Below are 115343 nucleotides of genomic sequence, written 5' to 3' on the forward strand. Positions count from 1 at the left end.
TGGTGTACCGGTTGATTATCACATGCGTTTCTGGAAATCAGAAGTGATTGACTTTGTGATTTTGCAGCAGGATGCATTCGATAAAATCGATATGAATACGCCGCTCGAACGTCAGGAGTTTATGCTGAATAAGGTAATGGATATTTGTCATACCGACTTCCGTTTCGACTCATTCACTGAAGTGGGAAGCTACTTCAAAAGGGTGATTAACCACCTGCGTCAGATGAACTATTCGGAGTTTCAGTCCAACGACTTCAAGAAGTTTGAAGAAGAATTGAATCAGATCATTAACGAAAGAAAAGTAGCATAATGGCAACAAAAGCTTTTCAGAAAATATATACAAAGGTCACCCAGATTACAAAAGCGACCTGTACCCTGAAAGCCGAAGGGATTGGCTACGATGAGCTGGCCGAAATCAACGGCCGCCTGGCACAGGTGGTGAAAATTATTGGTGACGAAGTAACTTTGCAGGTATTCGGTGGAACCGAAGGTATCCCGACCAATGCAGAGGTAACTTTCCTCGGGAAAGCGCCGACGCTGAAAGTGAGTGATCAACTTTCAGGACGCTTTTTCAATGCTTTTGGTGAGCCGATTGACGGCGGACCAGGTATTGAAGGTGAGGAACGCGAGATTGGTGGACCATCGGTGAACCCGGTGCGCCGTAAACAGCCGTCGGAACTGATTGCTACCGGTATTGCCGGTATCGACCTGAACAACACGCTGGTATCGGGACAGAAGATTCCGTTCTTCGCTGATCCCGATCAGCCGTTCAACCAGGTAATGGCAATGGTAGCTCTTCGTGCAAAAGCCGACAAGATTATTCTTGGTGGTATGGGATTGACGAACGACGACTACCTCTTCTTCCGTAACGTATTTGACAACGCCGGTGCGCTCGACCGCATCGTATCGTTTGTAAATACCACGGAAAACCCGCCGGTAGAGCGTCTGTTGGTACCTGATATGGCGCTGACGGCTGCTGAATATTTCGCGGTAGAGAAAAACGAAAGTGTACTGGTACTGCTGACGGACATGACGCTTTATGCGGATGCCCTGTCGATCGTATCGAACCGTATGGACCAGATTCCGTCGAAAGACTCGATGCCCGGTTCGCTTTATTCCGACCTCGCGAAGATTTACGAGAAAGCGGTTCAGTTCCCTGATGGTGGTTCCATTACCATTATTGCGGTAACAACCCTGTCAGGTGGTGATATCACTCACGCGATTCCGGATAACACTGGTTATATTACAGAGGGACAGTTGTTCCTGCGTCGTGACTCAGATGTTGGTAAGGTAATCGTCGACCCGTTCCGTTCGCTGTCTCGTTTGAAGCAGTTGGTAATCGGGGAGAAGACCCGCGAAGATCACCCGCAGGTGATGAACGCAGCTATCCGTCTGTTTGCCGATGCGGCCAGCGCCAAAACGAAACTGGAGAACGGTTTCGACCTGACCGAATACGACCAGCGTGCTTTGGATTTCGCGAAAGAATACTCCAACGAGCTGCTGGCAATCGACGTGAACATCGGTACGGACGAAATGCTCGACGACGGCTGGAAACTCCTCAGCAAGCACTTCAAACCTGAAGAGGTTGGTATCAAGCAAGAGCTGATGAGTAAGTACTGGCCGAGTGAGTCGTAAAAAATGAATTGAAAATTGAGAATTGATAATTGAGTATGAATGAAGTTACCAACAATGTAATTCTTGACCGAACATTTCGGTTTGCACTGAAAATTGTTGGTCTGTGCAGATGGCTGCAGCAGGAAAAGAAGGAATATGTTCTTTCGAAACAGTTACTGCGTTCCGGTACCAGTATCGGAGCTAATAGCCGGGAAGCACAGGAAGCTGAAAGTAAAGCAGATTTCATTCATAAATTTTCAATTGCTAATAAAGAATCGATAGAAACGAATTATTGGCTTGAATTATTGGAGGCCAGTGAGTTGATTCTGGATTATCCGGATTACCGGGAAGTGATGGATGAGGGTAAGGAAATTAAAAATATTCTTACTTCCATTATCCGTACTTCAAAAGGTATTGGGAAGTCTTAATTTTCAATTCTCCATTCTCCATTTTCAATTGTAAAGAATATGGCAATAAATTTTCAATACAATAAAACCGCTTTACAGGGACTCGAGAAGCAACTCAAGGTTCGGGTGAAGGCATTGCCTACCATCAAGAACAAGGAGTCGGCGCTGCGGGTCGAAGTAAAGAAGGCTAAAGACGAGGTGAAGAGGCTGAACAAACTTCTCGAAGAGACCATCGAAGAATACGATTCGATGATGGCCCTTTGGGGTGAGTTCGATGTTTCGCTCGTCAGGGTAAAGGATGTAAAAATGTCGGTGAAAAAGATCGCCGGTGTGCAGACTCCTATCCTCGACGGTGTGGAATTCGAAATAGCTCAGTTCAGCGTTTTCAGTAAACCCAAATGGTTCCTCGATGGCATCAAAGTAGTGAAGGAATTGGCCGAAATCGGGATCGAGCAGGAGTTTTTTAATCAGAAAATGATACTGCTGGATCATGCCCGTAAGAAGACCACCCAAAAGGTGAACCTCTTCGAAAAGGTGCAGATTCCGGGATACGAAGATGCCATTCGAAAAATCAAACGATTCCTGGAAGACAAGGAGAACCTCTCCAAGTCGGCCCAGAAGATTGTGAAATCCCGTCAGGAAACAAGGGAGGTGGAATCATGATTATACGAATGAAAAAATACACTTTTCTGGTTTATCACCGGGAGTATGAAACGTTTCTGGATGCTGTCCGGGAGCGGGGGCTACTTCACGTGAAGGAACGGAAAGGTGGAGAGGTCGAAGACGCTGCCCTGCGTGAGAAGATGCAGCTGCTGAAGCGCATCCGGGATGCGGTCCAATTTCTGCATCATCGCGAAGCGGAACCGGTAGAAACTGCCGGCGACATTGACGCGATGAAAGTGCTTCATGATTTCGAGGCTATGCGCCGCGAACGGGAAGTTGCTGAACAGGAGTTGCAGACGCTGCAAAAGGACGTTCATCAGCTGGAGCCCTGGGGCGATTTTTCCTGGGAGTCAGTTGAGCGCCTTGCAGAAGATGGCTGGGAGATTAACTTCTTCTCTACATCATCGCGCCGCTGGGAAAAAGACTGGCCCGAGAAATACAACGCTTTTATCATTTCCGAGACGGGTACAACAACCTTTTTCGTTACGGTTACCCCGAAAGGTGAAAAGGTTGATATTGATGCCGACCCGGTTCGCTTACCGGAACATTCGATGAGTTATGTTCGCGGTGAAATAAGTAAGCTCGGGGAGAAAATCGCGGAAATTGACGCAGCGTACGATGAGTATGCAGCCAAATACATTCCTGCGCTGGAACAGTTGCAACTAAAAGTTCAGCAGGAGTTCGACTTTGATAAGGTGGTACTCAACTCTCCGCGCTCGGCTGAAGACAAGGTCGTTGTGCTGGAGGGATATATTCCGGAAAATGAATCGAAGGATTTCGACCGGTTCCTGGAAACGCAAGGAGTCTACTACGAAGCTACTTATCCCGATTTGAAAGAGAAGGTGCCGGTATTATTGAAAAATAACTGGTTCACCCGGATGTTCGAAACCATTGGCGACCTATATGCACTTCCCAATTACAAAGAGTTGGATTTGACGCCTTACTATGCACCGTTTTATTGGATCTTCTTCGGATTTTGTCTTGGAGATGCCGGTTACGGTCTTGTTCTTGCTTTAATTGGATTCATCATGGCTGGTCGTGTAAAGCCGGATATGAAAGGCCCGATGAAACTGTTGGGCACGCTGGGACTGGCGACCATTATTTTTGGTCTCATCAGTGGAACGGTTTTCGGAATGAGTTTGTACGAAATGAAGTTCTCCTTCTACGGCACGCTGGCTGATCGCATGGCTGCCAAAGGAAAAACCATCAACGACGAACTCTTTACCATGGCCCTGGCGCTGGGAGCAATCCAAATTTTGTTTGGTATGTTCATCAAAGCGGCCAATGAAAAACACCAGTTTGGCTGGAAATATGCCTACGGTACAATTGGCTGGCTGGTTTTGATTGTCGGTGGCTTGATCGTGTACCTGATGGGCCAGCTGGGAGTCAATCCATCTGTAGTCAATATTGTGATGTACGTCGTAATCGGAGTCGGTTTTCTCGGTGCATTCCTGTTCAATAACCCCGAAAGGAACGTGTTTACCAATTTCGGAGTTGGTTTGTGGGATGCCTATAACATGGTGACCGGCGTGATGGGCGACTTGTTGTCTTATATTCGTTTGTTTGCTTTGGGTGTTTCCAGTGCGATTCTCGGATATGTATTCAACAGTCTGGCAATGCAGTTGTCACCCGATATTCCGGTGTTGAAGATTTTGGTGATGATCATTATTCTTCTCATCGGACACGGTATCACCATATTCATGTCGACGTTGGGAGCATTTGTTCACCCGATGCGTTTGACTTTCGTGGAATTTTACAAGAATTCCGGTTTTGCCGGCGGTGGTTTGCGCTACACGCCTTTCAAAAAAAGAATTTCATAAATAAGTAAATAATTAAAGTTATTAACCTGTATAAATAATCAAGAAATGGAACCTATTACATTAGCTTACATTGGAATTGGACTGATGATTGGCCTGTCCGGTATCGGTAGTGCGTTTGGCGTAACCATCGGTGGTAACGCTGCCATTGGTGCAATGAAAAAGAATCCTGATGCATTCGGTAGTTATATGATTCTTTCGGCTCTTCCCGGTACCCAGGGACTCTACGGTTTTGCTGGTTACTTCGTATTTGCCAACTTCGGAACTGCTCTTAGTCCGGACATCACCATGTTGCAGGCTGCTGCTATCTTCGGTGCTGGTTTGGCATTGGGTGTAGTTGGTTTGTTCTCTGCAATTCGTCAGGGACAGGTAGGTGCCAATGGTATTGCTGCCATCGGTGCTGGTTACGACGTATTCGGTAATACACTGATTCTTGCTGTATTCCCGGAGCTTTACGCTATTGTAGCGTTTGCGTCTGCCTTCCTTATCAACGGCGCTATTCAATAAGCAAAATATTTGTTGATATATGAAAAGCCCGGGCCATTGGTCCGGGCTTTTTTTATGTTCTTTCGTTTTTAGTGATGTTGAGGTAGGCGGTAAGTAGAAGAGGTTCGATATTATTATAATTAATAACCCTTCTAAGGTGAGTTGATGTTCTTGAACATCTGCTTCAACCAAAAAAATGTTTCGTTGTTGTTACGAATTGAAATATAATTAGTTACATTTATGCGGGGAACATTCTGTTAACACTGGCTTAACAAATTAATTTATGAAATCGTTGAGGCCTGTTTAAATAATTACTTATTTAGACCAAATATAAGCCTGACTTAAAATGAAGCAACAGACGAATCCGGATGACGTTTTGTGGAATCAGATTGTCCGGGATGACAAAAAAGCTTTGGAGTCGTTGTTTAGAAAGTATTTTACTCCTTTATGCGGTTTTACCGATTCTTTTGTCGAGAATCAGATGACGGCAGAAGAGTTGGTAGCTGATATTTTTTTAAGTATTTGGACCAAACGAAAGGAACTCTTCATTCATACCTCAGTACGGGCTTACCTTTTTGCTACTGCCCGCAATATTGCTCTCAATCATCTTCGTGGAAATACCAAAGGAAAGATTGTTTACCTGCACGAAGAACCTGTCGAACCCGGTTTTGTCGATGGGGTAGATGCCGGCCTTGAATATTATGAGCTATTGGAACAGGTGGAGGGCATTATCGATAAGATGCCGAAAAAGCGCCAGCAGATTTTCCGGATGCACAAATTGGAAGGTTTGAAGTATAATGAGATTGCCGAACGCCTTTCTATTTCGGTAAATACCGTACAAAATCAGATGAGTGAGGCAAAAAGATTCATGTCTCAGTTTAATGTATTTCTTTGATTACCTGGCAGAAGAGGTTTTTTACTTTCCACTTAACAAATAATTAACATTAAAGAATAGTAGGTCGACTTGTTGATTGGTGTCTCAGATATGAGAAACACAACCTAATGAGTACGACGGATTTCTATGAACTAGCTATTCGGTGCCTGACAAATGAAGGCACCGACCATGACTGGAAGGAACTGGAAAAATTCCTTCAGAAAAGTGAATACCGTCAACTTTATCAGCAACTTGCCTCCTCATTTTCTTCCGAAGAAAAAAATTCCCGACAATATAATCTGGAAAGAAGTTTGAATCGACTTCGTAGTGGCATTTCGCTCAAAGAGAAACAAATTCCCGCTAGGAAGAAGGGAAAGAGCAAAGTGCTGCTTCGCGGTTTGGTAGCAGCATCTGTTGCTGCAGTAATTGCGTTGGGAACCCTGAAATATCATTCCGGAAAAGAAGATATCCAATCTAAATCCGAGAAAGTGGCCTGGCTTAAAAAATCAGCGCCGGCCGGACAACAGGTGCGTGTGCTTCTTTCGGATGGAACCCAGGTGATTTTGAACGGAAACAGTCAACTGCGGTATGCTTCCAATTACGCTTCTCAATCGGTCCGGAAAGTGTACCTGAGTGGCGAAGCTTTCTTTACTGTCAAGCATAACGATAAAAAGGAATTTGAGGTAGTGACCGGTCATGTGGTGACACGCGATTTGGGAACCCGTTTTAATATCGAAGCTTATGCAGTAGATTCGGTTATTACCGTGGCACTGGTCGATGGAGCGATTGACGTAAGTTCGCCGGTAGCCCGACATCTGCAATTAAAACCTCACCAAAAACTTACTTACCACGCGAGTGATAACAGCCAGGAAGTTAATTCCTTCAACGTGGCGGAATTGACCGGTTGGAAAGACCAGCTTTTGGTTTTCCACAACAAGCCGCTTCCGGTGGTGCTGGAAAAACTCTCGCGGCATTACGGAAAGCCCATAGTATTCCACGACAGTGCATTGAATCAAATCGTTCTGACAACGCAATTCAAGCAAAAGTCGTTGAACCAGGTTCTGGAAGTACTCTCGTACGCGGTAGGTGTCAAATTTATCGATAAAGGGGACAGCATTTTAGCTGTGAAAAACAATAGTGATAAAAAGAGAAATGAAAACTAAAACGAAATATATGATTTAATCTACCTGTCCGGGATTATCCCGAAAATCACCAACATTTAGTACAAAAAAAAGAGTAAAAATGAAGTTTGGCGACCGTCACTTTTACTCTGGAGAGAATTAGTAATTAATTCAAAACTGTTACAAAATTATGAAAAAAAAATTGTTCCTGACAATTTTCAGGCTGGGATTGTTTGTCCTGCCCAGTCTGTTGTTCTTAAACACGCCGGCTTCGGCCAGTGATTTATCCAAGCGGATAAATATCGATGAAGGCTCATACACTCTGGGTCAGTTTATTAACATGATAACTGATCAGTCGGGGTATGACTTTACCTACCAGGCAGCAGAACTGCCTATGGAATCAAAAGCCAGCATTCCCATGCAGGATGAAACTGTTGACAAAGCAACGGAAAGACTGGCTAAAACCTTCCGACTAAAAGTAAACATCCTTAACAACAACATTATCCTGAAGCCCGGCGAAACCAAGGGGAAGCAGGATACCAAGACCATTAAAGGAAAAGTGCTCGACGACAACGGACAGCCTCTTCCCGGTGCAACGGTGGTAGTAAAAGGTACGACAACCGGTACGGTAACCGGACCTGATGGTACGTTTTCGCTGAATGCACCGGCCAATGCTGCTGCTTTGTCGGTTACATTTATTGGTATGCAGGCCCAGGATGTTACGCTTGACGGACGTGCCAGTTATACCGTTAATATGCGGCCCGAAACAGTCGGACTGGATGAAGTAGTAGCCATTGGTTACGGAACCGTGAAAAAGAAAGATTTAACAGGTGCTGTCGGTATCGTTAAATCGAGCGAGATAGAGAGCCAGCCTACCGAGAGTGTCGATAAGATGCTGCAGGGACGTATGGCCGGTGTAGATGTGGTTGCCGATAATTCACCGGGTGGTGGAGTGGCCGTTCGTGTTCGTGGTTACAGTACCATTCGGAACAATGAACCACTTTACATTATCGATGGAGTTCCGGTTTCAGAAGGAATCAATATGGTTAACCCGAACGACATCGCGTCGATTCAGGTGCTGAAGGATGCTTCTTCTGCTTCTATCTATGGTGCACGTGCTGCCAACGGCGTTGTGATTATCACCACCCGACAGGGGAAATCGAAAGATCCTTCACTGCGTGTAGATGCTTATGTGGGTTTGCAGCAAGCTGCCAATAAGCTGACGATGTTGAATGCACAACAATATGGTGACATGCTTTGGCAAGCCATTAAAAATGATGGGGCTACACCCGCTAACGAAATTTATGGTAACGGACCAACACCGGTGATTCCACAGTACCTCGACGCTGCTCAGATAGAACCGTCAGCCAATACCAACTGGGTGGATGAGATTTTTCGTACGGCTCCGGTACAATCGTATAATGTATCCTTCTCGAAAGGTGACGACAAATCGAGACAAGCCTGGTCACTCGGTTATTTCAACCAGGACGGTATTATTAAATACACTGGTTTCGAACGTATCTCCGGTCGTTTGAATTCGGAATACAATTTCTTCGACAAGAAACTGAAAGTGGGAGAAAACCTTGGTCTTTCCCATACATGGAGTAATGTTGCTGAAAATAACTCGGCATTGGGTGGAGTTGTTTACGAAGCCTATAAAATGCCGTCGATTGCACCGGTAAAAAACCTGAACGGCGAATATGCCAGTTCTCCGCTGAACGATATTCAGAACCCAATGGGTAAACTGTACCGGAATAAGGATAACAAGGGTAAAACGCTCAAACTGTTTGGTAACGGTTACATTGAATACAAAATTATTGAAGGCCTGACCGCCAAAACGAATTTTGGTATCGATTATACCAACTTCTATGAGCGAAATTACAGTCCCAAATACGTGGAAACATACACTCAACAAAACCTGAGTTCGTTGACAACCAGTAATAACTGGAAATTCGACTGGGTTTGGACGAATACGTTGAATTACGTTCATCAGTTTGGTAAACACTCGATTAATGTGTTGGCCGGTATGGAAACGCTGAAATCGCAAATGGAAGGATTTACCGGCTTCCGTGAAGGATTTGCTTACGACGATCCCAACTTCCGCTACCTGGACGCCGGGGATGGTGGTTCGCAGAAAAACACGGGTACCGGAACTGAGTGGAGTATGATTTCCTACATCAGTAAAGTAGACTATAGCTATGATAATCGTTACCTGTTGTCGGCTACGTTCCGTCGTGACGGTTCTTCGAAACTGGGTAACAACAAATGGGGAAACTTCCCGGCTATCTCTGCCGGATGGCGCCTGAGTGAAGAGAAATTCTTCAATGTGGATGCCATTACGAACCTGAAGCTGCGCTTCGGTTGGGGACAGAACGGTAACCAGGATGTACCGGCTTACAGTACCATTTCTTCTTACTACAGCAATCCGTACTATTCCAATTATGCCATGGATGGTGCGCAGGAATCGGTATATACCGGTTTCACTCCGAGTAGAAACGGTAACCCCGATTTGAAATGGGAAACAACCACTCAGACGAACTTTGGTGTCGATTTAGGACTGGTGAAAAACCGCATCGAATTTACCGGTGACTATTTCATCAAGACCACCAAAGACCTGTTGATGGAGCGGCCGCTGCCTCCGACCATTGGTGGTACTACACAAACGGTGTGGACCAATGCCAGTGAAATGCAGAACAAAGGTTTCGAGATTACTCTGAATTACCACAGTAAAAAGGTAAACGACCTGCAATGGAATCTTGGGCTAAACCTGTCGCATGTGAAGAATGAATTGACTTCCCTGCCAGAAGATATCGACTATATCGGTTTGCCAGGGTCGTATCTGCACAGTGTGAACTTCGACCAGGAGACATCGCGTTCAGCTGTTGGTGAACCCATTTCTTCTTTCTATGGCTATAAGGCGCTGGGCCTGTTTAAAACGCAGGCAGAAGTGGATGCATGGGGGAAACAACCCAATGCTCAGCCAGGTGATATCAAGTTTGCTGACCTGAATAACGACGGTGTGATTGATGCTAACGACCGTACTTTCATCGGAAGTCCGCATCCTGATATGTCGTTTGGCCTGAATTTCAGTCTGAACTACCGTAGCTGGGACTTTTCCTTGTTCGCACGAGGAAGCGTGGGTGCCCAGATTTACGACCTGACCCGTTACTACGGCGATTTCTTCGATTTGTCGGCATACAACAAGCAGTCGCGTACGCTGAATGCCTGGACAACCGACAACCCGAATGCTACTGTTCCGCGTTTGTCTCTTGACGACCCGAACAATAATATTCGTCCTTCGAGCTACTACGTTCAGGACGCCGATTATGTCCGCCTGCAGAATGTGAAGCTGGGATATACCCTTCCGGCAGGAAAACTGCACAGCAAGCGGTTCTACCTCTATGTACAGGCACAAAACCTGTTCACTATTACCAATTACAAAGGTTTGGATCCGGAAGTCGGATTGCAGAACTACAGTTCAGCTCACAAAAACCTGGATATCGGTGTCGACCGCGGTATTTATCCTGCAGCGCGTACCTATACACTGGGTGTGAATCTGGAATTTTAAAAGGTAAAACGGAGTGTATAAAATGAATAGAAAAATGAGACGTATATATTTATTTATCATCATAATCGGCTTTGCTTTTTCTTCCTGTAGCAAAAGCTTTCTCAACGATACTCCCATCGGGGAATTATCGGAATCTCAGGTTCAGACGCCTGATAACCTGGAAGGGCTCGTCGTTTCAGCCTATTCGGTTTTGAATGGTCAGTTCGACGAGGCGTCGAATGCCTTTAACTCGCCGGCTTCGAACTGGAGCTTTGGTGACGTCGTTTCGGATGACGCATACAAAGGCGGTGGTGGTACCGGTGACCAGAACCAAATTCACCTGATGGAGATTTTCCAAACCAACCCGTCGATTATCGATGTCGATAGAAAATGGCTGGCTCTCTACGAAGGGGTGAAACGCGCCAATCTTGCCATCCGCGAGCTGAACAAATCAGAAACGTTCGACCCGGAGCTGAAAAAGCAGCGTATCGCAGAAATGCGTTTCCTGCGTGGTCACTACTATTTCGAGCTGAAGAAGATTTATAACCACATTCCGTGGATTGACGAGACCGATGAAACCACCGACTCGTACTATAAATCGAATACTGAATTAACTTCTGAACAGCTTTGGCAGAAAATTCTGGACGATTTCGATGCGGCGTACAAGGTGTTGCCGGCCGATCAGTCAGCAGAGCCGGCCCGCCCGACCAAATGGGCTGCCCGTGCTTACATGGCGAAGTGTTACATCTTCATGCAGGATTGGAACGATGCCATTACCGCGGCCGACGATGTGATCAATTCAGGCAAATACCATCTGATGGACAACTTCCGCGATGTTTTCCTTCCGGATAACGACAATGGTCCCGAGGTTGTTTTTGCCGTGCAGAACTCCATCAACGATGGTTCGCCCAATAACTACAACGGTTCCATTGGCGACCGTTTGTTGACTCCCGGAGGTCCTTATCCGAACTACGGCTTTCTGCGTCCTTCGCAGAACCTGGTCAATTCATTTAAAACCGATGCATCGGGTATGCCCGTTGAGGACAACGTTAACGTAACGGATAACGATTATGTCGATCCGCGTCTCGATCATACGGTTGGTCGTCACGGAATTCCGTACCTCGATATGGGAATCTACGACTGGGAACCTCGTGACCCGGTAACTTATGGCGAATTCATCCAAAAGAAACGCCAGGTTTCGAAAAACTCTCCGGCATATCTGCAGGTTTGGCCTTATGTTACGTCGATGAACTATTACATCATTCGTTATGCCGATGTATTGTTGTGGAGAGCAGAAGCTGCCATCGAGACCGGCGACCTGGAAACCGGACGTACCTATATCAACATGGTTCGCGGACGGGCTAAGAACAGCGAAGTCGTGAAATTCGACGACGGAACACCGGCAGCCAACTACAGCATCGATACGTACAATACACCGTTCGCCGACAAGGCAGAGGCTACCACAGCTCTGCGCACCGAGCGCCGGTTGGAGTTTGCGCTCGAAGGACACCGTTTCTTCGACCTGGTTCGCTGGGGCATTGCCGACAGTGTGATGAATAACTACTTCGAGGTAGAGAAAACCCGTCGTACCCACTTGTCTAATGCCCACTTTACGGCTGGTAAGAATGAGTATGACCCTATTCCGCAGGCAATGGTCGATCTAGGCAAAGGCATGATTACGCAGAACCCGGGCTACTAAGTTCATACATTCTCTATTAGATAACACCAAAGTACCCGGCCCCCAGAATTGTATTGACGGGGGCCGGTTTTTTTCTATTCAACAGAAAATAATTTCAACTTATGAGCATTCGAAAAATAGTATTGTTGGCTGTCCTGGTATTGTTCACCTTAGCGGGAAAAGCACAAACTGCTTCCACGAAAGTGGATTACCAGCCGGGATACCGATGGACCTTATCAGGCAATTATGTGCAGGATAAAAACTTTTACCTGCTGACCCTGATGGAAAAAGTGCCGGCGGTACAAGAGGCGTTGGCAGCCGATCCAGTACTGAAATCGCTGTTGGCCGAGCGGGCAAAAAATATTAAAGAGGCTACGGGTTATGATTTATCAAATCAGTCGATGGAGTCGATGCGGGACAAAACTTCCCATTGGGCCGATCTATTCCTGCTAAGCAACGATGAAATTGGGAAAGTGGGTGATGAGCTGAAGAAAATGTACCAATCGGATGCAGTATTGCAGGCACTGGTAACTGAACAGATTCGTCCCAGCGGAGCCTACGAACATTTTGCAGGTTTGGATGATGCGGCATTACTGGCTCAGGCCTGGAAAAGTGCTGCCAAAGGAATTAACGGAATTATCCGGACCTATGCCTTGGGCGAAAAGCCGCTCTACCCGAAAATCGATTCGGTGAGCTACGATGTGAATTCGCAATATTACCGGATGCTGATTAATATGCTGGCGAGCAATGTGGGTGACGATACAAAGCACATGAGCTTGTTCTTTCAACCTTCTCTTTCCTTTTCGCTGTGGTTGTTGAAGATGAACCACCGCGACGAGGCGGCCCGGTTTGAACCGATGGTGACCGGCGAAAATGCCAAAGCCTGGGAACAGGTACAGAGGACTAACTTTGATGAGTATCCTTATACAGCCATTCTGTTGCCCGGATACGGCCCGGAAAAGAAAGGTGTCGATTTGAGCCCGGCCGGCATGCTGCGTTGCAAACTGGCTGCTGAGCGGTATTTTGAAAAGAAAGCACCGTTTATCATCGCTTCCGGTGGCTATGTGCATCCCGACCAAACGCCATTTTGCGAAGCTGTCGAGATGAAAAAAGAATTGATGGAGCAATACGGTGTCCCGGAAAGCGCTATCATCATTGAGCCACACGCGCGGCATACCACAACGAACTACCGCAATGCGGCACGGTTGATGATTCATTACGGAATACCCATCCATAAAAAGGCGCTTTGCACCACTACCAAAGGACAAAGTTACTACATCACCGATATGGGATTTGAGAAGCGTTGTGTGGAGGCGTTTGGCTACATGCCCTACGTTCCCGGCAAACGGTTAAGCCGGAACGATACCGAGTTCACACCACGTCTTGAATCGTTGACTATTGATCCAATGGATCCGCTGGATCCGTAATTCGCATAGGTTGGATTATTGTAGGCCCGGCTGCTATCAGCCGGGCTTTTTTTATTACCCCGTCAGTGGTTGCAAACCCTGACGGTGGTTATTTTTTGAATATTTTATGCTGATGTTTTGGTCAAGGAAGACTCCAGAGGAGTCTAATCTTGTTAGAACCGATTTAACCTACAAATATATTCGACCCCGGCCGGGGTCGTACCTCTCTTATTGGGAACTCCCTTGCTAACAACATGTCATCCCGCCGGGATGAAAGCTGAAAATAGAATTTGTTCAAATGTTCTTCAGGTGTCTCCTCATCGTTGGATGTCAAACCCCGATGGTGGTATAAATTGACCTAAAAAAATACTTCGTTTATCAGCCCAGTCCAATTTAAATTCATTCAAAGCCCGTTGAAATAAGGGCGAATCGTTTAGAACGATATCTTTAAACGAAAGTCGTATCTCTGAAAAGAGCTATTAATGCGCTTGTAAAATCATTAGTGGAGAAATATCATGAGTGTGATTACCAAAAGTAAAATTGCCGATGCCATAGCATTGAAAAATCATCCGGTTGCCGTGTTCCGTTCGACTGTAAAACCCGATAATGCCGCCCAGTTTAAAGAGGGACGGTGGGGATGTGTGGTTTCGTTGTTAAATGCCGCTGCGAAAGGGAGAACAGCGGTATTCGATGAGAAATCGACCCCTTGCATGGGCGGTCAGGTTGGTCTGGGCGTGGGCTGTTACAACATGGATTTTATTACACATCTTTTGTCGGATGGTTGGCCGGATGGACGGGAAGGTGAATTCTACCTGAAGAATACAGATTTAGCCGAAAAATTCGCTACTGGGCTACCCGAGATTGTAACCGAGAAGTATATGGTGTTCAAACCACTTTCGGAATTGAAAGAAGACGAAACTCCGGAAGTCGTTATTTTCCTGGCCAATGCCGATCAGCTTTCCGCGCTGATGACGCTCGCCAACTACGACAAAGAGACGCAGGACAATGTGAAAATTGACTTTGCCGCAGGATGTCAGCAAACGGTACTGTATCCGCTGTCGGAGGCCGAAAAAGGAGGGTCAATGTGCTTTGTCGGGCTAACAGATATTTCGGTACGAAAACTGGTCGACAAAGACATTCTTTCCTTCGCTTTGCCTTATCAGCGCTTTTTAGAGTTGGAAGAGCAGGTTGAAGAGAGTTTCCTGACCAAAGGAACGTGGCTCAATATTACGCCAAGAATCAATTGATTGGTCGGACAGATCTACCCCGGTTTTTTGTTGCAGTCGCCTTAGCACCTTGGCGATTCTTCGTACCTTGAAGGAGGTTATCAATTGAACGGGTTCTGTGTTTACGCTATGTGTTGTGCCCTTTTACAATAAGTCTGTGCGTATTTTTAATTTGGTCAATCTGTTGGGGTAGGACATTAGCCTGTTTCGCAAATACTTCCCATTTACTTACAGCGTCAATAACCTGTTGAATTATTGCTTTTCTCGAACTAATGTTATTCTCCTCTCCAACTTTAAGCAGGTCATTGATTTCGAAATTATCCCTTTTCCCATTTATTGACAACTGGTGACGGCTGGTCCATATCCCCGCAGGGTTATAGCTATAGGACACATCATAAGCCGGGGAAAGTGACCAATGACCGGTTTTGTGCATCAAAAAAGAGATATTTTTTGCGTGGTCGTCCTGGTTCCGGGCCACTACATTGAACACCATTCTCCGGAATTGCTCAACAAAATCTTTATGTGGTAACCGCATTTTCCTGAGAATCGTGAAAACCTGTTCATATGAATAAGTGTCTGGCCGTCTGTAATCAAAACCAGCCAGGCCACTTAAGGTTTGCATATGCACTTTTTCACCATCGGTGCGGTCAAAACGCCTGGTGATGAAATGGGCGCGGTTGCCTTCGGATAACAGCTTCGATTCAGACATGTTTATACCGGCATCTTTGGCCATTTTGTAGTAAGCATATTCGATTCGTCCGTATCCTTCCGGGTCTCCATGTATATCATTTGTTACCCCGTCAAGTTTGATAAGCCAATCGGAATGGTCCGCCCCGTGTAAAATGTCCCCCGGTTTATATACCTGGTTAATTTCATCGAAGGCCAGTATGGCTTTTGCCCTGGCTCCACCAGCAGAGGTCCCGGTCCTCCAAATTTTAGTCAATAAACTTTCCGCGCGGTCCGAATAACTTTGCTGACCGTCTGAAGTGAACAGTTTGCGGGTAATTTCAACAAGTTCAGAAGGATTAATGTTCGTTGGTTTAAAATCCTCCCCAGCCAGAACGGGTTCAAATTCGAGCGCCCCCATACCTCTTTTACCGACGTAGCCGAGTCTTTCGAGAGGTGTGAGGTTATCGATAGTCTTTCCTTGGTTTTCCAACCAGGCTCTCATGATGTAATTACCGAAGTCATCAGGCAGTGAGTCAGCAACCGTAGGAGGTAGCCCCTTAAATGTCTTATAATTGAAATCATAAGGGTTAAATTCATAAGAATAGTCTTCCCTTAAAGGCATTAAAAGAGGAGCAATCTCCAGACCGTCTTTAACAAAATCGGGGCTGTACCTAAAAACAGAAACTTTGCGACTTTCATCCCAGGTTAGCGCACCAACAAACTGATCCCATATACGAACATCAATATTCATCGTTTATTCTTTTTGGAAGCACGTTTACGTTTTTTTCTCTCGATTTCCCGTAGTTGAAGTGGGTTTATTTGGGGAGGTTGGAGGATGTGATCCAGGTATTCAAGCTTGTTTAAGGCCCTCAATATTCTTAATAAGGTAATCATCGTGAAGGCTTTCCCGTTTTCTATCCTGGAGATTTCATCAGGTCCTTTACCGATCATATCTCCAAGTTCCTGTTGTGTAATATTCTGGTTTAGGCGGAAACCTTTCAGCCTTTTTCCTATCTCAGCAATAATCTGCTTTTCGGACAATTCATACCAGGGGTGAAAATTGACACGCATAACTAAAGATTATGATTGTGTAAATATACAACTTAAAGTCGATATTGGTCATTATTTTGTATATATACACAATAAATGAGATATTGATAGGTCTCATGACGTTGTCATTTTTTTAAGGAACAAAAAGAAGCTCCGGACGGACTCAACCGGTGGAAAACCGGCCTTCACTTACACCGAAGCCCTTCTTATTTTATCACGTAAAACCAGACGGAGCAGAGAATACCAGCTGCCAGGAGGATGCCAAAATGCAGGCTCATGCGTCTTTTCACCGTTTTGCTACTCAGTGACAGTGCATACATCATTTTTAGTAGGTTGTTGCTGTTGGTGGCATTCAGGATGGCCAGCGCCACGACAAACACATCGAGGGTGCTCTTTTGCTGCAACAGGTTCATCAGGAACGGGTCGATATCGGTGACCCCCACCACAAAGGCCAGGGTCGTTACACCTGCACTTCCGTAAGCCTGCGAAACGTAATGGGTAATGAGTCCGAACAATACGAACAGGAGTCCGAAGACCAGGGCGGTCCTGAATTCGAGCGGGTTCCGGCTGGTACTCTCTACCTGTTTGCCGGTTATTTCCTGTTTTTCAGCTTTCATCAAAGCGGTGCGCGAGAGCACCATTGAAACCACGAACAACAGGAGGAACGGTATCACCAGCCGGAGGGCCACGGCGGTGTTGAACAGGAATGCCAGCAGGAGAATGCGCAGGTACATCATGCCGTTGGCCATCATAATAGCCGAGACGGCTTCGGCGCCCAGACTTTCACTCTTTTCTTTCCTGGCCAGGATCACGGTAGTAGCAGTTGAGCTGTACAGTCCACCCAGGATACCGGTAATCGTCAGACTCGATTTGGGGAATACCAGTTTCTTCAACAGGTAGCTGGCATAGGAGATGCCCGAAACCACTACGATGGCGAGCCAGATATGATATGGCGAAACGGGAATGGAATCGGAGATATTTTCATGCGGCAGCAAGGGAAGAATGATTCCCGCGAAAGCGATAAACTTAGCAAGTGTTATAAATTCGTCCTGCGATACCTTTTGCATGATGGTGACGAACTCGTCCTTCATTTCGGTAATGACCAGGATGGCTACCACAAACGACAGCGTCAGCCAGATGGGCTGCGTCATGATAAGCAACGGAATGGAGTAGGTGAGTAGTGCCAGGATGATGCTGGTGAGCCCGTATTTTTGCTGTTCTTTTATCTTCAGATAATAGTGAATGCCGAGGAGCAGACCCAGGATGATAAAGCCTGTGAGAAAGGGAACGAACGATTTCTCGTTGACGACAATGAGCAGGTAGCCGAGCAGCCCGATAAAGGTAAAAGTTCGGTCGGTACCGAAGAGTTCGGCGGCCTCTTTGGAGGAGTGATGACGGCGCTGTTCGAGGCCGATCAGTAGCGAGAAAACCAAAACCAGCAGGAAGTGGATAATTTCATCGGGAATGTTGGGTACAAAGTTCATCGGTTCTTTCCTTATCCGTTTACCATGAATAAAGATAGGATTTCGCGTTCATTTTGCATAATTATTTTTCAGGCATCCAAGTATCAGGCTTCCCGGGAACTCAGTGTTTCTTCAATGTCTTGTCCAGGAAGGTGACCATATACTTCACGGTTTGGTCGAACCAGGGATGTACCTGCCAAAAGGAATGTACACTGTTGGGAATAGTATGTACGTTGTTGTAAATATGGTACTTGTCGAGGACTGAAATGACACTGTCGCGTCCGGCATGGAAACGGGGCTGAGCACTGTTGATGAACAGCATGGGCGGTGTATCCTTCCCGGCGTAAATCATAGGAGACGCTTCCACCCATTTGGCCCGATTCTCTTTCAGCGTGGCACCCAACCAGTAAGCGCCTGCCGAGCGTTTGCCGGGAATTTGAGCCTTTGCACTTTCTGCCGGCGTGGTGAAATCGAGGATGCCATCCATGTCGATAATGGCCTGTACTTTCGACGAAACCTGGTTGTTTCCCTCATTGCCTTCAAACTTCTTCATATCGCCGGTCATACCGACCAACGCAGCCAGCTGACCGCCTGCGGAACTTCCGGAGATAGCGATTCTGTCCGGATCGATATCATACTTTTTCGCGTTCGCCCTTAGATAACGGATAGCTGCTTTGATGTCGTAAACCGCTGCCGGATATAGTGCCTCAGGAGATAACCTGTATTCGACTGCTGCAGTGACGTAGCCTTTAGCAGCGATTTGCTGAGCCATGGGTACCTGTGCTTCTTTGCTTCCGGAGCGCCAGCCACCGCCAAAAACCAGAATCACCGCAGGGTACTTTCCCTCTTTCTCCGGCCGGAATAAATCGAGGTGCAATTCACGCTTGCCGTAAGGAGTGTTGGGCAGAGTTGCGTAGACTACATTCTATTCTGTTTTAACGCCTTCGGGCAACTCCGGCTTCACGGGCGTAACGTTGGGATAGTGTTTTTTAATTTTCACCCAGGCCGAGTAAGGTGTGTAAGAAGTGTCGCGCGGAATGGGTTTCGCACCGTCGGTTTGTGCGGAAGCAGTTCCGGCCATAATGAAAAGCAGTAGCAGAAGTCGGATAGCTCGTATCATGGAATTGAGTTTGTCAGGAACAAATCTTACTAAACAAAGTCATTTTGACAAGTTCCGTTCCATTTTAATTGTTGTTTTATGGCTATAGTACTTGACCACCAGTGGTTAACTGTTCGTAATAAGTCCTTAACAATAAAAACTACAGAAACGATCGTAACAACAGTAACGGCGAAGCTCAACCTGAAACTTGTAACCTGAAATTTCTAAATCGAAGATCCGGAATCTTTCTTCTTAACCAACTTTCTCAAAAGAAAAGGGGCCATCGCTGCAGCTGCAGGATGGCCCCGGGTTAAAAGCCCAACTGTATGAATGATTTGTTTTTATCGTTCCTTTTCAGGAATTGGATTAATATCCATCGTTTTGAGAGCTCTGTGGGTTGACGGAAATCTCTTGCTCCGGAATGGGCAGCAGTACGTTTTTGTCTTTGAATCCGGCACCCGAAATGGACATGTAATCCTCCTGACCGTTGGTAAACGTTCCTTCCGGAATCATTTTACCCTGGTCAGCCAGCACGTTCTTCGCGTCGCCCCAGCGAACGAGGTCCTGGAAGCGTACGCCTTCGAACGACAATTCCAGGCGGCGTTCATTCTTGATATCAGCGAAAAGCTGGTCGCCCGATGAGGTGAGGGCAGGCAGATTTACGCGGGCCCGTACCTGGTTGATGAGCGGAAGGGCTTTGCCATCCTGACCACTGCGGTTGTATGCTTCGGCGGCCATCAGCAGGACGTCGGCATAGCGCATTAGGCGGATGTTGGTGGCGTAGTTCAGCTCTTTTACGCTGGTTGCGCTGGTATTCGACTCATCGGCCCATGAACCGTATTTGAGACGAACATAGCCTTCACATTCCCAGGGATAGGAATTGCCCTGATCGGCATTCCGCAGTTTTCCGCCGTGCGCGATTAACTGGTCTTCGCTCATCATGGCTGCGTTCCTACGTACGGTATCGTTGGCGGCAGTGTAAGCGTTCCATAGCGATTTCTGCGGATAAGCAAATCCCCATCCTGCTACCAGTCCGGTATTGCCACCGTCAAACCATCCGTCACCACGCGGACCGCAAAGCTGCCAGTGGATGTTACTTTCGGTATTACGGCCGTTGTTGCCCCACTGGAAGTTGCCCCAGTCGTAGTTTTTCTCGGCGGAGTAGGAAATTTCGAACAACGACTCTTTCCCGAATTCCTGTCCTTTACGGAGAACCTGAGAGTAGTCGGAAATCAGTCCGTATTCGCCTGAGTCGATAACTTTCTGGAACTCGGCAGCTGCATCGGCATACTTTTTCTCGTAGAGCAACGATTTACCCAACATAGCCTGCGCCATTCCCTTGGACACGCGCACTTTGTCGGCTGCCGATTGCTGGCTTTTCAGCGGAAGATCAGGGATAGCCTCGTTGAGGTCCTTCTCAATCTGCGCCCAGATGTCGGCTACTTTAGCGCGTGGCTGGTTATACTGGTCGGGTGACGATGCCGGTTCGGTTACCAGCGGTACTTGTCCCCACAGGGTAACCAGGTCGAAATACAGCATCGCACGCAACGATTTCGCTTCGGCAATAGCCTGCTTCTTCGCATCCGATTCGGGTTTGATGTTCGCAATCACCAGGTTGGCGCGGTAAATACCCCAATACGACATCTGGAACAACCAGGTGATTACCGGGTTGCTGGAACTGTAACGGAACTCATTGATTTCCTCGTAGGGAGGCTGGTCACCGCGGTGTCCTCCACCGGTATAGATTTCGTCGGACAACAGGGTTTTCAGCATCCACATGCTGTCCCAGTCGTAGGCGTACATCGATTGAAGTATATCGTAAACACCCAGCACGGCACCTTTAGCGTCGGCATCGGTTTTATAGAAGCTGTCCACAGGGATGGAGCCTTCGGGCGTGGTGTCCAGGAATGATTGAGAACAGCCCGACAGGAAGAAAATGGCGGATAGTAACGCCACCTTGAATTTATATTTTTTGATCTGCATGTTCATTGCGTTTTAGTTGATTAGAATGAAATGGAGGTTCCGAACATCACTTTACGGGCGGTAGGATACGTTCCCCGGTCGATACCAATGTTGTTGTTATTGTTGTTGTTGGTACCGGCTTCCGGGTCCATACCGATGTAATTGGTGAAAGTGAAGAAATCATCGAGTGATACATAGAACCGGGCAGATTTCATATGTAAGTTCTGCATCAGTGATTTGGGAAGATTGTATCCCAACTGAATCTGCTTGATGCGCATGAAAGCTCCGTTGAATACCAGGAGGTCACTGTTCCATGCTTTGGGATCAGTTCCTGCACGTGGCTCGGTCGCCGTGGTATTATCAGCCGTCCAGCGGTTTTTGAAGAAATATTCCGGACGATTGATGGTCGGACGGTCGTTACGAATCCAGCCCATCAATACATCGTTACCGGAAGTTCCCTGGAAGTTCACATTGAAATCGAAGTTCTTGTACGATGCGTCGAGACTTCCACCGTAATAGAGGCTCGGAATGGCACTTCCAATGTACTGTTTATCGGCTTCCGTTACATTATTGGTCGGCTGACCACTTTTGTCGAGGAAGATCGGATCGCCGGTTTTTGGGTCGATGCCTTTGGTCTTGTAACCATAGAAGAACCAGAGCGGCTCGCCTTTTTGAACCGCCGTGGCAGTCCATCCCGGTCCCACCTGGGCACCGTAGAGACGGTCGAGTGTCGGGTTGAGGTAGGTTACTTCGTTCTTCAGCGTCGACATATTCAGGTGAATACCGTAATTGAAATCATGGATCTTATTGCGGTATCCCAATTCGAACTCAAAACCCTTATTCGTTACGTCGCCGGCGTTGATGGGCGATGCTGCGTTTCCGGCTTCCAGTGCAGGCGTATTTTGCGTGATGAGATCGGTTGTTTTCTTGTTGTAGTAGTCCATGGTGAACGTCAACCGGTCGCGGAAGGCACGAAGATCAAGGCCCACATCTGTCTGAACACTGGTTTCCCAGCGGAGATTCGGGTTTTCGAGCTGTGATGGTTCGAAAACGGTGCCGAATGAACCATCGGCCATCGGGTAGGTCAGCGCATATCCATTACTGGTCGATGAGATGAGTGAAGCATAGCTGTAGTTCCCCAGGTTGGAGAGGCTACCGTTCTGACCCCAGCTGGCACGAAGTTTAGCACTGGTGACGAAGGATTTCGGGAAGAAATCTTCGTTGGAAATTACCCATCCACCCGATACGGCAGGGAAGATTCCCCAACGGCCGCTTTTGGGCAATTGTGACAGGCCGGCTCCATCGCGACGCAGACTACCTTCGAGGAGGTATTTGTCTTTGTAGTTGTATGACAAACGGCTGAAGTAACTTACTTTCCGATTGTCATAAATGCGACCGTTTACCTGGTCGTTTTTCTGTGATGAGATGAAGTCGAGCTGAGCATATGCCGGATTTTCCATAATCATCGGACCACCCTGTGCATTGGTAATGCGGTGTGTGGCTTTTTCGGATGACATACCCAACAGTAACGTCAGGTCATGATCGCCGAACTTGTGGTTATACGAAGCAAAGTTTTCGAACATCCAGTCTTTCCAAAGATCATTGTTATCAATCACCTTGGTTGCACTGTTATTCCGCTCTGCGGTATAGTAATACGTCGGATTCCAGGTATGATAATTCTGGTAAGTGAGGTTCAGGTTGAACCGTGAGGTGATGGTCAATCCCTTCAGCGGCGTCAGCACAGCGTACACATTTCCCTGCAGTTGATCCTGCTGGGTCTGGTCTTTGGTGATGGCCTGCGTAACGAATGGATTGACAATTTCTCCGAAAACGTATTTGGAAATACCATAGTAATTTCCGTCCGGCGCTTTCAAAATCGGATTTCCGTTGTTGATGAAAGTCTGAACGTGTGCGGGTACATCGCCGGTATATTCTACCGGGGTAGCCGGGTCAATCATCAGAGCGCTACCGATAACTCCACCAAACTCGCCACCCGATTCGTTAATGGCGGCACGTTGACTGTTGGAGTAAGCGAATGTATTTCCGACTTTCATCCAGGGCAGAATCTGGTGGTCGGAGTTCAGCCGAACAGTGTAGCGTTTGTATTTGTCCTTCGGACCTACCACGATACCATCCTGATTGAGGTACGACATCGACAGCATGTAGGTAGAACCATCTTTCCCTCCCGAGAAGGAGATATGATGCTTCTGCATGGGAGCGGTTTCGAAAATAGCGCCCAGCCAGTCGGTGTTGTAGGTCTGGTCGACATTCGAAATTAATCCGGCTTCGTTCATGAAGGTGCTGTACTGTGAAGTATTCATCAACTTCGGTGTATGCCCTACGCTTTGGATGCCGTATTGGAAATCATAAGTGATGGTGGGTTTCCCCGATTTTCCTTTTTTCGTGGTGATGATGACAACACCATTACCACCTTCGGCTCCGTAAATGGCAGTGGAGGCTGCGTCTTTCAATACCTCCATGGAACTGATATCATCCGGATCGAGGTTCGAAATATCGGTGGTTTTGATACCATCGACGATGTAGATCGGATTGGAGTTGTTGTTCGATGAGTATCCGCGAATCCTTACTTTGATGGGGGCTCCCGGAGCTCCGGATGCGTTAATAACCTGCACGCCAGAGGTTTTTCCCTGCAGTGCCTGCTGTGCTTGCGAAACCGAAGTGTTGCCGATGTCGCTTGAATTCACACTGGCGATGGCACCGGTGACTACGCTTTTCTTTTGTACACCGTATCCCACGGCTACTACCTCGCCAAGACCAATGCTTTCTTCTTCCATCTTTAAATTGATGGTGCTTTGTCCGGTGTAGGCAACTTCCTTGTTCTTCATTCCCACGAAGGAGTAAAGAAGGGTTACGTTTTCCGGAACATTGGTCAGGTGATAAATACCGTTAGCATCGGTAATGGTACCTTGGGTAGTACCTTTAATCACTACGGTTACACCGGGAAGAGGTGCTCCGCTTCCGTCTGTCACTTTACCCGAGACTTCGTGTCCCTGAGGTTGAGCATTCCCCGTGGCATCATCAGAGGTGCGCGACAGAACAATGTGATTTTCGTTGATGCTGTAGTTGACCGGTGTGCCTGCGAATAAGGCATCGAGTACATCCTGCAGGCTGGTTTCCTGCTCATCCAGGCTTACTCTCCGGTTGACATCGATTAACTCGCTGCTGTAAATGAAGGAGTAGCCCGTTTGCTTCTCGATCGTTCTCAGGACATTCCTGACAGTTGTGTTGTTTACGTTCAGCGATAAATTGGCGTTTTGCGCGGTTGTTTTGTTCGCAAATGAGCTGAATGTGGCCAGTAAGACCATGAGTAGTGTCACTCTCATTTTGACAAAGATTTTAGCTCCCCACATTTCCCTGAGGAAAGGAGGTGCCTGTTTAGAGACTTTTTTCATAGATTTGAAACACTTTTGATTAAACTATATTTACGGATATGGTTTTTTCGGCCGGTGAGGTTCTGCCCAATCTCACCGGCCTTTTTCATTTACCGTTGTATTGCATAGATTTTAATTTGTTTTCTGGTATACGTTTGATCGGCCCGCTGTTTCTCCGCCGTAACCTCGTAGCGAATAGGCAGGGCTTTTTTCAGCAGGTTCAATGTTTGCATCAATTGTTCTTTTTGGAAGGTGGCGGTAATCGGCATTTCTTTCAGCACATCGTTCGCCAGAATGATATTGACATTGTACCACCGGCTTAGCTTTTTCACGGCGATACCCAGTTTTTCATCCACAAAAATTAGCTTGCCATCGCGCCATGCGGCATACTGCATGGGGTTAACCTTATTGATGGTAAAGGTTTTATTTTCGAGGTTGAGACGCGCCTGTTGTCCCGGTTTGATGTCTACTTTCTTGTTGATGTGGTCCGACGTCAGCGAAATATGGCCCCGGGTTAGCGTTGCTTCAAAATATTTGTCCTGAGAATAGGCGTTCAGATTGAACTCAGTACCGGTAACGGTTGTGGTCATCAACGGATTCTCGACAATGAACGGCCGTTTAGCATTGTGTGTGACCTTGAAGTAAGCCTCACCGTCGACGAAAACTTTGCGCTCTTTCCTTGCAAATTTCACCGGATAACGAAGCCGGGTTCCGTCGTTCAGCCAGACCTGGGTTCCGTCGGCCAGTTCTACTTTGGTAATGCAGCCCGGTTTGGTGAATATTTCCCGGTAGGTGAGTTTCTCCGAGCGGGAAGACTGGTATTGACGAACGGACCACCATCCGGTGAAAACCAGTAGCGGGATGAACAGTATCGCCGCAATTTTCCGGAAGCCGTTGATAAATCGTTGAGAACGCGATCGCTTCCCGGAAATCTTTTCGGAACTTTCTTCATCGAGAAGGTCGATGCGGCGGTGAATGGAATGCAGCATTGAATCGAAATCGGGAGCAGGGCCTTTGATGGCTACGCGGTTCTCCTCCCAAATCTCGGTGAGGTAGCTGCGTACCAATAGCTCATTCTCCGGAAGAGCCATCCACGAAACAACTTCCCGGGCGGCTTGCTTGTCCAGTTTTCCACTTAAATATTGTAAGAGCAAGTCTTTATTCATCAACAGCAATTCGTTTTACACAGATAATACGTAGGGAACCATCTCAACCCCTATCGATGTGTTTTATAACACATTCTTGGGATGGGGGCTCCGTTTTCTTTTCTGAGTAAAGGCTTAGCTGTTCTGGTAGTCTGTTTGGTTTTCGGAGGTTTACCGAACAAAAAGGAAGAAAAATAACACGCCCAGGATGCCGTATTGTGACAGTTTCTCCCGGAAGGTACGCAAAGCTGCGGTCATCTGATTTTCGACAGTTTTTACCGAAATACTCAACTGCTCGGCAATCTCTTTATTCGATAATCCTTTTTCCCGGCTTAACAGGAATATTTCTTTTCTTTTTTCCGGCAGTTTTTCCAGAATGTCATGGTATATCTTGTCGATGTTGAAGAACTCGATTTCCAGCTCTGCATTGTCATCATTTATTGGAAGTTCCTGGTTGTTATCGGATTGAATGGTTGCCAACAGATTTTGTTTTCTCAACTGGGTAATGACGTCCCGGTAGGCAATGGTAAACAGGTAAGATTTGAACGAGAATTTTTCTTCGATGGTATTACGACGTTCCCAAACCTTGACGAATACATTTTGCACGATCTCTTCCGCGTCCGCTGGATTTTTCAGGATGCTTGTTACAAAGGCGTACAATCCTTCGGCATATCTTTCGTACAGCGCGTCGAATGCCTCGTGATCTCCTTTTTTCAGGCTGGATATTAGCTTCAGGTCTGTAGTTTCGTTCATCTCTTATGTTAAGATAACTGCACGTGTTAGGTTGCTGAACCTGCGATTTTAATTGGTAAAAGTGAGAAAAAAAAATTACATCTTCAATTAAAGGGGTGACACGAAAATAGCCCGCCATTTTGTTATTGTGACGAATCGAGAGGTAGTAATGTACTTATGTGTTGATTTGGGCAAAGGATTGGTCGCTTTTCCTGAACTTGCGATCCTCGCGGTATTTGCCGGGAGTAATGCCGGTTTCTTTTTGAAATGCGCGGATGAAGGAATTCAACGACCCGAATCCGGACAGATCGCCAATATGTTCCAGCGTATAGCCGTCGAACGATTCGGTTTCGAGCATTTGGCGCGCTTCGTTTACCCGGAAATGATTGACGTAAGAACAGAAATTCATGCCGTAATGCTTGTTGATAATGCCTGAAACATAAGTCCGGTTACTGTTGATCATTTTCGATACTTCCCAAATTTTCAAGTCTTTGTTGAGGTAAGCTTTTTCTGAGGTAAAATATTCCTCCAGCTTAACTACCACATCGTTGGGTTCGTTTTCCGGACGTTCTTCCTGGAGGTACATTTCGTCGAGTTTGACAATCTGACTAACGATCTGATCTTGACGGTTTCCCAGGTAGCCGATAATGAACAGGAGTATCGAGAAGATGAACGACGGAATGAGCAGTTTTATGCTGTTGTCGAGAAACGTATTGCGTCCCAGCGCATTGAAGATGAATCCTGCCAGCGAGGTCAGCAACAGGAAGATATACATCAGTTGTGCCCAATTGAGATTCAATTCTTCGGGGTTGGAATAGTATTGAGCAATATTTTCTTTGTGATGTCTGATGAGCCGTATGTTTAATACCAGGTAAGCAAATATCTGAATCCCAAAAACCAGTCGGCTCAGAAAGAAGAGCATTTGGTAGGCATCAATCCACGGATTACCGGAAAGGTAAAAAGAATGTGTCCCATGTTCTAAATGATGAATGTACGTGAGCCGGTTAATCGGGCCCATAAATATAATCAGCAAGAGACTGGTAACGGCTACAATTGCTCCGGGAAGGTAATGCAACAAGTCGGCTGGTTTCAGGCGGGTTTCGACCGTTAATAGCCTTATGTAGTGGTAATACATTGGAAAGACAGCCAGACTGGTGAGCGTATATATCCATTCGTACCAGGTGAAAATCCCAAAATTATGTGTGAAGTAAAATGCGTGTCCCAGGTAAAGAAAGAATGCCACTATCATAAATACCCCAAGCATAAACTTGGCCCGATTCATTCGAAACGTCCCGATGGTAAGTACAATGGCCCAAAACAGGGTCGCGTAGAGCGGATTGAGTACAGCTAAATATCGTATCATAAGCTGTTGGTGCAGTAATCAATTAATTCTTGAATGCGACAAAATGAGATCAACAACCTAAGGGGGAAGAAAAATGTACCAATTGAAAATTGGTTTTTACCTTCTGCAAGATACAAATAATCTTTTTGTCATACTTTCAAATGCATTAAGGTAAATGAATACAGTATTTTTTTGGGTGTTTTTTTGGAGTAGATACACCTGTTTCTCTCTCCTGTCGTTTGTGTCTGTCACAGCTGCAGGTGGCAACTTGGTTCACATTACACATTGAGTTTTGTGCTTAGGTTACATTTCAGGTGAAAGGCAAATGTTTGTGCCATCTGCACATGAAGGGTGTTCCGGTCGGGGCACCCTTCTTCATTGGGGCCATTCATCACTGCTGTTGATACGCGAATTAGGGATGAATGGAGATTTAATTTAAAACCGCAATCCGGTGTCCAATGTCTTCTCTACCGGGCTGGCCAGCATTCGTTTGGGAATCACCTTCAACGCTTCCTGCAAAAGAAACTCGATGAGGCGGTCACTCTTCGATATACGGGTGGTAACCAGACTGATTTCACGGACAGGTGGTGTTCCGGCTATTTCTTTTATCATTTGCTCTTTCTCAGGACTTACCGAAAGGGTGGCCATTTCGGGAATGAAAGTAATACCGCCGCTGTTTTCCACCACCCGGCAAAGTGATTCGATGGAGTTGGACAGATAAACGATATTCTGGTACTCACCGGGTTCTTTCGCATACACACATACCGAATCGACCTGGTTTTGAAAACAGTTTCCTTCCTGCAGATACCACATCTCTTTCAAATCAACGTTATTTAAATCAATGCTTCCAGCTGAGTACAACTCGTGCTGTTCGGACACATAGAGGTAGAATTTCTCATAGAAAAGCGGACGGAAGACCATTCCCGGCGCCGACACCGGAGTGGAGATGAAGCCTGCATCCAACTGGCCGTTTTTCAGTTGGGTGATAATCTCTTCAGTCTTTAATTCCTTTACCGTTAGCCGGATGTCGGGATATTTCTGAGTGAACTGATCGAGAAACATGGTAAACCAATAAGGGGCAAGTGTTGAGATGACTCCTACCCGGAGTTCTCCCTCCGGCTTTTTCTCCAGCTCGAATGGCAAATCCTTCAGCTTATCAGCCAATTGCAACAGTTCCCGTGTCTGTCCGGCAAAGATTTCTCCTTCTGTAGTAAGCGTTATCCGGTTGGGTGAGCGCTTGAACAACTGTATCCCCAGCTCTTCCTCCAGCTTGCTGATTTGCAGGCTGAGGGCAGGTTGCGAAATGTGCAGTCTTTTCGCTGCCAGCGAGAAAGAATCGTGTTGGCTTAACTCCAGGACGTATGATAATTGCAAAAGTGTCATTGTATAATCTTTTACTTATGGATATATAAATATTTATAAAAATAGAAAATATCACCTTTGAAATATCAAAAACGGAAACAAACAATTTAAATATCGAATCATGGAAACAAAAAGAACAAACAACAACGTAGTAGCGCAACTGAATAATGTACTGGCCGACCTGCAAATCGTTTATCAAAACATGCGGGCGATGCACTGGCTGATTAAAGGCCCCGATTTTTATCAACAACATAAGATGTTTGAAGGATTTTATACGGAGTTGGCTGATGTTGTCGATGAGGTGGCCGAAAGAATCCTAACATTGGGTGGCGTACCGTATCACCAGTTTAGCGAATACCTCGATCAGACCAGTATCGAACCGGTCGCCGAAGTACCTCGCGGCAAGGAAACATTGAAAATCACTGTGGAGAATTTTGAACACTTGCTTGGCGAATATCGCGAAGTATTGGAAGCCGCTTCGAACGCCGGTGACGAGGGAACGGTCGCGCTGTTTAGCGAATTAATTGCCTCTATCGAGAAGAAACTGTGGATGTTGAATGCCACTTTATCCTAAAACCAGAACGTATTACCCAAAAACAATGTATCAAATGGAAAATCTGAATGAAAATCAAGTGGCTTATCCAATGCCACGCATCGGAGATGCGGCGCCCGAATTTCAGGCCGTAACAACACAAGGGAATATCAACTTCCCAGCAGATTATAAAGGGAATTGGGTCATTCTTTTCAGTCACCCGGCCGATTTTACCCCGGTGTGCACCTCCGAATTCATGACCTTCGCTACGCTGGAAGAGAAATTTGCCGAAGCCAACTGTAAGCTGGTTGGGCTATCAGTCGACGGTTTATATAGCCACATTGCCTGGTTGCGGACAATCAAGGAGAAGATTGAGTACCGCGATATGAAGAATGTGGAAGTGAAATTCCCGCTTATCGAAGATATCTCGATGAATGTGGCGAAGAAATACGGTATGATTCAGCCGGGTGAGAGCTCTACGCAGGCCGTGCGAGCCGTGTTCATCATCGACCCGAAAGGCGTTATCCGGACCATCATCTATTATCCGCTGAGCCTGGGACGGAACTTCGACGAGTTGTACCGCGCTTTGGTAGCTCTGCAGGCAGCAGATGCATTTGGTGTTGCCACTCCGGCCGACTGGCGTCCGGGCGACGATGTGATTATTTCACCTGCCGGTTCGTGTGGAAAGGCTCAGGACCGCATGGAAGGAAAAGAGGAAGAGCTCGATTGTAAAGATTGGTTCTTCTGTACGAAGAAAATCAGTAAAGAGAAAGTATTGGAGAAAGTGCTGAAGAAATAAGTTCTGTTCCCATATTCTGATAGTAACAACCCCGAGGGTATCTGCATTGGCAGATGCCCTTTTTTATGGCTGCGGCGGTGAGCTTTCCAGTGTGTGGTAGGTGATGAAGCGCGTTTCGCCACTTTGTCCGTTCACATCGAAAGTTTCGGTTGAATTGCCAACGGCAGGAGTTAAATGTAAAGTGAGATGATTCTGTCCATTATGAAGTGGAACGCGGATGTAGTCAACCTCGTAAGGCAGGGTTTGCCAGTTGCGGGTGTCGGCTTTTTCAGTGACCGCGTTTGCCAGACTAACGAGCATGCCCAAAGCATCGTTCTCTTTGCTGGCAGCTGCTTCAATTCCTTTTTTGACGGCCAGTCTCAAAATGGCTTTTCCCATTTCGCGCAGCAAGCGGTCGTGCAACGTTTTGTGTGCTATCGCATCGATGTTTTCTGCTAATTCAAGTTGGTAGGTTTTCCCGGAAGCAGTTGTTAAAGTAGCGGAGTTATACACTGGTTGCCGGTCGGAGTAGCGGGGCATGGCCACCCGGATGATACGTAAATCGTCGAGACCTGATTTTTCATGAGATGAGAGATCGCCTATGTAGACCGGGAATGAGAGTCCGTACTGGTCGTTCACAAAGTTTGCCCAGCCTCCTTTGCCCTTTACCATCGTGAAATTCACCGACCATTCACTCTTCACCGGCCCCAATCCGTTAAGCCAAAAGAAAACCGCGGAAGACCCGATGGAATCGGTTGGCTGATACTGAAAGCCAAACTGATCTTCGTACTGGTGCTGTTCTTGTGTAAAACCGGTTAGCGCAGCCGTTCGGACTAAATCATGTTTCAATTGTTCGGGGGCTGTCAGTCCAAAATTTTTAGCGTAGCTGCTTTGATAAACTTCGTAAGCATTCCGGTAGGAGATGAAGGCGTTGTTATAGTCTTTCAGTGCATCGTAAATGAGGCCGGTGAGAAGATGCGCAAAGGCATCGTCCTGGTACCGGTTCTTGTGGTCGGGGTACTTGTCGTTTATCTCATGTAGCTGAATATTGATTCGGCGGCATTCCACCAGCGCATCATCGTATTGTTTCAGGTCGATGTAGTTGAGGGCCTGATAAAAATGAATAAGCACTTTTTCGAAGTCTTCCGCCCGGTAAGGGGTAGCCATTGGATTGGTGACCAGGGCCAGCGCCTCAGCGCCGTAATTGGTGCTGTAATCTTCAATCATGTGGTCGGCCTCGCCAAATAGCTTGATGCTTTCGCGGTAATCACCCAGCATGCGTGTGGTAACTCCACGGTTGAGCAGGTAGAGCAACCGGTCTTTGGGTTTTACCTTTTTCTCCGCCTGCTGAATGATTTTCTCGGCATTTTCGATGTTGCCACTTTCGAATGCCTGGTAAAATGCCTGATTTTTTTGGTAATAGGTGGCACATCCGGTGAAAAGCAACAACGGAAAAAGACACAATCCGGTAAGGAAAAATATTTTCTTCATGCCGGGAAAGGGTTTGACAAGTTTGCGGAAATGGGAAAACAGCCCCGTGTTTTCCGGTTAACGGAACAGGGCTGTTTTATTTTTTTGATACGGATTTTAGTTACGAATGGCTTTCTTAATTTTCTTTTCGCCCATCCAAACTACCTCATTGGTTTCGAGATTGGTTAGCTCTTCGTTTACCTGGTAGTAAACGACTTTTTCGCGCTTGTATGAATCGACGATAGAGCTGATATCTCCCTGCATAATGAAGTCTGCACCCAGCTCGCGTCCCCATTTGGCTGCTGTGCTCGGCGAGGCATAGGTGTTTTGGTCCTGACGTTCTGCACGGAGTTCATCGCGTTTGGCACCGGCCTGTACCAGGCGAACTTTCCCACTGTTGATAAACGACCGCTCAATGTCTTTAATGTATGTATCGGTATCGATGTGCTCATGCGATTTGTTGTAAACCAATCCTACAACCACAACAGGTTTGCGGCCGTGTGCTCGTTCAAAATCGTCGAGCCAGCGTTGATTGAGCACCTGTTCGGTGAGTGCTTGTGCCGTTAGTCGCGAGTCTGTATCGTTCCAGCGACCGCTCAAATCGATAGCCTGGTCGGTGGCTACACGGGTTACTTGTCGTGAACAGGAGCCCAGTATCAGGGCAAAAGTTATCAGGGCAAATAGTTGAATTTGTCTTTTCATGATGATTCCTTTTGGTTACAATCTATTTTCGGTTTTCTCTTTTACAAAATATGTACCGTAAGTTAAGGCGATTGTTCGAATTATGCCATCATTTCGGTTGCCCCAATTGATAAAAAATGGCAAAAATCGCTTTTAAAGATTAATAACCTTAGTCATCTGTTTAACTGAGAAAAACAAATGTTAATCGTTACTCAGTAACTGCGATAAGATAAACGAATATTTATCGGTTGTTGCGTCGATGTCGTCCAATAGTGTGCTGGAACCATAATGCCCGGCGTTTTCTTCTACCCGAAGCAGAATAGGATGTGTTTGTGCTGCCCTGCTCTGCATTGCTGCGGCAAACTTGTATGATTGAAAGGGCGGGACACGTTCGTCGTTGTCGGAGGTCATGATGAGCATGGCTGGATAATCCACGTTGGGCTGTATGTTCTGCAGTGGAGAATAACTGAGCATGTTGACGAACTCGGTGGAGTCAGCAACGGTTCCAAATTCATCGGTATTCACGTTTCCTACGGTGAACTTCTCCAGTCTCAACATATCAAATGCTCCCACTTGCGGTACTACAGCTTTGAACAAGTCTGGTTGTTGGATAGCCGCAGAGGCGACCAGCATTCCGCCATGCGAGGCTCCTGAAATGGCCAGTTTCGACGGATTGGTGTAATGCTGACGAATGAGCCATTTCGCACCATCGATGAAATCGTTGATACAGGTTTGTTTGTGAAGGTCCTTACCGGCCAGTGCCCGGTCGCTCCCCAGGTCGCCGCCTCCGCGGATAGCAGCATAGGCATAAATACCTCCTTTCTTCAGGAACAGAACAATTCCCGGGTCGAAATGTGGCATTGATAGTACGCCAAAACCTCCGTACCCTTCCAGCAGTGTGGGGTTATTGCCTTCTTTTTTCATTCCATTCATATAAACCAGGAAAATAGGAACCTTCACACTGTCGCGAGTGGTATAAAGTGCCCTTTTCGCCACAATGTCTTCGTAGTCAAAGGATACTTCTGTTTTCTCAACCGGCTTGTTGTCGTAGTTATAAAGATTCAACGAGAAAAGTACTCTTGGCAAAGTGAAACCTGACAAATAGTACAGGAGTTCGTCACCATCTGCACTTTCGCTGAACCCGAAAACGTTGGTTCCGAGCATCAACTCTTTTGAATGAAGCAACTTTCCTTCATAATTGTAAACCGATAGGATAGGTTGGAACGGTGTCTGGTGAGCTACTACTAATTTTTCATCAGTGAGGATGACGTCTGTTAAAACGGCATTCGGAAATTCAGGTACCAACGTCTTCCATTGATAAGGATTTTTGGGGTCAATTTCGACCACGATACCATTTTGTGAATTGTGCCATGTCTTGGCGATGAACTTACCATGGTATGATCCAACGATATTGATGTCGTCCGGAAATTTCATCAATAGCGGTTTCAGGATGGGATTGGGATCATTAAAATCGATGTAGAATATATTGAAGGTTCCCGTCGCGGGCACTTCTTCCTTCAGAACGAAAAAACGTTCTTTGTTGGTGGTATTAAATTCAAATTGTCGTGTCGGATCGTTTCGTTTAAAAACCAGTTGATCCTCATCCTGCGATGTTCCTACTTTATGGTAAAATACTTCCTGGTTCAATGTCTTTTCGAGTCGTTTTTTGTTTGGGTAACGACTATAATAGAAGCCGTCGCCCCGCCAGGCCAGTGGCGAGAATTTCAGGTTAACCAAATGATCTTTCAGGTGACGTCCCGATTCGAGTGAGACAATATTGGCCTCTGCCCAGTCACTTCCGTTTCGGACGTACTCATAAGCCAGTAGCTTCGAACTTTTGTTCGGACGATAGTATCGGAGCGTTATTTTGTCGTGAGAAGAAATGTAGTTCGGGTCGACCAGTAAGTTCCAGTCTGCTTTCAGGTTATCTTTGTAAACGAGTGCTGCAACACCGAACTTGTTATAGTAGCCGTATCCGAAATAGTATTTGCCCATTTTTCTGACAATCTTGTATTTGGCGTAGCTGTACTGATCTATTTTTGTTTTGGTACTGAACTGATAGCCGGTTTTCTTCAGGTATTTTTTCGAAAGGTCTTTTTCGGCTTCCAGCCACTGGTTTAGTTCAGGAGCTTGCAAATTCTCCATCCACCGATAATCATCGTGAACAACATAGTCGTGATAGAAGGTGTCTACCGTAGCACTTTTCTTTGCTGGTGGATAGGTCAGCGGTTGCGCGGTTAATGTAAAAGGTAAAAGCAGAAGGATGGTCATTAATCTTTTCATTGGTCGTCTTTCTTTGCATCGGCGTTCCGGTCCAGAACCTTTGCGAAATGGGATTTTCGGTTAGCTTTTGAAGCGGAATATCGATTGGTCAGTATAATATTCCTGTTAAAATACAGATTTTGTTAAGTAAATCAATATCCTTTTTTCCTGCGATGATATTTATCCATGTTTTTTTGAAGGGCAGCACCGCTTGAGTTTTTTATCTTTGCCCGAAAACACTCATGAGCTTCCGGAACATCCTTTTTGATTTAGATGGCACGCTGACCGACCCCAAAGAGGGAATTTTCAACTCCATTCTTTATGCTTTGTGCGAAATGAATATTGAAGCGCCTGAAGAAGAGACGCTCCTTTCTTTTATCGGTCCGCCTCTGCACGATTCGTTTAAGCATCATTTTTCCCTTACGGATGAAGAAGCTGAAGAAGCGGTTGAACTGTATCGGGTTTATTTTCCTGAAAAAGGGATGTACGAAAATGAGTTGTATGAGGGAATTCCCGAATTGCTTTCAGCTGTGAAAGCGGCAGGAAAGAAGATCTATCTCGCCACTAGCAAACCCAAAGTGTATGCTACTGAAATTCTTCGTCATTTTGGCTTACTGCCCTTTTTCGATGGAATTTCCGGCCCGGAACTGGATGGTACCCGAAATCATAAAGCGGAAGTAATTGAATTTCTTATTCAAGTATATGGCATCGTTCCGGAGGAATCTTTAATGATTGGCGACCGGTTGCACGATATGAAAGGAGCGGGCGCACACAACATAAAAGCGGTTGGCGTTACCTATGGATACGGTTCAGATGAAGAGCTTAAGGAAAACGGTGCCTGGAAACTGGTTGACTCGGTTGAGGAACTGAGGGTTTTAGTGATGGAAAATTAAGGCAAAGCCCCAGGTGAGAGGGCGAAATGATGAGTAGGTGAAAAAGAGAGAAAGGTTTGGATTAATCGTTTCTAACCCGCATTCTCAATTTTTTCCCGAAGAATCGGGACTCCATTATCAATTCTGTTTTACCACTTGATAGGAGTTTTTCCGTGTTGTTCAAGGTAGGCGTTGGTTTTGCTAAAATGCCGGCAGCCGAAAAAGCCGCGGTCGGCTGAGAAAGGAGAGGGGTGTGGTGCCTTTAGCACGAGATGTTTATTGGTATCGATGAATTCGCCTTTTCGTTGAGCGTAAGCTCCCCAAAGTAAAAACACCAGGTTTTCTTTTTCTTCGGCCAGTTTACGAACTACCGCATCGGTGAATGTTTCCCAGCCTTTGTTTTGATGCGAACCGGCTTGGCGAGCCCGGACAGTTAATGTAGCGTTGAGCAGGAAAACGCCCTGATGTGCCCATCGCTCGAGATTTCCGCTTTTGGGTGCGGGAATATTTAAATCGTTGTTCAGCTCTTTGAAGATATTTTGTAGTGAGGGGGGAAAAGCGATGCCATCCTGAACAGAGAAGCAAAGTCCGTGCGCTTGTCCTGGGCCATGATAAGGATCTTGTCCGAGTACTACCACTTTTACCTGATCGAACGGGCAGGAATCGAAAGCATTGAACATTTTCTTCCCGGGGGGATAGATGGTATGTTTGGCATATTCCTCTTTAACAAACTTCACCAACGATTCAAAATAGGGTTGATCGAATTCTCCGTTTAATACTTTCTTCCAGCTTTCTTCTATTTTGACATCCATAAAAAGAGAGATGTTAGATTTCAGGTTTTAGACCTTAGACTTAAGATTCCAGACTTACTTTATCCAGTTTTCGGGCTTTGCCTTCTCCTTCTCCTGAGCCTGGTCTTTAATTTTTATTATTCATTTCTCATTACCTATGGTTCTACCGGATAACTGAATTCCTCATTCTTCGGACGGGGAAGAATCCGTGACAGCAACAGATAGCCAACAACTCCGGCTACCAGCGAACCTCCTAAGACTCCGAGCTTAGCAGCGTTTAGCATTGAAAGGTCGAAATAGGCCAGGTTGGAAATGAAAAGCGACATGGTGAAGCCCAATCCTCCCAGGATAGCGACTCCGAACATATGCGACCATTTGATATTCTGAGGTAACTCGGCTAATCCAATTTTTACGCCGCCCCACGAAAGCAGTGTGATGCCCAGCGCTTTTCCAACAAACAGTGCCAGAGCTACACTCAGGCTTAAATAACCGTACGGTCCCATGTTGCTTCCGTCGAGCACGACACCTGCGTTACCGAGTGCAAATACTGGCATGATGAAGTAGTTGACCATTTTGTGCATCATGTGTTCGATGCGTTGAGCCGGACTCTGTACCATCTTTATTTGTCGCTTCAGGTTATCGAGTTTATGTATTTCCTGGTCGGGAAGAGTGTATGATGTGGCGCAATCGTCGCACATGTTGAATTTGTCGACATGGTCGTTGAATTCGTTTGTCATCAGGTTACGGCGGACCGGTACGGTAAAAGCGACCAACACGCCGGCAATGGTGGCATGGATACCCGATTTCAGGAAGAAATACCACACAACGGTTCCGATAACGACGTAAACCCAAGGTTTGCGCACTCTCATCCAGTTGAGGATAAGCAACAGGGAAATCAGTGCCAATGCCTGCATCAGGTATTCCAGTTGTAGGTTGGACGAGTAAAATATAGCGATGACCATGATAGCTCCAAGGTCGTCGACAATGGCTAGCGCTACCAGGAAAATTTTCAGCGAAAGCGGAACCCGCTTGCCCAACAGACTCAAAATTCCCAGTGAAAAGGCAATGTCAGTTGCCATCGGAATACCCCAGCCTTGTGCACCATCTTTTCCTATCGTGAGGGCTGAGAATAACAACGCAGGTAAAACCATTCCACCCAAAGCTCCTAACGCCGGAAGCGCCGCTTTTCGCATGCTAGACAATTCACCTGCAATTACTTCGCGCTTGATTTCCAGGCCAACGACGAAAAAGAAAATGGCCATCAAGCCATCGTTAACCCAGTGCAGCAGGTGCATCCCCACTTCAAAACTTCCCACTTTCAGGGCGATTTCGGTGTGCCACAGGTGTTCATATGTGTAGTGAAAGGCTGAGTTGGCCCAGAGTAGCGCAATGATGGTACAGACGATGAGCAAAATACCTCCCGAGGCGTCATTCTCGAGAAATTGGTGAAATCTCCGGCGCGACGCCTGGATAACTCTTTTGGGAACCATTTCCTGCATAAGGTAAAATTGTCGTCAGGTTAAGAAAATTTTGACCAAGCGGCCTGAGAAATAACCCTGCTAAGGTACGAAATTCCCCCTCCCGGGAAAATTTCAGATCAGGCTGCCTGATACAAGATAACAAAAAATTACCGGCGAAGTTTGACAAAAATGTAGTGATGACCGAGCAACTATAAATTCGCTGTCTTATGATATTTGTATGTAGAGAATTAGCAGAGGTCGACAGTGAGCTTTGGTGAGCACTTCTCAAAATCTTTTCGGTTTTATGCAAAAAATAAGAGAAGTTAAGCTGATGCAAATAATTCAAAATGTTCAGGTTCACTAGTGCTTGCTTCAGGTATTGTTGTTAATACAAGAACTTCTGTGTAAACATGCACAACTATTAAATCTTTTTAAAAAATTTTAACAATGACTTGACTTAAATGTAAAATTATCTTTAATTAGTACCTGCAAATATTGGAAACGTGATAAATGATTCTGATAAGTAAGGAGGAAAGCCGAAGATTGACAGTGAATGGTATCAAGCGCTATCGTCAGCGCATGCAGATACTAAGTTTGTTGTATGAACATCGTTCGCTGTCGGCATCTGATTTAAGTAAGGAGGTTCACATCAGCCTGCCTACGACTAAGACATTGCTCGATGAGTTAATCGCGCTGAAAGCGGTTGAGACCAGCGGTATTGGCGAGTCACGGGGAGGGCGGAAGCCGGCTCTTTACAGTTTAGTGGCTGAAGCTTTTTATATCGTAGCCGTCGATATGGGACGTTATAAAGCTAAAGCTACCGTTTTTAATTGCCACAACGAAGAAGTAACCCCCATCCGGTTTATTGAAACCAATATCGATGATCCCAGGTTGGTCGATAAACTTCATGAAACAGCAACCGAAATGGTTCGTGATGCGGGTATCTCGGAGGATAAGATTGTGGCAGTGGGCGTTGATATGCCCGGACTGATTGATTCGGTGGAAGGAATCAATTATACCATCAAGAATCCCTCTTTACGGAATGTAAAAAAGCGTTTCGGTGCCAAATTTCAAAAGATTGTTTACATCGATAACGATGCCCGCATGCAGGCCTTTGGTGAATTTGTTTTCGGGAAAGCACAAAATACCACGAACTCGGTTGTGCTGAACTGGAGCTGGGGATTGGGACTCGGCATGATTCTCAATGGTCAGCTTTACAGTGGTTCCAGGGGCTTTGCCGGCGAATTCAGTCACATCAGGCTGGAGGACGAAGGCGAACTGTGTATTTGCGGCAAACGTGGATGTATCGAAACCATGGCATCGGCTCATAAACTACTTAGCCTGGCGAAGAATGGCGTTAAAAATGGTACGATATCGCAGCTAACCCGGATCTTCAAGAATAATCCGGAGGAGATGCAAGCGGAAGATGTGGTTAGTGCCGCCCGTGGAGGAGATGAATTCGCCATATCTATTTTAAATCAAGTAGGTAGTGCTTTAGGAAAGGGGCTTTCCATTCTGATTCAATTGCTTAACCCGGAATTGATTGTCCTGAGTGGTCCTATTTCACAAGCCAACCAATACATAATGACACCTATCCAACAGTCCTTAAACCAGTATTGTCTGGAAAATATCTGCAGTAACGTACGTCTCGAAATTTCTGAGATTGATGAGCACTCGGGTTTGCTCGGAATAGCTGCCATGCTTTTCCAAAAGGTTTTTGGTGACGCAATGGATGAACTTAAATAAGAAAGCAGTATAGCAGTCCTGTCATTTGCTATTGCAAAAACTGTTATTTGTTTTAGTTATATGTTTAATAGTATGGTTTTCTAACCACAAAACACCCAAACTCTATGCGAAAGATTGTTTTGGCTTTTGGTGTGTGCCTTGCACTCATTAGTAGTGCATATGCCCAGCACACGGTTACAGGAACAGTTGTTTCCGAGTCCGACGGTCAACCCATACCCGGGTTAACGGTCGTTGAGAAAGGAGTAAACAACGGTACCATTACGGATGCCGATGGTAATTACTCCATTACTGTACAATCGGGAGATGCTACTTTGGTGTTTTCATTTGTTAGTATGGAAACCCAGGAAATTCCCGTGAATGGTCGTTCGACCATTGATGTTACAATGAAATCCAAGGATGTGGCAGTTGATGAAGTTGTTGTCACAGCGCTTGGTGTTACCCGCGAAAAGAAATCGTTGGGGTATGCTGTTAGCGAAGTCAAAGGTGACGAAGTGTCTACCGTGAAGGATGCTAACCCGATAAACTCACTGTCAGGTCGTGTAGCCGGTGTAACCATTACACAAGGCTCCTTCGGACCGGGTAGTAGTTCCCGGGTGATCATTCGTGGTAACAACTCGCTAACCGGTAATAACCAGCCGCTTTATGTGGTTGATGGTGTGCCGATGGATAACTCAGGTTTCGGTTCGGCTAACGAAGCGAACACCGGAGAATATTCCAAATCGGACTATGGTAGTGGTATCGGTGACATCAACCCTGATGACATTGCTTCGATTTCGGTGTTGAAAGGTCCTAACGCCGCCGCACTTTATGGTTCGCGTGCAGCTAATGGCGTTATCATGATTACCACCAAGAAAGGATCTTCCCGGAAAGGTATTGGCGTAAGTATTACATCAAACACCACTTTCGAGAACCCGATGTTGCTTCCTGATTATCAGAATCAGTATGGGCAGGGAACACAGGGAGCGATTCCTTCTACTGTCGATCTGTTGAAGCAGAGTGGTGGTTCATGGGGACCCAGAATGGATGGTTCCAGCCAATTGTATTATACCGGCGAGAATCGTCCGTATAGTCCGCAGCCTGACAATGTGAAGAATTTCTTCGATACCGGTTTTACGACCATCAACACCTTGGCTTTGGATGGAGGAAATGATAAAATTAATATGCGTTTCTCTTATACTAATTCGCAGATTAATTCCATCATTCCCAACTCAAAAATTGAGAGGAATAACTTCAACCTCAGAGCTTTTGCTAAACTAACTGATAAGCTGACGGTAGATGCGAAAGCCACTTATTTCAAGCAGTATGGCAAGAACCGTCCGAATCTGGGGACGGAAGGTATCATGGCTTATCTCGTTAATATTCCCAGAAATGTTGACATTAACGACCTGAAGAATTATCAGGATCCGGTAACCCTGAGTTCGATTGGCCCAACTTCGTTGAATTCGAACCCGTACTGGATGGTTTATCACGATCAGAATAAAGACTGGAAAGATCGGTTCCAGGGATTTGTCAAGATTCAGTATGCGTTCACCGATTGGCTTTCTGCCTACGTTCGCGTGGGTACCGATATGACGATGATGGATATCGAGCGGGTGAACCAGTACGGACATTGGTTCTATTCAACTGGTCAGTTCAGTTATAGTGAAAGTCAGACTCAGGAAACCAATGCTGATTTCCTTTTCACGGCTAACAAAGACTTGACTGAAAAGATCAACCTGAACGCTTCATTCGGTGGTAACGCCATGCATCATACCTATCGTGGCCATAGCGTTAGCGGTTCTCAGTTCCGTATCCCAAGTGGACCTCCATTGTTGAGCGCCAATGTTGTGAATCCTGGTTTCACTCCATTACAAGAGAAGAAAATCAATTCACTGTATGGAACTGTTAGCCTGTCGTATGATCGTTGGTTCTATCTGGACGGATCGGCCCGTAATGACTGGTCTTCTACACTTCCTGAATCGAACTGGTCATATTTCTATCCTTCGGTTAGTGCTTCGGTCCTGTTTAACGATCTGTTGAAGCTGGATAATTCAGCGATGACTTATTCCAAACTGCGCGTCAGTTGGGCACAGGTAGGTAACGATACCGATCCTTACCAGTTGTACGATACCTATTCCCTGGCAGGTGTAAACGATTCTTATTTGGGTGAAACGACTATGTCACGAAGTTCAACCAAATTTAACCCGAATCTGAAACCGGAACAGGTAACTTCCCTTGAGTTCGGAGGTGAATTTAGGTTCTTCGATAATCGCTTGCATCTCGACATGTCATACTACGATATTAAATCGAAGAATTTGATCATGCGTGTGCCGATTTCTGCTTCTACTGGTTACAGCACTTTGCTTGAGAATGTCGGAGAGATCGAAAATAAAGGTTTTGAAGCGATGCTGGGGGCAACACCGGTACGCACGCAAAATCTGACCTGGGATGTATCAGTGAATTTTGCTACCAATAAGAACAAGCTGGTTTCATTGATTGCCGGCACCGATAACTATGTGTTCTCTACTACCAATAGTGGAAACATTATTGTGCAGGGAACTGTAGGCGGTGGATTTGGTGATATTTATGGTACAACCTGGGCCAGAACAGATGACGGTCGCGTTGAAGTAAATGCTGACGGTTTACCAAAGTCGAGTAGCGACAAGGTTTACCTGGGTAACTATCAGCCCGACTGGACCGGTGGTTTGAGTAATACCTTGACGTATAAAAGCTTCCGGTTGAGTGCATTGGTTGATGCACGCTTCGGTGGTAAAGTATTCTCTGGTGCAGATGCCGGAATGGATGGCGCCGGTACCAGTAAGCGTACTTTGCAATATCGTGACGGCGGTGTAGTTGTCGACGGAGTTCTGAATACTGGTACCGTTGATAACCCGGTTTGGGAAACCAATACCAAGCAAATTACTGCACAACAATATTGGGGTGCCGTTAGTGGTATCGCTTCAGAATATGTTTACGATCAGACCAATGTGCGTTTGCGTGAGCTTTCGCTGGTATGGAATCTGCCAAGTAGTTGGTTGAGCAGTACCGTGGTAAAAAGTGCTTCCCTTGGCGTTGTGGGTCGGAACCTCTTCTTCATTTATAAGAAAGTGGACAACTTCGATCCGGAATCAGCTTATAGTACTTCTTCTTTCTCTCAGGGGATTGTGTACTATCCCTTGCCTACGACCCGGAGTCTCGGTTTCAACCTGAATGTGAAGTTCTAATCGTTAATGACTGAATATTATGAAATTAAATAAATTCCTACTAGCAATTGTTGCTGTATTGGGGTTGACTTACTGTACATCCGATTTTGTGGATATCAACAAAAACCCCAATGCAATACTCGGAGACCAGATCTCTGCCAAGTACTTCATTACTCGTACGCAGGTTGATCTTTTTGCTCCGAATCGATATCCCTACTGGCGGGCACAGTTGATTCACGCTGACCGCTATGCCGGTATGTTCTGTTTTGGATTTTCCGGTTCCTGGTGGTCCGACGGATTAGGTTATACCTATAGTGCCGGTTACACCGATGCCGCATGGGATTATTATGAGGGGTACAATAGTACCATCAATACTTTCCTGCAGCTGACGCAGCCGGGAGGTGATTTGGAAAACCCATTGACCTATGCCACCGCTCTTATCATGAAGAGTATGTATTATCAGAAATTCACGGATACTTTTGGTGAAGTTCCGTATTCTGAAAGTGGAAACCTGGACATCCTTCAGCCGAAATTTGATACACAGGCTGAAATTTACCAGGGGATTATTAATGACCTGGATGAAGCTATGAGCCTGATTGGTGATGCCACCAAAACCGGTGATGGACAGCTGGATTTAGGCTCCAATGACCTGTTCTATAACGGTGATTTGCAGAAGTGGAAAAAACTGGCCAATACGCTGAAGTTAAAAGTGGCGTTGCGCGCCAGGGGAGCTTCCGGTGCGTCGTTTGTCGATCAGGCTATCAACGAGGCTCTTTCTGCTCCGCTATTGTCTGATGAGTCCGATAATGCGTTGTTGCCAAAAGATAACGTTATCAGTCAGTGGAACAGTTCCTGCTATGGCGACGTATGGTACAACTTCGGTACCGGTTCCGACTGGACCGTTAGTCAGCCGCTGATTGATTTGCTGCAGAAGAACGGTGATCCACGTTTGTCTAAATATGCTCAACCTGCTGCCGGTGGTGATACGCTTACCATCCCTCATCCGGATTCGGATGATGATGCTATGTATCAGAAGCGCAAGGATTTTATCCTCAGTGCGCTGGATGATGCAGGTGCTACCTATACCGAATGGACCAATGGAAATGGTGAAACCGTTATTTCCCTGGAAAAGGATAAGTATTATATTGGACAACCGGTTCGCTTGAATGGTTTTACTTATGATTATGCCCTTTACCAATTCTTCAGTACGCCGGCTCAATACATCATTCAGAAAAAGAACGATGGGAAACCCATTGCACCTGAGATTGTGCTGACGACAGCTGAATCGTATTTCATGCAGGCACAGGCTGCGCTGGATGGATATGGTTCCGGGGATGCCAACACGCTTTATCGTGAAGGTTTGACTCAGGCGATGCTGGTTTGGGGTGTCGATCAAACTGATATTGATACTTTTCTTGCCAACTCACCAATGGCTAACTTGACTGGTACCGGTGACATGGAGAAAGTTGCCGAACAGCGTTGGTTAGCTAACTATACCGAAGGTTTCGAAGCGTGGGCAGTAGTGCGAAAGCTGGGATATCCAGCATCACTTGCTGCAGGCGTAGACGATCCGGATATTTTCTCCATGGGTGACTTGAACGGAGCGTATCCGCAGCGTATGCGTTATGGTTCCAGCCCGTATAGTACCAACAACGACAACCTGCAGAAGGCAATTGGCCGTCAGGGTGCCGATGTACAAGCCACGAAGTTGTGGTGGGCAAAATAAACCTAACTTGACCTTTCACTCAGTATCTCAGATACTAGTAGTTTAGATTGCCGGGGGAGCTTCGGCTCCCTCGCTTTAACCATATTAAAAGCGGGACCGTCTGACCCCGCTTTTTTGTTGTATTGATATCTGCTTTGTTTTAGAAGTCCATTCCGCTTCGGTAAGTGGTTGATTGATCGAGCGGAACTAATTGACCGGCAAACCGGAGTCGGGCGCTGGTTGTAGCAGCGCTTACTTCGGCATCGGCAAAGTTGTTCCCTTTGCTCAGTCTTACCGTTATATCGGCTGTCAAAGCGTTGCCGATAACCGACATTTGATAAGTGATGTTTCCGTTCTTGTCTTCTGTCATTTTAATCTGAGTTGGTTTTCCTTTTAGTGTTATTCCACCCAGTCCGTTGGGGCCTGTGTAACCGTTAAATGCCAGCTGCATGTAAGCCGTGTTATTCTCCAGCGAAACGAAGTTGGTTTGATCGCTAACATTGATCAAACGACCCCATTTGGTGTAAAGACGATTGGCCTCCAGTACCCAGTCGCCGTTTTCGAGCGCCTGTTTGGCTTGTTCGAATTGAGCCATATCAGCTGCTGTCCGTTGTTTTTTCTTCATTGCTCTTTTCTCCTGACGCGTCATGGTGTCGGAGTTTTGTGCATATACCTGTGTGATGGTACCTAGTCCAAGCAGGACTCCCATCAGCATAATGAGTAATTTTGTTTTCATGACGTTAAATTTTTATGTTATATAATTCGTTTGTTCTTTTTCTTTTTTTCACTTTCATCTTAACTATTGCAAAACTCAGACCACGATTTGCTTCTTCTTTTTTTGAGTGGATTGTACCATCTGGGAAAGTATCATCTTTTTGGCCAGTGTTTTCAGGTAGTTTTAGGGATTTAAGTACTGGCAAAGCAGTGGCCGCGGTTAATAATTTTTAACCATAGCGTTTACCCGGTTAGCACTTTTTATTAATTACCGCTTGAAGGATTGTCTGATCTCGTGAGACGTTTTTGAGAGAGTGATGGCCGGGATGATTATATGATTTTATGCTGGTAGGAGGTATATTGGATCTCGCAAAATAAAAGCGGGGTTACTGGCCTCGCTTTCATTCGTGTTGTGTTTTAAATATTAGAAATCCATTCCACTTCGGTAAACGGATGAATCGCTTGCGGGTACCAGTTGTCCGGCAAATTGCAGGCGTGCGCCACTGGTTATCGCGTTCACTTCGGCACTGGCGTAATTGTCCCCATTTCCTAAACGAACAATAATGTCGGCGGTCAATGCATTGCCAATTACGGACATTTGGTAGTATACGTTGCCATTTTTATCGGTACTCATTTTGATTTGGGTAGGCTTGCCTTTTAGTGTGATTCCTCCCATTCCGTTGGGGCCATTGTGTCCGGCAAAAGCCAATTGCATATAAGCTGTACCATTTTGCAACTCGACAAAATTGGTGTTGCTGTCAACCGGTATGGTATTTCCCCATTTGGTGATGAGCCGGTTGGCTTCCAGAACCCAATTACCGTCTTTTAGGGCAGCTTTAGCGTTTTGGAACATAAATTGGTCGGCGGCCATTCTTTCTTTCTTCCGTAGTTCTCTTTTTGCTTTTCGCGACAGGTTCTTTTCAACGTTGGTATGCGTGTCCTGTGCATAGCTTCGTGTCATGACTCCAAGTCCGAGCATGATACTCATCATCATAATAATTGCTTTTGTTTTCATGACGTTAATTTTTTATGTTAGACAATACTTTGTTGTTTTTCCAATTCTTTGTTCTTAAGTGCTTTTGGTCTAATACAAAACTTAAACCACGAATCGTTCCTGCCTTTGGCTGATTCGCTGAGTTTTTTAGAGTTTTTAATGATTAGTGTGTTGTTGTATAGTATGTTATGCGCTAGTTTGGTAGCTGGGTGTGCCCCTAATCGGATTAATGAATTTTAACCGTTTCCTAATTTTTGTATCGGATTTTTTTAACGTTCTTTAGCCAACTGGAAAATTTGTCACGACTTCGTAATCTGTGAATTGACTATTCCGGTAATCGGATTAAAATGAAATATATGAAGATGGGTAATCGATTTCTGTTGATTTTGTTTTTGATGATGATGCTGGGGAATGTCAGCGCAGCTAGTAAGTTTCACACGCAGAATGATGGCGTTGCCGGAATAACTGATGGAAAAATCAGGATGCCGGAGACGGAGAACGCGAAATTTGCGTTAACCGCACAAAACGATATTTATGAATACTGGCAGCAAAAAATGGAGACCGATAGTCTTCAGCAGAACCAGGGAAAAAGCTGTCCTGTTTTTGTCCGGAAAGCCATCCTGCCAACCGGATTGATAGCGGCGGGGCTGGTTACCATGGCGGTTCCAAAGCAAACGGTACTCAGCAAGTACCGTATTCATGATACCATGCATGGTTGGAATCCCAATTTTCATACCACGGCTGACAATTATCTGCAATATGCACCGGCTGTCATAACGCTGGGGCTAAGCGCTGCTGGTTTAAAAGGCCGCAACGATCTGCTCAACCAAAGTTTGATTCTTGCCAAAGCGGAATTGTTGATGTCGGTAGTGGTTCAGGGAATCAAAAGAACCTCTAAGGTGGAACGTCCCTATGGTCCGGTATACACATCGTTTCCTTCCGGGCATACGGCACAGGCATTCCTTTCGGCCACTTTTCTTGCCAAAGAATACGGGCACATTTCTCCGTGGATTAGCGTGGGAGCATACACCACTGCTACCGGCGTTGGCGTATTGCGCATGATGAATAACAAGCACTGGATTTCCGACGTGCTGGCCGGCGCCGGAATCGGAATTCTTTCTGTCGAATTCGTTTACCTGACGCATCAGCACCGCTGGGGAAAGAAAAACAACCTGGTCTTTGCTCCGACGCTGTATCACAAAGGTGGCGGTGTTTCTCTGGCGATGACCTTCTAAGTAATTTCTCACATATGTTTTAATACACTATTTGTTTGTTGACTTGATTTTCAGAGGTCAGGGAGGGAATGGTAGGCCATTCAGCGGTTTGGGCCATGACCTGTCATACTTCGAAAACAGAGCGGGTTCACTTAATGAGAGAGAGTCTTCATCGGTGAGCTTCTGGGAATAATGCTCTGCCTACACCTACACATTCAGATTACCTAACCGGGAAGAGTAATAGCATGATTGCGAATAAATCGGTTAAATATCTGACAATGAAATTAAGAAGAGTAGTGGCTGTATCAGCCGTTATTTATGTTCTGACTATTTCAAAAGCATTTAGTCAGCTGAGTGTTAGCGTAGGATATGGTCTTCAGTGTCCCGGCAGGCAAGACCTGAAATTCAGGTACTACGAGAATGGCGTTTTGGTTAAGAACCTGAAAACATCGAAAGCCATCTCTTCCTGGTCGCCGGTCAATAATCTCGATTTGACTTACTGGCACAAAAAATCTGGCTTTGCGTTTAGTTACGTTTACTGGAAGAACGACAGCAAGGGCATTACATTCCTGACGACAGAAATTCCACCTTTCAAACACATGGAGCAGTCCAGAAACCTGTATCTGCTCGATTATTTGCATAAAACCGGTATTCCTTTTCTTCAAAAGACGAGTGAAAATACCGAAGCATTGTATGGATATTGGGGCGTAGGCGTGGGAGTTGGCGTTACCGAAACAACGCCCGGTTTGGAAAAAAGCATCAAACCGGCCATGCAGCTATTGTATGGGGTAAATTACAAAATCTACAAGCGGTTGAGTCTTTTTGCCGAAGCAAGATACCTGTTAGCTCACGATGCTGATAATGCGCCTCCTTCGACTTTTACGGGATGGAAAGTCGATTCTTCCGGACATCCCTTTCCGCTCCGACCGCATCCGCATCTCGATACGCGGTTTTACGATCTTCAGTTAGGTCTGAGGTTTCGCTTATAAAAACAATCTTTCACCATAGTCACGTTTATTTTCACAGGCTCATACAATGAAAAAGATTCAAGTCATTTTACTGTTTCTACTCATGATGGGAAACAGTGCTTTTGCTCAGTCTAAAGGTTTGGAGGAAGATTCGGTTGTTTTCAAGCCGCATGGTAAAGTCGTTACCCAGTTTTTTAGTGATTTTACTTATAAAGTAACGAATTACAAGTGGCAACCGGCATTCGAAGTTTCCCGGGCTTACCTGGGATATGAATACCATTTCAGTCAGAAATTTTATGGCCGAATCAACTTCGATGTCGCTGATCCGGGTACGGGTCAGCTGCAAATGACAGCCTTCCTCAAAAATGCATTCCTGCAATATGATAATAACAAATTGAAGGTTGCCTTTGGGGTGATACCAACAAATGTCTTTCGTTTGCAGGAAGCATTTTGGGGGCATCGATATTTGCTTCCTTCGTTTTTGGAGCAATACGCTTTTAGTCCAAGTGCCGATTTAGGGGCCTCAATGCAGTGGCAGGTCCTTCCCAAAGCAAGTTTCGATTTCTCTATTCTGAACGGGGAAGGTTATAAACGTTTGCAGTCCGACAGTACACTAATGTATACGGCAGGGGTAACCTACAATCCAATTAACTGGCTGTATGTTCGGTTTTATTTTGACTACATGAAAAAAATAGAAGCGCAAATGACCTATGCCGCATTTGTAGGCTATCGCGGGAAGAATTTTACTGCGGGATTTGAATACAATAATCAACAGGAGCATGCCAACATTCCGGACCACGACCTGTCGGGAATCTCCCTCTATGGTACCCTGAAGTTAAAGAATAACTCAAATGTGTTTTTCAGGTACGATAAGCTAATGTCGAAGCACATTGGCGGGGTTCCGGATGGCTGGCATGTGATTGAGGACGGAAGACTTTATACGGGAGGTATCGAGTTTAATCCGGTGAAAGGCGTGACCATTTCACCCAATATGACCGGTTGGTACCCGGTGCACGACACACATCACATTATTACCGGGTTTCACTTGAATGTAGCGTTTAAGTTCTGATACAATAGCTTTATTTGAAACAGAAGGAGCCGGGAATGATTCCTGTTTTCATCGTGTCAACAGCAATTCCATTAGCTGTAAGCCGGTAAGCCAACCCTTGTTGCAAGTAATCGATGGCATCGCTCACATAAATATCCGAATTCTCCGGATCGACCCCGAGGCCGTAATAAATGGTTCCGGGGTTTTTTAATACCGGCACTGCCGGAAGTTGAGATGCAGTGACGGGCATTTGCCATACATCGTTGTTGATGAAATACAGTGTGTCGCGCGTGGCGTTGATGGTCAGACCCGAAGCAATATTATTGGAGTTGAGGGTGAAGGACTTTTCAATCTGCCCGGTTTCCGGATTGACCTGTTGCAATTCGGCCTGGCTGCCTGATGTTGTTCCGCCGTAGCTGCCGTCGCACAGTACCCAGAGCAGGTTGTTCTTGTCTTTTACCAATCCTTTGGGCTGCTTACCTACCTTGATTTCCCCGGTAACGACATCCTTCCCGGTATCGATTTTCAGGATGGTATTGTCAGACGACCAGCAGGTGACATACACGGTGTTGCCGATCTGCACCATCTGCTCGGTCGATGCATGGCCGGGCGTTGGAATGTTTCCGGTGATTTGAAAGGTAACCGGGTTGAAAATGGTGATGGCCGAAGCATACAAATCGGTTACATAGGCCTTCTTCTGGCTGACAAAATGAATATACCGCGGCGAAGTGAGCCCGGTGATTTTCCCGGAATATTTTCCCGTTTCGGTATTGATGACGTAGATTTTTCCCGAATTATTAATGGCAATGTATCCAAGCGAATCGAGGATGCTCATCGATTGCGCTACGTCGCCCATTGGGAGAGCATTGGTCGTGTAAAACAGGTTATTGATGGTTTCGCCGGTGGTTTTATCGTAAAAGGAGAGAGTGGCATTGCCCGACATGAAATTCCCTTCGTTCACAATGAATACGCCTGAATTGGAAAGCAATTGGTCGGACTGTTTTTGCCGGTGGGCGTCTATCCAGGCATTATCGTTCATGCATCCCGTCAGGAATAGACTTAACAGGAAAAAGGCAGCTGATATGTGGAGAATGTTTTTCTTCATTTCTCGCTTTTTAAAAGTCAAAACGAACCAAAAGTGAATAATTCCGTCGCGGCATGGGGCGTTGCAACACCGTTCGGTATTCTTCGTTGAACAGGTTGAAGATTTTTAGTTCCACCCCTAGCCTATACGTTTTCCAGTTCCAGTCCTTACCGGCAACCAGGTCGTTCATGAAGTAGGGATAGAGGTAATCGAGCGAGGTGTTTTTCTCGTTGCTGGTGGTGGTGTACCGCTCGCTGTAATAGTTCCACTGGTAGGTGACGTGGTATCCGTGCCGGGAAAGATTAGCGGAGAGATTGGCTGAGTGTTTGGGGATAAAAGGCAGCTGCTTACCAATGGATTGGTCGGCCCAGTTCACCGGGTTATCGCGATTGATGGAGCGCGTGTAGGCATAGTTGGCGTTGAGGTGCCAGTGCCACGGCCCTTCGTCACCTTCCAACGAAAGCTGGTATTCCAGGCCGCTGGCATCTACCTTTTTCATGTTCGAAGGCTCCCAATATCCTTTGTTGGTGGGCAGCCAGATAATCCAGTTGTCGATTTTGGAGGAATAAGCCGTAAGGGTGGTGTAGAGATGCATATGCGTGTAGCTCTTTTCGTAGGTCAGTCCTAAATCGCCGGTATAGCCTTCTTCCGGCTTCAGATCGGGATTCCCTCCCGGGATGTAGTACAAATCATTCAGCGAAGGCTGGTGGTAGTTTCGCGCTACATTGCCTTTCAGGTAAAGATTTTTATTTGACAACAGTTTGTATTCCAGTCCCAACAACGGCATAATGGGAGCTGCCTGGCTATCGTAAAAATCCTGCCTTACCAGGAAGGTGGAGGTGAACCGTTTTCCGAATTTCTTACTCAGTTGCAGATGGGCAGAGCTTTCGAGTCTCGTTTTGTGATAGCCATAGTCGGAAGCGAGCGGGGCATAATTTTGAGAGCTGACCTGGTACCGATCGACATCAATTCCGGCTGTGGCCGAAAAATCCTCGCTTTCCCGGTAGGTGAACAGTGCCTTGTTGAACCAGCTTTGGGCATTCGACCACGAGTCGACGACAACTTGTCCCGATGTGCCGTTGACGTTGGCCCTGAGCCAGTAGTTCATCTTGTCGAAGTTCAACCCGCTGCTGACTTTCAGGGTGGTTTTTGAGCCATAGTGATTCCATTCGGCGACAGCCCTGTGAATCTGGTCGGTTTGCCGGTTGATACCACCATTGGCCGAGGTTTCGTTGGTCATCAGCTGCGGGATGCTTCGCGAATTGTGCTGGTACCAATAATGTCCTGAAATGATGTCTTTGTCATCCGGCCGGAAGTAGATTTCCTGCAATATGCCATAATTGCGGTAATCGGCATTTTTGTTGCGCTGTTTCGGGTAAATGTATTCTCCGGTTTCCGCGTCGATGCTGGCGATAAACTTATTCCGGTAGGTAAAATCGTTGGCCGACTGACTGAGGAAGGCTTTGGTTTTGGATTGTACTTTTCGGTTTCCGGCTTTTACCTGAAAGAATTCGTCGTACGATTGGTAGCTGCCAACACCGGAGAGGACACTTCCTGAAAACCGGTTGTTCCAGTCGACATCGCTTTGCAGCTCGATGGTGCCGCCCAGTGCTCCGCTCTTTTCGGTGAGCGAACCGGAGCCGTGTAAAATGCTGACATTGTCGATGAAATAAACCGGGATGGTGGAGAAATCGACCATTCCCAGCATCGGTGAGTTCAGGCTGATGCCGTTCCATTCCACTTGCGTATGGGAGGGGGCTGTTCCCCGGAAGGAAGCTGTTGCCAGCGCTCCGCGACCGTAGGTTTTGATGAAAATGGGCGTGTTTTCGGAGATAAGTTCCGAAAGGGTTGCATTCAGCGATTTGATCATCGCTATCGAATCAACGTCCGAACGGATTAAACCCGCTTCTTCCTTTTTCTGCAAATGTTTGCTGACCACCGTGACCTCTTTAATTTTCAGGGTGTCGGATAACGACTGCGCAACCAGCTCCTGGCAAAGCGGAAAAATGAACAGTAGTATGATGGGAAGACGCTTCATTAAGCCGTTACAAAAGCGAGTTGCCTGTATGTCGGGCTTCGGCTTATTTTGCATTGTCGAGCATATTCAGATCCGCAGCGCCACTCACTTCGGTTGATACTTCGTTCAGCCATCCCGCAATCTGAAAAACATTGCTTTGCACTTTAATGAAATCGATGCCATCCAAATTGGCCGGTGAACCATCTGCATTCACCGCATCAGAGATATCAAACCGGTTTGCTTTTAAGTCGGTATCGTAATCCTGGTTGTTGTAAGTTTCAGCATAGCCCCAGGTGAACAGGCTGTCGCGCAGAGCCCAGTTTTCGGTGCTGTCGTTGGTACTGGTGTTCACATATGCATTGGGCAGGCGTTCGCCGTCAAAGGTTACTTCGGTTTTATCGCCGTAACCCGACCACCACCAACTGTTGGTGCCGTAATTGGGAACCAGTTCGCCGCTGTTACCCTGGTTGTCTTTCCAGGTTACATTATCACTGTCGGTGGCCGGTTTGTAGTAAGTCACTTCGTAGTTATGAATTGTTTCGGTGTTGTTGTATTCGCTGCCTTTTAGCTGCAGCCATGGGCCGTCGTCGGGTTTGCCGTTTCCGTTGGTGTCCTTCATTACGTAAACTACACCCGGCTCGGAAGATGCTCCCGGTTGTGCATAAACCGCAAAATCGTACCCATCGCGGTTTTTCACCGTGTGGTCGAAACCGGCAATGATATATCCGCCCCAGCCGCCCAGGTGCACAAAGCTTTTGCCATCAGCCCAGGGAGCACCAATGAAGTTGTCACTTTCGCTGGTTGTAACAATCGATGCATGCTGGCCGGGACCATATTGATAATCGAAAACATTGGTAATGTATAGCGAATTGGTAGATGTTACGGTAACCGTAAACCGGGTAGAAGCTTGTCCATCGGAGGTGCTAACCGTCAATCCGATTTGAAAGATGCCGGGAATATTTGAACTGAAATTGTAAGTCTGGTCTTGCGAAACCTGTTTGCCATCGTTGGTCCAGGTGTACATTGCTCCATCGGCATTGCTGGCTTGTGCGGTTAGCGAAAGTTGCGCACCTGCTGCCACTTCAAAACCTTGAGCGGGAATATCCATGGTAATTTCCGGTGGAAGAGGAGATTCGGTCTTGCTGCAGGAAACCAGGAAAAAAAGCCCTGAAAGCAGCATGTAGCTTAAAAGAATTAGTTTTTTCATAAGACTTAAAATCAATTGGTTGATGTTGAATAATTGATTTTAAGCTAAGGGGAAGAAAAACAAACTTGCATCGGTTGTTTTCACGCTTTTGATCCCGAAAGCTTAAACCAACCTGGCAGGTCTTCTGACTTATTCCGATTTCCGGTTGCCTTCCCGTTCTTCAACAGTGGCTTTGTAACCGAAAACTTACTATTCTGCTGAACGCAGAATCGGAAATTACAGCAGCGGGTACTGTTCCGGATTCTCACCGGATTCCCTTTTTATCCCCAACCATGTGGGAACCAAGTCGACGCAAAATTAACAAATATTTGGATGCCGGGGCGTGAAAATGAATGGTTATTGTCTTCTAAATTTATCAACCGTATTAGTTCACTTCCTGAACAGGGAACTCGACGCTAAAGGTGGAACCTTTTCCCGGCTCGCTTTCCACATCAATTTTTCCATTGAGCAAATTGACTGCCTGACGGGCAATAGCAAGTCCAACGCCGGAGCCTTCGATGTTTTCAGTAGTCTTTGCCCGGTAGAAATACTCGAAAAGTTTTTCCTGATCTTCCTTCGAGATGCCGACACCTTCGTCACGAACCGAAATTTTCAGTTTTCCTTCGGAATATTCAGCAGCTAATTTAACAGTTGTATTCTTATTGGAATATTTGATGGCATTGGAAATGAAATTACCGGCAATCTCGCGAAGCAACTTTTTGTCGATAAGGAGTTTTTCCGGCAATGAATTATGGGTGAACTCAACCCGGTGATTTTTGCCGACTCCTGATTGATAAAACTGGATCATTTTGTCCAGAAAGTCAATAATATCGATTGGTTCCGGATGGATTTCATTCAGTGTTTCGTATTCGCGGAACTTCAGGATATCGGATAAATGGTTGCTCAGAAGATTGACAGATTCCTTTATCAGTGAAAAGTGACGCGGTGTTTTTGCTCGTAATTTTTCATTGTCCATGTACCGTTCAAGCAGTTCGGTCGAACTGAAAATAGTGGTTAACGGCGTTTTGAATTCATGAGAAATGGTCGTGACAATTTTTGAGCGGAACTCATTGATTTCCTTTTCTTTCTCTAATGCTTTTTCGAGAAGTATGTTTTTTTGTCTCAGTTCTTCTGTTCGCCGGGCTACTTTTTCTTCCAGAATCCGGTTCATGTTTTTCAGTTCATTTTCCGCTTTTTTGATAAGAGAGATATCCCGGAAGGAGAAAATGTAACCACGAAACTCATTCTTGTCATCCCGGATGGGAGCGAGGCTGTAGGAAATTGGAAGTTGGTTATTGTTCTTACAAATGAAAATGCCTTCTCCATAGATTGGATCTAGCAACTGGTCGCCTTCTTTTTCTTCAGGAAAAAGGGGAGCGCCTGTTTCGTTTATCAGGTTGAGGGCCTGTCGAAAGTTGATGTTTTGCACTTCGCTCAATTGCAAATCGGTGAGCTTTTCTGCGGCAGCATTAAAAAACACGATGTTTCCGTCCTGGTCGGTCGAAACCACGCCGTCGGCAATACTTTTCATGGTAACCGACAGAAGTTCCTCATTTGCCCGTAGCTTTTCGGTCATGGTATGCCTGAAAATAGCCATCTCGAGGACCATGATCAGGTTGTCAGCCTGGAATGGTTTGATGATATACCCGGTAGGGTTGGTTTGCAGTGCTCTTGAAAAGGTTCGTTGGTCGTCGTCACCGGTAATGTAAACCACCGGAATGTTCAGTTCCTGCTGGATTAACGTTCCGGCATCAATTCCATCCAGCTCTCCCGGCATCTGAATGTCCATGAAAATGATGTCAGGATGCAACTCTGACGCAATTTTTATGCCTTCTTTGCCGTTGTTTGCTATAGGAAGAACATTGTAATCGTTCTGACGCAGAATGTTTTGTAAAAGTCGCGCCGAAATTATGTCATCATCAACGATAAGAATTGAGTGCCGCATATCTTTTACTTCTATAATTTTCTGTAAATTTAACTAACGATTTGCAAGTTGTTGATTCCTCAAAAACCATAACCAAATCTAAAAAGAGATACTTTGATTGACCCTATGAGCAACCCCTTTAAAAACATAATCCCATTCACATTATTGTGTTTGTTTGCCTGTTTTTCTCAGCCATCCTCTGCTCAGTCAGATGATTCGGTTCTTGTTGAACCGGCAGTTGTTAATATCGACAAGGGGTTTCCCGGATATGCTCATATCGTTGCTTATGCCGATTCCATGCTGGCGATGCATTATCAGTTGCACGATGTTTATACCGAAGCATACGATACCAGCCAGGTGAATCAACTTTACTCCCTCCATTTTTTATCTGACAGTCTGAAAGAAAGTTTCGATTCCTTCTATAATTTTCGGATAAAGCGGTTGAAACAAGACTATGGTTTCCGGATTTCAGGATATTACAACTATAATTTCAAGCCGGGTTTCGCCGACGAAGAAGATGTGTATTATAAGCAACGAGCTTACGTGGGCCTCGACTGGAACTTGCTGGGAAACGGTGGCTTGTTCGCTAATCAAATGCAGGCAAAGGAACTGGAATCGGCTTTGAAGGTTGAGCAATTTGATCGTTCTCAGCAAGTAGCGCGCGATAACTTTCTGTACCGGTATAATTACCTGATTTACGTTTTTAATAGTGAAAAGCTCCGCTTGATTTCCAATCGGATTCAGCTATTGCATGGATTGGAGAAAATTTACCGGGAGCTTTTCTATATCCGGCGTGTTGGCTGGGAAGAGGTGTTGAAAGTACGAGGTTTGGAATCGCGAATGAAAGCCATTCAGCGGGGATATAACGACTATAATTATCAATTGGCTCATCAGCTGCCGGCCTACGAAGAACTTCCGGCCGAAAAGGACAGCCTTCCTTTTCTGGATGTAGACCCGGCGAGGATGATGGTGCTCTACGAAACGCATTCGGTCGACAGCTTGAAGGATGCCGTTTATCTGGCCAACATCAGGACTAAGTACAAGAGCCTGGAGGGATGGATGATTCGCCCTTTTATCCGGTATAATTTTCAGCAGGGCGTAAATGATAACTGGCGCAAATATGGTTCGGCCGGTTTGTCGGCTGCAGTTCCCCTTCGTTTTGGTCCCTCGCGCAACCGCATATCTGAAGCTGCCGAAGTGTTATACGAAGCCAAAGAGAAGAACAAGGTATCACAGCGTAAGCTCGATTTATTCAATTATTTCTACGACCATCAGTACAAAAAATATCAGTTGTTTGAGTTCTATTTCAAACGAGCCCGGATTGAGGAGCGGATTCGCAAACAGCGGGCTTTTTTGCTCTTGAAGAGTCCGGCGTTCAGCCCGGTTCAGTTGCTGACAGATATCGAACAGAAGCTGGCTGTAGAAACTGAGTTGACTGACCTGAAGAAGGAGATGTATCTCGATATTCTGAAAATTCAATCGGTTCTGAATGATGTACCTGTTACCTCGTTTACCAAGCCGATGGAAATGGATGAGTATGTGAAGCGGTTTGCCGGCAAACGTTCTGTTTACATCTGGTCGAAAACGTTCTGTCAGATGGATATGCAAACATTGATTGCCGATCTGGACATGAATGAAATTCGTGAAGTGCTCCTGTCTCCCGGGAAATCATGTCCCGATGCTAAGCTGTCTGCTTTTCTGAAACAAGCAAAAGCTGAAGGAATCGAAGTGCATGATTTAATTGGCAACAACCAACTGCTTTTTGATTCAACGGAGCAAATTAATAATCGGTTGCAGGAGGCCGTTGACAAGGGATTCGATGGAATTCATCTCGACGTAGAACCGCAGGCATTGCCACAATGGGATTCCTTGAAAGAGGAATACCTGGCCCGGTTGGTCGACTTGTATTCCAAAGCACATGCGTTTGCTGATTCCCAGCATCTGAAGCTATCTGTTTCCATTCCGGTATTTTTCCCCGAAAATTATCTGAAAGAGATATATCGCAATGCCGATCAGGTTTTTCTGATGGCGTATGGATCCAACAGGCCTTCCACTATCATCAGACGAATTTCGGAGGAAACGGCTATCGATCCACAAAAGACGGTTTTGGCTGTCCGGCCGGGCGATTTTGTTAATCGTTTGCAGATGGAAGCAGTTATTGAGAAGGTGCTCGACTCGACTCGTGTCAGAAAAGTAGCAATTCATGATTTAAAAGCGCTACATCTGATGGCAAACGTACAATCTTTAGGCGATACGAACGTTGTAAAAGAGTACTCGGCATCGAATAAGCCGGAAGAGAAATCAGTGTATCATCTTCAGGTTTTTTCTGCGGACTATAAGTTGGATCCGGAAAAAGTGAAAAAAGAGTTGGATCTGGATGAAAATCTGATCGTTGTTCATAAAAACGGGTATTACAAATATTGTATACGAACCTTCGACAGCCTGCAAAAAGGAATCGAAGTCATGAAAAAGTTTCGCAAAATACCTCGTTTTTCAGGTGTGTTCCTGTTAAAGACTGATGTGGGAAGGCAGTCTGTGAATTGATTGAAGAAAAGTGTTTACTAACTAATCTGTAGCGTCTTGAAATCGTTTCGATACAATAAGAATGAAAAAGTAATCAGGGGTTACAAAGAGGAGCCTCTGCCGAAGCGCCGGGTCAACTGGGATCGGATTATCTACCTGATCATCTTCTTCATTATTCTGGCCAGCTTGATAATTTACGTCTTTCGCCGGACTTATTTTGTCTCTTCTTACGGAGAGGTAATTACCAGCAAGTTCGAGGTGAAGTTTGCCGATGACGTGAAAGTGGTGGATTATCTGGTCGATGAAAATGAGAAAGTGAAACGAGGCGATACCCTGATGATTGTTCGTCCGGAAATTTCTCCCAAAGATACGCTTGGACTGGTGAGCCAGGAAAATGACGCTAACACGGATTGGATTGAAAAGGAAAAGATTTCGACGCAGAAGAATATAAGCCTGAAGCGTATTGAGCTGCAGCGCACCAAAGATGAAGTTAAAGAGGTTCAGCAGCAGCTCCATAATCAACGCAACGAGGTGTATCTTGGACTGAATACAGCCGGCATATTGACAGCATCGGAAAATAAGGTTCAGAGTCTGGAAGCTGACGAGAAGATGCAGCAGGAGGAGATTCGCTATCTGAGAACTTACTACGCCAAATTGCTGAGAATGGAGAGAGAAATGAGCCGGGTAACCCGACAGGTTTTTGTGATTCCCCGGAATGTGCCTTTTATTTCTCCGATTGATGGTGTTGTTAGTCAGATATTCGCGCGTAAAGATGAGGTCAATTACCGTCAGGAAGTGGCCATGGACCTCATCAACTTCAAAAAGGTTTACATCATGGCGTATCTCGATCAGGAGTATTTTCAATACTTCAAAGTGGGCGATACGGTTGGAGTAAAATTTGGAAACGGAATGAAAAGCCTTGGCGTAATTAGCAATATTTATATGAATACTGCGGAGTTACCCAGCGAATTTCATAAAACCTATCAGAAAACACCACGGACCGTTTTGGCCCGGATTGACCCTGTCAATGCTGAGAATGTGAGTGAATGGAAACCTTACTATAAGATGGGGGTGACCGTTTATCGTCCGAAAATGTTCTACCATTGGTGGTTGAACTACAGAGAGAAGCACGTCGATGATGAATCATCGAATTAACCGGAAAGTCACTAACTAACGGGCAGTAGTCTATTTAAAAAGAATGCTTATGATTCCCGGAGGGAAAAAAATACAAAATGCGGGTAACTTCGAAATCTATCTGATTACGGATTACCAGGATCAGGATATTCGGCATTTTGCTCTGGCCGATGCATTGGTGCTCGACTGGCAGCAGCCGGATCATGCTACGGCTTTACTGAAGGAAATCCGAGCATCATTTATTGAATCGATTTACCTCTTGCCGGTATTTATTTTTAATGCGGATGGCGTTGTTAGTGATACACAGAAGTCGCTTTCCGATGGAGAATTGTCTGTTGTGCAGGAAGAACCTATCGGGAAAATGATCCGGCAGGTTAAAAAGAGGAGAGAGGATTTCACTCCGCATGAAACCAATAGTTCTGAAAACCGGATATTGACGAAGCTATTCAGGTATATGTACACCCGGGACAAGATATTGAATCCTGAGGTAGATGTGCATGCTCATATGGGATATGAGTATCCGCTTATCAGACTCCATTATCCGGCGGGTGAATCGATGGAAATGCTGAAAATTCTCAGACGGGGAACCGAAAACGATTTTTTTCAGGGAGTTTTTGTCGATAAAACCCATGTTTGTCCCAACTGCCATTCGGGTCACCTGAATTTAAGGGAGGTTTGTACCAAATGTGCTTCCGCGCATATTTCATCCGAGAATCTGATTCATCACTTTGTGTGTGCCTATATGGGGCCGGAAGGTGATTTTGTCACCAAGCAGGGATTGGTTTGCCCGAAATGTAACCGGCAATTGCGGCACATTGGCGTCGACTACGATAAGCCTTCGGTTATCTATCGCTGCCACGATTGCCGTCATGAGTTTCAGGAACCGGATATTACCGCTTTGTGTTTGAATTGCAAGACAGTGACTCCGGTTGAAAATCTTCTGGAAATTACGCTTGACAAATATTCGCTGACGGATTTAGGCCGCGATGCAGCGCGCACCGGAATTAAAGTGGCCGGCGAAGAGCGCGAATTTACGATTCCCGGCTTTGTGAATTTCGGCACATTCCTGACTTTCCTCCGTTTTGAAATTGAACGTGTTAAGGTTTCCGGGAAGGAGAGCCAAATGGGAAGTGTCAGTTTGAATTTGCCAGCTCGTTTGCGTTCCAATCGTCAGCAATTCGAGCGGTTAGTGCTCGATATCAGCGACTTTATCAGGAATAATACTGATTCCAGCGATATTCTCTCGTTTGCCAATGATAATACTTTCTTTATGATTTTCCCCGAAAAGGGAGCTACGGCAGTGGAGAAAATGCTGAACGATTTCAGGTCATCTATCGAGAAGTTGCTCAGCAATACATTCGAAGATGAACCGGAATGGAATCTGGCTGCCCAATATGAAACACTCAACGCTGAAACGGAATACAACGCACTGATTAATCAGGTGAAAACCATCTAACCCGTTTTAAATGATTGATTTCTGGCAACGTTTTTTTGACTTTTGGCTGAATGTTCCCCCTGAACGGATCGTCAGGCTTTTCTGGTATTTCTTCTTGCTGGAGGTGCCCCGGTATCTGCTTTTCGACCTGGTTGTGGTGGTCCTTTTCAGCTTAAAACGGTTGTGGAATTCAGATACCTACCAGGCCGCTAATAATCAGTTGTTTGCCGAAAATCCGCTGATTTCGATTATCGTTCCGGGGAAAAATGAAGGCCGGCACATCCCGAAGTTGGTGCAGAGCCTTACAGAACAGACATACCAGAATCTTCAGCTCATTATTGTCGACGATGGGTCGGATGATAACACTCCCATCATTTGCCGTAAGTTGGAGAAAGAGGGAAAGATTGACCTTTTTCTTCGGAATGAAGAACGGGGAGGAAAAGCTAGCGCAGCGAATCTGGCTTTGCGTTTTGCCAAAGGAAAATATATTGTCCACCTTGATGCAGATACTTCCTTTGACCGCGATGCCATTGAGAAAATATTGACACCGTTTTATACCGATTCGGAAGTTGGCGCTGTTGGAGGAAATGTAAAAGTCAGAAACTCCAAAGAGGCTGTCATTGCCGGTTTTCAGGCAGTCGAATATCTACAGACCATCACCATGGGACGTATGGTCGCGTCGTATTTGGGTATTTATAAGATTGTATCCGGAGCATTCGGTGCTTTTCGCAGGGACCTTGTCGAGCGCGTTGGTGGTTGGGATATTGGTCCCGGGCTCGATGGTGATATCACGGTAAAAATCCGGAAAATGGGATATCGCATCGTTTTTGAGCCACGCGCCGTTTCGCTGACCAATGTTCCTACCTCTATAAAGAAACTGTCAAATCAGCGGTTTCGCTGGTCTCGCTCCATGGTTCGTTTTCGCCTGAGAAAACATGCCGACATTTTTGTGCCGGACCAGAACTTTCAGTTTCGTAATTTCTTCTCTAGTGTAGAAAACCTGTTCTACAATGTAGTTCTCGATGCTCTTTGGTTTTACTATGTTATCAGGCTGGCAATTAACAACCCGGACATTATCTTTCTGATGATTGTGATGAAGATGTTCCTGTACGGGATGAGTAATTTTGTTCAGGTTATCCTGGTAAGTCTGATGTCGGAGCGGGGAAGACAGGAGATCAAACTCCTGATGTACATTCCGTTCATGTCGATATACGACGGTTATTACCTTCGCCTGGTCAGAACAATCGCTTATTTCAGGGAATGGTTGGCATCATCATCCTACGATGATGCCTGGAATCCAAGAAAATCTTCAGTACAGGCAAAAGAGCACCACCTCTGATTATACCAGAGGCAGGCTAATTTTTATAATCGTTCCCTGGTTGGGAGCGGAGTTAATCTTAAAAGTACCGTCGAACAATTCGACAACCCGTTTGGCATTGTGCAAGCCTAATCCTAAACCGCTTTCACTACCTTCACGTTGTTCGTAATCGACAAATGCACCGGCTTTCAGAATTTGCTCGTCACTCATTCCAATGCCTTCATCCTCGATAGATAGACGATAAACACTGTCATCGACAGTTGCCACCAGTTTTACATCCGTTTTCCGGGTCGAAAACTTGAATGCATTCTCAACCAGCTCACTGATGGCCATTTCCATCAGGTCTCTTGGAATTCGGACCGATGCATCAATAAGCGCCAGGCGCAAATCACTTTCACGCTTTGCTTCCTTAGCAACTGAATGGGCAGCCTGTTCAACAACTTCGTAGACATTCTGAGTTGCTGATTCTTTCAGTGTATTTAACTCGTCAGCTTTGTTCGATAAGGCTTCGAGGCGATAGAATACCAACGTTTTGGAAACGGTTTTCCGGAGCTTAATTCCGGCTTTCAATATCATGTTGACGAAATCGACAATCTCTTGCTTTTCCATGTTGGGATATCCGGTAGCAATCAATTCTGAAAATCCCACAATGGCTTTCATTGGATCCTGAAGCTCGGACGCGAAAGGCAAGCCAATCCGGTTGGTCAGGTTTTTGACGGTCTCGTCGGCTTTTTTCTTCATGGCGCCAATGCGCTCCAGTCGTGTGTTGACCGCATCCAGAAGCTGCTCAATTGTAAACGGCTTTGGAATGTAATCATCGGCTCCCAGCAACATACCTTCGCGAATATTTTCTACTGCACTTTTTGCCGTCAGAAAGATAAACGGAGTGGTAGCTGTAATCTCATTCTCCCGAAGTTTTCTAATCACTTCGTATCCATCCATTCCGGGCATCATAATGTCGCAGAGAATTAAGTCGGGTTGAATCTTACGGGCCATTTCTACGCCTATCTCTCCGTTTTCTGCGGTATGTGATTCGAAATTCTCAGCTTCCAGTATCTCTGCAATATTTTCTCGTACGCTCTCGGTATCTTCGATAATCAGAATTTTTGCTTTCATCTGTGTTGTGTTTGTGTTTTATCGCCAGATGTAACTCCTGAAGTCATCCATCAAGGTGTTGCATTGGGAAGTTAAGTTTGATGTTTTTTATAACACTAAGTGATTTAGTTGATTAACGCTTTCCTAATATTAACGACAAAATAGCGAATTTATTGGGAATACCTCCATCGAAAATTCACCGTTTCTTTGCTTTCTCGAAAGGCGGTTCATCAACGCAAAACGTCTTCTTCAAAACATCGTACAGACCCGAAACTAGTCGTCACAAAATCAAAAAGATGAACTAAAGTTTGATTTTATAGGCCATCACCCGGTTGTCGGCAAATGTGGGAACCAGCAAAACATTCTTCGAAGGTATGTATTCAAGGTCGGCTGCATTGATTTTTTTATCGGTTGTGTCGAATAACACGGATTGGCCGGTAGCCGATACGACCTGCACTTTTCCTTTCCAATCGGAAACAATGTATTTGCCGTTTCCAACCGCTTTTAAACCGTCAATTCCCCCGGAAAGGGATACCAGTTTTTCAACTTTTCCACTAACCGGATCGGCGGAAAAAATACCGTCGTTGGTGCCAATTAACAAATGACCTTTTTCACATAACAATCCATTGGGACCAGCAAGTGGTGCTACTTTTCCCCAAATCCCGAAAACGCCGTTTTCCAGTTTGTAAATTCTGCCGGTTCCTGAGTCGGAAACATACACAACTCCGTTTTGACTAATGGCAACATCATTCAGGAACTGCGCTTTTGGCGCCTCGTAGAACTTGATTTTTTTCGGATTTGTCAACGATATTTCTGCAAGGCGGTCGATATCGCTTACATACAATTTGTTTTGGTAGATGGCCATTCCTTTGGGGGCATTCAACCCTGTAGCAAACTTTAAGTCGATAATCTTGCCGTCGGGAGATACTTTGGAAATAAATCCTTTTCCATTCTTTTCTGAAGGATTTCCATTCACATTTGAAACGAACAAACAATTCTGACTGGCATCGTACAGCACCGATTCCGGTACTTTCAGCACACTTTCGGTTTGCCATATGGGACTGACAATTTGTGCATTCGATGTAAAAGCTGTTAGTAGCAGGAAAAGCAAGAATCCGGGAAGTGATTTCATCGTTTTATAATTTGGTTTTTTGAATATCAATAGAGTTTGCTGTACCGACTTTGTCGTCTGGTCTTTTGCACTCGATGTGGAATGAACTAAACTGAACTTTAAAGTTACGATAGCTTTCAGTAAAAGTCAGGCTACGGCCTTCTTTTTTCTTGAAAACGTTGCAAAGAAGGTGATGATAACACCTACTACGAATAATAAAACAACTGCCGGAATGTTTAGTTTGTAATCCGGAAGAATAATTCCGGCTTTATGCAGTTTGGTCAGGTAGTAAACCGTTAGGAATACCAGCCCGTTGTGCATCGCATGTCCGGTGATAGCTGCCAGTATTGAACCAGTCCGGATACGTACCCAACCCAAAATGAGACCGAGTAAGAATGTTGCCGGGAATTGCCAGGGATTGAGATGAAACAAGGCAAAGAGTAGCGCAGTGTAAAATATAGCCAGGGCTTTTGGATAATTTCGAATGAACCCTCGCATGATTAACCCACGGAAAATCAACTCTTCCACAATCGGGGCGATGATGACCACCCGGAGAATTCCTCCCCAAACGCCTAAGTCGGAGTCGAAGAGGCGCGAAAACATTTCGATAAACCATCCCGGCGGTGGAAGTAGTGTTTCAAAAGCTGCATTGATTTTTCCCAGCGAAATCTGGAGTGCTGCCAACATCAGTAACAATCCGGGAATGACAAAAATATTGAAAAGCTTAAAGGGAAAAACACTGCCAATTTTCAGTCCGGTCTTCCGGTATCCCCAATATAAAATGAAAAGCGTTGAGCCAAAGAAAACCGGGACTTTTACCCAAGGTTCATATAGCCAGTCGGTGCCGTGATAATAGTCGTATAGAGCAAGAGGAAAATCAACCAGGGTCTGTATAAAAGTATACAGTACAACCAAGTGGACTGCCGCCCAAAAAGTAGGGTAGTATCGCGTTTGTCTTTTGCTCAAATTCGGGAGAATTATAATCGAATATAACTAAAAATGTACGATCTGATGTGTTTAACCATAAAAAAGGAGGAGCCTTTTGGCTTCCTCCTAATAAAACATTGATTTCATAGTTAAGTTTAGATGTTCTTTTTCGCCAGATAAAAGTCCACCATTTCGTAGTCCGACTTTTCGCGTTCCTCCATTGCCTCTACCGAAGTTGGAGGTGGAACGATTACTTTCTCGCCCGGCTGCCAGTTCAGCGGCAGGGCTACTTTGTGCTTGTCGGCAGTCTGAAGGGCTTTCAGTGCGCGAACGATTTCGTCCATATTTCGGCCCACATTCAGCGGGTAATACATAATCAACCTGATGATTCCATTCGGATCGATAATAAAGACGGCTCTTACTGCGGCAGTGGTTGCTTCACCCGGCATAATCATACCGTATTTCATGGCAACATGCATATCCAGGTCAGCAATGATTGGGAAATCGAAAAGTACGCCGGTGTTCTTTTTGACGTTGTTCACCCAGGCAACATGAGCGTGAATACTGTCAATACTCAACCCGATCAATTTGCAGTTCATATCCTTGAATTCTTTATGGCGGGTGGCAAAACCGCTCATTTCGGTGGTGCAAACCGGTGTAAAGTCAGCCGGGTGAGAAAACAGGATAACCCAGCTTCCTTTGTTGTATTCCGAGAATACCAAATCGCCATAAGTAGTAGTTGCTTTGAAATCAGGAGCCTTATCACCAATGCGGGGCATGGGATTTTCAATATGTTCTTCCATAATAGATTTTTTTGAAATTAGTTTAATTAATCATGAGTAACTTAAAATTACGAGGATACGCGGCAAAAGTCAAGGTGATTTACACTTCTTAACTTCCAGTTGGCTAGTTAATTGTATTTAACCGATAGTTATGAATGCTTAACAAGGAAAAGGGATGAGGACAAGATGCGACTGGGAACGAAAATTTTTGTAGTCAATAACATACGCGAAAAATGATTCAATCAGCTATTGACAAAAACGTTTTTTCGTACTTTATTTGTTTCTGAAACCTTTAGGTACAGTCGTTTGTGAACGGGTATTTCCTTTTTCGGTTTCCTGCGTAAAAAAACAGATAACTGTTTGATATTTTAATCAAAAAGTAGTTACTTTGCGAACTGTTTGAAAAATGTAACGGACGGAAGTAAAAAATACTGAAATGTCAAGAGTTTGTCAGATAACCGGAAAAAAGGTGATGGTGGGTAACAATGTTTCTCACTCAAAGCGCAGAACTAAGAGAAAGTTCCAAGTGAACCTCTTCCACAAGCGGTTTTACCTTCCCGAGGATGATCGTTGGATTAACCTGAATGTTTCTGCTGCCGGGTTGCGCATCATCAATAAAAAAGGATTGAATGCAGCCCTGAAGGATGCGAAAGCAAAAGGTTATATTGATAACATCTAAAAAGGAGCTTGAGAAATGGCAAAGAAAGGTAATCGTGTACAGGTAATTCTGGAGTGCACCGAACATAAAGAAAGTGGAATGCCCGGGACTTCCCGCTATATTTCTACTAAAAACCGGAAAAACACTCCTGATCGTCTGGAGTTGAAAAAATACAACCCGATTCTTAAACGTGTAACCGTTCACCGGGAAATAAAATAATTTGAATCATGGCTAAGAAAGCAGTTGCAACACTTCAGAAAGGTGCCGGAAAAGCATATTCCAAAGTAATCAAAATGGTGAAATCGGAAAAAACCGGTGCTTACACATTCGTTGAGGAAATGGTTCCTAACGATATGGTTAATGACTACTTCAAAAAGTAAATCATATTTCCGTACTAAAGAGAAAGCTTTCGTCAATCGCTGATGAAGGCTTTCTTTTTTTATATACACCAACAAGTTGAACCGGGGCTTTTTAACGGCAATTTTGTATCTTCGCCCTGCAATAATCTGATACCATGGGGATATTTAATTTTACCAGGAATAAAAAAGAGAACCTGGATAAAGGTCTCGCCAAAACCAAAGAGAGTGTATTTTCCAAACTCTCGCGTGCCGTGGTTGGCAAATCGAAGGTCGATGACGAAGTTCTCGATAACCTCGAGGAAGTTTTGATCACTTCGGATGTAGGCGTGGATACGACCTTAAAGATCATCGAACGCATCGAGGAACGTGTGTCGCGTGACAAATATCTTGGTGTTGCCGAACTAAATATCCTCTTGAAGGAAGAGATAGCTGCACTGCTCGAAGAAAACAATTCGACAGATGTGTCGGATTTTGAATTGCCCGATCGCCCGGAACCATACGTGATTATGGTCGTAGGTGTGAATGGAGTAGGGAAGACCACAACCATTGGCAAATTAGCTCATAAGTTTAAAGCGGCCGGCAAGAAAGTTTATTTGGGAGCGGCCGATACGTTCCGTGCTGCAGCCATCGATCAGTTGCAGATTTGGGCCGACCGTGTAGATGTTCCCCTGGTGAAACAAAAAATGGGCTCCGATCCGGCTTCTGTAGCTTTCGATACGCTTCAATCGGCCAAATCCAACGGAGCCGACGTGGTTATCATCGATACTGCGGGACGTTTGCATAACAAGATCAACCTGATGAATGAGCTTTCTAAAATCAAGAAAGTGATGCAGAAGGTTTATCCCGGTGCCCCGGATGAGGTTCTGTTGATTCTGGATGGTTCAACCGGACAGAATGCCTTCGAGCAGGCCAAACAATTTACCAAAGCCACCGAAGTTACTGCCATGGCGTTGACCAAACTGGATGGTACTGCCAAAGGTGGCGTCGTCATCGGCATTTCCGATCAGTTTAAAATTCCGGTGAAATATATTGGTATTGGCGAAGGAATGGAAGATTTGCAGATATTTAACCGAACTGAATTTGTCGATTCGTTGTTTAGCTAACGGATTCGGTAAATCGATAAAACACTGGATGCCGCTTGTGCATCCTTTTTTTGTATATAGGGAAACCATTCAGTAAACAGGATATAGTGATGAAGAAAAAAGTGAATGTGGTGACCATGGGGTGCTCGAAGAATCTGGTCGATTCAGAATTGTTTCTGAACCAGCTTCAGCACAACGGGTATGATGTGGTGCATGATTCGAATGATACGGATGCCCGGATTGTGGCGGTGAATACGTGTGGGTTCATTCTGGATGCGAAAGAGGAATCGGTGGAAGCAATCATGAATTTTGTCGATGCCAAGAATAAAGGAATGGTCGACAAGCTCTTTGTTTTCGGATGTTTGTCTGCCCGCTACCGCGATGAGTTGATTAACGAAATTCCCGAAGTGGATGGGTTTTACGGAAAATTCGAAGTGAAGAAAATGATTAGCGATTTGAAGGCTAATTATTATATGAGTCTCAGTAACGAACGGTACCTGACGACTCCGTCACACTACGCGTTTCTGAAAATATCGGAAGGTTGCGACCGGACCTGTTCCTATTGTGCGATTCCGCGCATGACCGGAAAGCACATCTCCAAACCGATGGAGGATATCATCGAGGAAGCAACGCTACTGGCAAAAAAGGGTGTGAAAGAATTGCTCATCATTGCACAGGATTTGTCCTTTTACGGAATGGATCGCTATAAGAAAAGCATGCTCGACGAATTGCTCAACAAGCTGTCCGATATTCCCGGCATCGAATGGATAAAGCTGCATTACGCTTATCCGGCCGGTTTCCCTTACAAGATTCTTCCTGTGATGCGGGAGCGGAAAAACATGGCGCGTTACCTCGATATTGCGCTGCAGCACTCCAGCAACCATATGCTGAAAATCATGCGTCGGAATATTACCCGGGAAAAAACCATTGAATTGTTAAACCGTATCCGGAAAGAGGTTCCCGGTATTCATATTCGCACTACGATGTTGGTGGGGCATCCCAGTGAGACGGAAGAAGATTTTGAAGATTTGAAGGCGTTTGTTCGTGAAATGCGCTTTGAACGGTTGGGTGTTTTCCCTTATTCTTTCGAAGAAGATACGTATGCAGGAGAAAACTACAAAGACGACGTTCCACAGGAGGTAAAAGAAGCCCGTGCAGCCGAATTGATGCAAATCCAGCAAGAAATTGCTGCCGAGATTACCGCTGAAAAAGTCGGAACAGAAATGAAAGTGCTCATCGACCGTAAGGACGAAGATTTTTACGTTGGACGCACCGAATTTGACTCGCCTGAAGTAGATGGGGAAGTTTATATCGACAGCCAGGGTAAAGAGCTGGAAGTTGGGACCTTTTGCCAGGTGGAAATTACCCATACAAACGATTATGATCTCTACGGAGTTGTAAAATAAGAGACCCAATTGAAAAGGTATAAATATGCATATTTATACCTTTTTTGTCTCCCTCCTTTAGCCCTTTGGTTTATCTCTTCTGACCTAAAGCATTATAATTTAAGCTTTTTTAGTAAACATATTTGTCTGTTAGCTGTTCAGTTTAATGAGTTAATCACTAAAAATTTTAAGCTATGGATAAATTTGGATACGGACTTCTCGGAACATTTGTTATCGGAGCAGTCGTCGGAGCATCGGTAGGTTTGCTGTTTGCTCCGCAGAAAGGTGAAGACACCCGCAAATGGATTGGCGACAAACTGAACGACCTCGAAGGTGAAGTGGAAGCCATGGGTAGAAAGCTAAAAACGCAGGAATCAAAAGCTGAAGAGACATTAAACAAGAAAATTCAGGACCTGGAGAAACAGTTGGGTGACTTGCTGAAAAAGTCAAAAACAACTGAAGCCAAGTAACTTATCCTGTAGATAAATTTAAAGCTTATGAAAGATAGCCTGACAGAAGACACCGAAAAGCTGAGCCAAAACCTGAAAGAGTACGTTTCGGCCAGAATAGAATTACAAAAGCTGACATTGGTGGAAGAAAGCACGCGGGTATTGTCGCGGTTTTTCTCAACGACAATCGTTTGGCTGTTGGGTATTCTGGTACTGTTCTTTGCTTCTATCGGATTAGCTATTCTTATCGGTCAGTGGCTTCAAAATCTGGCTCTCGGATTTCTTATCCTGGCCGCAGGCCTGTTGGTTTTTGGACTACTGTTTTACTTGTTAAGCAAGAAATGGATAGAACAATCGGTTTTATCTAATATTTACAACATGGTTTTCTCTCAGAAAAAAATGCAACAGGATGAAGATGAAGAAGAATAGAACCATACGAAGTTTAAAAGATGTAGAGATGGAACGTCTCCGGATGGAGTACGAAGTATTAATGGCTGAACATCGGCTGAATATCAGTTGGTTATCTCTTCGTAGTGAAATCAATCCTGAAAACATTGTTCGAAGCCTGGCGGCCAAGGCTTTGGTTCCGCTTATTGCAGGCGTTAGGCAATGGTTGTTAAACCGGAATAAATAGCATTTGATTCGTTATCACATGAGATAAACAAGGGGGCACTTTACGATGCTCCCTTGTTTGCTATTTCCCCATTCTTATTCCGGAAAGATCGTGTGACGGTGCGGTTATACCCCGGTTGACAAATTTCACATCATTGATGGAATAAAACGCATTGGGATTGTATTGTTTGATGATTTCGGCAACGTTGCTTAAATCGTTCCGCTTTACGATGCTGTAAATAACACTGACCCACTTTCCGGTAGCTCCTTCTGCATTGTGATGGGTGATACCATATCCTGCATTTTTCAGCGCATTGATTAATTTCGTCGAGTCTTTTCGGGTGATAATCTGAAGCTGTACAATACCAACAGCCAGCCTTTCCTCAATCATCAAACCGATGAAGTTACCCGCTGCAAAACCTCCGGCGTAAAATATGTAGCAAACCCAGTTGTCGAGGTTTTGCACAATCTTACTCATCGCCAATATCCAGATAAATACCTCGAAGAAGCCCAAAAGCGGTGCGAGATTCTTTTGTCCTTTCGATACCATCACAATGCGAATGGTTCCTATGGTTACGTCCAAAATCCGGGCAAAGAATATCATTAGGGGAAGAACCAGGTAGTTGAACAGGTTCGAGTCCATGAAGGTAGCGTCCATCGGTTTGTTAGTTTTAGTTTTTCTGAAAAATATGAAAAAACCCGGGAAGTTGTCCCGGGCTGTATCTTTAAAACTCTGATTTAAAGTGGAAGCTTAACTCCGGAAAATCACGTTGAGCCATATCCAATATAAATGGCGAATCGGCCATGAAGACGTCACGTCCGTGTTTATCCTTGGCCATTTTGTTGTGTTTCCGTTTTTTGAAATCAGCCAGTTTCTCTTTGTCGTCACTTTCAATCCAGCAGGCTTTGTACATCGAAAGGTTTTCCCACCGGCACTTCGCATTGTATTCGTGTTCCAGCCGGTATTCAATTACCTCAAACTGAAGTGCACCTACCGTTCCGATGATTTTTCGACCGTTCAACTCACTGGTGAAAAGCTGTGCAACACCTTCGTCCATCAGCTGGTCAACACCTTTGTTCAGCTGTTTGGATTTCATCGGGTCGGCATTCTCGATGTATCGGAAGATTTCTGGCGAGAAGGATGGAATACCTTTGAAATGCAAATCTTCGCCTTCGGTAATGGTATCGCCAATGATGAAATTGCCCGTATCGGGAATACCTACAATATCACCGGGATAGGCTTCTTCGATAATCTCTTTCTTTGAAGCCATGAAAGCAGTCGGGCTGGAATACTTGAAATTCTTTCCTAACCGCATGTGCTTGTAGTTGGTATTTCGCCGGAAGGTACCGGAGCATATTTTCACAAAAGCGATGCGGCTACGATGGTTTGGGTCGATGTTGGCGTGAATCTTAAATACGAAACCGGTAAATTTTTCCTCTGTGGGGTCCACGTCACGCTCTTCTGCATCTTTGGGGCGTGGATGCGGAGCGATGCGTACGAATGTGTTCAGTAACTCATGTACACCGAAGTTATACAAGGCACTTCCGAAGAAAACCGGCGCCAAATCACCGGCACGGTAATCTTCTACATTAAATTCAGGGTACACGCCTTCTACCAACTCCAACTCTTCACGCAATACATCGGCATCGTTTCCAATGTAATTTTCCAAATCCGAAGAATCGAGATCTTCAAAGCTAATGCCTTCTTCAATCTCTGTAATACTGGGGTTGAAGAGTCTCAGGTTTTTATCGAAGATGTTGTATACTCCCTTGAAATCGGGACCGTTGTTGATGGGCCAGCTCAGTGGACGAACCTTAATTTTCAGTTGTTCTTCAATTTCGTCGAGCAGGTCGAAGGAGTCCTTCGTTGGGCGGTCCATTTTGTTGATGAAAACAATCACTGGTGTTTTGCGCATCCGGCACACGTTCATCAGCTTTTCGGTTTGCGGTTCCACACCTTTGGCGGCATCGATTACAATAATAACACTATCGACAGCAGTCAACGTGCGGAACGTGTCTTCCTGGAAATCCTGGTGACCAGGCGTATCCAAAATGTTGACTTTGTATCCCTCGTATTCGAAACCCATTACCGAGGTAGCCACCGAAATTCCACGCTGACGTTCAATTTCCATGAAGTCAGACGTAGCACTCTTCTTGATTTTATTGCTTTTTACCGCTCCGGCCGTATGGATGGCACCACCAAAAAGCAACAGCTTCTCAGTTAATGTGGTTTTACCAGCATCCGGGTGACTCACAATTCCAAAGGTCCTGCGGCGTTTAATTTCTTCCTTAAAACCCATAACTAACTTTTGAGTGGGCAAAGATAGCCTTTTTCGGACATCAGAGAAACCATGTGTCATGAAAACAAATGGGTTACCCGAAGCCTGTTCTGGGTTTATTTATAGGCTCCTTTATTTGGGAATCAGGCTGGTTGGTAAAAGTTGAGAGCAATGGTGCCTCCGGCAAAATTCCGGGAAGAATGATGTTTCATGGGGAGGCCATCGATAATACTGGTCAATTCGCCGTTCTTCCTGTAATATCGGAAATTACGGTAATGGTCGCCACCAACCATGAATTCAGCGAACGAAACTGCTTTGTCGGCAATCCATTTTCGGTTTTCGGTAAAGTGATAGTCAACGATGATTAAATAGCCATCGGGTTTTACCACACGAAGCATTTCCTTCAGAATCAGGCGACCTTCTTCCGGGCTTTTCTCATGCAATGCCAGTGAAATCATCACTGCCTGGTATTGCTGGTCGCGAAAGGGTAATGCGGTGGCATCGGCCTGGATGTAGTCGATTCCGGACGATTTCTTACGGGCGACTCTCAGCATGCCGTCCGAGCGGTCGACTCCTGTGCACCGGATTCCTTTTGTAGCGAGCCGGCGAAGCTGACTGCCTGTTCCGCAGCCTACATCCAGTATATTTTCGATTTTTAAATTGACAAGTAATTCTGTTAAGTCTTCTCTCAATCCGGTTAAAACCGGTTCCACTAAGGGATCATAAATTCGGGCAAACCAATACGACTCCATTCTTCACGATTTCATTTCTTCAAAAATTTCTTCCAGCACGTTTAGTGGAAATTCTTCCGGATGGGTGTAGCGAATACAACTACGTCCGATGCTGGCATTGGCAAAACGGTCACGGTATTTCTCAATTTTTCGTCCGTCGAACAAATAAAACGTCAGGTACTTTTTTTGTGAGGCCATAGCGCAAAACGGCTTGTAAGTAGGCATCCCGTACTCCATCGTTTCCTCGATGTCGGGAAAGTACTTTTGAATCATTGAACGAATTTTGGTAATAACCTGCGCTCGGTCTTCGGGAATCATCGTTAAGTACTCATCAACGTTAATGGCTTCTGTTTTCATGACGTTCGTGTTAGTGTTTGACTTGTGTGGCCGATGTACCAAATTAACAAAATATCATGATATGTGACTGTTTTAATTTATGAAACATATATGAGCGGGACATAGTTCGGATGCTGTTGGGCATCCATATCGCGGGGGAAGGGCATAAAAAAGAGGAGAGTGGCCTCTCCTCTGTATATTTTAGTTGGTTTGAATGGTTTGGGATGATCGAATCGTTTGATTAATCATCGTCCTCCTCGTCGTAGAAATCTTCTTCGTCATCATCATACCGATTATAACTTTTAATTTCTTCCCAATCTTCCAGATCCTCATTCAGTTCTTCTTCGCTTAAAAGAAATGCGTTTTTCTCTTTTCTGCGAATCTTTTTTGGGCGGAGTGAATCATCTCTGCCATCCATTACATCCCGGTTCTTTTTAAAATTCTTTTTTTTCATAACGTGATGATTAATATCCGTTTCGGTTTACGATATTGGAATAAATCTATCAAATTTTGATATTAATTTCAATTTTAAATTACATGTAAATCAAGGAAAAGTATGTTTTCTTCAACTCAATCCGGTTGGACATCGTGTGGTTGTATTCCGCTATTAGCGGAATATCGCCTTTTCATCGTTTGGCGGTTTTTGGCTGTGGATGCTTATTTCTTCTCTTAATTTTTAATTTGTTGGTTGTTAGAGTTTTGTATTCTTGTGTGCGACTAAGTTTATTTATCGGTAATTATACAAATCTTTTTAATTAGTTTGCAACCATAAAACGAAAAATTGATCGTTTATTTCAATGTAACGCTCTCTATCATAACGAAAAGAATCTTTATACATTATATGCGACGCCTGTTTTTTATGCTATTTTTTGCTTTGTGCTTTTCTGTTCCGGGGGTGGGACAATCGCAGAAAAACGCAGATCCCCGGCTTCAGCGGGAGTTTAACGAAGCAAAACAACTGTTTCAGCAAGGAAAAAGCAACGAAGCTATTAACAAGCTTCAGCATGTTCTGCGGCTGGATGCGCATTTCGCCTTGGCGCATTTCGCCCTGGCTGATATCTATCATTGGGAGAAGAAACCGGAGCAGGAGGAGATACATCTAAAAGCGGGTTTGAAAACAGACTCGGTCAGTTATCCTCAGGGCTTTTACTTTTTGGCTTCACTCCAATATAAAAAGGGCGTGTACGACTCGGCTGTCGTCAATTTAAAACGCTATTTCAGGCTTTCGCCGAATATAGAAAACAATGCGTCACAATTGCTAAAAGCTGCGGAATTTGCCAGTTACGCAGTAAAGCACCCGGTTCCGTTTCACCCGGAAAATCTCGGTCCGAGTGTCAATACAAAGGAAAATGAATACTGGCCCAGTTTGAATGCGGAAGCCAATCAGCTGGTTTTTACGCGCTTGGTAACGGTGGATTCTGCCGGAAGGCCGTTGCGTTTTCCACAGGAAGATTTCTACTCATCGCATCTCGATAGTGCCGGTTGGTCAGTTGCCAAAGCATTGGGACCGCCGGTAAACACTCCGGATAACGAGGGCGCACAGTGTATCTCAGCTAACGGAAACTTATTGTTTTTCACCGCTTGCAACCGAAAGGGCGGTTACGGCAGCTGCGATATTTATTTTACCATGAAGCGTAACGGGAAATGGATGAAGCCGCTGAACCTGATGGCACCAGTGAATACCAAAGGCTGGGAGTCGCAGCCTTCGGTCACAGCTGACGGCCGTTATCTTTATTTTGCCAGCAATCGTAGAGGCGGAAAAGGTAAAATGGATATCTGGCGAGCTGAACGTACCAGTATCACTCCCTCGGGACTGCCGGTTTACGGAAAGGTGACCAACCTGGAGGCGGTTAACACGCCCGGCAATGAATCGTCACCTTTTATTCATGCCGATGGAAAAACGCTCTACTTTGCTTCGGATTACTGGCCTGGCCTGGGCGGAAATGATCTATTCGTTTCCAGAAATGAAGGCGATGGATTCTCTGTACCGGAAAATCTGGGTTACCCGATTAATACGAATGAGGATGATGAAGGCCTGATTGTCGATGTGACAGGTGAGAATGCCTATTTTGCGTCTAACCGGGAAGGGTATGGAGGAAAGGATATTTTTCATTTTGTCCTTCCGGAAGAATTGCGGCCCGATGCGGTTAGCTATGTAGCCGGAAAAGTGTTCGACGCAGAAACATCGCAGCCACTTTCGCCGATGGTGCAAATCATCAATTTAAAGAATGATAGTGTTTTCGAAGAAACCCGGCCCGATGTGTTGAACGGGAAATTCCTCTTGTGTCTTCCGGCAGGAAAGAATTACGGATTGAATATAGAGACTCCTGGCTATCTGTTTTATTCAGAGCATTTTGATTTACGAGATTCGTACAAAAAATCGAAGCCATATCAATTGGTGATTGCTTTGCAGCCCATAAAGGCTGGGAGTGTAACTGCCCTTCGGAATGTGTTTTTCGATACTGATTCGGCAACACTAAAGCCGGAGTCTTTCCCGCAGTTGAATCAGGTTGTGGCATTTATGAAGAAAAATCCGGAATGGACAGTGGAAATTTCGGGGCATACCGACAATACCGGAACAGAAGCTCATAACCTGGAGCTGTCGAAGCAACGAGCAGAATCTGTTGTCAGCTTTTTGGAGGAAAAAGGTATTTCCGCTCAGCGATTGGTCGCCAAAGGATACGGAGCTACCAAGCCTGTCGCAGGAAACAACACAGCTGACGGACGTGCCCGTAACCGTAGAACGGAATTTCGACTTCTGAAGAAAATCGAGGATAATCGATAATAAAAAAGCCGGAATCTCCGGCTTTCGTTTATTGTAGTTGATTTAACTGTTCGAGGATGACATCGGCCAGGCGGGACTTTCGTTCGATATGATCCAGAATTTCACGAACAAACTGATTGTTTTCGAAAGTTCCTCTCACTACTTCGAAGTCCTGGGATCGGGTCTCTTCGTTCCCGTCTGAACCAAAGCCGGTTTGCGATTTCAGGGTGAATTCCTTCCTGGCATCGTCGTAAAGCATGCGGTCGAGTGAAACAACACTTTCTTTCCAGCGTTCTACCATTCCCTTGATGTCACTGATCGTCATTTCGGAAATCGATTTTCCAAGCCTTTCTTCCAGCAGGTGAGAAGCCCACGTCCATTCGTACTCGTAGTAATTGCTGTGGAGACGCGCGAACCATTCACGTGCTTCTGTAAGCTCCGTAATTTCTCCTGCCTCAATCTTGTTCATCAGTGACGAAACCTGTTTTTTGGGAGCAATCAGCCCGCCGAGATCAATCCATTCTCCCTCACCGATCGTAGTGCTGGGTGTGAGACGCTGTCGCATGTCTTCCTCCGTTTTTATTCCCGAGTCCTTTAATCGGGTGATTACCGAGTTTCCTAAGAACTTGGTGATTCCCATATTGTATAATTGCCAACCTTTCTGAAGCGAGGAGTTCTTGATAATGGTTGAGCTGTAGGAATAGGTTTGGGATGTCTTCCCTGAAATATTTTGTAAGTCTTCGAGAACCTGCTGGCCCCGCAACATCTTCTGAATGGTAAACGGGCTAAGCAGGTTGAAGTTGATAAAGTCGAGCGTGTCGGGGTCTGTTCTTCTGTCTCTTCGCGGCCATTTGATGGCGTCACGAATGGTACCCACACTCCGGAGGTTGATTCCCGGCATCAGGTAACTCTCGTCTTTGTTCTCGATGAGATAAGAGAACGGCAAATCCGACGTGTCTGAATTCTTATAGTGTCGTCCCATAACTAACGTGAAAGGACCAATCTTGGCAGGCCACAAGAGATAAGAATCACTGGCTGTTTTCGAACCGCGTTGTACAATACCGTGGTGAATCGGTCCCAGTTTGTACATGTGATTACTTTGGTTCGAACCGGAACCTGCGTTCAGGAATGAGAACATTCCGGCAATCAACAAAGTCGATTTATGATGGGTTACGGTATATGGGCCTGCAAAAATGGAACATGCTTCTCCGTGAAATCCCTGGCAGTTGGCAAAGAAAAGTGAGTTTTCTGCCGAGTATTGTTTGCTTAGCTGACAGCCTTGCCCGATGAAGCAATTCTCCACAATGGCTCCGTCGGAGATTTCAGAACCGGAACTGACGATAAAATTGCGGCCAATAACTCCGGCTCCCAAAACAACGGGTGATTCCATCTTGCTGTTTAAGGTCGCATTCTCCAGTCGATGAACGCCTTCCGCCAGTGTGTAAGGGCCAAAATATACATTGATAATGGAGTGACAATTCAGTATTCGCGTACCTTTTCCAATGAATCCTCTTTCCGCCCGGCGACTCTCGGCATATTGTTCCACCCAGGCAAATAGTTTTTCCTGTAAATCGCGTCGGTGACGATAGAGTGTCATCATGTATGCGAGGTGTGCCGAAAGATGGTCGTAAATCGGGATTGAGCGTCCGCCGGATTCATCGAGAACAGCCACCATCGTACCGTTACCAAAAGTAGAAGATTCGGTTACGACAACCTGGTCGGTATTTTTAATCACTACATCTTCTTCAATGTCGTAATTAGCGATAAGATGTTGTACGCCGCGAATGAGCACATTATCGCCGATGGTGCAATTGTGGAGTGACGCATCGTATATCCCGGTCGGTTTTTCTATTCCGTTGAAAAACTTAATTTTTTTGTCGAAGCGGCCCAGTACGTTGGTCCCATAAAAGTGCACGTTTCGGAGGTTTCGGATATCGAAATCATGTGGAACAGTAATCTGATTCCAGTCTTCCGCCGTGCAATGTCGTTGTTCCAGTTTTTCAATTTCTTCAGTTGTCAGTGTTCTGTTGGTGTGAGTCATTTTAAATTTTTTTTAATACTGAAAGGTAATCATGATGGGAACCTTCTATCATATCGACTACCTGTAATTTGTTCTTTTGCGCTGTCAATGTGAGTGTCTCCTGGTCAACAAAAAGCCAATTGAATGGAATGCCTTCTACATCCCGGTAACTTAAACGGTATTCAACCTGTCCATAGTATTTGTCTGAATTTAAATCGATCCAGGCTTCACCGTTTTCGTCGGTAAACAGATGAAGTAAATCGGCCGAATCAGCCAAAATTTGTCCGTCAGGTTTGAGTAATGTGGCCAGATGATTCAGTAAAAGATCCAGTCCATGCGGTGTGCCCGAAATTCCCAGTCCATTCATCAAGAGTAAGATGGTGTCGAATTGTTCGTCCTTTAGCTGCATGACATCGAGTAAGCGAACATCCTGAACGCCTCTTTCTTTCATCGTTTGGCAGGCAAAAGGAGAAATATCCAGGGCGGTTACTTTTAATCCCTTTTCCTGAAGCCAAAGTGCATGCGAACCGGCACCGGCACCTACGTCAAGTACGTGGCCGCTGGCTTTATCCAGTGCTAATTGTTCGATATCCGGCATCTGGTCGAAATCTCTGAAAAGATAGGCGGGGGAGAGCTCCTCGTCTTCCGCAATGTCTGTCTTTACTATAATTTTATGGTCTTTGAAAGCTGTGTAATAATCCCATATGGCAGCTCCCATCGGATCATGTTCTCTGGTTAAAACTCCCATGGTATACGATTGACCCCGCAAAGTAAGAAAATTACCTAAACTGTAACAGCGGTGCTCTCGTATTTATAGAAGACATTCTCCCGTTCCGAAAAGAAATATAATCCTTTATAATCTCCCGATGGAATGATAACATTTTGAATATTACCCAATAAACGATAAATCGCTTTCACCTGATCGAGGTTCACCTTTTCGTTGTGAAGCCAGAACTTGGCATTAAAATCAGAGAGATGAAGAGTTTGTCCACTCCGGGAGGACTGGAGGATGTATTCCTTAATATGGGCATAATTTATTTTACGGAAATGCTCCATTTTCGATCTATTTGAATTTAATTTACGAAAAGAGGCAGCGAGAAAAAAGTTTTGTTGATAAACGTTGAAAACTTTCTGACGAACGTACGGATCTGTTTATCGGATGGAAACCGGGAAAGACTATTTTAAAATATTATGTTCTATCTGAAATGGGCATTGTAATCCAAAAATGACTACCCTTACGTGGTTCACTGGTGACACCGATTTTTCCGCCGTGTTTTTTGACAAACTCCTGACAGACAAGCAATCCAAGTCCGGATCCTTCTTCGCTGTCGGTGCCCGTCTTTTTCAGGTGTCTGTCGATGCGGAACAATTTGCCCTGTTCTTCCGGCGTAAGCCCAACACCTGTATCGAATACTGAAATTTTAATAAAGTTGCTGTCGGGTACCAGCTCCGATTTTACCCGAACAGCACCTCCTCTGGGGGTGAATTTGATTCCGTTGGTGATTAGGTTTTTTATTACTGTTTCCAGCATCAATGCATCAGCATAAACCTGATGCTGTCGCCGGATGTCAAACGAAAGGAATATGTCCTTTTGGTGAGCTTGTGTGATGGTATTCTCGTACAGCTCCTCTGCAAATTCACTCAGATTGATGTATTCCGGGTTGTATTCAATTTGGTTGGTTTGTGTGCGGGCCCAGGCCAAGAGGTTTTCGAGCATCTGGAATATCTTAATACTGGTCTGGTTGATTTCGCCCGCAAAATTCACCCGCTCTACGTCTGTTAATTTGGGATAGTCTTCTTTTAGCAAGAAAGATAATCCCAGCAGTGCGTGGAAAGGATTCTTCAAATCATGAGCGATGATGGAGAAGAACGTATCTTTTTCGGAGTTCAGGGTACGCAACTCCTTATTCATTTCCCGGTAGGCGTGGTTGAGATCCTCCAGTTCAGCTTTTTGGATTTCAATCTCTTTGTTCTTCGACTCAAGTAGCCGGTTAGCCTGTCGGTTTTCCAGAAAACGATTCAATAAAATGATTAGAATGATGAGAAAGATGCCGGCCAGGCCATAGGCGATTTTGTTTTCCAGGATATTTCTTTTCAGCCTGCTCTCTTTCAGCTCATTTTCAAGTTTGAGGTTCTGGACTTCGCGGGCATTTTTTTCGGTTTCGTACTGTGTTTGTATTTTGGCCAACTGATCCGCTTTATCCTTGTTGAAGAGACTGTCTTTCAGTTGGGTATACATGACATGATATTTCAACGCTTTTTTGTACTCGTTTCTGTCGTTATGGAACTCGTACAGGTTCTTGTAGGTGTCCCTGATGAGCAACGGGAGATCGTGTTCTTTGGCAAGATTTAATGCTTCGAGGTAGTCTTTTTCAGCCTGATTATACAACTTTAGCTTGGACATAGCTGTACCCATTCCGTGCAAAACATAAGCTTCGCCCATAATATCGTCTTCCTGTTTAAACAGCTCTTTTGCCTTGCGGAGATAGGGAAGTGAACGTTGGTATTCGTTTTTCTTTTGGAAAATCATGCCCAGGTTATGCAATACCGAAGCTTCACGCGAAACCTGTCCCAGTCGGTGAAAAATGTCTTTGGCCCGGTTGAGGTATTGGAAAGCGAGATCCAGGCTGTCGCGGTCCATGTTTAATAAGCCAATACCATTCGAAATAATTGCGATGCTGGAGCTATCACCCAATTCTTCTTCTACAGACAAGGCGTCGACATAATTTTTCATTGCCTTTTTATTGTCGCCGGTTTCCTTTTGAATCATGGCAATATTGGTGAGCATATCGGCCATGTCGCTTTTTTGTTTGAGCTCTGAATAAAGATTGTAGGCGTTGATAAATTCCTGAATCGCCTTGTTGAACTCTCCTGTATAATAATAAGTCAGGCCAATGCAGTTTTTGGTTTCTGCGCAAAGCGAAGTATCATCTATTGTCTGATACATATTGCATGCCTTCTCATAATAAGGACGGGCCGTTTTAAAATCACTTTCGTAGTAATACGATTCCCCGATAACATAATTTGCTTTGGCAATGAGTTTGGGATGATCCTTTTCTATCTGTTCCAGCTTCGTTAGAGCTTCATTACAGAGAAAACGTGCCAATTCGGATTTGGCGGGTAGAAATGAAGTAGAGTTATTAATCAGTGTTTGGGCCTGTTCTGGCTCAGACAGACCTTGTAACTTTTGTTTCAGAGAGTCGGGAACAGACAACGGCTGGCTCTGCGCTGTCAGGCCGACAAAGAGGAAAATAAAAGTAACAAAAACAGATTTGAGGCTCATTTAGCTCTGCTTGATTAGAGATACATCGTCAATACTCATCATAAAGTTAGTAAACTTTGAGGGAATATCAGATGGTGGGAAAAAGAAAAGGAGCCAGACTATAGAGCCGGCTCCTGTTATTTTATTACTGGTGATTCTCAATCCATTTCCTCGCGTTGACGAATGCCTCAATCCACGGAGTCACTTCATCGTCTTTATGAGCCGATGGGTAAGTTCCCCATTGCCATGGATAGATGGCCCGTTCGAGGTGCGGCATCATGGCCAGGTGGCGACCATTTTTCGAACAGACGGCAGCCGTGTTGAATACAGAACCGTTCGGATTACCGGGATAACCTTCATGTGTGTATTTCATTGGAATGTGGTAGTTGCTTTCCTCAAGCGGCAGACTGAACTTGCCTTCTCCGTGAGCTACCCATATTCCCAGACGTTTACCGGCCATATTTTTCAACATTACTGAATCGTTTTCCTGAATATCCACATTGATGAAACCGGATTCGAATTTATGTGATTCGTTGTGCAGCATTTTGCCTTTCTCTGCATGCTCCGGATAAATCAGGTCGAGTTCGATCATTAACTGGCAACCGTTACAAACACCGAGGCTCAGTGTATCTTCGCGACGGTAGAAATTTTCCAGCGCAGTACGTGCTTTTTCGTTGTAACGGAAAGCACCGGCCCAACCTTTGGCCGAACCCAGTACATCGGAGTTGGAGAAGCCACCGACAAAGACAATCATGTCGATGTCTTCCAGCGTTTCTCTTCCGCTGATAAGGTCAGTCATGTGGACGTCTTTCACATCAAAACCGGCGAGGTAAAGACTCCAGGCCATTTCGCGATCGCCGTTCACGCCCTTCTCTCTAATGATAGCTGCTTTCACGCCGGACGCTTGACGCCGTTTGGCATCGATGCCCAGACTGGCGAATTTTCCATCGAATGACTGGAAGTCGAACTCAAGAGCCTGTTTTTTATAATTCTGATAACGCTCCAGAGCCAGCTTGCTTCCACTCTGTTTCCGGTCGAGCAGGTAGGACGGTTTGTACCACAATTCACGCAACGAATCGATATCGAAGTTTAATTTCGTTCCCTGGTTGGCAACAGCGATTTCGCGTTTCGCAGAAGGCTGTCCAATCTTAATCAAGCCGACACCTTTTTCAGTCATCAGCGCTTCCAGCTTTTCTGCATCATTGGCCTGAAGCAATAAGCCCGGGTTTTCACTGAAAAGAAGCTTCACGGAATCGGCTTCATTCAGCGCACTCAAATCGGCTTCAATGCCTCCTTTGTTTTGAGCGAAACACATTTCCAACAGAGCGGTAATCATACCACCCGCAGATATGTCGTGACCGGCAGCTACTAGACCACTGTCGATGGCATCCTGAACCGCATTGAATGCTTTCACGAAAGCTGCGGGTTCTTTCACGGTAGGAGCTTCATCTCCCAGTTTGTTCACAATCTGAGCGAATGAGCTCCCGCCAAGTGCTTTCGGAACTCCTGATAAATCGAGATAATATAATGGTTTTGATGCGTCATTAACAAGAACCGGTTCCACTACTTTGCGGATATCGGAAACTTCGCCGGAAGCAGAAATGATGACCGTTCCGGGAGCAAGGACCACATCGTCCTTATATTTTTGTGTCATCGAAAGGGAATCTTTCCCGGTAGGAATGTTGATGCCTAACTCGCAAGCAAAATCGGAAGCGGCTTCTACTGCGTTGTATAAACGAGCATTTTCACCCGGGTTGCGAGCTGGCCACATCCAGTTAGCCGAAAGCGAAACCCCTTTGATTCGATGCGTTAATGGTGCCCAAACGATGTTAGTCAGCGACTCGGCGATGGAGAGAATGGAGCCTTTCGGGGCGTCAACCAATCCGGCTACCGGCGCATGACCAATGGAAGTGGCAATTCCGTATTTTCCCTGGTAATCGATGGCAATGACACCCAGGTTATTCAGTGGAAGCTGTAGTTCGCCGGCACATTGTTGTTTGGCGATTTTTCCGGTTACCGAACGGTCCACTTTGTTGGTCAGCCAGTCTTTACTGCCAACCGATTCCAATTGCAGTACTTGTTCAAGGTAGCCGGTAATCTTTTCGTTCTCGTAAGCAACCGGTGCAAACTTTTCATCAACGGTAGTGTCCTCCAATACCGTAACCGGAGGCTTTCCGAACATATCGGCCAAATCGAGGTCGATCGGTTTTTCGCTGGTTTTAAAATCTTCAAAGGTGAATCGGTGATCGCCGGTTGTTTCACCAACATCATACATTGGCGACCGTTCACGATCGGCAATTCGCCGGATGAGTTCCAGGTTCTCTTCCCGGACAACCAGTCCCATTCGTTCCTGCGATTCGTTTCCTACTATTTCTTTGGCGGAAAGTGTCGGGTCACCAACGGGCAACTTATCCAGATGAATTTTGCCACCGGTTTCCTCGACCAACTCGGAGAGGCAGTTGAGGTGGCCACCCGCACCATGATCGTGGATAGAGACAATCGGATTTTTGCCCGATTCCGCTAAAGCGCGAATGGTGTTGTAGGCCCGCTTTTGCATTTCGGGATTGGCGCGCTGCACAGCGTTCAGCTCGATGTGGCTTTCGAACTCACCGGTATCGACAGATGAAACAGCACCACCGCCCATTCCGATGCGGTAGTTATCGCCGCCAAGCAACACTACTTTATCGCCGGTTGAAGGTGTATCTTTCAGGCTGTCTTCACTGCGGCCGTAACCGATGCCGCCGGCCAGCATGATGACTTTGTCGTATCCGTATTTTTTGAAATTCTCAGTATGCTCGAAAGTGAGTAATGAACCGTTGATAAGCGGTTGTCCGAATTTGTTTCCGAAATCGGAAGCACCGTTGGAGGCTTTGATGAGAATCTGCTCAGGTGTTTGGTACAACCATGGACGCTCTTCCATTGCCTCTTCCCACTCGCGACCGTCTTCTGTACGTGAATAGCTGGTCATGTAAACCGCTGTTCCGGCGATAGGGTAGCTTCCTTTTCCACCCGCAATCCGGTCACGGATTTCACCACCCGTACCGGTAGCTGCTCCGTTGAATGGCTCAACCGTAGTTGGGAAGTTGTGCGTTTCCGCTTTCAGCGAAAGCACGGTGTCAATATCTTCAACAACGAAATAATCGGGTTTGTCCTGTGTGGCGGGTGCAAACTGTTCCACTTTGGGACCTTTGCTGAAGGAGCAATTGTCTTTGTAAGCGGAAACTATGGTGTTGGGATTGGTTTGAGTGGTCTTTTTGATGAGGTGGAAGAGGGTGGAGGGTTGTTCTTTGCCGTCGATTATGAAATTTCCGTTAAAAATTTTGTGACGGCAGTGCTCCGAGTTGACCTGCGAAAATCCGAATACTTCGCTGTCGGTGAGTTTGCGGTCGATTCTTTTCGATACACCTTCCAGATAATCAATTTCTTCAGAGCTTAAGGCCAAGCCTTCTTTTTGGTTGTAATCGGCAATATTATCAATGTAAATGATGGGCTCGGGTTTCCGGTCGATGGTGAACACTTGTTGATCGAGTCCTTGGTAAAATGCCTGCAACATTGGGTCGAATTGCGGGGAATCGGAGTCGACCGGGAAAAACTCCTCGATGCGGGTAATGCCGCTAATTCCCATGTTTTGTGTGATTTCGACAGCGTTGGTGCTCCAGGGAGTAATCATCTCTTTTCGCGGGCCAACAAAATTGCCATCCAGATGGTCGGCTTCGATGGGTTGCGCCTGGTCAAAGAGCCAGATTAGTTTTTCGAGGTTTTGCTGGTTAATTTCCTCGTGTGCATCAACGGCAATCAAGTTGGATTTGCCTCTAAAGAACAGGATCATTGTGTGGGTTGTTTTCGTTTACGAAATCAGATAATTCGGATGCCACAAATATAAGGAAATTCGCTTTATGGATTCGGTTGATACATGTTGCTGACCGATGTTGTTCCATGATGTTCACAATTCCTTTTGGCAACAAAAAACCGCAGAGAGAATTGGTCAATCTGCGGCTTGTATTTTATGATTTTTCGTTTTGCAATTCGAGTGGTTTCCAGGCCCAGCTTTTTATCTTATCAGGAAAAGCTTCGGGCTTGAAGATGGATCGTTTGTTGAATACCCTAAAGCATTCCTGTATTCCTTCCGTCACACTCGGGTGGGGATGAATACTGCGAAGTACTTCGTTCATGCCACTTTCAGAATTCATCAGGTACGAAACGGAGACGATGAAAGCGGATGCCTGTGGACCTGCAGCCTGCATTCCTAAAATCCGGTCACGGCCATCGTCACTGACCAGTACCTTCACAAAGCCGTTGGTGTTCCGCATGGCAATGGTCCGGTTCACCATTTCGTTGGAATAGAAGGCTGCTTTGTAAGGGATCTTCTTCTCCTGCAGAATTTTTTCGTTGACGCCCACCGAAGCAACTTCCGGTTTGAAAAACATAAGTGTAGGCATGTGCGAGTAATCGGTGGGGTATTCCAATTCGCCGAAGATGGCCTCGACAATAAAACGTCCCTGTTCTTCAGCTACACAGTAGAGTGCCTTGTGTCCTGTTACGTCTCCCGCAGCAAAGATGTTGCAGTTGTCAAAGTCGCCGGTGGCACACTCTTCATTTACTTTCAGGTAGCCGTGAGGCGTCGTTTGAATATTGACATTTTCCAGTCCCAAGCCTTTGGTGTTGGGATCGCGTCCGATGGAAACCAGAACGACATCTACTTCAATCACTGTGCTGTGGCCGTCTTCGTAATCTAGTACGACCTCCAGGTAGTCTTTCTTTTTATTTACAGTACGTAGGTTGGCGGTATGGTGAATGACGACCCCGTTTTTCTGCAGGTTTCCGGATACGAAATCACTGACGTCATTGTCGGCAAATGGAATAACCCGGTGGGCGCGGTCGAGCAAATGCACTTCGGTGTGGCCAAAATTGGAGAAGATGGTGGCAAACTCACAACCAATGATCCCGGAACCGATGATCATCATTCGCTCGGGAAATTTTTTGAGGTTGAGTATACCGTCGGAGTTGATGATGCGTTTTTGGTCGACTTTCAAATCGGGAAGTTCCCGCGGGCTCGAACCAGTGGCAATAATAATGTAGTCTGCTTCAATGGTCTCCTTTTCTTCTTTCTTTCCGCGGTCAATTTCCAGTGTATTCCGGTCTTTGAAACTGGCAAAACCGTATTTAATGGTTAAACTCCCTTTCTGTCCCGGTTTTTTCGAGTAAGTTTCGATTTGCGAAAGAATCTGATATTGCTTGGTCTTGGCGGCTTTCATGACCGACTTTTTCACTTTCGTGAAATCAACCTGAAGCCCTGAAGCCCGGTATCCCCGGTCAACTGCAGCGGCTACAGCATAATCGTGCGACAGCTCCCACATGGTTTTCGAAGTCAGTGCTCCGTTCATAACGCCTGCCCCGCCCACATGTCCGGCTTCGATCAAACAAACATCCTTTCCAAAATCCAGGGCACGGACAGCAGCGGAGAAGCCTCCCGGCCCGCTTCCAATGACCGCTAAATCGTATTTTTCCATAGTTTGTTATTGGTATCTTATGGTAAAACAGCCTACTTGATTAATGGTTTTATTCCACCAAAATAAAAAGCGTTTCAAACATTTTACCCATTTATTTTGATTTTTAATAAATAAGCGTGTTGTGAGCATAAATCTTTCCTACAGACTGTAATATGTTTTACATTTGCACTGACTTTGAAAAACAGAAAATTTTTCTACATGAAACAAGCCTAAAAGAATATCTCACAGAGGATCGTGATTATCGGTAGCGAGTTCCGTGTGGAAAATTTAAATGCAAATGATAAGCACATGAAATCGATCAAGTATGTAACCGCAGGTGACGCTGTAAAAGTAATTAAATCTGGTGATCGAGTACATTTGAGTAGTGTGGCCGTAACCCCACACAAACTCATTCGCGCTATGGTTGACCGGGGTCGTGCAGGGGAGTTGTACGATGTGAAAATTCAGCATATTCACATTGAAGGGGAAGTTGAATATGCCAATCCCGAATTTGAAGGTATTTTCGTTTCTGAACAGTTTTTTGTCGGTTCGAATCTTCGTAAGCAAACCCAGGCCGGGTATGCCGATTATATCCCCGTATTCTTAAGTGAGACACAGAAATTAATCCGCGAGGGCTACCTGAAAGTAAACGTAGCCATGGTGATGGTTTCTCCTCCCGATAAACACGGTTTTGTATCGTTGGGAACTTCAGTAGATGCTACGGCGGCTGCCATTGAGTGTGCCGATGTAGTGATTGCTGCTGTCAATCCGAATGTGCCGAGAGCCTGGGGAGATGCCATGGTCCACATCAACGAGATTGATTATTTCGTTGAGGACGACAGTCCTTTGTATGCGCACGATTGTGCACCTCTCACCGACACAGACATTCAGATTGGGAAAAATGTAGCTGCACTTGTTGAGGATGGCGCCTGCCTCCAGATGGGTATCGGCGGTATTCCGAATGCTGTTCTGGCTCAGCTTGAAAACCACAAGGATTTGGGCGTACACACCGAAATGTTTGCCGACGGAATCCTGCCGTTGGTTGAAAAAGGTGTGGTAAACGGAAAACGCAAGTCCATCGACCGGGGCAAAATGGTTGCCTCCTTCCTGATGGGGTCGCAAAAGTTGTATGACTTCATCGATGACAACCCGATGGTTGCCATGATGGATGTGGCCCATACCAACAGTGTAAATGTCATTAGAAAACTGGACAACGTTACCGCAATTAACTCAGCTTTGGCTATTGATCTAACCGGCCAGGTTTGCGCCGATTCTATCGGTATCAAACATTATTCCGGTGTAGGTGGTCAGATTGACTTCATTCGCGGAGCCGGATATTCCCGGGGTGGTAAACCTATCATTGCCATGCCTTCGGTAACAGCCAAAGGAATGTCGAAGATCTCGCCGACTTTATTGCCGGGCTCGGGCGTAGTAAGTACCCGTGCCAACATGCACTGGGTAGTAACCGAGTTTGGTGCTGTGAACCTTTACGGGAAAACACTGCAGGAACGCGCACGTTTGCTGATTTCGGTCGCTCATCCCGATCATCAGGAAGAGCTTGACAAAGCAGCATTTGATCGCTTCGGATCGCACTATAAATTTGTTTCCTCGAAATAAATAGGAACTCATAAAGGAAGTAAGGTGGGGCTAACGTTCTGCCTTCTTCCTGATCTTCGATATTTCGGTCAATTGGGAGCGGAATATCGGCTATCCGATCATAAACGTGTTGTTTGACAGTGTGGTATTAGTACTCTTGCCGTTTGGTGAGAGTTTTCGCACATGTATAATTATCATGAAAATCCGTTTCTGTTTCTGAATGATCTCATTATTCAGTAAATTATATTTCCTTTTATTTACATATAAGCTTAGACGACAGGTATCACAAGACTTCTGTCAAAAATTTATCATTATTCCTTAACCATTAGGATGTAACCTAAAACATTAATCACAATGAGCGTATCACATATTGAACACATCGGAATCGCAGTCCAGAGTTTGGAAGAAACTATTCCTTACTATGAAAAACTGCTGGGTACAAAATGTTATGCGGTGGAAGAAGTGGCCGATCAGAAAGTGAAAACGGCCTTTTTCAAAGTAGGACAAACCAAAATTGAACTGTTGGAATCAACCGACCCGGAAGGACCGATTGGTAAATTTATCGAGAAAAAAGGACCAGGCATCCATCACTTAGCCTTTGCTGTTGATAATGTAGACCAGGCACTGAATGACGCAGAAGAAAACGGCATCCGCTTGATTGACAAACAAGGACGCAAAGGAGCCGAAGGTTTGAACATTGGTTTCTTACACCCGAAATCTACTTTCGGTGTGCTGACCGAACTTTGCAGTGACTAATCATTCTTTAACTCACTATCTATAGTATAACACAATGAGCAATCAGGATAAAATCAACAAACTAATTGACCTTCGTGCTGAAGCTAAACTGGGAGGCGGTGAAAAACGCATGGAAGCCCAGCACAAAAAAGGCAAATTTACTGCACGCGAACGCATCGAGATGCTGTTGGATGACGGTAGCTTCGAGGAATTTGACATGTTCGTAACACACCGTTGTACCAACTTCGGTATGGAGAAAAAGAAATTCCTGGGCGACGGTGTGGTAACCGGTCGGGGAACCATCGACGGTCGAACCATTTTTGTGTTCTCGCAGGACTTTACCGTTTTCGGTGGTTCACTGTCCGAGACCTTTGCACAGAAAATCTGCAAAGTGATGGATATGGCTATGAAAGCGGGCGCTCCGGTTATCGGAATCAACGATTCGGGAGGTGCACGTATTCAGGAGGGAGTAACTTCACTCGCTGGTTATGCTGAGATTTTCGAACGGAACATTCTGGCTTCGGGAGTAATTCCGCAGATTTCAGCCATCTTCGGTCCTTGTGCCGGTGGTGCTGTTTATTCTCCGGCGCTTACCGACTTTATCATGATGACCGAGGACAACTCGTACATGTTTGTGACGGGCCCGAAAGTAGTGAAAACCGTTACCGGTGAAGACATTTCGGTTGACGACCTCGGTGGAGGTAAAGTACACGCGCAAAAATCTGGTGTGGCTCACTTCCTGGTTGAGAACGAAGAGGAAGGTATTTTGTTACTCCGTAAATTGCTGGAGTACCTGCCGCAGAACAACCTGGAAGAACCGCCAATCACTGAATGTTATGACCCGATTGACCGGTTGGAAGATGGCTTGAACGAGATTATTCCCGATAATCCGAACCAGCCTTACGATGTGAAGGATGTTATTCACGGTGTTGTGGATTCAGGCGAATTCCTCGAAGTTCACCGGAACTATGCGAAGAACATCGTGACCGGTTTTGCCAAGTTCGACGGACAGCCGGTTGGCATCGTAGCTAACCAGCCCAACTATCTGGCCGGTGTACTCGACGTGGATGCTTCGCGAAAGGCAGCTCGGTTTGTTCGCTTCCTCGATGCTTTTAACATTCCGATTATTACGTTAGTGGATGTGCCCGGATTCCTTCCCGGTTCAGGACAGGAATATGCCGGTATCATTACGCACGGTGCCAAATTGATGTTCGCTTACGGTGAAGCTACTGTGCCGAAAATCACAGTAACCCTGCGTAAGTCGTACGGTGGAGCGCACGATGTGATGTCGTGTAAGCAATTGCGCGGTGACCTGAATTACGCATGGCCTTCTGCCGAAATCGCGGTGATGGGGGCATCGGGTGCTGTTGAGGTATTGCATGGTCGTAAGCTGGCTGAAATTACCGATCCGGAAGAACGGGCTGCATTTGTGCAGAAGCACGAGGATGAATACAAAGCCAACTTCGCGAATCCTTACCAGGCAGCTGCTTATGGTTACATCGATGATGTGATCGAGCCTCGTAATACCCGTTTCCGTATTATTCGCGGATTACAGGCACTGGGAACGAAAAAGTTGACCAATCCGCCGAAAAAACATTCGAATATACCATTGTAAAAACTGAACGAATGAACATAGCAAGCATATTACTAACGGATGTTCAGGGACTGGGATTGACCATTGCATTGGTTGGTTTTGGAATTGTTATCACTGCTTTGTCAGTCCTGGTACTGGTATTCCTCTATGCTCCGAAACTCATGAAACTCCGGCGCCCTTGCCGAAGAAAGAAGGAGGATTGTGGAGACGGAGAGGAAGAAGAAGTTCAACTGGAAGGTAACGTTAACGCGGCCATTGCAATGGCTATTCATTTGTATCTGAATGAAGCGCACGACGAAGAAAGTAACGTGGTGACAATTAAGCGGGTAAGAAGACGTTATTCTCCTTGGAGTTCGAAAATTTACGGAGTATACGACCGTTGGGCTCGATAATCCGTGGACTTGTCAAAATCAAATCATAACTGACGCAAAATGAAAAAGTTCAAATTTACCATAAGCGGAAACCAGTACGACGTTCAGATCAATGATATCGAAGATAATATCGCCGATTTGGAGGTGAATGGTACCCAATATAAAGTGGAAATTCATCAGGAGGCGAAGAAAATCGCCAAAACCCCTAAACTAGTTCGGAAACCTGTTCAAAAAGCGCCCGGCGAAGGCGAAATTCAGAAAAGAAGTTCGAAAGCCAAAGCAATTAAAGCTCCGCTGCCGGGAACTATTCTCAGTATCGCTGTGAAGGAAGGAGACACTGTCACCAAAGGACAGACTCTCATGGTAATGGAGGCCATGAAAATGGAGAACTCGATTATGGCTGAAGCCGATGGTACAGTAGCTGCCATCAAAGTTTCTGCCGGTCAGAGTGTTCTTCAGGATGATGTTTTGGTCGAAATTGCATAACCCGGAAAAGACTTGCAGAAATGAATAAATTACTATTAACAATTATAAGCCTGTTTCTCGCGGTTTCCGGTCTTTTCGCTCAAAATCAACTGAAACCTTCTGATTTGACCGAAGGAAAGTGGGTGAACCGGTCGGGCGGCTATATTGCCAACCCGATCATCAACCCCGATACGGTGACAGCCCGGTCCGGCGTGGACAAGGTGGAACGATTTAAAACCCTTGAATTCAATGGTGATGGTTCGTTTAATATGGACTCAGCCAAAGAACGTTATACGGGAAAATGGAGAATAGCCGACGAGCATCTTATCATGGACTTCAATGCCAAGAAACTGATGCATCTTCGGAAAAACACCAACCCAAATCAGCGCTCAGGGTATTCAACTCAGAATTTTACACTACAACTTCCCCAGCGCGTTCTGTCATTTCAGAACGGTGAACTGGTTGGGCAGCCCGGCGATAACGGTCAGGTATATAAAAATGTAGATGGTGCGCTTTCCGGATTGTTTAATTTCTGGGAATTTACCGGTTTTGCCAATTTTACCTGGGGACACTTCGTCATGCTCATCGTGGGATTGCTCTTCATCTTTTTGGCGATCCGATACGACTTCGAGCCGATGCTGTTGATTCCAATCGGTACCGGTATCCTTATCGGGAATATCCCGATGTTCCAGGTTACCGATTTTAACCTGCAGCTGGGAATCTACGAACCAGGTTCAGTGTTGAACTACCTTTACCAGGGAGTGGTACAAGGATGGTACCCGCCGCTCATCTTCCTCGGAATTGGGGCCATGACCGACTTCTCGTCGTTGATTTCCAATCCGAAGTTGATGTTGTTGGGTGCTGCGGCACAGGTTGGTATCTTCCTGACATTGATTGGAGCCCTGATGCTGGGATTTGCTCCGCCGGAAGCTGGTGCTATCGGTATCATCGGTGGTGCTGACGGTCCGACGGCTATCTTTATATCATCCAAGCTGGCCAACGGTATCAATGTGATGGCGAACGGGCAGGTGGTGAAAAATCTGATTGGTCCTATCGCGATTGCAGCGTACTCATACATGGCATTGGTTCCGGTTATTCAACCGCCGGTTATCAAATTGCTGACCAGTAAAAAAGAGCGTCTCATCAAAATGAAACCCCCGCGCGCGGTAACCAAACTGGAGAAAGTGCTTTTCCCGATTGTAGGACTCCTGCTGACGGCTTATATCGCACCAACGGCACTTCCATTGCTGGGAATGCTCTTCTTCGGTAACCTGCTGAAAGAATCGGGCGTAACCAAGCGACTAGCTGTTACGGCATCCAATGCGTTGATCGATATCATTACCATGTTGCTGGGAATCACCGTTGGTGCTTCTACGCAGGCAGACGTTTTCCTGACGCCTTCCTCCATCAAAATCTTCATTCTTGGAGCGGCCTCATTTGTTGTGGCAACGGCAGGTGGAGTAATTGGAGCAAAAATTATGAACCTATTCTTCAAGAAGGGGAATAAGATTAACCCGATGGTTGGAGCGGCCGGTGTTTCGGCTGTGCCTGACTCTGCTCGTGTGGTACAACAGATGGGACTGAAGGAAGATCCATCGAACCACTTGCTGATGCACGCCATGGCACCGAACGTGGCTGGTGTAATCGGTTCAGCAGTGGCTGCCGGTGTCTTGCTCAGCTTCCTGATGTAAGAAAAAGTGAACTGATATATAAAGGGTAGCCTGTTTTCAGGCTACCTTTTTTTGTTAAATACGGATTACATGAATTTTCCAACGCACAGGCCAATCCAGCACGAATTACACTAATTGGAACTTCAAGGCTTTTGATGAATGCTGCGTCGATGGTTTGGGGTTAATGTTGAATTGCACTTCGAGGTTATTGGGTATACGGCCTTTAAGGCCAGCTCAATTCAGCCCAATGGCAACGCATTGGGTATTTATGTGCATGCATCCCTTAGCGGTCGCGAGCAAATTGAGATTGAAATAGAAATGTCCTTTCGGCCGTAACTGAGCAGTTGTTGTTGAGAACCGAACAATCGTAGTAACAGAAACAACCAGTAATCCTAGCAATAGCGTAGCGCAACATGAAACCTGGAATCTGAAACCTGAAACCTGAAACCTGAAACAGAGTTAAAACTCCAGCTTCAATTGCCGGATAGCGGGTAACCGTTTCTTTTCTTCGTCAATCAGCTCCTGAATGCGCGAACGGCACCGCCCACATCCAGTGCCGGCTCCGGTGGCTTCCGAAACGGCCGGAGCAAAATAGAGTTCTCCCTTCCGGATCGCTTTCTTCACTTCCGATTCTTCCACTTCGTTACACAAACAGAATAGCTTACGGGGCATAGGCTAACGACTTTCACTCAGGGTTACCACAATCGAACGGTCATCCCGTGGACCGTCGAATTCACAAAGAAAAATGTTTTGCCAGGTCGACAATCCCATTTTACCTTCAATAATCGGAATGGTTTCGGATGGCCCGACAATTCCTGCTTTCAGGTGCGCATCGCCATTGTTGTCCTGGGCATCGTGTTCCCAAACGCTCGGGGGAACGAGCTTCCGAAGTAAAGTGATGACATCGTTCTGAACGGAGTCATCCCAGTTTTCCTGAATCATAATACCGGCGGTGGCGCCTTGTACATATACATTGACCATTCCACTCTCGATATTTGCCTTCTTCACAATGTCGACAATTGGCGAGGTAATATCGTACAGGCCGTTGTGTTGGTCTGTTCTAACGTGGACGATCTGTTGCATTATCAGAAAAGTTGGTTTTCGATATGTATTCGTGCTTTTCGGTATATGTCGATGATGTTATCGTTTTTAGGCAGCGCGTCGTACAACCGCTTGACGTACCCCCGCTGGTTCAACAGCAGGTAGGTTTTCCGGTAGGTTAACTCGAAAACCCACGAGAGTTGCAGTAGAACGTAGTCGTTATACGTAACCATGTCCTCTTTCTTCGGCATCATGTCGTTGATGATGGCTTTGCAAATGTTGTCCGAAATAGCCGGACTTTTCGACAAATGCAAAGTGTCGGCCGGGCTGACTTTTACATCCCGGTAGGTGAGGAACTCGGCTGTCAATCGAAGGGTATCCAGTTTGTCGGCATCGCGCAGCAGCTTGAGGTAGTACACCACAAACTCGTTTTCCCTTTTGGGAAGCTCGGGCTTGTTATGAAAAACCGTAACCTTCTGTAATATCTCTTGTTTAGCGGCTTCCAGTTCTTTGAAGGGGGGAAGTAACGACAATAATTCGGCGCCGGCTTCGGCGTGATCCGTTTCGGTTAATTTGGAAAAGTAAGGCGAAGACGAAACCTCGCGGAAACGGGCAATATCGTGAAACAGCGCCAGGATTTCCGCCATGCGCATCTCGCCGTCCTCCATATCCAAAGCCTGCCCCAACAACAAGCTGTTTTCCACCACTTTTTCATTGTGCGTCTTCCATTGTTCAAAAGCCTGCTGCTCGGCAAAACCTTTGGTTTCAACAGAACTAAGAATCTGGTTGTATTCCTCGCGGAATTGTTCAAGTGTCTCTTGCGAAATCATAATTTCGTGTTAAACAATATTTACCAAAATTATGGTTTTCTGGTGTATAATGTGCCATCCCTGATTTATTTAATTATTTCTTGAAATAGTCCCGCTGATTTTCAGGTTTTTCTGCCCTGTGATTGGCTCGCAAACTGAATAATTTCAGGGATTCTAAGAAAAATCCGGAACGCAGGATTTCGGGTTTGAAGAATATTGCTATTTTTGTGTTCGCAAAATCACGGTGTTCCGCGTACTTGCAAAAGACACATTGGTCCCATAGTTCAATGGATAGAATTTCAGATTCCGGTTCTGACGATGTGGGTTCGAATCCCGCTGGGATCACACCAAAAAAGGTTTAAGCATTTAATGCTTAAACCTTTTTTTATTCTTCAATTAAATCAGAGGTAACAAAATTTAGATAAGTCAAAACCGCTGACTAAATCCCCAATACATCCGGTGGAAAACGTTACTTTTTTCGATGGTGGCCTCGTAATTCATCGATAGTTGCAGCTTTTTCATGAGGTACCACGCAAACGAGCAGCCGGCCAGGTTTTGGTTGATGCCGGAATTGGAATTGAGAAAGCTATAATCGATGATGCGGTAGGAGAGTGAGCCGTACAATTTCCCGTTTAGCAGGTATTTCGACAGGTTAGCGCCATATTGCAGGCCGTCGAGGTAGCTTGTTTTTAGCTTGGTCACGTTCAGTGTCATCGACGACTCCAGCCAGGGAATTTTGCTGTGCGTAATGTAGAAATTGTAATTGGTCGATGGCTCAGGATCGCCTTTCCGGGAACGGTAACCGGTCCGCGCGGAGACGATGAGATAATTGATAGGCCGCACCATCACGCGAAAGCGAACGCCTTGCCGCGTGGCATTATCCGTAATCAGGTCGACCAGTGTTTTATAGGTTTCGTAGTAAATCACATTCTTCCGCGCATCGTATGATGCATAAAACGACACCTTGCGCGAAGCCCGGTAGCGCGCCGAAATGTAGAAGCTGGTCAGGTCGAGCGTGTTGGTCGGAACGCTGTCTTTCACCTGGTACAAATCCATTTCAACCGAAGTGAACAAATTGAAATCTTTCAGCAGTGAATTGCTGTGCTGGAAGTAGACAAAGCGGCGGTCGGTATTGGAACCGTTCATCTGCTCGAATACGGCCAGCGAGCTCTGCACCATTCCCTCTTTTCCTTTCGCTTCATGACTGACATATGCGCCGAACTGCGGCAGGTTGGTATTGATACCATAGTCCATGTAATCGGGACGCGCACCACCGACAATGCCAAAGGTGAAATTCCTGACGCGGGTCTCGAACTGCAGCCCGTCGATGGCCCCTATATTCGAAACCTTTCGGTTCATTTTTCGGCCAAACCACAGGCTGGTATTGGAGTTGAAATTATAGCCTACGGCCATGCTGTAAATCTTCAGGCTGTTGAAAATACTTTGGTTATCGGTATTCCAGCCATCCGTTCGATGATTGTACGTAATGTAGCTGTCGAACGACAAATGCGAGTTGCCGATATTATCTTGATTCAGCGAAAGCGAATACCGCATTCGTTGCCGGTTCTTCGCATTGGTATTGGAAAAGTTGGAATAAGAAGCCAGTTTAACACGCCCGTACAACCGCGATTTTTCCTGTATCAGCTTCGGCTGTGGCTTTGCCGGTTGCGGCGTAACAGCGACAGGTTTCCGGGGAACGGGGACAGGCTTTTTCTCTTCGGTGATGGTAGCCTGGGGTTTGAGAATGGCGTGAATCTGCTCATTCATTTTTGGCGAATAATTGCCCAAAACGGTCGTTACACACGAGATGGAGGAGCGCTGCACAACCACCAGTCCCGGAATTCGTTTCCCTCTTGATTCGACATATAGCGTATCGCCCACGTTGATGCCCTCGGTAGAGGTAAAACGAACGTAAACGTGCTGCGCGCTGATGTATGAGACTTTTCCGGTCAGCTGTTTCGCTTCCTGCGCTTTCGCGAAGAATCCGGCCAGTATCAGGACCATAAAAGGGATGATTGCTTTTCTCATCATCAGTGAGTTTTTCGGTTACTTTTCTTTAATCTTCAGCTCTTCCGTTGGGGTGACATTCATAGCAATTTACACTGTTATACACATAGTTATTCACGTCGGTGTGATGATCATCCGTTGTGGTTTTTTCATGTTCGTGGCAGTCGATGCACGAGAAATCGGCATAATTGCTCGAATTCGTGTGGCAATCGCTGCAAGAGGTCCAGGCCTGGCTGTGCGTTCCGCTATAGATGGGGAAGTACTGTCCGTCGTGGTCAAATGTTGCCGGCTTCCACGCTACATCGGTATGACAGTCGTCGCAGGTTGTCGGGAAATTCGCTGCCAGGTGGTTCGGATCGGTGGTGTTGTCATAATCCGTTTTGTGACAGCCGTAGCAATCGGTGGGTGTATTGCTGTATCCGTTGGCGTGGCATTTCAGGCAGTCGTTGGCGATGTCGGCATGCGCACCGGTCAGCGGATAAAAATCGTCGTGGTTAAAAGTTGCGGGACTCCAGCCCGGATGCGTCGTGTGACAATCCTGACATTGTTGTGAGAACCCTGCCGTGACGTGATTCGGGTCGGTGGTATTATTGTAATCCTGAGCGTGACAGGAATAGCATTCAGGCGATAGACCGGTAAACACTCCATTCTGGTGACAGGCCGCACAGTCGCTAATAGCGTGCCCTTCCGTCAGCGGGAAGAAATCGTGGTTGAAGCCTTCGGAGGCCCAGTTAATAGCATTGATAAAGTGACAATCGGTACATTCGGTCGAAAATCCGCCGGCGATGTGGTCAGGATTTTTCGCTGCCATGAAATCTTCTTTGTGGCAGTCGTAACATTCCACCCCGATGGGATCGAAACGCATCAACGAGATTGATTTGTGGCAGTCGTAGCAATCGGCCATGGTATGCGCTCCGGTCAATGGGAAGCGGCTTCGCAGGTGTATTTCCATGATGTTGGTCACGGCCCACGTTGTCGTGTTGTGACACTCGTCACAGTCCTGTCCGACGGTATTTTCGTGAATATCGTTGTGGCAGGCATTGCAATTGGCCGGAGCCTGCGAAAAGACCAGCGAGACATGGCATTGTCGGCAGGCCACGCTTTTGTGGGTGCCAATCAGGGCAAAACTGGTCGTATCGTGGTCGAACTTGGGATGTTCAATCAGATTCCATCCTTCCGGTGAATGGCACACTTCACATTTCACGTTGAAGTCGTCCCCGTGAGGCGACTGTGCCCATAACTGGATGGGCAGTAGCAACAGCAGTATTAGTTGTGACAGGTAGCGCATTCGATGGATTTATAGGTGTATTTTGTATATGAACCGTCTTTCGATTTTACTTGCGGATGACAGGAGACACAACTGACTGAAGCGTGCGCACCCTCTAGTTTGAACCGCGCCTGGTTGTGGTCGAATTTCGATGCGCTCCAGTCGTCAAATCCGTGACAACGCGAACAACCTTCATCGCCGTATCGGGCGAATTGTCCGTGGTGAACATCCTGATGACATTCGGTGCAAGAAGGATTTAATTTGGCAAATCGTTGTACGGTTTTTCCGTTGTCTCCTTTGGTGTAGTGACAAGCTCCGCAGTTAGTTTGGGCGTGAACTCCTGATAAGGCAAATCCGGTTTTACTGTGATCGAAAGATACTTCCGACCACGCATTCTCATCGTGACAGGAGTTGCAGCCGTCCTTCAGCGTGTACTGGTTATCCATGAATCCACTATGCACGTTTTGATGACAATCGATGCAATTGCTGCCAATATTCCGGAAACGCCACCGATCTTCTTTCTTGTGACAGGAAAAGCAGGGAGTAGCCATGTGGGCACCGTTCAGCTTAAAGTTACTCAAATTATGCTTTTCTATGGTATAATTGGTGAACTGAAATCCTTTAACCGTGTGACAATCTTTGCAATCGGAGGCCGGATTGGTTCGTGTTAAGTCGCCTTGGTGGTAATCGGCATGGCAGTCGCTGCACCGGTTATGGGCTAATGGAGCGGCATAATTGTTTTTGTGGCATTGCTGGCAAGCGACTTTCGAATGAAGTCCCTGCAATGGGAATCCGGTTTTGTTGTGGTCGAAGTTCGCCATCCCTTTGATTTGTGCCCACGACTGTTCGCTGTGACACTGAGTGCAGGTTTGCCCGAATTTGTTGTGGTGGACATCTTCGTGACAACTGGTGCAGTTCGCATGTGCCACGTCTGCGAAATGCTGGAACGGTTGACCATCGATGGTTTCTTTTTTGTGGCAATCCATGCAGTTTACTTCCGCGTGTTTCCCTTTCAGGGGAAAATTGGTTTCGTTGTGATGAAACCCCGGTACCGTTTTGAAACTTTCAAAATTGTGACATTCCGTACAGTTATCCGAAAGGGTTTGCCGGTGGTAGTCCTGGTGGCACGACAGGCATTGTTGTGAAAGTCCGAGGTAGGTCAGCTTTTTGTCTTTCAGTTTGGGTTCGGTGATGAACTCCTTCTTGTGGCAATCCTGACAATCAATTTGCTTGTGTTTCCCTTCTAATTGGAAGCCGGTCAGGTTATGATTGAAGGTGGCTTTGTCGAGGTTGAGCATGTCGAAATCGCGGCCGTGGTGCTCGTTGTGACAACCGGAGCAATCTTTTCCCTGCACTTCCGATGAGGCGTGATATCCTTCGTGTTGTTGAATCCGTGTGGCAATTTCGGTGTGACAGTCCAGGCATTTTTCGTTCGTTACCTTGTCGCCCAGCTTATGGCATTTCACACAGTTCCGGATGCCTTCGAGGTTCGCATGTGCTTTCGACAGTTCGCCGGGCGATATCTGTCCCCAAACGGCTGGAACCAATACAATCAGGGCGATTATGCACATGAGCACCTTCTTCATATGGGCTTTGTCAGGTTGTTAGTGTTTCATCATTACGTCACCGAATTTCCGGGTGATGGTAATACCGGTTTTCTTCAAAAATTCCGTGGGGAGTTCACCTCCTGCAAAAATATAGATGAGGTCGTTCGGAATGGTTTCTTCTTCATTGGTTTCACTGTTCCTGAGGATGACCTGTTCCGGCTGAATCTCCGTTACATTGGTGAGGTATTTGACGGTCAGTTTTTGTTCGGCAACAGCCGCTTCCAGTTTGGTTGCATTTCCTGGTTTAATCCGGTTGAAGCTTCCGCTGCGGTACGATAAAGTTACGGTATTTTGTTCAGCCAGCATCATGGCTGATTCGACGGCCGAATCTCCTCCGCCCACCACCACAATACTTTTGTTTTGTATGATTTCCGGATCGAGCAGACGGTACCGTACTTTCTCCAGGTCTTCTCCCGGCACGTTCAGCTTTCGCGGAGTTCCACGTCGTCCGATGGACAGCAGTATTCGGGCAGCTGTCAGGCTTTCGTTTTGCGAAGTTGTTACCTTAAAGTGGTCGCCTTCCTTTTCGATGCTTTCGACTTTGGTGGTTTCCCGGATCGGAATATTATTTTTATTTAAAACGGAAGTCCAAAGGTTCAGCAGCTCAGCTTTCGAGGTGTTCGACAGTTTTACCTTCCCGTGAAGGGGCAAGTCCATCGGGGCCGTCATGACGACTTTGGCGCGCGGATAGGTGAAAACAGCTCCTCCGAGCGTGTCCTGGTCAAGTGTCACGAAATTCAGCTGGTGTTTTTTTGCGGTCAGCGAAGCAGATATTCCGGCCGGACCGGCACCTATAATGATGAGATCGTACGTGGCATTGTGTTTTTTCGGAAAGTGGTGAACCACGTTGTCGATGGCCTGCCGTCCCTGTTCTACCGCATTTTTAATCAAGCCCATGCCGCCTAATTCGCCGGCAATGTAAATTCCTTTCACGTTGGTTTCGAAGGTCTGGCTTACGTGAGGCAGATCGACGCCACGCTTTTCGGTTCCAATGTTCAGGGTGATGGCTTCTACGGGACAGGCATGAAAACAGGCGCCGTGACCAATGCAGTGTGAGGCGTTGATGACGGTTCCGCGGCCCGACCGGATGCCCAGGACATCGGTTTCGGGACAGGCTTTAACGCATGCACCACTTTTGATACAATTATTGACGTGGATGACGGGATGCAGCGAAACAGGCTCGTACAATCCGTTTTCCTTCGCCAGCGCAATTTTGGATTCGGCACGCTGTGTTTCCCGCCTCAGCTTCAGTAAATAAATTCCCAAAACGATGGCAATGATGAGGAAAACCCCGCCATAAATCATCAGCTTCTCTAACCATATGTCTGCCATTAAAAAATCCATCGGTATCCGAATAATATCGTGACGGTTACGTGAATAACCATAATAATCAGCATGATCAGCGCAAAAGGCTGGTGTGCAATGTGCCAGTACCGGAACAGATTCTGCATCTTTTCCAGCCGTTTGATCCGGCCAGTCAGTTTATCCTCTGTTTTCAGTAACCTGATGGCTTTGCGTATCTCTTTTCCGCGCATTCCCTTCTTTCGCGACTCTTTTTTCAGCAAGCGGATGGCAGCACGCCGGTTTTCCTTCATAGAAGCAAAAACCTGTTCTTCCACCCCGTAATCGGTCCGGAGTTTGCGTTCGATTCCTTTCTGCAAAGAATGTACTTCGTTCAGGTTCATTTCGCGACCTTCGATGGTATGTGGGATTTGAATATAGATGTAACGTCCGATGACACCACTGATGACAACGGCGACCATGCTCCAGAAACTGGCGGAAACAATGCCTCCGAACTTGAAGGAAGTGTGGAATAGAATCAGAATAGCTCCGAGAGTGCACAGAAAGATATGAAATTCAAGCCAATGTTTCAAACGTCCCCAACGCGAAAACATCCGCATCCGTTTGCGCATCATGTAGGTAGCGATGCCGGTGATGATGAGCAAGGTGCCCACAATGCCGTATCCGTGTCCCAGAATACCACTTGGTTTCAGTAGATTATAGTCGGGATGATGGAACCGGTCGACGATGGGCGTGGTGTAGTAGGAATAGCCTGCGATGGTCAGTGTGGCAGTAACGGCCACCACGATGACGACAAATGTTCCGATGTATACTTTGTGTGCTTTTGGCGACATAAATTCGTTTTTTAGTTACTCACTCAATCTGGTTAAGGGCGAATTCTTTTCCTTCACGAACGCTGCCACCATCATTCCCAGAATGACAATGACGGTGATGTAAACGGCGTTGGGAACAGGCGGCGCTTCTCCTTGTGCGTACGAATGTAGTCCGGACAAGTAGTAGTTCACTCCGACGAACGTCATCAGTACGGAGCCAAAACTCAATACGGACAGACCGTTGAATATCGCGTTGTTCTTCATTCCCGGAATTTTCCGCAAGTGTAACACCACGGCATAGACCAGGATGGTGACCAGCGACCAGGTTTCTTTCGGGTCCCAGCCCCAGTAACGACCCCACGATTCGTTAGCCCAGATTCCACCCAGAAACGAACCGGCTGTGAGCAGAATCACTCCAATGATTAAGGTAATTTCGTTTACTATCGTGATTTCACGGATGTGCAGGCTCAGTCGTTGATTATTCTTCTGATTTCGGATGACGATGAGAACCAGGTTCAGGAAACCCAGTAACGCTCCGATGGAGAGGAATCCGTAGCTGGAGGTAATTACGGCCACATGAACAATCAGCCAGTAGGATTTCAACACCGGAACCAATGGTGTGATTTCCGGGTTGAGCCAACTCATTCCCGCTACCAGCAGCATGATACCGGCCAACAGATTGGTGACGGCTAATGTGATGCCCGACTGGCGCGACAGGAATAGTCCGGCGAGGGCCGTTGCCCAGCCCACGAAAATCATGGTTTCGTAACCGTTGCTCCAGGGCGCATGCCCCGAGATGTACCAACGTAAAATCAGACCGAAGGTGTAAACGGCGAAGATGAGCATCGAAAGCACCATGCCGGCCAGGTTAATGCGCCTTGTTTTCATTTGCGGGCGGAAGAAGATAACCAATTGAACAATGAGTAGCAGCGAGCCGAGCAGGGCGTAAACGATTGCCAGTTTTCCAAAGAGGTTGGCCTGGTTGTAAAAATTCTCCATCCTGATTTTCGATTGGGAAGGAATGATGCTTCCGCCGTTGGTCAGCTGATATTGTTTCAGGGCCAGCAGCAGTTGGTCGGACTGGCTCCAATTGCCACTGGTTTGCGCCTGCTGCACCGCCTGCAGATAGTTGGTGTAAATCGTCAGCGGTTCGGTCGTACGTTCGTTGCTTCCGATTTGCTTCAGCGTCTGTTCTGTTACCCAGCTGTCGCCATGATTTCCGGGCAAGGGGAAGAGCTTTAAAAAGGATTGATTGAACAGTTGGTAACAAATGTTTACCCGCTCATCGAGGTTGATGACTTCTTTGTCGAACTGGTTCCGCTGGCCGGGCTCTTTGTGGTATGCGTTGTTGGCGAGTTCCCGCAACTTATATCGACCATTTTCGAATAGTTGCTGAAAACTAATGTATTCGCCTGAGCTTCCCAGTTGTGAAGCCAATTCTTTGTTGTAGACCTTAATCAGTTTTTCCTGCTGCCATTTTGCCGGATTGGAGAGCATGCCCAGTATCACTTCCGTGGAAGACATATCGCGGTAGCTTTCGCTTTTATGAATCTTTCGCATTAGCGCGGAAGAAATGGTCGAAAATGGTTCGACACGCCCGTTACGGTTTTGGACCAGCAAAAAGTTGAGTTCTTTGATGTGTTGTGCTTTGCTACCGGAAAGCGTTTGTGCATTGAGTGTGGTTGGTAAAGCGGAGGTCAGCAGTACAAAAACGGTGATGAGTCCCAATGAATTGCGCTTCAGCTTTCTGATTTCAGCACCTTGCAGGATAAGGGTATGCACGCGGCTGTTCCGGTTCATCAGCGTTAGGACCATCCCGATTCCCATGAGCAAATAGCCCAGGTAGGTGAAAAATGTTCCCCAATAGTCGTGACTGACGGAAAGAATGGTTCCCCGTTCATCGCGGTCGTAAGAGGCCTGGAAAAATCGGTAACCTTTGTATTTCAGGATGTGATTCATGAAAATGCGGTAGGGAAAAGAGGAACCGTCGGGATTCTGAACCGTTACCTCGCTGGCATACGACGAAGGGCTGTGCGAACCGGGATAACGTTCCAGAATGAAATTATTCAGCTTAACCGAGAATGGCAGCTCCACGGATTTGGCTCCGAAAGAAGCCGTGAGATTGAGAGCACCCAGTTGTGTTTGCACCGGAACGGCTTCGCCATCACGGTTCAACAAGTTCAAGCGCTTTACATCATTGCCCGTTGAAAGGGAAACGACAAGTCCCTGCATGCCGGAATTGTCTGTTGCTACACTGGTCATGCTCTTTTGTGCGGAGGGGAGAAACGATTTGATAACGAACACCTGTCCGCCCACACGATAGATGGTCTTTTCCTTCGCCAGATGCAGGACGCCGGGCAGCAATACGGTCGTGTCCCGGGTCATCATGCCGGTCATTAGCACCGTATCAGTGCTGGTGAATGCCGGTTGGTTGTCTTTCGCACTGAAAGTGATGGTACCCGGTTGCCCGGAATGGAAGGAGTAGGTTTGGTTATCGACAGTGGTTTCTTCTCCCTGTAACAGTTCGCTTTCGTGTCCGCCTTTGCGACTGTCCATGATGAAGAGAGAGAGTCCAGGAACGCCAACCGTAGCGGGGACCAGCTTTTCGGCTGCATTGGGGATGTACAGCTCGGTTTCCATCCGGACTTTCATGCCGCCAATTTCGAGCGATTCGCTGTATTGGTTGTTACCCCGCGGCGTCAGGCTGATGGCTTTGGATACCGACTTTTTCACACCCATGTAATCGGCTTGCAGGGTGAGGTAGGTTTCATTCAGTAGCAGCTGGTTGGAGGACACTCCTTCGCGAATGTGCATTATCCCTTCGTAACCGAAATAGCTGGTAATGGCCCCTCCGGCCAGGATGAAGAGAAAAGCGACATGGAATAGCAGGATGGTCCACTTCTTACGGTTGACCAGATTGTATTTCACTACGTTGCCGGAGATGTTGACAGCGACCAGCCACAAAACGACCTGGAACCAAATGGCGTTGTACACCAGCTTATGGGCTGTGGCGGTTCCGTAATCGCGCTCAATAAAGGTGGCCCATGCTATAGCAACAGCGAAAACCGTCATGAGGATGACGGCGGTGGTCATGGAGAAAAGGAGATTTCCTGCCTTCTTCATAAGTTTGGTTTTAGAGGGGGAACCACTCATTTCACATGCACATAGTCATTTATTAAAATGAATGGATGTTGTGAAAATAGTTGGAGTTATTCAAAATAGGAAATGTTGGGTGTGATTTATAATGCTTTCAGATAGGGGATTAAGGTTTCTGTGATGAAACAGTCTGATTGATAAGTTTCATTTTCGGACGGTAAATTCCATTTGCCATCCTTACCCTTATTTAGTAAATTTTCGGGTAGAACTTAAAAAAGGACCATTATGCCCATTATGCCATTAGACGGACAGCGATTTGACGAAGAGCCCTATGCTTTGGATCGGACACTTTGTGGTTTCAATGCATTGATTGACTATTTGAACCTGGACGTGAAGAAAGCGAACGAATCGACATCGGCTGAAGTGGCGCGGATGATTCGTGAATTAACCAACGAAGAATTGGATCCGGGTATCGGTATTGGAGAGCAAAGTAAGCAGCTTCAGAAACTAATTGACACCTGTATAAAAGGACCGGAGGAGCAACGGAGGGTTATCGAGCTGGCTGATGAGAAGTTTGAGAAGTTGAGGGTGCATGGAGAGTGGACGTGAAACTGAGAAAGGGAGAACGTGAGAGTGGGAGAAGATGAGAAGGGGAGAAAGGGAGATGGAGCGAGTGGGAGAACGGGACCCCGAAACTTCCAGGGAAGATTGCATCAAACGAACCTTTCCTCGAAGCCCAACAATAGCAACAACAGTAACAACAGTAACATAGTAACCTTCATAACAACAGTAACCGCGAAGCGCAACCTGTGACCTTGCTCCGGCTTCCGGTTTGCAGTTTCGGACGGATGGATTATTTTTGCATTCCGTTATTAAGATTGATTCTTAATTTTTCGAGACATGCAGCAAGTAGTGGAGAATTTCTGGACCCGGTTTGAGGAGCCCGTATTTTGCCTGGCTCCGATGGAGGATGTGACCGAAACTGTTTTTCGGGAAGTGGTGATGAGAATGACCGATCCGGGGAAGTTGCATGTGATTTTTACCGAATTTACTTCTGTTGAAGGCCTGAACCATCCGGTAGGACGGGAGCGGGTAGGCGAGCGACTAATTGTGAATGAATCGGAACGGGAGTTACTGCGCAAGCTCAACATCAAGCTGGTGGCCCAGATTTGGGGGAAAACGCCGGAGATTTACCGCAACATGGCGCAGTTCATTACCGAAAACTACGACTTCGATGGCCTTGACATCAACATGGGCTGCCCGGTGAAGAATATTGTGAAACAGGGCGCCTGCAGTGCTTTGATCGACCAACCCGCGCTGGCGCAGGAAATTGTGCTGGCGGCCAAAGAGGGAACGCATCTTCCGGTTAGTGTGAAAACCCGGACCGGTATTCGCCAGCACGAAACGGAGCGTTGGATTAACCAGCTAATCGATACACATCCGGCAGCGCTGACGTTGCACGGCCGTACGCAAAAACAACAATCCGATGGCGAGGCCGACTGGAACGAGATAGCCAAAGCAGTTCAGGTACGGAACGAGCGGGACGTTAACATCCCGGTGCTCGGAAACGGCGATGTGAATTCGTGGCAGGAAGGAATGGATCGGGTAGCGCAAACCGGCGTGGATGGCGTGATGATTGGCCGCGGAATCTTTCATGATCCGTGGTTCTTTCAACCAGGTAGAACGGTGCCGACACCTTCCGAACGGGTAGATATGCTCCTGTTTCATACCCGTCTTTTCGAGCAAACCTGGGGCGGGAAGAAGAATTTCAATATTCTGAAGCGTTTCTATAAAATCTATCTTAATCATTTTCCCAATGCGTCGCACATGCGGGCGGCCCTGATGGAAACCAAAGACTACGACGAGGTGTATCGTTATTTCGAAGAGCATCCGGTAGCTGAATTTCTCTAGTCCCTTTGATAGCACTGCTTTATTATGCTTTGTCTTGATTGACAGAAGACAAGGTAAACCTTTCCTGTGTTTTTGTTGTTCATACAGGTTGAAGTCTCCGGTGAGAAATAAAAGAGAGAAACCGAGGTATGACGATGAAGAGACTTACCCCGTCTGCCGAAGTTCAAATGGCTTTTAATCCCGGAATGTAGCTTAACTAGTCTTTGCAGGAAAACGGCAGATACTGCGTTATTCTCGTTTTTGAATCGGTCATTTACCATTAGTAAACTCCCTGAATTCAAAAACTTCGAAAGCCTTGTCTTTGACATTTTCTTATCAAAGACCTGAAAAATGCGGTTTTCTTGCAGGCACCAACTAACATTATTCAAAAACAACTTAAACTTGTTCATGATGGCAGCAAAATCAACCAAAAACATTTCCCGCCGCCGTTTTATCCGCACTTCAGCAACAGCCGCCTTTGGTATTTCCATGATTCCCTATATCAGTCGGGGCAGTCTGGCTGTCGAAAATCCGATGAAGCGGGTATTCGGGCGTACGGGCTTTGAAGTTACCACCCTCGGTTTGGGCGGTCAGGCATCCATTCAGTGGACTCCATCGGATGTCGATCCGGTGGCTATTATTCTGAAAGCACACAAACTGGGCGTGAATTATTACGATACATCGAATGTATATGGTCCAAGCCAGATGAATTACGGAAAAGCTTTCCGCAAGCTGGATATGGTTCCCGGTTTGCCCGGATACCGCGAACGGGCCCGCCGGAATATCTTTCTGACGTCCAAAACACACCTTCGTTATGCGAAAGGTGGCGATAATGTGGAAGGCGTCCGGAGTGGTACCAATGGCCCCGATGGTTCCAAAACACTGGATGACGTGCGTCGTTCGCTCTCGCAGATGTTTGGCGACGGAAAAGGTAACTACCCGAAAGGCGCCTATCTCGATATGGTGTTGATTCACAGTTTGTCGACCTGGCAGGAGCTGGATGCGGTGTATGAAGGTTTGGATAACCCGGACCCGAATGCAGAACGAATTGGAGCTCTGGCTGCCTTGCGTGATGTGCGGGACGGTACCAATCTAACAGGACTGAATCCAAAAGAAGAGAAGCTAATCCGCCACATCGGTTTTTCCGGCCACTACGATGCTGCTTTAATGATGGCCATGATACAGCGGGATAAATACGAACTGCTCGACGGTATGTTGGTGGCTATCAATGCCAATGATAAACTGAATTTCAACATGCAGAACAATGTGATTCCGGTGGCAGCCGCCAAAAATATGGGAATCATTGCTATGAAAGTTTTTGCGGACGGTGCTATGTATACAAAGCCTGCTACCTGGTCGAACAAACCGGAACATGTGGTTCGGACTGTAGGAAGTGCTTCGCTGCCCAGTACGCCGCTGGTTCAATATTCGCTCACAACACCCGGCATTCATACTGCCATTATCGGAATTGGTCACATCAGTGATGAGCACCGCGATTGTCAGTTGACGCAGAATCTGGCTTCAGCGCAGGTTGAACCGAACAGTTTGTCGGCATCCGACCGGGAGAAGATTGAGAAAATGGCGAATGTGGTGAAGAGTGGCAAGACCAACTATTTCCAGATGGACCACAAACCGTTGTCAGCTCCACGTGAAGTGGCTCTTCAGCAACGAAATGAAGGAAGTACCCGAAAGGCGGTTCTGACCTGGCAAACGGCCTATGCCGGTGCCTCGCCGCTCGATCGGTATGAAATATGGCGTGACGGCGAAAAAGTGGGACAAATGCCCTATCGTCCGCAAACAACAATGGAACCTTTTGTTTATGAGGACGTAGTAGAAGACAATGCAGCGCATAGTTATATCATGAAGAGCGTTGACAAGCAGGGGGAATCAGCTTCGTCCGAAGCGGTTACCATGCAAGCAGTCTGAAGGAGTTAAGTAGTCATTCTATTATATTGTGAAAAGCAATTATTTCGTACCCGGAATAATTGCTTTTTTTGCTTCATGGTAAATGAAAAAATCGTTTCGGAGACTGGAAAACGATGATTTTCTGTTATTTTCGTTTCCATCTAACCAATCAACTAACAAACCAAACACATGAGAACACGCACATTTTTTTTCCTGCTTCTTTGTTTGATATCTGCGCCGGCTTTCGCCGGAAATGGTCACTGGCAGAGTCTTTTCAATGGCAACGATTTATCGGGATGGAAACAAATTAACGGTACAGCTCCCTTTGAAGTAGTCGACGGGGAAATTATCGGAACCACGATTACTGGCTCCCCTAACTCGTTTCTGGCTACGCAAAAAAATTACGGCGATTTCATCCTCGAATACGAAATGAAAATGGATGAAGGCCTGAACTCGGGGGTCCAGATTCGCAGTTTGAGTACGCCGGATTATCAGAATGGTCGGGTACATGGCTACCAGGTAGAGTGCGATGATTCGGAACGGGCCTGGTCAGCCGGCATTTATGATGAAGCTCGTCGCGGCTGGCTCTATCCGATGGAATATAATCCGAAAGGGAAGGCGGCTTTCAAAAAGGACGGGTGGAACCATTACCGGGTCGAAGCCATTGGCAACACCATCCGGACCTGGTTGAACGGTGTGCCTTGTGCCAACCTGGTGGACGACATGACTCCCGAAGGTTTTATCGCCTTGCAGGTACATTCGATTGGAGATGATCAGACGCATGCCGGCAAGCAAATCCGGTGGCGGAATATTCGCATCATGACAGGTAACCTGGAGACGGAAAGTATGCCGATGCCGGATGTACAGCAGGTGAGCTACCTGAACAATCAACTCACTGACTGGGAAAAAGCGCATGGCTGGCAATTGCTGTGGGATGGTAAAACCACAGATGGCTGGCGAAGTGCCCGTGGTGGAGATTTTCCTGATAAGGGTTGGTCCATTTCGGATGGAGTTTTGACAGTTAATGCATCGGATGGAAAAGAATCGGCTAATGGCGGCGATATTATTACGAGCCAACGTTATCGGAACTTCGTGCTGGAAGTGGATTTCAAATTGACTGAAGGAGCCAATTCCGGCATCAAGTATTTTGTGCAGACCGGTTTGAATAAAGGGCCGGGTTCATCGATAGGATGTGAATATCAGTTGTTGGACGACCAGCGGCATCCCGATGCCAAGCTGGGCGTGGATGGTAACCGGACACTGGCTTCGCTGTACGACCTGATTCCGGCCAATGCGCAGTGTTTCGACCCGGCCCAGATGGTGAAACGTTTCAACGGAATAGGTACCTGGAACCGGGCCCGGATTGAAGTCCGCGGTGATACCGTCAGTCACTTTCTGAACGGGGTAAAAGAAGTGGAATATGTTCGGAATAACCAGATGTGGAATGCGCTGGTAGCCTACAGCAAGTACAAACCTTACCAAGGATTCGGGAACTTTCAGGATGGGCATATCCTTTTGCAGGACCATGGGAACGAGGTTTATTTCCGGAACATCAAGATCAAGCCGTTGTAATCAATCCTTGCTTTCCGGAACAAGTCTTGGGCCTGCCGGGTGAATCAATCCGGGATCGTCTGCCTGTGGATTTTTAATGGTAGCAGCGATGGGGTAGGCATTCATGTGCTCGGCCGGAAAGGGTTGTAACATGGCCATTATTTCGGTTAAAGGAGTGGATGGATCGAGCCAGGCTTTCTCTTGTTCCCGAAGGAGGATGACGGGAGCGCGTTCGCGCGGAAGTCTTCGGAGCAATTCGTTGGCGGTTGTGGTGATGATGACGAATGAATGAATCATTTCACCCGTTGTCTCATCCAGCCAGGTGTCATAGATTCCTGCGAAAGCGAAAGGACGAGCCTTCTTCCGGAGATAAATCAGAAACGGTTTGCTTAAACCGTGCCCATTGGTTCCCTGGATATAAGCGTCGGCCGGAACGAGGCAGCGTTGTTGCTGAATGAGATATCGGATGGGCTCAGGTAGCTCCAAAATTTTTACATCAATGTGGCTGACGAATGCGTTTTTGTCTTGGGTGGGAAAAGGCATAGAGCCCCAAATGTATTGTTGTAGCGTTTCCGGTTGCTGAGAAGTGATGACCGGGGCGTACTTTCCGGGAGCGATGTTGTAGGATGGTGTCCATTGGATATTTCCGGGTACGAAAACCTGAAACCGTTTTCGGATTACGTTTGCTTTTTGCACGAAAATATATCGGTCGCACATAGTCTGGAATTGAGATTTTCATTTAAGTTACAAAAATTATAAACAGAAGACAGTCAGGGAATATGCTCTTTGGATCGATTGCAACTTGTTCTTTTTTATGATAATTTTATGAAGCTCATTTCCGGTGACGTAAATCCGGAAACACTGAATACTGACAACCGAACTGTAACTAAACCCGATGTAATGAAAAGGAATCTGTTTAAGTGGATCGGAGCGGCTGCTTTGGTAGCATTGTATGCCTGTGGTGGCTCCGGACAAAAAGAGAAGAAACAGGAGAGTGCCTTTACCGGTGCTGCCGGTGAAGTGAAGCTTTTAGTACTCGATCCCGGCCACTTCCATGCCGGCCTGGTGCAAAAGACCATGTACAAGCAAATCTCACCCGACGTTCATGTGTTTGCACCTGCAGGGAGCGATGTTCAGGCTTACCTGGCTCAGGTGGAAGGCTACAACAACCGTGCTGAAAATCCAACTTCGTGGAATGAAATCGTTTTCACAGGACCGGACTTTCTGCAGAAAATGCTGGCAGAAAAACCGGGAAATGTGGTCGTTCTGGCCGGGAATAACCAGGCAAAAACAGAATACATCAGCCAATCGGTTGGTGCCGGTTTAAATGTGCTGGCCGACAAACCGATGGTCATCTCGCCGCAGAAATTTCCGGAGTTGAAGGCGGCTTTTAAAAAGGCAGACGAGAATGGCGTGTTGTTATACGATATCATGACCGAGCGATACGAAGTAACTACACGCTTACAAAAAGAACTTTCGCGCCTTCCCGATATTTTCGGAGAACTGCAGCAAGGCACTCCTGACGAACCCGCCGTGGTGGAAGAGAGCGTTCATCATTTTTATAAGCTTGTTTCCGGGAAACCGGTACAACGGCCGGCCTGGTTTTTTGATGTAGAGCAACAGGGCGAAGGCCTGGTTGATGTGGGAACGCATTTGGTGGATCTGGTACAGTGGACTTGTTTCCCCAATCAGGCACTGCAACCCGAAGATGTGCAGATATTAAAGGCCAGTCACTGGTCAACACAGCTTACTGCTGATGAATTCGAAAAAGTGACCGGAATGGCTGATTTTCCTTCCTACCTTGAAAAATATATGGTGGAGAACCAGTTGGAAGTAATGGCCAACGGGGAAATGACTTATCAACTGAAAGGTGTGAATGTGCGGGTGAAAGTGGAATGGAACTATGAGGCTCCCGAAGGAGGAGGTGATACGCATTATTCGTTTATGCGGGGCAAGCTTTGCGATTTGGTTATCCGGCAGGGTGAAGAAGAAAATTATCAGCCAACCTTGTATGTTGAGGCTCACGCAGATGTCGATTTGGGAACCTTTGCCGGTAATTTGGAAAAAGCTGTGATTCAGGATATGCCGATAACCGGTTTGTCGTTGGAGAAAACCGGAGACCGTTCCTGGAAAGTGGTTATTCCGGACCAATATCGGGTTGGGCATGAAGCTCATTTTGCCCAGGTAACCGAAAAATATCTGCAGTATCTGGTGAAGGGAAAGTTACCTTCATGGGAAGTTCCGAATATGATTACAAAGTATTACACGACAACGGAAGGGCTGAAGATGGCCCGAGAAGTTGAATAGTGACTTATTGAAGAAAATAGCAGAGGGCATCCGAAACGGTGCCCTTTTTTAATTGTTATCGGATTTCACCAGGAAACGGACCAATTTGGCATAGAGTTCCGCTGGGTTGATAGGTTTCGTCATGAAGTCATTCATGCCGACACTCTGTGCTTTTCGACGGGTTTCGTCCATCGTAGCGGCTGACAAAGCAATAATCGGAATCTTCTGAATTTTTTCGTCTGATAGTTTCCGGATGTGCAGTGTTGCTTCCAGACCATCCATTTCCGGCATCTGAATGTCCATCAGAATCAAATCGTAGGTATTTCGACTGATCTTTTTCAGTGCCACCAGGCCGTTTTCCGCCCGGTCGATGGTGAGGTTCCACTTTTTGAAAAGCTGTGTGGTGAGGTAGTAGTTGATATCGTTGTCTTCCACCATCAACACTCTTTTATCGGAAAAATCAACCGGCTCTACCGTATCCGCCTGGCGTTTCTTTCGTTTATCCTGCATGACCAGTTCCGGCGGCACTTTTTCAAATCGTAGCGTGAAGTGAAAGTCTGAACCTTCGCCTTCTTTGCTTCTGACGGCTATGTTGCCCCCCATCAGATCAACCAGTCGCTTGCTGATGGTCAGACCAAGTCCTGTACCGCCGTAATTCCGCTGTGTACTCAGATCGGCCTGGGTATAGAGTTTGAATATCTCCTTTATTTTATTTTCCGGAATACCGATACCTGTGTCCTTCACCGAAAAGTTCAGATGAACGTAGTGCTCGCTCTGTTTTTCGGTTGTAATCGAAATTTGGACCGACCCTTGTTCTGTGAATTTCACCGCGTTGCTGGTCAGGTTGTTCAGTACCTGCGTCAACCGGGTTTTATCACCTTTGATCCAGCGGGGAACATCTTCACCGATTTCTGATAACAGTTCCACCTCTTTCGGCTTGGCTGATGGCCCGAAAGCGCCCGTCAAATCTTCCACCAAGCCCGGAAGATCAATAATGGTTTTCTCTAATTTGATTTTTCCGGCCTCTATCTTATTAAAATCAAGCAGATCGTTTATAAGGAACAGGAGATTTTCAGCCGAGAATTTGAGCGTATGCAGGTTCTTTAGCTGTGATTTGCTGGGCTTCTGATCGAGAAGTAAATCGGTCAATCCGATGACAGAAGTAAGCGGCGTTCGTATTTCGTGCCCCATAATGGACATGAATTCAGCTTTCTCCTGCATGGCCTGCTCTGCTTGTTGTTTGGCAATCCGAAGATGTTCGTTCAGCGTCAACTGCTGTAAAATGATACTGGCCTGATGTAACAGCGGTTCAATAAGCTCTCTTTCGAGCGGAGCTGCTCCTTCCTGTTTCAGAAAGTGAATGCCGCCATAAATAGAGCCTTGCTGAACAATTCCTGCCGAGTATACATCGGTGATTGACAGTTTTTGTTCCAGCTTTCGGGCTAATTCTTCCGGCAGATTCTTTCGGGTAATGGATGACCAGCCATTTTTATGTTTTAGTACCCTGCTATTCGAAAGGAAATTCTGAATGTCACGGGTCAGATCAAATTTCTTATGAAATAGATTTTCTCCCAGCTCTTCGTTTATCTTATCAATTAATCCGTCAGGGATGCCGGTAATGGCATGAATGTTATAACTTTTGTCTTTCTGGTCAACTTTTAAATATACAGCAATATATCCCGGGAGGTGAGGTTTCAGCATACTTTCCAGGTAATTGAATACTTCATCTGTGTTGTTCAGCCGGATGAAATGCATCGCTGTACGCGCCAGTACAGTTATCTTCTCGCGGATGGCTCCAACGCGGCGTTCGCTTTTTTTCTGATAAGAAATATCGAACAGGATACTCAGGAAATTTCCTTTTTCCCCTGAGGTTTCGGTTAGCAAATGAGAATGGGCCAGCACCGG

General features: G+C 46.1%; 94 protein-coding genes, 1 tRNA gene and 1 riboswitch (2 of these 96 cut by a window edge). Of the genes, 46 read left to right on the forward strand and 49 right to left on the reverse strand.

The annotated features are described in order from the left end of the window. The 12 genes from AC060N_RS05475 to AC060N_RS05530 form a co-directional block, all read left to right on the forward strand. A protein-coding gene (locus AC060N_RS05475) for a V-type ATP synthase subunit A (protein ID WP_479526210.1) crosses the window boundary here: on the forward strand, positions 1-310 show its 3' end. The gene continues 1448 nt to the left of window position 1, outside the view; only the last 310 of its 1758 coding nucleotides appear in the window; its start codon lies off the left edge, out of view; the stop codon is at positions 308-310. After that, complete coding sequence (locus tag AC060N_RS05480; protein WP_479526211.1) at positions 310-1635, forward strand: V-type ATP synthase subunit B; 1326 nt, start codon at positions 310-312, stop codon at positions 1633-1635. The genes AC060N_RS05475 and AC060N_RS05480 overlap by 1 nt, the downstream gene beginning before the upstream one ends. A 35-nt stretch (positions 1636-1670) precedes the next feature. Continuing rightward, a complete protein-coding gene (locus AC060N_RS05485) occupies positions 1671-2042 on the forward strand; it encodes a four helix bundle protein (RefSeq protein WP_479526212.1) in 372 nt (123 codons plus the stop codon). 39 nt (positions 2043-2081) lie between these two features. Continuing rightward, complete coding sequence (locus AC060N_RS05490; protein WP_463234830.1) at positions 2082-2684, forward strand: V-type ATP synthase subunit D; 603 nt, start codon at positions 2082-2084, stop codon at positions 2682-2684. Positions 2685-2692: 8 nt separating this feature from the next. Next, entirely contained in the window at positions 2693-4504 is a 1812-nt protein-coding gene (locus tag AC060N_RS05495; RefSeq protein ID WP_479526213.1) for a V-type ATP synthase subunit I, read from the forward strand. A gap of 45 nt (positions 4505-4549) precedes the next feature. Continuing rightward, on the forward strand, positions 4550-5008 hold the full coding sequence (locus AC060N_RS05500; RefSeq protein ID WP_106543263.1) for a V-type ATP synthase subunit K: 459 nt from the start codon (positions 4550-4552) through the stop codon (positions 5006-5008). Between the two features lie 325 nt (positions 5009-5333). Then, on the forward strand, positions 5334-5882 hold the full coding sequence (locus AC060N_RS05505; RefSeq protein WP_463228748.1) for an RNA polymerase sigma-70 factor: 549 nt from the start codon (positions 5334-5336) through the stop codon (positions 5880-5882). Between the two features lie 107 nt (positions 5883-5989). Next, on the forward strand, positions 5990-7024 hold the full coding sequence (locus AC060N_RS05510) for a FecR family protein (protein ID WP_479526214.1): 1035 nt from the start codon (positions 5990-5992) through the stop codon (positions 7022-7024). Between the two features lie 148 nt (positions 7025-7172). Beyond that, a complete protein-coding gene (locus tag AC060N_RS05515; RefSeq protein WP_479526215.1) occupies positions 7173-10550 on the forward strand; it encodes a SusC/RagA family TonB-linked outer membrane protein in 3378 nt (1125 codons plus the stop codon). Between the two features lie 34 nt (positions 10551-10584). Beyond that, positions 10585-12228, forward strand: coding sequence for a RagB/SusD family nutrient uptake outer membrane protein (locus AC060N_RS05520; RefSeq protein WP_479526216.1), 1644 nt, complete (start codon positions 10585-10587; stop codon positions 12226-12228). A gap of 101 nt (positions 12229-12329) precedes the next feature. Further along, on the forward strand, positions 12330-13634 hold the full coding sequence (locus AC060N_RS05525) for a YdcF family protein (RefSeq protein WP_479526217.1): 1305 nt from the start codon (positions 12330-12332) through the stop codon (positions 13632-13634). A 494-nt stretch (positions 13635-14128) separates the two neighbouring features. After that, the gene (locus AC060N_RS05530) at positions 14129-14860 is read left to right on the forward strand and encodes a DUF169 domain-containing protein (protein ID WP_479526218.1); all 732 of its coding nucleotides are present in this window, start codon (positions 14129-14131) and stop codon (positions 14858-14860) included. A gap of 106 nt (positions 14861-14966) precedes the next feature. Here the strand turns inward: AC060N_RS05530 and AC060N_RS05535 are convergent, their stop codons facing one another. The 11 genes from AC060N_RS05535 to AC060N_RS05585 form a co-directional block, all read right to left on the reverse strand. Beyond that, positions 14967-16259: a type II toxin-antitoxin system HipA family toxin gene (locus tag AC060N_RS05535; RefSeq protein ID WP_479526219.1), complete on the reverse strand. Its 1293-nt coding sequence runs from the start codon at positions 16257-16259 to the stop codon at positions 14967-14969. Then, positions 16256-16579 (reverse strand): helix-turn-helix domain-containing protein, encoded by a 324-nt coding sequence (locus AC060N_RS05540; RefSeq protein WP_153639576.1) that lies wholly within the window; start codon positions 16577-16579, stop codon positions 16256-16258. Before AC060N_RS05540 ends, AC060N_RS05535 begins: the two co-directional genes overlap by 4 nt. A 185-nt stretch (positions 16580-16764) precedes the next feature. Further along, positions 16765-18042, reverse strand: a complete 1278-nt coding sequence (locus AC060N_RS05545) for an MgtC/SapB family protein (protein ID WP_153638171.1) — start codon at positions 18040-18042, stop codon at positions 16765-16767. A 100-nt stretch (positions 18043-18142) separates the two neighbouring features. Further along, positions 18143-18898: an alpha/beta hydrolase fold domain-containing protein gene (locus tag AC060N_RS05550; RefSeq protein WP_479526220.1), complete on the reverse strand. Its 756-nt coding sequence runs from the start codon at positions 18896-18898 to the stop codon at positions 18143-18145. Positions 18899-18946: 48 nt separating this feature from the next. Continuing rightward, a complete protein-coding gene (locus AC060N_RS05555) occupies positions 18947-19141 on the reverse strand; it encodes a hypothetical protein (RefSeq protein WP_479526221.1) in 195 nt (64 codons plus the stop codon). 345 nt (positions 19142-19486) lie between these two features. Beyond that, positions 19487-21103, reverse strand: coding sequence for a RagB/SusD family nutrient uptake outer membrane protein (locus AC060N_RS05560; RefSeq protein WP_479526222.1), 1617 nt, complete (start codon positions 21101-21103; stop codon positions 19487-19489). A 20-nt stretch (positions 21104-21123) separates the two neighbouring features. Then, on the reverse strand, positions 21124-24495 hold the full coding sequence (locus AC060N_RS05565; RefSeq protein WP_479526223.1) for a TonB-dependent receptor: 3372 nt from the start codon (positions 24493-24495) through the stop codon (positions 21124-21126). An 89-nt stretch (positions 24496-24584) separates the two neighbouring features. Then, complete coding sequence (locus tag AC060N_RS05570; RefSeq protein WP_479526224.1) at positions 24585-25640, reverse strand: FecR family protein; 1056 nt, start codon at positions 25638-25640, stop codon at positions 24585-24587. A gap of 150 nt (positions 25641-25790) precedes the next feature. Then, positions 25791-26372, reverse strand: coding sequence for an RNA polymerase sigma factor (locus AC060N_RS05575; RefSeq protein ID WP_479526225.1), 582 nt, complete (start codon positions 26370-26372; stop codon positions 25791-25793). A gap of 154 nt (positions 26373-26526) precedes the next feature. After that, positions 26527-27714, reverse strand: coding sequence for a helix-turn-helix domain-containing protein (locus AC060N_RS05580; RefSeq protein WP_479526226.1), 1188 nt, complete (start codon positions 27712-27714; stop codon positions 26527-26529). Between the two features lie 414 nt (positions 27715-28128). Continuing rightward, on the reverse strand, positions 28129-29076 hold the full coding sequence (locus tag AC060N_RS05585) for a LysR family transcriptional regulator (RefSeq protein ID WP_479526227.1): 948 nt from the start codon (positions 29074-29076) through the stop codon (positions 28129-28131). 100 nt (positions 29077-29176) lie between these two features. Between AC060N_RS05585 and AC060N_RS05590 the strand changes: the two genes are divergently transcribed. Together AC060N_RS05590 and AC060N_RS05595 are read left to right on the forward strand one after the other, a co-directional pair. Beyond that, positions 29177-29629 carry a Dps family protein gene (locus AC060N_RS05590; RefSeq protein ID WP_479526228.1) on the forward strand — a complete coding sequence of 151 codons (453 nt, stop codon included), beginning with the start codon at positions 29177-29179 and terminating at the stop codon, positions 29627-29629. Between the two features lie 34 nt (positions 29630-29663). Then, complete coding sequence (locus AC060N_RS05595) at positions 29664-30386, forward strand: peroxiredoxin (protein ID WP_479526229.1); 723 nt, start codon at positions 29664-29666, stop codon at positions 30384-30386. Between the two features lie 63 nt (positions 30387-30449). Here the strand turns inward: AC060N_RS05595 and AC060N_RS05600 are convergent, their stop codons facing one another. From AC060N_RS05600 to AC060N_RS05610, 3 genes are all read right to left on the reverse strand, one after another. Continuing rightward, entirely contained in the window at positions 30450-31856 is a 1407-nt protein-coding gene (locus AC060N_RS05600; RefSeq protein ID WP_479526230.1) for a COG3014 family protein, read from the reverse strand. A 96-nt stretch (positions 31857-31952) separates the two neighbouring features. Continuing rightward, the gene (locus tag AC060N_RS05605; RefSeq protein WP_479526231.1) at positions 31953-32537 is read right to left on the reverse strand and encodes a penicillin-binding protein activator LpoB; all 585 of its coding nucleotides are present in this window, start codon (positions 32535-32537) and stop codon (positions 31953-31955) included. A gap of 180 nt (positions 32538-32717) precedes the next feature. Then, positions 32718-34799: a prolyl oligopeptidase family serine peptidase gene (locus AC060N_RS05610; protein ID WP_479526232.1), complete on the reverse strand. Its 2082-nt coding sequence runs from the start codon at positions 34797-34799 to the stop codon at positions 32718-32720. 221 nt (positions 34800-35020) lie between these two features. Between AC060N_RS05610 and AC060N_RS05615 the strand changes: the two genes are divergently transcribed. Next, entirely contained in the window at positions 35021-35671 is a 651-nt protein-coding gene (locus AC060N_RS05615; protein WP_479526233.1) for an HAD family hydrolase, read from the forward strand. Between the two features lie 128 nt (positions 35672-35799). Here AC060N_RS05615 and ung read toward each other — a convergent pair whose 3' ends face one another. Together ung and nhaA are read right to left on the reverse strand one after the other, a co-directional pair. Beyond that, the gene (ung, locus tag AC060N_RS05620; RefSeq protein WP_479526234.1) at positions 35800-36462 is read right to left on the reverse strand and encodes a uracil-DNA glycosylase; all 663 of its coding nucleotides are present in this window, start codon (positions 36460-36462) and stop codon (positions 35800-35802) included. A 134-nt stretch (positions 36463-36596) separates the two neighbouring features. After that, entirely contained in the window at positions 36597-37940 is a 1344-nt protein-coding gene (gene nhaA, locus AC060N_RS05625) for a Na+/H+ antiporter NhaA (protein ID WP_479526235.1), read from the reverse strand. 471 nt (positions 37941-38411) lie between these two features. Between nhaA and AC060N_RS05630 the strand changes: the two genes are divergently transcribed. The 3 genes from AC060N_RS05630 (at position 38412) to AC060N_RS05640 (ending at position 44555) form a co-directional block, all read left to right on the forward strand. After that, a complete protein-coding gene (locus AC060N_RS05630) occupies positions 38412-39647 on the forward strand; it encodes an ROK family transcriptional regulator (RefSeq protein WP_106543225.1) in 1236 nt (411 codons plus the stop codon). Positions 39648-39751: 104 nt separating this feature from the next. Next, the gene (locus AC060N_RS05635) at positions 39752-42850 is read left to right on the forward strand and encodes a SusC/RagA family TonB-linked outer membrane protein (RefSeq protein WP_479526236.1); all 3099 of its coding nucleotides are present in this window, start codon (positions 39752-39754) and stop codon (positions 42848-42850) included. A 19-nt stretch (positions 42851-42869) separates the two neighbouring features. Continuing rightward, positions 42870-44555, forward strand: coding sequence for a SusD/RagB family nutrient-binding outer membrane lipoprotein (locus AC060N_RS05640; RefSeq protein ID WP_479526237.1), 1686 nt, complete (start codon positions 42870-42872; stop codon positions 44553-44555). Positions 44556-44694: 139 nt separating this feature from the next. Here AC060N_RS05640 and AC060N_RS05645 read toward each other — a convergent pair whose 3' ends face one another. The 3 genes from AC060N_RS05645 to AC060N_RS05655 form a co-directional block, all read right to left on the reverse strand. Next, entirely contained in the window at positions 44695-45270 is a 576-nt protein-coding gene (locus tag AC060N_RS05645; protein WP_479526238.1) for a DUF4251 domain-containing protein, read from the reverse strand. A gap of 4 nt (positions 45271-45274) precedes the next feature. Beyond that, positions 45275-45454 carry a hypothetical protein gene (locus AC060N_RS05650; protein WP_479526239.1) on the reverse strand — a complete coding sequence of 60 codons (180 nt, stop codon included), beginning with the start codon at positions 45452-45454 and terminating at the stop codon, positions 45275-45277. Positions 45455-45672: 218 nt separating this feature from the next. Beyond that, positions 45673-46263, reverse strand: a complete 591-nt coding sequence (locus tag AC060N_RS05655) for a DUF4251 domain-containing protein (protein WP_479526240.1) — start codon at positions 46261-46263, stop codon at positions 45673-45675. 341 nt (positions 46264-46604) lie between these two features. Here AC060N_RS05655 and AC060N_RS05660 point away from each other — a divergent pair, with 341 nt between their 5' ends. From AC060N_RS05660 to AC060N_RS05670, 3 genes are all read left to right on the forward strand, one after another. Continuing rightward, the gene (locus AC060N_RS05660) at positions 46605-47477 is read left to right on the forward strand and encodes a phosphatase PAP2 family protein (protein WP_479526241.1); all 873 of its coding nucleotides are present in this window, start codon (positions 46605-46607) and stop codon (positions 47475-47477) included. A 257-nt stretch (positions 47478-47734) separates the two neighbouring features. Next, positions 47735-48445 carry a hypothetical protein gene (locus tag AC060N_RS05665; protein WP_479526242.1) on the forward strand — a complete coding sequence of 237 codons (711 nt, stop codon included), beginning with the start codon at positions 47735-47737 and terminating at the stop codon, positions 48443-48445. Between the two features lie 46 nt (positions 48446-48491). Beyond that, complete coding sequence (locus tag AC060N_RS05670; protein ID WP_479526243.1) at positions 48492-49493, forward strand: hypothetical protein; 1002 nt, start codon at positions 48492-48494, stop codon at positions 49491-49493. A gap of 10 nt (positions 49494-49503) precedes the next feature. Here AC060N_RS05670 and AC060N_RS05675 read toward each other — a convergent pair whose 3' ends face one another. The 4 genes from AC060N_RS05675 to AC060N_RS05690 form a co-directional block, all read right to left on the reverse strand. Then, the gene (locus tag AC060N_RS05675; protein ID WP_479526244.1) at positions 49504-50577 is read right to left on the reverse strand and encodes a YncE family protein; all 1074 of its coding nucleotides are present in this window, start codon (positions 50575-50577) and stop codon (positions 49504-49506) included. A gap of 10 nt (positions 50578-50587) precedes the next feature. Continuing rightward, positions 50588-52648: a TonB-dependent receptor plug domain-containing protein gene (locus AC060N_RS05680; RefSeq protein ID WP_479526245.1), complete on the reverse strand. Its 2061-nt coding sequence runs from the start codon at positions 52646-52648 to the stop codon at positions 50588-50590. Then, positions 52638-53780, reverse strand: a complete 1143-nt coding sequence (locus AC060N_RS05685; protein ID WP_479526246.1) for a PKD-like domain-containing protein — start codon at positions 53778-53780, stop codon at positions 52638-52640. The genes AC060N_RS05680 and AC060N_RS05685 overlap by 11 nt, the downstream gene beginning before the upstream one ends. Before the next feature lie 97 nt (positions 53781-53877). Next, a riboswitch (cobalamin riboswitch) is annotated at positions 53878-54081 on the reverse strand. Positions 54082-54144: 63 nt separating this feature from the next. Beyond that, complete coding sequence (locus tag AC060N_RS05690; protein WP_479526247.1) at positions 54145-55704, reverse strand: hybrid sensor histidine kinase/response regulator; 1560 nt, start codon at positions 55702-55704, stop codon at positions 54145-54147. A gap of 150 nt (positions 55705-55854) precedes the next feature. On the opposite strand from AC060N_RS05690, the gene AC060N_RS05695 reads away from it, so the two are divergent. From AC060N_RS05695 to AC060N_RS05710, 4 genes are read left to right on the forward strand one after another with little or no spacing between them, the layout of a single operon-like run. Beyond that, positions 55855-58227 carry a glycoside hydrolase family 18 protein gene (locus AC060N_RS05695; RefSeq protein WP_479526248.1) on the forward strand — a complete coding sequence of 791 codons (2373 nt, stop codon included), beginning with the start codon at positions 55855-55857 and terminating at the stop codon, positions 58225-58227. A 36-nt stretch (positions 58228-58263) separates the two neighbouring features. Continuing rightward, a complete protein-coding gene (locus AC060N_RS05700; protein WP_479526249.1) occupies positions 58264-59361 on the forward strand; it encodes an HlyD family secretion protein in 1098 nt (365 codons plus the stop codon). Positions 59362-59404: 43 nt separating this feature from the next. Next, positions 59405-60796 carry a TackOD1 domain-containing metal-binding protein gene (locus AC060N_RS05705; protein WP_479526250.1) on the forward strand — a complete coding sequence of 464 codons (1392 nt, stop codon included), beginning with the start codon at positions 59405-59407 and terminating at the stop codon, positions 60794-60796. Positions 60797-60806: 10 nt separating this feature from the next. Further along, positions 60807-62114: a glycosyltransferase family 2 protein gene (locus tag AC060N_RS05710; protein ID WP_479526251.1), complete on the forward strand. Its 1308-nt coding sequence runs from the start codon at positions 60807-60809 to the stop codon at positions 62112-62114. Here the strand turns inward: AC060N_RS05710 and AC060N_RS05715 are convergent, their stop codons facing one another. The 4 genes from AC060N_RS05715 to AC060N_RS05730 form a co-directional block, all read right to left on the reverse strand. Continuing rightward, positions 62115-63209 (reverse strand): hybrid sensor histidine kinase/response regulator, encoded by a 1095-nt coding sequence (locus AC060N_RS05715; RefSeq protein ID WP_479526252.1) that lies wholly within the window; start codon positions 63207-63209, stop codon positions 62115-62117. A gap of 280 nt (positions 63210-63489) precedes the next feature. After that, a complete protein-coding gene (locus tag AC060N_RS05720; RefSeq protein WP_479526253.1) occupies positions 63490-64320 on the reverse strand; it encodes an SMP-30/gluconolactonase/LRE family protein in 831 nt (276 codons plus the stop codon). 126 nt (positions 64321-64446) lie between these two features. Further along, the gene (locus tag AC060N_RS05725; protein WP_479526254.1) at positions 64447-65265 is read right to left on the reverse strand and encodes a lysostaphin resistance A-like protein; all 819 of its coding nucleotides are present in this window, start codon (positions 65263-65265) and stop codon (positions 64447-64449) included. Between the two features lie 116 nt (positions 65266-65381). Beyond that, on the reverse strand, positions 65382-66029 hold the full coding sequence (locus AC060N_RS05730) for a peroxiredoxin (RefSeq protein WP_479526255.1): 648 nt from the start codon (positions 66027-66029) through the stop codon (positions 65382-65384). Positions 66030-66444: 415 nt separating this feature from the next. Between AC060N_RS05730 and rpmB the strand changes: the two genes are divergently transcribed. The 8 genes from rpmB to AC060N_RS05770 all read left to right on the forward strand — a co-directional run bounded on the left by rpmB (position 66445) and on the right by AC060N_RS05770 (position 70575). Beyond that, positions 66445-66687 (forward strand): 50S ribosomal protein L28, encoded by a 243-nt coding sequence (rpmB, locus tag AC060N_RS05735; protein WP_106542191.1) that lies wholly within the window; start codon positions 66445-66447, stop codon positions 66685-66687. Between the two features lie 15 nt (positions 66688-66702). Continuing rightward, positions 66703-66885, forward strand: coding sequence for a 50S ribosomal protein L33 (rpmG, locus tag AC060N_RS05740; protein WP_106542190.1), 183 nt, complete (start codon positions 66703-66705; stop codon positions 66883-66885). An 8-nt stretch (positions 66886-66893) separates the two neighbouring features. Beyond that, positions 66894-67046, forward strand: a complete 153-nt coding sequence (locus tag AC060N_RS05745; protein WP_106542189.1) for a DUF4295 domain-containing protein — start codon at positions 66894-66896, stop codon at positions 67044-67046. Positions 67047-67180: 134 nt separating this feature from the next. After that, positions 67181-68128: a signal recognition particle-docking protein FtsY gene (gene ftsY, locus AC060N_RS05750; protein WP_479526256.1), complete on the forward strand. Its 948-nt coding sequence runs from the start codon at positions 67181-67183 to the stop codon at positions 68126-68128. Positions 68129-68217: 89 nt separating this feature from the next. Next, a complete protein-coding gene (gene rimO, locus AC060N_RS05755; RefSeq protein ID WP_479526257.1) occupies positions 68218-69513 on the forward strand; it encodes a 30S ribosomal protein S12 methylthiotransferase RimO in 1296 nt (431 codons plus the stop codon). Between the two features lie 173 nt (positions 69514-69686). Beyond that, complete coding sequence (locus AC060N_RS05760) at positions 69687-69962, forward strand: YtxH domain-containing protein (protein ID WP_479526258.1); 276 nt, start codon at positions 69687-69689, stop codon at positions 69960-69962. Positions 69963-69989: 27 nt separating this feature from the next. Next, the gene (locus AC060N_RS05765) at positions 69990-70370 is read left to right on the forward strand and encodes a phage holin family protein (protein WP_153638207.1); all 381 of its coding nucleotides are present in this window, start codon (positions 69990-69992) and stop codon (positions 70368-70370) included. Further along, positions 70357-70575 carry a hypothetical protein gene (locus AC060N_RS05770; protein WP_153638208.1) on the forward strand — a complete coding sequence of 73 codons (219 nt, stop codon included), beginning with the start codon at positions 70357-70359 and terminating at the stop codon, positions 70573-70575. Before AC060N_RS05765 ends, AC060N_RS05770 begins: the two co-directional genes overlap by 14 nt. 60 nt (positions 70576-70635) lie before the next feature. Here AC060N_RS05770 and AC060N_RS05775 read toward each other — a convergent pair whose 3' ends face one another. The 5 genes from AC060N_RS05775 to AC060N_RS05795 form a co-directional block, all read right to left on the reverse strand. Then, on the reverse strand, positions 70636-71211 hold the full coding sequence (locus tag AC060N_RS05775; protein ID WP_479526259.1) for a DUF2179 domain-containing protein: 576 nt from the start codon (positions 71209-71211) through the stop codon (positions 70636-70638). 67 nt (positions 71212-71278) lie between these two features. Then, a complete protein-coding gene (locus AC060N_RS05780) occupies positions 71279-72853 on the reverse strand; it encodes a peptide chain release factor 3 (RefSeq protein WP_479526260.1) in 1575 nt (524 codons plus the stop codon). A 122-nt stretch (positions 72854-72975) separates the two neighbouring features. Beyond that, positions 72976-73584, reverse strand: a complete 609-nt coding sequence (locus AC060N_RS05785; RefSeq protein ID WP_479526261.1) for a class I SAM-dependent methyltransferase — start codon at positions 73582-73584, stop codon at positions 72976-72978. Positions 73585-73587: 3 nt separating this feature from the next. Then, the gene (locus AC060N_RS05790; protein ID WP_153638211.1) at positions 73588-73920 is read right to left on the reverse strand and encodes an iron chaperone; all 333 of its coding nucleotides are present in this window, start codon (positions 73918-73920) and stop codon (positions 73588-73590) included. Between the two features lie 220 nt (positions 73921-74140). Continuing rightward, on the reverse strand, positions 74141-74353 hold the full coding sequence (locus AC060N_RS05795; protein ID WP_106542180.1) for a hypothetical protein: 213 nt from the start codon (positions 74351-74353) through the stop codon (positions 74141-74143). 387 nt (positions 74354-74740) lie between these two features. Here AC060N_RS05795 and AC060N_RS05800 point away from each other — a divergent pair, with 387 nt between their 5' ends. Then, positions 74741-76684, forward strand: coding sequence for an OmpA family protein (locus AC060N_RS05800; RefSeq protein WP_479526262.1), 1944 nt, complete (start codon positions 74741-74743; stop codon positions 76682-76684). A 28-nt stretch (positions 76685-76712) separates the two neighbouring features. Here AC060N_RS05800 and AC060N_RS05805 read toward each other — a convergent pair whose 3' ends face one another. From AC060N_RS05805 to AC060N_RS05830, 6 genes are all read right to left on the reverse strand, one after another. Continuing rightward, positions 76713-78704, reverse strand: coding sequence for a DUF4954 family protein (locus tag AC060N_RS05805; protein ID WP_479526263.1), 1992 nt, complete (start codon positions 78702-78704; stop codon positions 76713-76715). 1 nt (position 78705) lies between these two features. Then, positions 78706-79431, reverse strand: a complete 726-nt coding sequence (locus AC060N_RS05810) for a class I SAM-dependent methyltransferase (protein ID WP_479526264.1) — start codon at positions 79429-79431, stop codon at positions 78706-78708. Between the two features lie 35 nt (positions 79432-79466). Continuing rightward, a complete protein-coding gene (locus AC060N_RS05815) occupies positions 79467-79739 on the reverse strand; it encodes a hypothetical protein (RefSeq protein WP_479526265.1) in 273 nt (90 codons plus the stop codon). 133 nt (positions 79740-79872) lie between these two features. Continuing rightward, positions 79873-81966 (reverse strand): tetratricopeptide repeat-containing sensor histidine kinase, encoded by a 2094-nt coding sequence (locus tag AC060N_RS05820; protein ID WP_479526266.1) that lies wholly within the window; start codon positions 81964-81966, stop codon positions 79873-79875. Positions 81967-82090: 124 nt separating this feature from the next. Beyond that, positions 82091-85774 (reverse strand): phosphoribosylformylglycinamidine synthase, encoded by a 3684-nt coding sequence (purL, locus tag AC060N_RS05825; RefSeq protein WP_479526267.1) that lies wholly within the window; start codon positions 85772-85774, stop codon positions 82091-82093. Positions 85775-85949: 175 nt separating this feature from the next. Beyond that, the gene (locus tag AC060N_RS05830; RefSeq protein ID WP_479526268.1) at positions 85950-87455 is read right to left on the reverse strand and encodes a dihydrolipoyl dehydrogenase family protein; all 1506 of its coding nucleotides are present in this window, start codon (positions 87453-87455) and stop codon (positions 85950-85952) included. Positions 87456-87743: 288 nt separating this feature from the next. Between AC060N_RS05830 and AC060N_RS05835 the strand changes: the two genes are divergently transcribed. The 6 genes from AC060N_RS05835 (at position 87744) to AC060N_RS05860 (ending at position 93886) form a co-directional block, all read left to right on the forward strand. Continuing rightward, positions 87744-89051, forward strand: a complete 1308-nt coding sequence (locus tag AC060N_RS05835) for an acetyl-CoA hydrolase/transferase family protein (RefSeq protein WP_479526269.1) — start codon at positions 87744-87746, stop codon at positions 89049-89051. A 333-nt stretch (positions 89052-89384) separates the two neighbouring features. Continuing rightward, a complete protein-coding gene (gene mce, locus AC060N_RS05840; RefSeq protein ID WP_463228701.1) occupies positions 89385-89786 on the forward strand; it encodes a methylmalonyl-CoA epimerase in 402 nt (133 codons plus the stop codon). Between the two features lie 34 nt (positions 89787-89820). Continuing rightward, a complete protein-coding gene (locus tag AC060N_RS05845) occupies positions 89821-91380 on the forward strand; it encodes an acyl-CoA carboxylase subunit beta (protein WP_106542171.1) in 1560 nt (519 codons plus the stop codon). 11 nt (positions 91381-91391) lie between these two features. Then, on the forward strand, positions 91392-91751 hold the full coding sequence (locus AC060N_RS05850) for an OadG family protein (protein ID WP_153638222.1): 360 nt from the start codon (positions 91392-91394) through the stop codon (positions 91749-91751). Between the two features lie 39 nt (positions 91752-91790). After that, positions 91791-92216, forward strand: a complete 426-nt coding sequence (locus AC060N_RS05855) for a biotin/lipoyl-containing protein (RefSeq protein ID WP_106542169.1) — start codon at positions 91791-91793, stop codon at positions 92214-92216. A 20-nt stretch (positions 92217-92236) separates the two neighbouring features. Further along, the gene (locus AC060N_RS05860; RefSeq protein ID WP_479526270.1) at positions 92237-93886 is read left to right on the forward strand and encodes a sodium ion-translocating decarboxylase subunit beta; all 1650 of its coding nucleotides are present in this window, start codon (positions 92237-92239) and stop codon (positions 93884-93886) included. A gap of 438 nt (positions 93887-94324) precedes the next feature. On the opposite strand, the gene AC060N_RS05865 is transcribed toward AC060N_RS05860, so the two are convergent. The 3 genes from AC060N_RS05865 to AC060N_RS05875 are packed head-to-tail and all read right to left on the reverse strand — an operon-like array spanning position 94325 to position 95736. After that, on the reverse strand, positions 94325-94537 hold the full coding sequence (locus AC060N_RS05865; RefSeq protein WP_479526271.1) for a (2Fe-2S)-binding protein: 213 nt from the start codon (positions 94535-94537) through the stop codon (positions 94325-94327). A 3-nt stretch (positions 94538-94540) separates the two neighbouring features. Continuing rightward, positions 94541-94948, reverse strand: a complete 408-nt coding sequence (locus tag AC060N_RS05870) for a secondary thiamine-phosphate synthase enzyme YjbQ (RefSeq protein WP_479526272.1) — start codon at positions 94946-94948, stop codon at positions 94541-94543. Between the two features lie 2 nt (positions 94949-94950). Further along, a complete protein-coding gene (locus AC060N_RS05875; RefSeq protein WP_479526273.1) occupies positions 94951-95736 on the reverse strand; it encodes an HD domain-containing protein in 786 nt (261 codons plus the stop codon). Positions 95737-95988: 252 nt separating this feature from the next. Between AC060N_RS05875 and AC060N_RS05880 the strand changes: the two genes are divergently transcribed. Next, positions 95989-96060: transfer RNA gene (locus AC060N_RS05880), tRNA-Arg, on the forward strand. Between the two features lie 81 nt (positions 96061-96141). Here AC060N_RS05880 and AC060N_RS05885 read toward each other — a convergent pair. From AC060N_RS05885 to AC060N_RS05910, 6 genes are read right to left on the reverse strand one after another with little or no spacing between them, the layout of a single operon-like run. After that, a complete protein-coding gene (locus tag AC060N_RS05885; protein ID WP_479526274.1) occupies positions 96142-97746 on the reverse strand; it encodes a hypothetical protein in 1605 nt (534 codons plus the stop codon). Positions 97747-97771: 25 nt separating this feature from the next. Next, positions 97772-99010 carry a hypothetical protein gene (locus AC060N_RS05890; RefSeq protein ID WP_479526275.1) on the reverse strand — a complete coding sequence of 413 codons (1239 nt, stop codon included), beginning with the start codon at positions 99008-99010 and terminating at the stop codon, positions 97772-97774. After that, on the reverse strand, positions 98989-100575 hold the full coding sequence (locus AC060N_RS05895) for a cytochrome c3 family protein (protein WP_479526276.1): 1587 nt from the start codon (positions 100573-100575) through the stop codon (positions 98989-98991). The genes AC060N_RS05890 and AC060N_RS05895 overlap by 22 nt, the downstream gene beginning before the upstream one ends. An 18-nt stretch (positions 100576-100593) precedes the next feature. After that, a complete protein-coding gene (locus AC060N_RS05900) occupies positions 100594-101928 on the reverse strand; it encodes an NAD(P)-binding domain-containing protein (RefSeq protein WP_479526277.1) in 1335 nt (444 codons plus the stop codon). Continuing rightward, a complete protein-coding gene (locus tag AC060N_RS05905; protein ID WP_479526278.1) occupies positions 101928-102731 on the reverse strand; it encodes a hypothetical protein in 804 nt (267 codons plus the stop codon). Before AC060N_RS05905 ends, AC060N_RS05900 begins: the two co-directional genes overlap by 1 nt. A gap of 15 nt (positions 102732-102746) precedes the next feature. Next, a complete protein-coding gene (locus AC060N_RS05910; RefSeq protein ID WP_479526279.1) occupies positions 102747-105833 on the reverse strand; it encodes a cytochrome c biogenesis protein in 3087 nt (1028 codons plus the stop codon). Positions 105834-106091: 258 nt separating this feature from the next. On the opposite strand from AC060N_RS05910, the gene AC060N_RS05915 reads away from it, so the two are divergent. From AC060N_RS05915 to AC060N_RS05930, 4 genes are all read left to right on the forward strand, one after another. Beyond that, a complete protein-coding gene (locus tag AC060N_RS05915) occupies positions 106092-106415 on the forward strand; it encodes a hypothetical protein (RefSeq protein ID WP_479526280.1) in 324 nt (107 codons plus the stop codon). 291 nt (positions 106416-106706) lie between these two features. Further along, a complete protein-coding gene (locus tag AC060N_RS05920) occupies positions 106707-107717 on the forward strand; it encodes a tRNA dihydrouridine synthase (protein ID WP_479526281.1) in 1011 nt (336 codons plus the stop codon). Positions 107718-108104: 387 nt separating this feature from the next. Then, complete coding sequence (locus AC060N_RS05925; RefSeq protein WP_479526282.1) at positions 108105-109622, forward strand: aldo/keto reductase; 1518 nt, start codon at positions 108105-108107, stop codon at positions 109620-109622. Between the two features lie 168 nt (positions 109623-109790). Then, positions 109791-111173, forward strand: coding sequence for a 3-keto-disaccharide hydrolase (locus AC060N_RS05930; protein ID WP_479526283.1), 1383 nt, complete (start codon positions 109791-109793; stop codon positions 111171-111173). Here AC060N_RS05930 and AC060N_RS05935 read toward each other — a convergent pair whose 3' ends face one another. After that, positions 111174-111869 carry an SOS response-associated peptidase gene (locus tag AC060N_RS05935; RefSeq protein ID WP_479526284.1) on the reverse strand — a complete coding sequence of 232 codons (696 nt, stop codon included), beginning with the start codon at positions 111867-111869 and terminating at the stop codon, positions 111174-111176. 183 nt (positions 111870-112052) lie between these two features. Here AC060N_RS05935 and AC060N_RS05940 point away from each other — a divergent pair, with 183 nt between their 5' ends. Continuing rightward, positions 112053-113459, forward strand: a complete 1407-nt coding sequence (locus tag AC060N_RS05940) for a putative oxidoreductase C-terminal domain-containing protein (RefSeq protein ID WP_479526285.1) — start codon at positions 112053-112055, stop codon at positions 113457-113459. A 48-nt stretch (positions 113460-113507) separates the two neighbouring features. On the opposite strand, the gene AC060N_RS05945 is transcribed toward AC060N_RS05940, so the two are convergent. Continuing rightward, positions 113508-115343: the 3' portion of an ATP-binding protein gene (locus AC060N_RS05945; protein WP_479526286.1), read on the reverse strand. Its footprint extends 603 nt past the window's final position; 1836 of the gene's 2439 nt are visible here — the last part of the coding sequence; its start codon lies off the right edge, out of view; it ends in the stop codon at positions 113508-113510.

Source organism: Prolixibacter sp. DSM 2831, assembly GCF_056493735.1.

Excerpts from the sequence above, each read along its gene's own strand:
- AC060N_RS05575 (WP_479526225.1), bottom strand. The coding sequence starts at position 26,372 with ATGAACGAAACTACAGACCTGAAGCTAATATCCAGCCTGAAAAAAGGA.
- AC060N_RS05635 (WP_479526236.1), top strand. The coding sequence starts at position 39,752 with ATGCGAAAGATTGTTTTGGCTTTTGGTGTGTGCCTTGCACTCATTAGT.
- AC060N_RS05660 (WP_479526241.1), top strand. The coding sequence starts at position 46,605 with ATGGGTAATCGATTTCTGTTGATTTTGTTTTTGATGATGATGCTGGGG.
- AC060N_RS05710 (WP_479526251.1), top strand. The coding sequence starts at position 60,807 with ATGATTGATTTCTGGCAACGTTTTTTTGACTTTTGGCTGAATGTTCCC.
- AC060N_RS05910 (WP_479526279.1), bottom strand. The coding sequence starts at position 105,833 with ATGAAGAAGGCAGGAAATCTCCTTTTCTCCATGACCACCGCCGTCATC.
- AC060N_RS05925 (WP_479526282.1), top strand. The coding sequence starts at position 108,105 with ATGATGGCAGCAAAATCAACCAAAAACATTTCCCGCCGCCGTTTTATC.
- AC060N_RS05845 (WP_106542171.1), top strand. The coding sequence starts at position 89,821 with ATGAGCAATCAGGATAAAATCAACAAACTAATTGACCTTCGTGCTGAA.
- AC060N_RS05555 (WP_479526221.1), bottom strand. The coding sequence starts at position 19,141 with ATGATACGAGCTATCCGACTTCTGCTACTGCTTTTCATTATGGCCGGA.
- AC060N_RS05745 (WP_106542189.1), top strand. The coding sequence starts at position 66,894 with ATGGCTAAGAAAGCAGTTGCAACACTTCAGAAAGGTGCCGGAAAAGCA.
- AC060N_RS05690 (WP_479526247.1), bottom strand. The coding sequence starts at position 55,704 with ATGCGGCACTCAATTCTTATCGTTGATGATGACATAATTTCGGCGCGA.
- ung (WP_479526234.1), bottom strand. The coding sequence starts at position 36,462 with ATGGATGTCAAAATAGAAGAAAGCTGGAAGAAAGTATTAAACGGAGAA.
- AC060N_RS05605 (WP_479526231.1), bottom strand. The coding sequence starts at position 32,537 with ATGAAAAGACAAATTCAACTATTTGCCCTGATAACTTTTGCCCTGATA.
- AC060N_RS05540 (WP_153639576.1), bottom strand. The coding sequence starts at position 16,579 with ATGCGTGTCAATTTTCACCCCTGGTATGAATTGTCCGAAAAGCAGATT.
- AC060N_RS05505 (WP_463228748.1), top strand. The coding sequence starts at position 5,334 with ATGAAGCAACAGACGAATCCGGATGACGTTTTGTGGAATCAGATTGTC.
- AC060N_RS05810 (WP_479526264.1), bottom strand. The coding sequence starts at position 79,431 with ATGGGAGTTTTAACCAGAGAACATGATCCGATGGGAGCTGCCATATGG.
- mce (WP_463228701.1), top strand. The coding sequence starts at position 89,385 with ATGAGCGTATCACATATTGAACACATCGGAATCGCAGTCCAGAGTTTG.
- AC060N_RS05680 (WP_479526245.1), bottom strand. The coding sequence starts at position 52,648 with ATGCAAAATAAGCCGAAGCCCGACATACAGGCAACTCGCTTTTGTAAC.
- AC060N_RS05920 (WP_479526281.1), top strand. The coding sequence starts at position 106,707 with ATGCAGCAAGTAGTGGAGAATTTCTGGACCCGGTTTGAGGAGCCCGTA.
- AC060N_RS05875 (WP_479526273.1), bottom strand. The coding sequence starts at position 95,736 with ATGATTTCGCAAGAGACACTTGAACAATTCCGCGAGGAATACAACCAG.
- AC060N_RS05600 (WP_479526230.1), bottom strand. The coding sequence starts at position 31,856 with ATGAAGAAAATATTTTTCCTTACCGGATTGTGTCTTTTTCCGTTGTTG.
- AC060N_RS05800 (WP_479526262.1), top strand. The coding sequence starts at position 74,741 with ATGCGACGCCTGTTTTTTATGCTATTTTTTGCTTTGTGCTTTTCTGTT.
- AC060N_RS05940 (WP_479526285.1), top strand. The coding sequence starts at position 112,053 with ATGAAAAGGAATCTGTTTAAGTGGATCGGAGCGGCTGCTTTGGTAGCA.
- AC060N_RS05610 (WP_479526232.1), bottom strand. The coding sequence starts at position 34,799 with ATGAAAAGATTAATGACCATCCTTCTGCTTTTACCTTTTACATTAACC.
- AC060N_RS05775 (WP_479526259.1), bottom strand. The coding sequence starts at position 71,211 with ATGGACGCTACCTTCATGGACTCGAACCTGTTCAACTACCTGGTTCTT.
- AC060N_RS05705 (WP_479526250.1), top strand. The coding sequence starts at position 59,405 with ATGCTTATGATTCCCGGAGGGAAAAAAATACAAAATGCGGGTAACTTC.
- AC060N_RS05715 (WP_479526252.1), bottom strand. The coding sequence starts at position 63,209 with ATGAAAGCAAAAATTCTGATTATCGAAGATACCGAGAGCGTACGAGAA.
- AC060N_RS05790 (WP_153638211.1), bottom strand. The coding sequence starts at position 73,920 with ATGAAAACAGAAGCCATTAACGTTGATGAGTACTTAACGATGATTCCC.
- AC060N_RS05835 (WP_479526269.1), top strand. The coding sequence starts at position 87,744 with ATGAAATCGATCAAGTATGTAACCGCAGGTGACGCTGTAAAAGTAATT.
- AC060N_RS05590 (WP_479526228.1), top strand. The coding sequence starts at position 29,177 with ATGGAAACAAAAAGAACAAACAACAACGTAGTAGCGCAACTGAATAAT.
- AC060N_RS05525 (WP_479526217.1), top strand. The coding sequence starts at position 12,330 with ATGAGCATTCGAAAAATAGTATTGTTGGCTGTCCTGGTATTGTTCACC.
- AC060N_RS05535 (WP_479526219.1), bottom strand. The coding sequence starts at position 16,259 with ATGAATATTGATGTTCGTATATGGGATCAGTTTGTTGGTGCGCTAACC.
- AC060N_RS05640 (WP_479526237.1), top strand. The coding sequence starts at position 42,870 with ATGAAATTAAATAAATTCCTACTAGCAATTGTTGCTGTATTGGGGTTG.
- AC060N_RS05830 (WP_479526268.1), bottom strand. The coding sequence starts at position 87,455 with ATGGAAAAATACGATTTAGCGGTCATTGGAAGCGGGCCGGGAGGCTTC.
- AC060N_RS05885 (WP_479526274.1), bottom strand. The coding sequence starts at position 97,746 with ATGATGAGAAAAGCAATCATCCCTTTTATGGTCCTGATACTGGCCGGA.
- AC060N_RS05895 (WP_479526276.1), bottom strand. The coding sequence starts at position 100,575 with ATGAAGAAGGTGCTCATGTGCATAATCGCCCTGATTGTATTGGTTCCA.
- AC060N_RS05560 (WP_479526222.1), bottom strand. The coding sequence starts at position 21,103 with ATGCAGATCAAAAAATATAAATTCAAGGTGGCGTTACTATCCGCCATT.
- AC060N_RS05820 (WP_479526266.1), bottom strand. The coding sequence starts at position 81,966 with ATGAGCCTCAAATCTGTTTTTGTTACTTTTATTTTCCTCTTTGTCGGC.
- AC060N_RS05670 (WP_479526243.1), top strand. The coding sequence starts at position 48,492 with ATGAAAAAGATTCAAGTCATTTTACTGTTTCTACTCATGATGGGAAAC.
- AC060N_RS05900 (WP_479526277.1), bottom strand. The coding sequence starts at position 101,928 with ATGGCAGACATATGGTTAGAGAAGCTGATGATTTATGGCGGGGTTTTC.
- AC060N_RS05785 (WP_479526261.1), bottom strand. The coding sequence starts at position 73,584 with ATGGAGTCGTATTGGTTTGCCCGAATTTATGATCCCTTAGTGGAACCG.
- AC060N_RS05585 (WP_479526227.1), bottom strand. The coding sequence starts at position 29,076 with ATGACACTTTTGCAATTATCATACGTCCTGGAGTTAAGCCAACACGAT.
- AC060N_RS05780 (WP_479526260.1), bottom strand. The coding sequence starts at position 72,853 with ATGGGTTTTAAGGAAGAAATTAAACGCCGCAGGACCTTTGGAATTGTG.
- AC060N_RS05515 (WP_479526215.1), top strand. The coding sequence starts at position 7,173 with ATGAAAAAAAAATTGTTCCTGACAATTTTCAGGCTGGGATTGTTTGTC.
- AC060N_RS05795 (WP_106542180.1), bottom strand. The coding sequence starts at position 74,353 with ATGAAAAAAAAGAATTTTAAAAAGAACCGGGATGTAATGGATGGCAGA.
- AC060N_RS05565 (WP_479526223.1), bottom strand. The coding sequence starts at position 24,495 with ATGAAAAAAGTCTCTAAACAGGCACCTCCTTTCCTCAGGGAAATGTGG.
- AC060N_RS05770 (WP_153638208.1), top strand. The coding sequence starts at position 70,357 with ATGAAGAAGAATAGAACCATACGAAGTTTAAAAGATGTAGAGATGGAA.
- AC060N_RS05490 (WP_463234830.1), top strand. The coding sequence starts at position 2,082 with ATGGCAATAAATTTTCAATACAATAAAACCGCTTTACAGGGACTCGAG.
- AC060N_RS05915 (WP_479526280.1), top strand. The coding sequence starts at position 106,092 with ATGCCCATTATGCCATTAGACGGACAGCGATTTGACGAAGAGCCCTAT.
- AC060N_RS05580 (WP_479526226.1), bottom strand. The coding sequence starts at position 27,714 with ATGATACGATATTTAGCTGTACTCAATCCGCTCTACGCGACCCTGTTT.
- AC060N_RS05655 (WP_479526240.1), bottom strand. The coding sequence starts at position 46,263 with ATGAAAACAAAAGCAATTATTATGATGATGAGTATCATGCTCGGACTT.
- AC060N_RS05865 (WP_479526271.1), bottom strand. The coding sequence starts at position 94,537 with ATGCCCCGTAAGCTATTCTGTTTGTGTAACGAAGTGGAAGAATCGGAA.
- AC060N_RS05805 (WP_479526263.1), bottom strand. The coding sequence starts at position 78,704 with ATGACTCACACCAACAGAACACTGACAACTGAAGAAATTGAAAAACTG.
- ftsY (WP_479526256.1), top strand. The coding sequence starts at position 67,181 with ATGGGGATATTTAATTTTACCAGGAATAAAAAAGAGAACCTGGATAAA.
- AC060N_RS05520 (WP_479526216.1), top strand. The coding sequence starts at position 10,585 with ATGAGACGTATATATTTATTTATCATCATAATCGGCTTTGCTTTTTCT.
- AC060N_RS05630 (WP_106543225.1), top strand. The coding sequence starts at position 38,412 with ATGATTCTGATAAGTAAGGAGGAAAGCCGAAGATTGACAGTGAATGGT.
- AC060N_RS05615 (WP_479526233.1), top strand. The coding sequence starts at position 35,021 with ATGAGCTTCCGGAACATCCTTTTTGATTTAGATGGCACGCTGACCGAC.
- AC060N_RS05665 (WP_479526242.1), top strand. The coding sequence starts at position 47,735 with ATGAAATTAAGAAGAGTAGTGGCTGTATCAGCCGTTATTTATGTTCTG.
- AC060N_RS05765 (WP_153638207.1), top strand. The coding sequence starts at position 69,990 with ATGAAAGATAGCCTGACAGAAGACACCGAAAAGCTGAGCCAAAACCTG.
- AC060N_RS05485 (WP_479526212.1), top strand. The coding sequence starts at position 1,671 with ATGAATGAAGTTACCAACAATGTAATTCTTGACCGAACATTTCGGTTT.
- AC060N_RS05760 (WP_479526258.1), top strand. The coding sequence starts at position 69,687 with ATGGATAAATTTGGATACGGACTTCTCGGAACATTTGTTATCGGAGCA.
- AC060N_RS05530 (WP_479526218.1), top strand. The coding sequence starts at position 14,129 with ATGAGTGTGATTACCAAAAGTAAAATTGCCGATGCCATAGCATTGAAA.
- AC060N_RS05510 (WP_479526214.1), top strand. The coding sequence starts at position 5,990 with ATGAGTACGACGGATTTCTATGAACTAGCTATTCGGTGCCTGACAAAT.
- AC060N_RS05645 (WP_479526238.1), bottom strand. The coding sequence starts at position 45,270 with ATGAAAACAAAATTACTCATTATGCTGATGGGAGTCCTGCTTGGACTA.
- AC060N_RS05850 (WP_153638222.1), top strand. The coding sequence starts at position 91,392 with ATGAACATAGCAAGCATATTACTAACGGATGTTCAGGGACTGGGATTG.
- AC060N_RS05815 (WP_479526265.1), bottom strand. The coding sequence starts at position 79,739 with ATGGAGCATTTCCGTAAAATAAATTATGCCCATATTAAGGAATACATC.
- AC060N_RS05935 (WP_479526284.1), bottom strand. The coding sequence starts at position 111,869 with ATGTGCGACCGATATATTTTCGTGCAAAAAGCAAACGTAATCCGAAAA.
- purL (WP_479526267.1), bottom strand. The coding sequence starts at position 85,774 with ATGATCCTGTTCTTTAGAGGCAAATCCAACTTGATTGCCGTTGATGCA.
- rimO (WP_479526257.1), top strand. The coding sequence starts at position 68,218 with ATGAAGAAAAAAGTGAATGTGGTGACCATGGGGTGCTCGAAGAATCTG.
- nhaA (WP_479526235.1), bottom strand. The coding sequence starts at position 37,940 with ATGCAGGAAATGGTTCCCAAAAGAGTTATCCAGGCGTCGCGCCGGAGA.
- AC060N_RS05905 (WP_479526278.1), bottom strand. The coding sequence starts at position 102,731 with ATGTCGCCAAAAGCACACAAAGTATACATCGGAACATTTGTCGTCATC.
- AC060N_RS05685 (WP_479526246.1), bottom strand. The coding sequence starts at position 53,780 with ATGAAAAAACTAATTCTTTTAAGCTACATGCTGCTTTCAGGGCTTTTT.
- AC060N_RS05860 (WP_479526270.1), top strand. The coding sequence starts at position 92,237 with ATGAATAAATTACTATTAACAATTATAAGCCTGTTTCTCGCGGTTTCC.
- AC060N_RS05570 (WP_479526224.1), bottom strand. The coding sequence starts at position 25,640 with ATGAATAAAGACTTGCTCTTACAATATTTAAGTGGAAAACTGGACAAG.
- AC060N_RS05595 (WP_479526229.1), top strand. The coding sequence starts at position 29,664 with ATGGAAAATCTGAATGAAAATCAAGTGGCTTATCCAATGCCACGCATC.
- AC060N_RS05730 (WP_479526255.1), bottom strand. The coding sequence starts at position 66,029 with ATGGAAGAACATATTGAAAATCCCATGCCCCGCATTGGTGATAAGGCT.
- AC060N_RS05500 (WP_106543263.1), top strand. The coding sequence starts at position 4,550 with ATGGAACCTATTACATTAGCTTACATTGGAATTGGACTGATGATTGGC.
- AC060N_RS05545 (WP_153638171.1), bottom strand. The coding sequence starts at position 18,042 with ATGAACTTTGTACCCAACATTCCCGATGAAATTATCCACTTCCTGCTG.
- AC060N_RS05870 (WP_479526272.1), bottom strand. The coding sequence starts at position 94,948 with ATGCAACAGATCGTCCACGTTAGAACAGACCAACACAACGGCCTGTAC.
- AC060N_RS05495 (WP_479526213.1), top strand. The coding sequence starts at position 2,693 with ATGAAAAAATACACTTTTCTGGTTTATCACCGGGAGTATGAAACGTTT.
- AC060N_RS05720 (WP_479526253.1), bottom strand. The coding sequence starts at position 64,320 with ATGAAATCACTTCCCGGATTCTTGCTTTTCCTGCTACTAACAGCTTTT.
- AC060N_RS05890 (WP_479526275.1), bottom strand. The coding sequence starts at position 99,010 with ATGCGCTACCTGTCACAACTAATACTGCTGTTGCTACTGCCCATCCAG.
- AC060N_RS05855 (WP_106542169.1), top strand. The coding sequence starts at position 91,791 with ATGAAAAAGTTCAAATTTACCATAAGCGGAAACCAGTACGACGTTCAG.
- rpmG (WP_106542190.1), top strand. The coding sequence starts at position 66,703 with ATGGCAAAGAAAGGTAATCGTGTACAGGTAATTCTGGAGTGCACCGAA.
- AC060N_RS05480 (WP_479526211.1), top strand. The coding sequence starts at position 310 with ATGGCAACAAAAGCTTTTCAGAAAATATATACAAAGGTCACCCAGATT.
- AC060N_RS05675 (WP_479526244.1), bottom strand. The coding sequence starts at position 50,577 with ATGAAGAAAAACATTCTCCACATATCAGCTGCCTTTTTCCTGTTAAGT.
- AC060N_RS05930 (WP_479526283.1), top strand. The coding sequence starts at position 109,791 with ATGAGAACACGCACATTTTTTTTCCTGCTTCTTTGTTTGATATCTGCG.
- rpmB (WP_106542191.1), top strand. The coding sequence starts at position 66,445 with ATGTCAAGAGTTTGTCAGATAACCGGAAAAAAGGTGATGGTGGGTAAC.